Genomic DNA, 113394 nt, shown 5'->3' on the forward strand with positions numbered 1-113394 from the left:
CCCGCCGACTGACTGGCGCGAGTCTGAAACCTCGTACGTCGCGTAGACGGTCTTCGCCTCATCCCCTGCCTTGAAGCGCACCTCGTCCTGCGAGACGAAAATCTCACCGTCCGCCGGATCGACGAACGGTTTTGCCAGCTCCGGCTCGACGTGCAGTGCCTCACCATTCGGATGCGTGTCGTTGTCCAGCACCGGGATCGTCACGACGTCTCCCACACGCACCACGGCCGTGTCCGGGTTCGCGACCGGAGGCTGCAGGTCGTCGGGCGCCGGGATAGGGATGACGATAACCTCGCCTTCGGCGATCTTCGATCCGTTCGAGATCCGGTAGGTGATGCGCACCTGCTCATCGAGAGCGCCCTGATCGCCGATGCGCAGCGTCTCGTGGTTCAAGACCGACACGGAGATGCCGCTGCCCGGTTCTGCGTCCACCGACTGGACCACCAGGATGCCGCCCGAGGGATCGGTGTCATTGTTCAGCACGCCGAGCAGCACCTCACCGCCGGTCGGCAGCAATGCGACGTCGCGCACGGCGATCGGAGGCAGATCCTGCTCGGTGGCATCGGCGACGTCGATACGGACGAGGCCAGGGACACCGTTTGGTCCGGCAGCAACCTCGTACTGCACGTAGTAGACGCCGGCCGTCGGAGCGCTGAAGGTGAATGTCTTGTTCGGGTAGTCGGGAACGATCGTCGCCCCCGGCGTCTCGTCGCCGTTGACCCGGGTGAGGCGCAGCGGCTCACGCCCTGAGCTGGTGTCGTTGGTGAGCGGTGCGACGGTGACCTGCTCGCCCACGCGCGTCATGACGTGGTCGGCGTTGGTCTTGGGATCCGTAGAGCCAGAAGGGCGGACGTCGAGGATCATCATCGCTGTCGTGATCTCGCCCTGTGCATCCGCGACGGAAACCGCAACTTCCTTTTGACCCTCCCGGCTGGCCGTCGCCCGGTACGTGATCTGGCCATCGGTGGTGAAGTCGACTTCGTCGCCAGGAGCCGGAACGACATCCCTGAGGTAGATGTCATCACCCTCTGGATCGATCCAGTCCGGCAGTACGTTGTACGAGACGGTGCCACCGGTCTCGATGGCGAGCCTGGTCGTGCGCTTCGACTTTGGCGCGGTGTTGGTGTCCCAGTCCTTGACACGCAGCGTGACGGTGGCGGTGTCCGTTCCGTCCCGGCCGTCATCTGCCTCGTACTGGAACGTCGCCGAGCCTGAGGCATCCTCATCGACCGCGATCTGGAGGGAGCCGCCGTCATAGATCGGCTGTACCGTGCCTGCCGAAGGCCCGTCACCCTTGACTGTCGCGACCAGCACATCGCCGTCGGCATCGTTGTCGTTGTCGAGAACGGGGAGGTTGGTGGTCTGGCCCGGGCGCACACCGAACTCGTCATCCTCGGCGACCGGTGGAGTGTTGATCGCACCGCGCTCGGGGAGCGTGGTCTCCGGAGTCTCCTCCGTGGTCTCCTCCTCGTCTTCGGTCTCGCCATCCGGAGGAGTCAAATCGCTCCAGTTGTCGACCTGCTGCAGGCTCTCGTCCGCGAGCCAGGCCGCACCGCTCACCGTGTCGTTCAGGATGATGACGTTGCGGTTCACGCGGAACTGGAGCGCCGCCGAGGCCTCGACATCGGGGACCGCGGCCGCGACGTCGTTCGAATCTCCAGGGCATTCGCGCACGAAGGTGCCGGCGCCGGACCATGCGCCGTACGAGCAGCCGAGCAGCGACACCGGAACCGCCGGCTTCCCCTGTCCCATCGCACTGGTCTGTTGGATTTCGCTGCCGTCCAGCGGAATCTGGATGAGCTGTGAGGCTGTGGCGACCGTGACGGAGTCCGTCGCCGCGGAGGCATGCTGCAGCACCGCACTGTCCGCCTCCGAGATCTCCGTGCGGAGCCCGGTGGTCGTCACGACGGCACCTTCGGAGGGGAGGAGCACCACCGGGGTCTGCCCGACCGCCGCAATGGTCGGTGCAATCGTCGTGTCGATGTCGCCCAGCGGCGCTGTCGTCTCCTCGAGAGGGGCACCCTCGTTGTCGACCGGGATGGTAAGCACTTCTGCGTTCTCACCTGAGACCGCGTAGACCGTCCCGTCCTGGCCGACGGTGACGTCGGAGTTCTTGCCGAGTTCGGTCAGCGGCTCCGCACCCTGGAACTCGAAGCCCGCGATGCCCTGGACTGGGATCACCCATAACTTGCCCGTCGCGGAGTCGAGGATCGCGGCCGTCTGCGCGCCGAGCGCGACCTTCGCGGATCCGGGGATCGGTGCGGTGTCGGTCAACGACACGCGTGCCGGGTCGATCGCTGTCACGGATGACTCACCGGAATCGACGACCAGGATCGTGGAGGAGTCCTGCAGGATGTCGAAGGATTCACCAGTGGTGCGCAACCCGCCGTCGAGCAGCGTCGACTCATTATTGAAATGACCAACCATCATCCCTGAGGACTTGGTGATCCACACACCGCCGTCGTTCAGATCGACTTTGGTGGTCGGGTTTCCTTCGTAGGCGAAGGCGAACCCGGTGATGGCGATCGTGGCAGCGGTCAGCGCAGCGACGGATGCAATGGTCTTCGGCTTCGCACGCACCCACGACAGCGCCTTCATACCCTGCTCCCCCTGAACGGCCTCTCGGCGGCCGCTTCATCCTCCGATCCGCTTCGCACAGCGAAACGGCACATCGGACAATGGTAACCGCCACGATGCTGAGCATCTATGGGGAGAGATACCCATCATGGGCGGGGCCCACTGGAGAGATCACCCGACCCGCCAGCATCCTTCGACGTGATCGTCGACCATCCCAGAGGACTGCATGAGCGCATACATCGTGGTGGCACCGACGAATCGGAAGCCGCGCCCCCGCAGCGCCTTACTCATGGCCGTCGATTCGTCCGTCACCGCCGGCACGTCGTCGAACGAGCGTGGTCGGATGCCACCGACCGGCGCGAACGACCACATCAGCTCGTCCAACTCCCCCTCCGCCATGCCGAGGACCAGGCGCGCATTGCCGATCGTTGCGAGGATCTTCGCGCGGTTGCGGATGATTCCGCCGTCCTGCATCAGACGTTCGACATCGTCGTCGTCGAAAGCGGCAACGACCTCCGGCTCGAACCCTGCGAACACCTCGCGGAACCGTGGGCGCTTACGCAGGATAGTGATCCAGCTGAGCCCTGCCTGGAATCCCTCCAGCGCCATCTTCTCGAAGAGCGCGCGGTCACCGTGCAGCGGCACGCCCCACTCCTCGTCGTGGTAGCGCTGATATTCGGCATCCGCCCCGGTCCACGCGCAACGCACGACGCCGTCGGAACCGGCAATGAGAGAGGTCATAGGTTCAGCGTAGACAGGGGTGCCGACGCCACGGCCGCGGCTACTTCTTGGCGGCCTTCTTCATCGCCTTCTCCGACAGGGGCGCCTGGCCGGATGCCTCGAGGTCTGCGTAGTATGCGCGGGCCTCGTCCTGACGCTGCTGCTCGATGCCGCTCGCGATGGGCGCGCGCACGTGCTCCGGCTCGTAGCCGAAGGCACCGACCAGGTCGAGCGCATGGGGGCGCAGCCGCTGGCACAGCCGGTCGATGTAACTGGACACCGCCGCCGCGCGCTGCGTCGAGAGGCGACCGTTGATGATGTGCCATGCGAGGTGCTTCTCGATCAACTGCAAACCGAACAGGTCACGGAGCCACGTGAGCACCTGCTTTGTGTCCTCGTCCGGGATGCTGTTGACGGCATCTGTGAATGCCTCCCACTGCAGCAGCTCACCGTGAGCGCGGGCTGCCTCGATGAGGTCGGCTTGGTTCTCGTTGAAGAGCTTCTCGCCGAGCACCTTGTCCTTGCCCGCAGGGCGCAGGCGTCCGGCGATGTCGGCGACCATCTGCTGCACGCGATCGGCGAGCAACTCATGCTGTTGCTCGGCGCGCAGACCGTTCTCGACCGACCGGGCAGTCGAACCGAAGTCGGCCACATTCTGACCGAAGCGGCGCAGCCCCGCACCATGGAACACCTTGCCTGCGGTCTGGCCGACTGCGTACTTGGCGAGAGCCGCGGCATCCTTGTTCTTGAACTGGCCTGCGAAATCGGTGAGCAGACGCTTGCCGACGAGCTGGAGCAGGATGTTGTTGTCACCCTCGAAGGTGACGTAGATGTCGAGATCCTGACGGAGCCCGACCAGGCGGTTCTCGAACATGTACCCGGCGCCGCCGCACGCCTCGCGGGCCTCCTGCAGAGTGTCGAGGGCGTGCCATGTCGACAGCGGCTTGAGAGCCGCGGCAAGAGTCTCGAGATCTTCACGGTCGTCAGGGGTGTCGGTGCGACCCGAGAAGACACTGTCGAACTTCTGCAGGAACTCGTCGTGGGCGAAGATCTGCGCGTAAGTGGTTGCCAGGCGTGGCAGCAGCCGGCGCTGGTGCTTGCCGTAGTCGAGAAGCACGACCTCCTGCCCGTCTGCACCGTCGAACTGGCGGCGCTGTGTGGCATAGGTGATCGCGATGTGCAGCGCGAGAGCGGATGCCCATGATGCGGCCCCGTCGAGCGACACGCGACCCTGTACCAGGGTGCCAAGCATCGTGAAGAAGCGGCGCCCAGGGCTGTCGATCGAGCTCGTGTACGTACCGTCTGCGGCGACATCACCGTATTTGTTCAGCAGGTTCGTGCGCGGGATGCGCACGTGGTCGAACGAAAGACGGCCGTTGTCGATACCGTTCAGGCCGCCCTTCAGCCCGTCATCCTCGCGGTTGATACCGGGAAGATCCACGCCGTCTTCACCACGCAGCGGCACATAGAAGCAGTGCACGCCGTGGCTCACACCGTTGGTGATCAGCTGTGCGAACACGGTGGCTGCGATCCCGTGCAGGGCCGCGTTGCCAAGGTATTCCTTCGTCGCCGCACGGAACGGCGTGTGGATGACGAATTCTTCGGTCTCAGGGTCGAAGGTGGCAGTCGTGCCGGCCGCCGCGACATCCGAGCCGTGCCCGATCTCGGTCATCGCAAACGCGCCGGGGATAGAAAGATCCATGACTCCGGGGAGCCACTTCTTGTGGTGCTCAGCGGTGCCGAGCTGGTGGATGGCCGAGCCGAACAGCCCCCACTGCACACCCGCCTTGATCTGCAGGCTCGGGTCTGCGACGACGAGCTCCTCAAAGCCGGAGATGTTCGCGCCGTTGTTGTCCTCCCCGCCGAATTCCTTCGGGAACGCGCGGTGCACAGTCTTGTTCTCGACGAGAAGATGCAGCTGGCTGAGCACGCGCTCGCGGTGCTCGTCTTTGCCGAGCTCGTCTTTGCGCCAGAAGGCCGAGTCCTTGATCAGCTCGCGCGATGCGCGACGGGTGTCGGCCCAGGTGCCGAGGAGAAGATCATTGACGCGCTCGACATCGATGCGGGGAGCGTCGCTAGCGGCGGATGGCGTCGAGGTGTGGACTGCGGCGTCGACCATGGGTGTTCCTCTCGGAGAGAAGTAAGGATGCTTCAACCGTAGGACTCCTCCAATGCACTGCAAAGCGAGGTGTGCGGTTCCTCCAACCGCAAGGACGACCGTGGCCCCGTGCAGTTGTCACGAGGCCACAGTCGGCGCCCTTTCGGCCAGCGGTGTCTCTTAGAAAGCGACGCCGATTGTGCCGTTCGACTCGATAACCTCGCGCACCTCGTCGCTGGCGAAGGCCGCCTTGAGCGCCTCGGTTGCGGCGCTGTCGGCATCCTCTTCTCGAACGGCGACGTACAGCGCGAAGCGGTCGTCGAGTTCAACGATGAGCCCATCGTCGTCAGGGTTGAGGCCGATGGCCGCGATGTGCGAAGGCCACTGGAAGACGAGATCGGCCTCCTCATACGCGGCGTTCAGTGATGCGATCGGCACCTCGAGGAACTCGACGTTCTTCGGGTTCTCAATGATGTCGTCCACCGTCGAGGCATACGGATCGACCGAAGCGTCGAGCGTGATGACTCCCTCGGCGTCAAGCAGCTTGAGCGCACGACCGAGATTCGATGCGTCGTTCGGAACCGCGACCGTGGCTCCCTCAGGCAGATCGGCAATGTCGTCGAGCGTCTTCGAATAGAACGCGATGTCGAAGTTGTAGACCGGCTGCACGGCGACAAGGGTGCCATCATTTCCGGCATTGAACTCCTCCATATACGGCACGTGCTGGGAGAAGTTCGCGTAGACGTCGCCATCGTTCACGATCGTGTTGGCGGTGACGTAGTCGGAGACCTCGACGAGCTCGATCTCGTAGCCGTCTTCAATCGCGTCGGCAGCGGCTTCGACGACATCAGTCATCGGCGCCGTGACGGCGGCGACCTTGAGCACGACTGGCTCTGCGGATGCGGCAGCACTCGAGTCCGCGGCCGGTTCTGCGGATGACGCGCATCCGGCCAGCACGAGGGCTGCTCCGATCGTGGCGGCGAAGATGCCGATGCGAGGGGTTCTCATGGGGTCCTTCTTTCTTCGTACAGCTGTGGGCTTGAGTTCAGATGCGGTCTGGGGTTCAGCGGTGATCAAGGCGCTCGGAAGCGCGGTGTCCGACGGTCTGGATCAGGAGCACGCACACGACGATGATCGCGATCGTGATGTACATGAGCGCGTCGTTGTACTCCTGGTAGCCGTAGCGCATCGCAAAGTCACCGATGCCGCCGCCGCCCACGACGCCGAGGACGGTCGAGTACGACAGCAAACTGATCGCGGCCGACGTGAGCGCGTATACGAGTCCGGAGCGTGCTTCAGGAAGCAAGACCCGGAACACTGCCTGCGGCAACGTCGCGCCCATCGCGACGGCGACGCGGGAGATACCCGGCGGGATCTCCCGGAGGATCTGCTCAACCAGCCGGGCGTAGATGGCCACCGCGACGAAGCTCAACGGCAGGGTTGATGCCTGCGTGCCGAAGCTCGTGCCGACCACCGACCTGGTGAACGGGATGAGGAACACCACCAGCAGGAGGAACGGGAACGAGCGGACGATATTGATGTACAGGTTCGCAACTGACCAGATCGGTCGGTTCTCGGCGATGCCTCCGCGCTGCGTCAGGAACACGATCATGCCCAGTGGAAGACCGATCAACACGGCCGCCGCCAGCGACACGAGCATCATGTATCCGGTCTCAGCGAGAGCTTCGACGATGTCCTCGCCGTACTCGGCGAGAAGTTCGGTGAGCCAGGTCATCACATCAGCTCTCGCTTGACCTGTTCGTAGTAGCTGGGCATCGCATTCAGGTCGGCTTTCGCCACGTGGAACAGCTCACGCAGCCGCCCCTTCTCGAGCAACGCCGCGCGATCGCAAATCGCCTTGACGACATCGAGGTCATGCGAGATCACGACGATCGTCGTGCCGAATGCCTCACGAGCATCGAGCAGCACACGCAAGATCTCGGCAGTGGTGCTGGCGTCCAGTGACGAGGTCGGCTCATCGCACAGCAGCACAGGAGGACGCGTGATCAGCGCACGCGCAAGCCCCACCCGCTGCTGCTCTCCCCCGCTGAGCTCTGCAGGATGATGATCGGCACGATGAGTGAGGCCGACGAAGGCGAGCATCTCATCGACCGTCGCACGCTCTGCGGCGCGAGATCGTCCGGCAGCGCCGCGGCGAGCGATCTGCAACGGAAGCGCGACATTCTGACGCACGGTGCGGCTGCTGAGCAGGTGAGTCCCCTGGAACACGACCCCAATGTTTCGGCGCAGCATCCGCAGAGCACGCCTGCTGCGTCCGGCGACTGGCTCACCGTCGACGGTCACGACTCCGCGCTCGGGAAAAGCCAATCCGTTGATCAGCGCAAGCAGCGTGGATTTGCCCGCGCCGCTCTCACCGATGACGCCGAATATCTCGCCACGTTCGATGGTCAAGCTGATGGCGTCGAGCGCCGGCGGTTGACCAGGGCGGTCGTCATACCGCTTGGTGACGTCGTCGAACTCGACGATCGTCGTGCCAGTGGTATCCATTGATGTGTGCCGTTTCCCTCGTCAACGGCCGCCATCGCCCGGAGTTCATGTACTGCGTCCAACTATAGTTGAGGTATGAGCATGAGGTACCGGACTGAGGCAATCAACCGCGATGGTGGCGACGGGACGAGTGCGGTGACCGGCGGACTCACGGTCGCGGTGGCGTCACCGCTCAACCCCGACCGCGATCCTGCCGGTAGCAATCCGGAGCAGTTGCTGGCTCTCGCGTGGGTCACCTGTCTCAACGCGACCGCGCAGGTCATCGTCGGGGGCCGTGTGCGGACCGCCGTGCGCGTCGAGGTCGAGCTTCATGACGCCGACCCGGGGCCCGGCCTCGAGTTCCACCTTGACGCCTATCTATCAGTCGAGGGTGCGGATACCGCAGAGAGTGAGCGCGTGCTCGCCGCAGCGCACGCCCGCTGCCCGGTGTCGAAGTTGCTGAGTGGGGCGGCGGACGTGCGCGTTCATACCGAGGACTACGTCTCCGGCTGAGTCTCGTACCTTCGAGCTACGGGAAATCAGTTCGCAGCGACCACAGCAAGCACCGCGTCACCATAGGCTTCGCGCTTCTTTTCGCCGATTCCGGTGATTCCGTCGAGGTCGCTCACGGATGCCGGGCGTATTTCGGCGAGCGCGCGCAGCGTCGCATCACCGAAGACGATGTACGCCGGCTTGCCGATCTCTTTGGCGGTCTCGGCACGCCAGACGCGCAGCGCCTCGAAGAGCGAGCGATCACCCTCGACCACGGCATCCGAAGCCGCCGACGCCTTGCGCGTGCGGGTCGCGCTGACCCGCCCGATGGTGTCTTTGCGCAGCGGCACCGGGGTCTCCCCGCTCAACACTCCAATGGCAGCCTCACCCGGCGCAAGTGTTCCGTAATCGCCTTGAGCGACCAGGATGCCGCGGGCCAGCAACTGCCGCACGACACTGCGCCAGTCCTGATCTGACAGATCCGCACCGATGCCGTATGTCGCGAGCGCATCGTGCCCCTGCTGACGGATTCGGTCGTTCGAGGAGCCGCGGAGAATGTCGATGAGGTGACCAGCACCGAACGCCTGCCGCCGCTCACGCTTGAGTCGCACGATGGTCGACAGTAACTTCTGTGACGGGATCTGACCGTCGAAGGTCTCTGGCTTCTCGAGACAGGTGTCGCAGTTACCGCAGGGCCCTGAGTCCTGCCCGAAGTAGTTCAGCAGGTTCTGGCGGCGGCACTCGACGGTCTCACTCAGCGCAAGCATGGCGTCAAGGTGCTGGCCCATCCGCATCTTGAAAGTGCGGTCACCTGGGCTCTGATCGATCATCCGCCGCTGCTGCACGACGTCACCGAGTCCGTACGCCATCCATGCCACCGCTGGCTCGCCATCGCGGCCGGCGCGGCCAGTCTCCTGGTAGTAGCCCTCGACCGACTTCGGGAGGTCCACATGGGCGACGAAGCGCACATCGGGCTTGTCGATACCCATGCCGAACGCGATCGTCGCGACCATCACCACGCCGTCTTCGCGCAGGAACCGCGACTGGTTCGCCGCCCGCACATCGGCGTGAAGGCCCGCGTGGTACGGCAGCGCGTCGAAGCCCTGAGCGGCGAGATAGGTGGCAGTCTGCTCCACCGACTTTCGGCTCAGCGCGTAGACGATTCCGGCGGGCGCACCCGAGCCGCCGGTCGCCTGGTCTGCCGGCGCATCCGGAAGCGAACGGATGAACGACACCAGCTGTTTGCGCGGGTCGACCTTCGGCACGATCCGGTACTGGATGTTCGGGCGATCGAAGCTGGCCACGAAGTGCTTGGCGGTATCCAGCTGCAGGCGCTCGGTGAGCTCCTTGTGGGTGGCGCGGGTCGCCGTCGCGGTGAGTGCCATGCGCGGCACCCCGGGGAAGCGCTCCCCCAGATCGCCGAGTGCGAGATAGTCGGGGCGGAAGTCGTGACCCCACTGCGACACACAGTGCGCCTCGTCGATCGCGATCACACTGAGCGTGCCGCGCTGCAGCAGCGCAGTGGTCTGCCGGTTCGACAGCCGCTCGGGGGCGACGTAGATGAGATCGAGCTCGCCGGCGACATACGCCCGTTCGACGTCTGCGCGCTCCGACACCGACTGCGTGGAGTTCAGGTACGCGGCATTGACACCGTTGGCGCGCAGCGCGTCGACCTGGTCGTGCATCAGGGCGATGAGTGGGCTGATCACCAGCCCGGTTCCCTCTCGCACGAGGGCGGGGACCTGGTAGGTGATGCTCTTTCCGCCACCGGTCGGCATGAGTACGACGGCATCCCCACCGCCGATCACCTGCTCGACGACCGCCTCCTGATCGCCGCGGAACGCGTCATAGCCGAAAACCGTATGCAACGCCTCGCGCGCGGTCGCATAGCGAGATGGTGTCGCGGTGCGCGGAGCGGATGCCGCCGCTGCCGCGGGTGCAGGCGTCACAGTCGTGGCAGGACCAGGGCCCCAATCGAGCGGAGGTTCGTAGCCTGGCCCCTGCGGTTCCCAATCCATCTCTTCCGGCGGCGGGGCATCGTCCCACTGCTCGCCGAAGGAATCGGGTGGCGTTGGATCCCATGGCAGATCCTCGTACGGGTCACGGGATGTCTGCGGCATCCCTCAAGCGTATCGACCCCTGCCTGCGCTCGCCGCCCTAGGGTGGGGATAACTCGAAGGAGCATCCATGACAGACGACACCACAGTCACCCGCAACGACGAAGCGTCGCGTTACGAGATCCGCCTCGGCGAGACCCTCGCCGGCTTCGCGGAGTTCCGTCGACGGCCCGGCGAGATTCAGTTCATCCACACCGAGGTCGACCCCGCCTTCCAGGGCAAGGGGCTAGCCGGCACGCTCGCTTCGGAAGCATTGGCGGATGTGGCGGCATCAGGCGACACGATCGTGCCCTATTGCCCGTACATCGCCCGCTATCTGAAGAAGCACGACGTCGCGGGTGCGGAGATCCGCTGGCCTCAGCTTCCCACCGACCCCACTGACGCGGCGAGCGCGGAATGATCGGCCAGCGCAGCATCTCGCTCGAACCACGCGAGGTGCCCCTCGGTGGCCTGCGCGCGATGACGGTGCTGCGCACCTTGCCGCATCGCGACCTCCCGACGGTCGGTGCATGGTGCTTCCTCGATCGCTTCGGGCCAGAAGAGGTGCGCATGCGGGTCGAACCGCACCCGCACATCGGATTGCAGACCGTCACCTGGCCGCTGGTCGGCGAACAGCGTCACCGCGATTCGCTCGGCCGCGATGTAACGCTCACGCGCGGCCAGCTGAATCTCATGACGGCGGGGAACGGAATCTCGCACTCCGAATACTCGCTTGGCGAAGATGCCCGCCCGCTGGATGCTTTGCAGTTCTGGGTCGTGCTGCCGGAGTCTGCCCGGCATGGCGCGCCAGGGTTCGAACAGCACACGTCCTTGCCGTTCGTGACGCTGCCCTCCACGACAGGAGCGGATGCCACGGCCACGGTCGTGCTAGGCGAATTCGCCGGCATCCGCTCGCCTGCGACGGTGCACACGCCGATCGTCGGGGCCGAGATCGCCGTTCCCGCTGGCAGCCGCGTCACGCTGCCTCTCGACACCGCATGGGAGCATGCCGTCATCCTCGTCGAGGGTGACGTGCTGGTCGAATCTCACACGCTGGCTCGAAACGAGATGCTGTATCTGGGTGACTCCCGGTCGCAGGTTTCGGTATCAACGGCTGAGGGTGCGCTGATCTTCGTGCTCGGCGGGGAACCCTTCGAGGAAGACCTTGTGATGTGGTGGAACTTCGCCGCGCGAACCCACGACGAGATCGAGCAGGCGCGTGCCGACTGGGAGACGCCGGATGCGGCATCCGCTCGCTTCGGTCATGTCGTCACTCACGGTTCCGAGCGGATCCCCGCACCGGAGCTCCCGCATGTGACGTTGAAGCCACGCCGCCGCCGGATCTGACCGCCAGCCCGGCACAGATGCAGGGCGATCGAACGGATGCACGGTGACACGCCGGTGTTTCGCCCGACATCCGTGCCTTGGCCCGGCAAGTGTGCCGCACACAGAAGCGCCCCGCACTCCGAAGAGCTCGGGGCGCCTCAGACGCGTTACGGCGCTGTGTCCACCGAGACGATCGTGCGGACGTCGGAATCGGCGTACTGCACTGCCCCGAGGTAGCGTGTGCCGGCGGTGAGGCCGGTCCAACTGACCTCATAGCTCGTCGCCACACCCTGCGTCACAGCGATCGGGTTCGGCGTCGCCGTGAACGCGCCCTCTCCGCCCGGTGCCACGTTGGCGTAGGTCATGTCCCACGTCATCGGCCCGGTCGTCGAGTACACGTTCGCCACGATCATGTACGTGCCGGCTGTCGGCGTCGGCAGCGTCACCTGCTCGTCGGCCGAGGCCGTCGCTGACTGCCATACCTCGTAGTAGCGCAGATCGTCGGGTGCGACCACGCGGTACACCAGCAGATCGAGGTCGCTACCTTCGTCATCCGACGAATCGAGATCGAAGCGCGACAGCGTCGTGCCCTCCGGCACGTCGACGATCCACGCGACGTCCTTGTTGACATCGCCCGAGCTCTCGTCGCCTGAGTGCCCCTCGACCGGATGACTCGGGTCGGTGAGCAGCTGGAACGGGGTGAGTCCCGCGAGGTTCAGCGGCAGGTCGCCGTCGATGCCGGGCGTGATCTCCACGACCGTGCTGCCGTCGACACCTGTTCCAGTCACCTCAGCCGGTGCATCCGCCGTCACAGGGAACACCGCGATCGGTGTGCGCACCGTGTTCGCCTCGCTCGACCAGGTGAGTGATCCGGTCGCCCACTGCTCGACCGGAGCGCTCTCGTTGTCGAAGGTGACGGTGAACGTCGCCGTCTCACCAGCCGCACCGAAGTTGAGCGTGGCTGGTTCGACAGTCGCGTTCACGCCCGGCACATCGACGCTCGCGGTGAACGTCCCCGCCTCAGTCGACGTGACCGTGCGGGTGATCGTCTGCGCACTGGCGAGGGAGCCGATCGAGATCGAAGCGAGGTTGAGGTCGCTGCCGTCGATCGGCTCTACGCCGTCGAACTCCGCCAGCCCCTTGCCCTCCAGGAACGCCGCCCAGTCCGCGACGCCGTTCAGGTACAGCAGCCCAGGTGCGAAGAAACGAGTCGCATCGACCTGGCCCGCACCCTGCGCGAAGGGATCGGTGTTCGGCGACCCGTCGGCGTTCACCGTGTCGTAGGCGGTGGTCATCATCGCCGACTTCACCTCTGCGGGCGTCGCGTTCGGACGCTCACCGAGATACAGGGCGCCGAGACCGGCGATGTGCGGCGACGCCATCGACGTGCCGGACAGGATGCCGAAGGTCGCGGCGTCCTTGCTGCCGCTGTTCGTCGCGGCGAGGATCGCCACACCTGGGGCGGCGATGTCGGGCTTCATGACGTCACTGCCGTCGGCGTGCATCGGACCGCGGCTGGAGAAGCCCGCGATCTGCGGCACCGGAGTGACCTCGCCCGTCGTGTTCTCACCGATCAGTGAGATCGGCCGGTCGACACCACCCTGCACATACGCAAGGACCGCCGCGCGATGTGCCGCGGCGAGATGCACCGTGGGGATCACGTGGAAGTCGTTGTCGAGAGAATCGGAGCCACCTGGCACGTTGACCAGCACCATGGCAGTGCCGCCGGCATCCTTCACAACCTGCGACTTCTCCGCACGCGCATTGTTGCCGCGATCGCAGACGACGATGTGGCCGGCGACTCTTGCAGGGTCAAGCGTGCCTGGCAGGCAGAGCTGCGCATCTACCGCTCCTGCCGCAGCGGCATCGCCTGCGTAGATCGAGGGACCAGAGACGGTCTCACCGAACGGGACAGAGACGGATGCTCCGGCCTGGGCGAAGCCGGAGAACGCGACCGTGCCCTCCCAGGTCGGGATCGTGGATGCCGCGACCGTGGTGTACCAGGGCGACGCGTGGTCTGCGGTGACAGCATCCGGCCCGGCATTACCTGCGCTGACGGAGACGAACACTCCGGCGGCTGCGGCGTTTAGGAACGCGATGTCGTCGGGCTGAAGGACTGACGTGGCCGCACCCCCGCCGATCGAATAGTTGACCACGTCTACGCCGTCAGCGACTGCCTGATCGATCGCGGAGATGAGGTCACTGAGGGCGCAGATGTCGTCCTCAGTGATCAGCGGGTCCGGGCCGACGTAGCACGCCTTGTACGCGGCGACTTTGGCCGCCGGGGCGACACCGGAGATCGAACCGAGCCCAACGCCCTGCACGGTCGCGTCGACGCCGAAGTTGCCGGCCGCCGTGCTCGCGGTGTGCGAGCCGTGCCCGTCGCCGTCGCGCGGAGAGAGGTAGTCGTACTGGAAGTCGAATCCGGCCGCTGTCGCACCGGTCGCGAAGTACTGCCCGCCGATCAGCTTCGTCGAGTAGTCATGCTTGTTCCAGTCCTGGCCCTGCACGATCGCACCGCGGAACTGGGCGCCGTCTGACTTGTCGAAGTAGACGTACGAGCCGTCGCTGTATGGCGCGGTACCGCTTTGCTTCTGTTTCTTCAGCTTGTCGCCAGCGAACGACGGATGCTCCGGGGCGATGCCTGTGTCGATGACACCGACGACAACCCCTTCACCTGCGTGCTCGACACCGCCGGTGGACTCCCACACTCCGCTCGCACCGTTCGCGTCGTCGCCGAGTCCCAGGAACTCGGTGGACGACTGCGCATCCGGATGCCGGATCTCATCCGGGAACACCCCGACCACGTCCTTCGAGGCTCGCAGCGCATCGACCTGCTCGCCGGTGAGGTCGGCGCTGAAGCCGTTGACCGTCACCTGGTATGTCGCGTCTGTGGTGACGCCCTCGGCCTTCGCGAGCTTGCGCTGCTCGTTCGCGAGGTGCGCAATGTACTTCTGCGAGTCCGAGGAGTGGGCGTCGAGTTGCGTGCCGGGTTTCGGCATGGTTCGGCGCAGGCCGTTCGTGTCGCCTTCGTACGTGGCCAGAGGATCGGCTTTCATCACGACGATGTAGTGCCCCGGTGTGCCGTCCACCGGTGTGGGATGTGTCACCCCCTCGGCACTTGCGAAGCTGGCGGTTGCCGAGGATCCGATGACGACTGCGGCCAATGTAACGGCCATCGCCAACCGGAAGGGTGATCGACCCATGTGTCTCTCCGATGGTTGTGGTCTGCGGCTTCGTCGCCGCATCGTCGCTCAACATAGACCCGGCCGCCGCCGCGCACCAGAGGTAGATTCCGATCGCGCGACGCGGTATAACGTCAACCTCGGCATGGACCGACGTTGGCCACGGGCCCACCCGGCGAACCCAGCGATAGGCTGGAACAGTGCTGAAGAATCGCGTGCTGTCGACCCGCGTGCTAATGATCTGCGCTGCTGTCGGCGTCGCCACCGGGCTCGTCTCGGCGCTGTGGGCCGGCCTCCACGTGATCGTTGCCGTCAGCGCGGTTCCGCTGTACGGGCTCGTCCTGGGCTTCCACGTGCTTCCCGGCGTGATCGCACAGCAGGTGCTGCGGGCGCCGTGGGTTGCGTTGATCACCCATGCGATCGCGGCGCTCATCTCCACTGCGTTCGTCCCTGCCATGGCCGGCCGGTACCTGCTGGCCGCGATCGTGTTCGGAGGGGTGCAGGAAGGCGTGTCAGCACTGTTCCGGTATCGGCACTGGGAAGCGTGGCGCTTCTTGCTCTCCGCTGCGATCACGGGAATCGTGGTCGCGGTGCCGCTGTGGTTCGCCTTCGGCATCAGTGCGCTGCCATTCTGGGGTGGAGTCGGCTTCATTGTGTTGTTCGTGCTCGGCCCTGTGGCGTGGACGCTGATCGGGCTCGGCCTCGGATCTGCGTTGCGGCGTGCCGGGGTTATTCGCGGCTGAGCACGCCCCGGCGTGTGCGCATCAGGTAAGGCTCGGCTAACCTGGAGCCGTACCGTTTCACCGACCCGGGGAATCCGCCGTGCGCCCATCCGCGCCCCTGCTTCGCGTGCGTGATCTTTCCCTCACCCACGCTGGCGCTGCGCGCCCGTCACCTCAGGGCATCAGCTTCGACGTGCATCCTGGCGAAGTCGTCCTTGTGCTCGGGCCGAGCGGATCGGGCAAATCGACCCTGACCCTCGCCCTCAACGGCCTGCTCCCCCAATCGGTTCCCGCCGACATCGAGGGCAGCGTCGAGGTACGCGGACGCAGCACCATCACCACACCAGTCGCCGAGTTGAGTACCGATGTGGCGATGGTCTTCCAGGATCCAGACGCGCAGCTGGTCACCGGCACCGTGCTCGACGAGGTGGCCTTCGCTCTGGAGAACCTGCTGCTTCCGGTTGATCAAGTGCTGGCCCGCACCGAGCAGGCCCTCCGCCAGGTCGGGCTGTGGGATCGCCGCAGCTGGAACCCCGACCGGCTCTCCGGCGGCGGACGGCAACGGCTCGCGATCGCCTGTGCGCTCGCGATGGGATCGCCGCTGATCGTGCTCGACGAGCCCACCGCAAACCTCGATCCGCAGGGCATCGACGACGTGTACGAGGCGCTCAGCGACCTGGTCGCCGGCGGCGATCATGCCATCGTGCTGGTCGAGCACAACCTGGATGCCGCGATGCACTTCGCGACACGCGCCCTCGTACTCGATCAGCAGGGCCATCTCGCCTTCGACGGTCCGGTCGTAGAGGTGCTGCGTGGACACACCGAGGAGCTCGTGGAGATGGGCGTGTGGCTGCCGGCTGCGACATTGGCTGGACGGATGCTGCGCGAGCGAGGCATCCTGCCAAAGGATGTGCTGCTGCCGCTGACGCCGGAGGAGCTCGCCGAGGCGATGCGCGACGAGGAGTCGCGGCGCACCGCGGCACAGATGCAGGGCCGAAGCACACCTGCAGGGCGACACGCCGAGGAATCGCCCGACATCCGTGCATCGACCCTGCATCCGTACCAACCTTCGGGCCAGCCGTCGGGCCAGCCATCAGGCGAGGACCGCCCCCTCGTGCGGGCCCGCGGCCTCACCGTGAAGCGCGGGGGACAGGAGATTCTGCACGGCATCGACCTCGACATCGAGGCCGGCTCGTTCACCGCGGTCGTCGGCGCGAACGGTGCAGGAAAGACCACCCTCATCCAGTCCCTGGCCGGAGTCGTGCCGCCGCCGAAGCACCAGGTGATGATCGATGATCTCGACCCCGGCAAAGCCTCTCCACGCGACCTCGCCGCGCGCATCGGCTTCGTGTTTCAGAACCCGGAGCACCAGTTCGTCGCGCACACCGTGTTCGACGAACTGGCACACGGACTGAGGCTGAGACACACGCCTGAGCTCGAGATCCGCGAGCGCGTGGACGAGATGCTCACCCGGTTCGGTCTGCAGGAAAAGGCCGATGTGCATCCGTTCCTGCTCTCCGGTGGCGAGAAGCGCCGGCTCTCGGTCGGCACGGCGCTGATCACGCACCCACGTGTGCTCGCACTCGATGAACCGACGTTCGGACAAGACCGCGCCCGCGCCGGCGAACTACTGCACGTGCTGGGCGATCTGCAGAGCGAGGGCACGACAATCATCATCGTCACCCATGACCTGCAGCTGGTCGCCGATCACACGACGCACACCGTCATCCTCTCCGACGGGCGCGTGCACGCCGCAGGTCTCACGGCGGATCTTTTCGCCACCGAGGGACTGTTCGAGTCCGCCGGTCTTCGTCTGCCTGCGTTGCACCGCGCGCTCACCCCCGCACTCCGCGGCGTCCTCACCGAGGCGGCGCGATGACAGCCACGACGGCACCGACGACCACCATCGATCCATACGCAGTGGCGGTACCGACTCCCCCCTGGCGGTTCCTGCACCACCTCAACCCGCTATCGAAGGTCGCGGCGGTCGCGCCAGCGATGCTGATGCTGATCTTCGTGCGCGATCTCACCACCCCGGCCTACTTCATCGCGTTCGCGTACGTCATCATCCTGATCGGCGCACGCATCACGCCGCGCTCCGCCGCACTGCTGTTTCTCGCCGTGCCCATCGGCGTCGCCGCGATCGGGTTCGGCTTCTCGCTGTGGGTGGATGCCTCAGGCGTCGACGACACCGCCCCGTTCCTGCAGATCGGCGGGTGGACTCTCTTCACCGGTGCACTGCAGGTCGGCTTCGCGACGGCACTTCGCCTAGCCGCGATCCTCTCGCTTGCGCTGATCGGCGGTCTCACAACGACCGGGCCCGACCTCGTGCGCGCGAGCATCCAGCAACTACGCGTGCCGTACCGGATCGGATATACGGCCCTGGCTGCGTACCGCTTCGTGCCGCGCTTCGGCCATGAACTCGCGGTGATCCGCGCGGCGCATCGTGTGCGCGGACACCATGGCGGGCGCGGCCCGTTCTCACGAATCGCACGCGGCTGGGGCTACATCGTGCCGCTGCTCGCCGGTGCGATCCGGCATGCCGAGCGCGTCGCGCTGGCGATGGATGCCAGGGCCTTCGGCGCCTACGCCACTCGCACCGAGCGGTATCTGGTGCCCTTCCGCATCCGCGACGTGGTCTTCATCGCTCTTTTCATCGCAGCATCCGCCGCGATCGTCCTCCTCCCCTAACCACCCGCGAACAGACGGGGAGCGCCCAGTCATGCGCAACACCTGATCGAGCGTCCCCAGACATAGGCGGAAGAAAAACCCGCCTTCCCGGCGTTCGGGAGGCGGGTTTTCATTCTTTCAACGGCTGCTCGCACACGCACACGCGCGGTGCGAGAAACGTTAGCGCTTGCCGGCGATCTGGCGCGAGACGATGTCGCGCATGATCTCGTTCGTGCCGCCGTAGATACGGTGCACGCGGGCGTCGAGGAAGGCACGAGCGATGGGGTACTCGGTGATGTACCCGTAACCGCCGTGCAGCTGCACACACGTGTCGAGGATCTCCCACTCGCGCTCGGTGGTCCAGAACTTGATCTTCGCTGCTTCTTCGCCGGTGAGCTTCTTGTCCTTGTAGGCGAGCAGCGCCCGGTCGAGATATGCCCACATGACGTCGACAGTTGTCGCGACATCAGCCAGCTTGAAGCGGGTGTTCTGGAAGTCGATGATCCGCTCGCCGAAGGCTTCGCGGTCCTTCGTGTACGCGACGGTCCAGGCAAAGGCTGCCTGCGAGGCGGATGCCGCGGCGATGCCGATCGACAGCCGCTCAAGCGGAAGGTTCATCATCAACTGCAGGAAGCCCTGGCCCTCCTTGCCGCTGATGAGGTTCTCCTCCGGAACGAAGACGTCGCTGAACGACAGCTCGGCGGTGTCGTGGCCGTGCGAGCCCATCTTGTTGAGCTTCTTGCCGTGATCGAAGCCCTCCATGCCGTTCTCAAGGATGAGCAGGCTGAACGCGTCGGGGCGGTTGCCCTCACCGGTCTTCACGAATGTCACGACGATGTCGGCAGTCTTGCCCGAGGAGATGAAGGTCTTCGCACCGTTGACGATGTAGCCGCCGTCAGTCTTCTTCGCCGTGGTCTTGATGCCGCGCAGGTCACTGCCCGCACCGGGCTCGGACATCGCAAGAGCACCGAGGATCTCACCGGTTGCCATCCGCGGCAGCCACTTCTCCTTCTGCGCCTGCGTGCCCATGTGCACGAGGTAAGGAATGGCGAGGTCGTCCTGGATACCGAAGGCACCAGCGAGCGAGCCGGCCCCGGCGCCAATGACCTCTTCATTCACGATGGTGCGGAATCGGTAGTCCTGGAGCATGCCAGCGCCGCCGAACTCCTCAGGAACCGAGAGTCCGATGATTCCGGCCTCTCCTGCGGCGAGCATGGTCGCGCGGTCGATCTCGCCCGCGGCATCCCACTTCTCGATGCTCTCGTTACTGACGTGGCGCTTGACGAAGTCCTTCACCAGGTCTCGGAATGCCTCGTGGTCTTCTTCGTAGATATCGCGTTCCATGCCGTCCTCCCGAACGTGTGTGGCGTCATTGCTCCCGCGAGTCTATGCCGGAGAGCGGATGCCGAGGCAGTGCCTTGTGAGAATGCATCCCACCATACGTGAGACTGCGTGCCGCGTTTGTGGGATGCCACAGAAGAAGGGTCAGTGCCCGTAGTCGGGCGCTGCCGGGAGTCCGAAGAACTCTTCCAGCGAACGGCATCCGCTGTCGTGATAGGCCGACGCGAGCGCCGGACCGATGTAACGCAGGTGCCAGGGTTCCGGCACATACCCCGTGGTGCCTGTCACTCCAGCTTCGTAGCGGACGATGAAGCCGTACTCCCACGCATGCTCAGCAACCCATCCTGACTCGCTGGTACCGCCGAAGGCGCCAATCTCGCCACAGCCACTGCCACACGCGATGACATCCATCGAGAGCCCGGTCTGGTGTTCACTGAAGCCCGGACGTGCAGAGACCTGATCTGCACCCTCCTGCCCGCGGGAGCTCACATGTCCGGCATGCGTCGCGACCTGCAGGCGATAGGAGCGATAGCCGTTGTTCATACCCAGGACGCCTGCGCCAGACTCATTCAGCGCAGCAGCCATCTCGTTGAGCGCTGATGACGCGTCTTCGCGGAGCTGATTCGACCGCGTGGTCGTTTCAATTGCCGCACCTACGAGCGGAGTCGGCTCGTAGTCGATGGGGTTCAGCGAGAGCGTCTTGTTCACGATGACCCATCGGCGCACAGGATCCGTGAGCGAGATGCAGGGTGCGTTGCCGATGACCACAGCATCCCGGAAGGCTGCACCACCACCGAACCCAGCGATGGCCGCCTCATCGTCGCCTACGGCGAGAGCATCGATCACCACGGGGTCGGAGCAAGGATCTGCGGCTACGACGCCCGCGACATCAACCGCGGGGAGCTGCGCGGCCACGACAGGCATGGGAGGAAGCTCTGCGCCAACAAGCCCCGGCGCGTCCGCGATCGCCCACAGAGCACCGAGTGCGGTCACTGCCAGACCGATAGGTAGAGCAATTCTCAATGCTCGGGGGCGGCGCGACGCGTGCTGGGGTTGCAATGCGTCACTCATGGGTTCCATTGTCCCCCTAATCGCTGATCGAACATAACTCGCATCCCTCCTTGACTTAACATCGAGTATTTGTTCGAATGAGACTATGCGATGGCAGGGACAAACGATCGACGATGAGGATGCCGCGGCATTGCCCGGCATGGAGAATCGCACCGGCATCGTGCGATCGGTGACCACGCCGGAGTTCGCCGGCATGACTTTCCACGAGGTGCTGGCGCGCTCCGCCCTGAACAAGGTTCCGGCAGGTTCACGGATGCCGTTCAGCTGGACGATCAACCCCTACCGTGGATGCAGTCATGCGTGCGTATATTGCGTCTCCCCTGACACGCTGGTGCTGTGCGCCGACGGACGGCAGCGACCGATCGATGATCTCCAGATCGGTGACGAGATCATCGGCACAGAACGTCGAGGCGATTACCGCCGATACGTGCGCACCACGATCCTTGCAAAATGGGGCACGCAAAAGGCTGCCTATCGAGTGACACTCGCAGACGGGACGGAACTCGTCGCGAGCGGCGATCACCGGTTCCTCACCGATCGCGGATGGAAGCACGTTTCTGACGCTGAGCAAGGCCAGCGGCCGCACCTGACGACGAGTAACCGGCTCATGGGGTTCGGGATCGGTGCTGTAAACGAGATCCCCGTCGATCTGACCAACGCCTCCTACCGGCATGGTTATCTTGCTGGAATGATCCGCGGCGATGGAATGATCTTCCACGGTGTCTTCGACCTCACACAACCAGTCATTACGAGGAAACTCGGCATCGAAGGAAGCGCGGTCAAGACAGTCTCCGACCTTCGAGTCGTCGCAGTCGAGCCACTTGGCGAAGCGCGAGATCTTGTCGACATCACGACGGGAACCGGCGACTTCATCGCGAACGGCGTGATCAGTCACAACTGCTTCGCGCGCGGAACGCATGAGTATCTCGACCTCGACGGCGGTGGCGACTTCGATTCGCAGATCGTCGTGAAGACGAATGTGGCCGAAGTGCTGCAGAAAGAGCTGCGACGGGGCAGCTGGCAGCACGAGAGTGTGGCGCTCGGCACGAACACCGACCCCTATCAGCGCGCCGAGGGGCGTTACAAGCTCATGCCCGACATCATCCGCGCGCTCGCTGACTCGGGCACACCGATGTCGATCCTCACCAAGGGGACGCTGATTCGCCGCGACATTCCCCTGCTGGTGGATGCCGCGAAGTCCGTCCCCGTCGACATCTCGATGTCGATCGCGATGTACGACGATGAACTGCAGCATTCGATCGAACCTGGCACCCCATCGACGCAGGCCAGACTCGACACGGTGCGCGCGCTGACGGATGCCGGTCTCCGAGTCGGCGTCTTCCTCATGCCGATCCTGCCGCACTTGACTGACTCGGTTGAGGCCATCGATCATGCACTGCGACGCATCAAGGACACCGGAGCCGACCACGTCATCTATGGCGCTCTGCACCTTCGCGCAGGAGTCAAGCCCTGGTTCATGCAATGGCTGGAGCGCGAGCATCCGGAACTCATGTCTTCATACCGCGGCCTCTATCCTGGCGCCGCTTCCGAAGCGCCCAAGCCGTACCGGCAATGGCTGGCAAAACGCGCCCGGCCGCTTATCCGCATGCACGGACTCGAGGCGAGGCACTCCGATGACACCTATCCGGCACGACGGCTCACGCGGCCGGTATCTGCGCCGGAACCGGTTGCGACTCCCCCGGCATCGATGCTGTTCTGACAGCTCGGCCAAACCCCGCAGCTGCGACGCGTAGGCTCAACAGTTATGGCAATCGGCGCGATGATCCACACGTTCACAGTGCAGCTGGCAGACATGGATCGGGGCGCCTACGACGACTTCACGCTCCGCGTCGCACGGCATCCATCCGAGACGGATGCCTATATGGTCACCCGGCTGCTCGCATACTGCCTCGAGTACGGCGAGGGGATCGCGTTCAGCGAGGGCCTCTCCTCGACCGAAGAGCCAGCTGTGCTCGCCCGCGACCTCACCGGCAAGATCACTGCATGGATCGAAGTGGGTGCACCAGATGCCGAACGGATGCACTACGGCAGTCGGCTCGCCGAGCGCACCGTCGTCTACACCCACCGCGACCCGGCGAAGGTGATCGCTCCGTGGGCGGGCAAGCGCATCCACAACGTCGACGCTATCGAGGTGTTCAGCTTCGATGCCGGCTTCATCGACGACGCCGTCCGGGTGATCGAGCGCCGCAACACCGTGACTCTCACGGTCACCGAGCGACAGCTTTACCTCGACCTGAACGGGACGAACCTCAGTTCAGCCCTCCACGTCCGCGGGGCGACCGCGGAGGGCTGAGCCTCAGCGGGCGTTCAACAGGAACGTCGAGAACTCCACCGGGCGGATCCCCGCCGGCACGTTCAATTCCTCAGTTCCGAAAGACGCGCCGAGAAGGAACGTGCGGCGCTCGAGCTCCGAGTCGCCGCCGTGGCCGCCCGCATCGGTGTGTCCGTGGTCGGTGGTGACCGCGATCAGCCACTCCTCTGCATGTTCGGCGACGCGACGCTCCACGGCGTCAAGGATTTGGGCAACGCGCGCATCAGTCGTGCGCACAGCATCGTCGTACTCAGCGGAGAGCCCACCCGAGGCATGTCCGACGTGGTCGGGCAGCACGAAGTAGATGAATGCGACATCGGGCGTACGATCTTCCAACTCGATCAACGCCTGACGGCAGGCCTCAGCATCCGGGTCGTCGTCGTGATCTTCCCCATCGATCACGATGTTCTTGTGAAGGCCCGCGTCGATCTGCTCCGTGCGGGTCGCGATGATGGGGCCGGGACCATTCGGGTGGGCGATGCCCGGCCAGCTCGAGATGGCGATCGTGCGCGTTACGGGGTCCTCACGCCAGGCACGTGTGAGCATGTCACCGTCCACTCGCATGCGATTGTCCGTGAAGGAGTTGTCGAACACCCCGTGCTCCTCATGCGTCGCAGCCGTGAGGATGCTGGCCCAGCTCGGTCCCGAGATCGTCGGCCCTTCAACCGTCGCCGGTTGCATGATGCCGCGCGCCGCCAGCGCATCGAGAGTGGGAGCAAGGCCCGTTCCGAATGCGCGGTCCACGCGCAGTCCGTCGAGACCGATGAGGAGAAGGTGACGTTTCATGAGGGCCTTTCGATTTGGGAGAGTGATGTCCGGCAGCACGCGCTCACCGGATGCCTCTGGGGGCAGTAAGAGTCGTCACGACGGTCGGCCACTGCCCACGGTCATCGACGAGCACGAAGTCTGCCCGCGCACCCGCCGTGATGGCCCCACGGTCGGTGAGTCCGGCAGCCGTTGCCGCGCCGGAACTGACCAGAGCGACAGCCGCCGGCAGGTCGAGCACGCCGTCTCTGGCCAGCAGAATCGCGCTGGTGAGCAGGCTGCTGGGCAAATAGTCCGATGCCAACGCGTCTACCAGCCCTTCGGCGATGAGCTCGACCGCGCCGATGTTCCCCGAGTGCGAGCCGCGCCGCAGCACATTCGGAGCTCCGGCAACCGTCACCATTCCCCGCTCTCGCGCCCGCCGCGCGGCCTCCATGGTGGTCGGGAACTCCGCGACGACACCGCCTCGCTCCACGAGTGCGTCGATCGCCTCGGCGGTGTCAGGATCATGTCCGATGAGCCGAACCCCACCGAGCCTTGCCTGCTCCCCTGCCCACGCCAAGTTCTGATCCCGGATCGGAGCGGTGCGCTCACCCTCCGCGATGCGCGCCGTGACGTTGCGTTCCACTTCGTCGCGGTTCTCGCCGCCGGCGACCAGCATGTCGATGAAGTGCTCGATATCCGCATACTGACCCTGCCCCGGCGTGTGATCCTCGTGCGACAGGAGGATCGGCTCGGAATCAGCGGGAAGGCCATCCATCCGCCCGCGGATGAGCGCTGCTCCTTCTTCACCGCGCACATCGAAGCGGTGCAGAACGCGGTGATCGACACGGTCGCTGACAAAGGCATCGATCGCCTCACACACCTCGAGCGCTGCTGAAGGAACGCGACTCACCCCGTCAGAGATTTTCCGGTGAAAGCCCGCGCCGTGAAAGATCGTGGTGATGCCCGCCGCCGCCACCTTCGCGTCGAAGGATCGCATCGCGAAATCCAACGGCAACGGAGCCGCCGGCCTCGGCACACGCTCCTTCTCGAGGGCGTCGCTGTGCACATCGATCAGACCGGGCAGCAGAAGCATCCCTGCACCGGAGACGTCCGCACGCAGACCCGACCCCTCGATGACCTCGACGATCCTGCCATCCTCGACAACCACGCTCGCCGTGGCGGTGACGCTGTTCGGCAGCACGACTCGAACGTCGCCGAGCACGTAGCTCGCCGGATTCGCTCCGAGAACCCATCCTGTGCTCCGCGTCGCCGGCCGGTGCTCCGTCCGATCGGCGAGCTCCTCTGTGATGACACCACTCATGCGTAGACCTCCTCCAGTACACGATGTCCGGCGTTCAGAACCTCGTCGACACCACCGTCGGCCGTGATCGCACCGTTCTCCATGTAGAGCACACGGTTCGCGACCCGACGGATGATGTTCATATCGTGATAGACCGCCAGCACACTGACTTCGCGGTGTCGGAGTTCCTCGATCACCTCGAGCGCCAGCACGCGATTGGCCGGGTCCAGCGCAGATACCGGCTCATCGAGCAGCAGCAGCCGCGGCGGGCTCACAGTTCCCGCGGCGAGGTTCACGCGCTGACGCTCACCGCCGGAGAGCACACTGCAATCGACATCCCACAGGCGTTCTTCGATGCCGAGCTTGCGCAGAGAATCGGCCGCGGCGTCCCTGGCCTCTGACGCATCAAGACCCCGTCGCCGCGCTGCAGTGGACACCAGTCGCAGGGGGCCCTGCCTCGGCGGAGCGTTGAGGAACTGCGACACATAGCCGAAGTCCCGCCCGCGCAACCGGGCCATCTCCCGATCTCCGAGTGAGGTGAGCTCGATATCGCGCTCACCGTCGTGCAGCACGACCGTGCCGGAATCGGGGAGGTAGTTGCGGTAGATGCACCGCAGCAGGCTGGACTTTCCCGCACCGCTGGCACCGGCGAGGGCAAGGTGTTCCCCCGGCATCAGATCGAAGGTGACGGAGCGGAGCGAATCGACGGTGCGATCGATCGCGTGCAGGGTGAACGACTTGCTCAACTCCCGCACGGCGAGTATCGGCTTCTGGGCTGTCATGTTCATGATTCCTCTCAGCTGTGCGCGGCAGCGACGAGCTGCTGGGTGTAGGGGTGGTGCGGGTCGGCGAGGAGCTGATCGGTGAGCCCCTGCTCGATCACCCGGCCCTGACGCATCACCACGGCGCGGTCGGTGAGCGCGCGGATCACGGCGAAGTCGTGGCTGACGACCACCACCGCGAGCTCCCGCTCTGAGAGCAGTTCCCGCAGCAGATCCAGGACGCCGGCCGCCACCGAGGCATCCAGGCCTGTCGTCGGCTCGTCGAGCAGCAGCACCTGCGGATCGGTGGCAAGCGCCTTAGCGATCTGCACGCGCTGGCGCATGCCGCCGGAGAACTGTCCGACGACGTCATCCATGCGCTCGAGCGGAACGTCGACGCGGGTGAGCAGCTCAGCAGCCCTGTTGCGGATCGCGTGGTACGAACGCCATCCCGCTGCAATCAGCGCGTCGGCGATGTTGCCGCCGGCAGAAATGCCCAGGTCGAGGCCCATCGCCGGATCCTGATGCACCACGCCGAGGATGTTCGTGCGCAGGCGACGCCGCGCAGAGCTGTCGAGGCCGAGAAGGTTGACTGTGCCATCCCCCACCGCTCCGATGTACACGGAACCGGTGGCATCCGTCTCGTCCCCGATGATGCACTTCATCACCGTCGACTTGCCCGAACCCGACTCCCCGATCACGCCGAGCGCCTCACCTGGCGCGACGTCGAAGGAGACATCCTCGGCGGCGATGACCTCGCTGGAGCCGCGACTGCCGAAGAAGACCTTCCCTAGGCCATCGACCTTCAACGACCAGTCCTTGCCCGGCGCCGTCTCACCCTTCGCGGGTGCGATAGGAGTGCTGACTTCGACTCCGGCTCTGGCCCGAACGCGCTTCGCGGGGTCCGGGTAGTAGCGACGGGGGATGATCCGCTCATGTGCTTCGAGGTCGGCGACCCCGGCGCGCACCTTGAGGCAGAACTGTACGTCGGAGCAGATGAACTCGTTCGTCTTCGTCTCGACCATGAACGACTCTTCGGTTCCGCATTTCGCGCAGCGCACACCCTCGGTGTGCTCAACCTCGAAGGGGACGTCATCGAAGCTCAATGGTTCGACATCGGTGAATGGCGGTACCGCGTAGATCTTCTTGTCGCGGCCATGGCTGAGGAGCGTCAGGTGCTCGCTCTGGTGCAGTCGAGGCACATCCCAGCGCGGGATCGGGCTTGGCGACATCAGGTGGCGGTGATGCACGAGCACCGGGTGACCTGCCCCCGCACCCATCACGCCGGTCAGCGCGAGACGTTCATACAGCGCGACCCACATTTTGGCGTAGTCGGCTTCGGCATGACGTCGTTTGCACTCGAAGACAGACTTCTCCACCGCGCGCAGAGGCTCTGATTGCGGCACCTGCAGCACGAGCGTCTGATGGGTGCCCATGTGCTCCTCAGGCACGCGGTGCCGGGACTGCACGATGGTCGACTCGTCGGTGTCGACCGTCGATGCGCTGCCGAGCGTGCCGACGATCAGCCGGCGCAGGTTCACGGCGTTGACGCCTTCTTCATCACCCTGGTCGATGACCTTGACGTTGTCGTCACTGCCGCCGATCGCGAGTGTGACCTGTAGTCCGCCAGAGCCCCAGCCGCGTGCGACCGGCATCTCCCGCGAACCGAAGGGCACGATGTATCCCGGCACGCAGATGCCGGCGATGACGGCTCGGCGGGCTTCCCGCTTGGCTTGCTCGTCCATCACGATGGGTCGCCCCTCGTGGGGATCCCCAGGGAGCATCGCCGTCAGTAGGTCGGCGGATGCATCCTCACCGTGTTCGTGCTCTGTCTGAGTGTCGATCAGCATCGTCATCAGCTGTGTCCTTCCTGGTGGTGCTCGCAGTCGCAATCGGATGCATGGGCGCTGCGGCTGTCTTCGGTGAGGAGTCGATCGAGCTGACCGTCCTGCTCAGCGCGTGCCGCCAACGCGGCATCCAGACCCGACTGGAAGGTGACGTAGTGCGGCAGCTTCAGGTGCTCAAGGAACCCACTCGCGGCGAGCCCATCGGTGGTGAAGAGCATCACCTGCTCGAGTCGGCGGCCCGCTTCGAGACCGGCGTAGCGGACGATAGAGACGTCAAGGCTCGCGGCAGCGATCACCTTGCGCTCGTTGTGCCCGAAGGCCATCGCGTAGCCGACGTCGTATGTCGTGGGATCCTCACCGCGAATCCCGCCGAGGTGCGACACCGCCTCGCATTCGGAAGCGCGCAGCTCACCGACCTGCACGAGCTCGCCGGTGTGCGGATCGGCGACCCGCAGCGGCAGTCGACCGTGGCGCACTTCGCCGAGCGTGACCTGTTCGGCCGCGTAGTCGTCTGGTCCGAGCACCGACTGGTACCAGATGTTGATCAGTGCGCCGGTATCGGCCTGCGCGGAAGCAGACAGCACGGCAGAACGCTCCGCCGGGAGTTGAGCTGCGACCATCTGGATGTCGAACGGCTCCTCGTCGGATTCGAACGTGCGATCCACGAGGACGCCCTTGTCTGCGAGGTAGTCCCGGAAGCGCCGGAACGGTTCGTCGGCGGGATGCTGCAGCGGGGTGTCGTCGAGGGGCTCCACGATCGGCAGCGGCAGATCATGACCGTCGTGGAGGATACGAGCGGTGTAGTCGACGGTCTCACCAAGCAGGATCGGCCCGTCTGGTTGACGCTGCGTAGAGACCACCCGGCGGAGGAGCTTCATCTCACGCGGCTGCAGCGGGTCGCTGTGTGCGAGCCGAGGCAGCGTCGAGCGATGCGCGCGGATCAGGTGCACCGCCTCGGAGATGTCGCCACTGCCCTGCAGGAAGGCCGCGGCTGCTGTGGGCGGGTCCCAGAGTCCACCCTCACCCATGATGCGGTCGATCGCCATCGGAAAGCTCGCGATCACGGACTCTGCGGTCAGCCCGGAGTCGAGCTGCGCACGGCGTTCGAGCACAAGGCGCTCGGCCGCGATGATCGCCTCGGTGCCGCCCTTGTTCGTTCCTGCATACATCAGATCAGCTCGATTCGAGTCGTGCGCGACAGGGCGATGAGAGTCCCGTCATCGCAGATGAGGATGCTGTCGATGCCGGAGGGATAGTCGGAGACCAGCTCCGCGCGGGCAGCGACGAACTGCGCACTGAGCCCGTCGACCGCGATCACGACAGGGGCGTACGGCGGGATGCCTGGACCGGTGAGGCGCCAGCCGGAAGTGACGCCGGCGCGGATCGCGCCGACTCGCTGCACGAGTGTCGCCGCCGTCTCCGGCGACCAGTGCGTACCAGACGACAGCTCGCGCAGTTGCGCCGACTCGGCAAGCGCGAGAGCGTAGCGGGCGGCGGATGCCGGAACCACGCTGGCACCGACGACTCGAGCGATCGCGGCCACGGCATCCGCCGCCTCGTCGAGATCTGTCTCGGATGCGGCGCCCGAACCCGCCTCGATGGAGCGCAGTGCGCCCATCGGCGTCATCAAGTCGGCCAGTGCGAGCAGCGGAAGAACTGCGGCGGGCAGCCCGACCGGCAACTCATCGGTGGGAACATGGTGGACGGTGCCTGGACGCGCGAAGGCATCCATGAGCGCGCGGAACACCCGCTGCGAGGTCGTCGGGGTGAGTTCGCGCAGCAGCTGCCAGTTCGCCTCGGCGATGTTAATGGCGGAGGCGGAGGGTGCGGGGGTGTCGATGATGGTCACGGAATCTCCTCGAACTCGACGATGGACGGGGCCAGACGTTCCCATTCGGCGGCACGCTCGGCCACGCGGCGCGCCTTGGTGCGTTCGCAGAGCGCGACGACCTCTGCGCTGCGCGGGCCGTCAGCGTGGTATTCGGTCGCGCAGATGGCGGCGGCGAGCGCGGCGAGGCGATCAGAACCCATCCGCATCGTCCAGCCGTCGACGCCGCGACGCCGCACCTCGGCCTGTGTGACCATCACGTCGCCGAGGATGAAGCGCTGCTCGGCAACCGGCTCGCGCACCTGAGTGACGACGGTGCCAACGATCGGTGGCCGAGTGACCACGACCTCCGCGTCATCTTTGAGGCAGGCGTGCGAGAGGGCGATCACCTCGGCGGCATCCGCCATATTGAGCTCAGATGTGATCTGCGCCCTCGTGAGCGTGTCTGTCATGGTCGGCCTTTCTTCTGCGCGTACTGGACTGCTGCGCGCATTGTTCTTCTGCGTACGGGGCGGAACGGGGTCATTGGACTTCGCGTCGAGCCCACACCGCGAGTGCCTCGGAGAGCAGCACGGTGATCACGACGAGGATGAGACAGGTGGTGACGACTCCGTACTCGAGCACCCGGGAGGCATTCATCATGTAGAAGCCGATGCCGCCGGCACCGATCACACCGAGCCCTGTGGCGGCACGCAGGTTGCTGTCGAGTTGATGGAGGGTGTGCGCCGACAGTGCCGGGGCCACCTGGCGGAGCGTGGCCGCGAAGAACACCTGGGTGCCACCCGCACCAGAGGAGCGGATGGCGTGCTGTACTCGCACGTCGACCTCCTCCAGTGAGTCGGCGATCACCTTGCTGAAGAATCCGATCGCTCCCACCGCCAGCGCGAGGGCGCCTGCGGTCGGGCCCAGCCCCGTGATCACCACGAAGAAGATGCCGACGATGATTCCCGGGATAGCACGGATCGTGACGACAAGCGCACGGAACACCGCTGACACCGTCTGGTTCGGTGCGATCGTGCGCGCGGACAGGAGCCCGAACGGGATGGCGATGATGAGTCCGACGAGAGTGCCGGCCAGGCCCATCTGCACCGTCTCGACCATGGCATCCAGCAGCTTGAGCGGAATGCCGCCGTCGCTGGGCGGGAAATACAGAGCGAGCGTCTCGACCGCCTTGGTCATTCCTCCGGCGATCTGGCTCAGGGAGATTCCGGATGCCGCGGCAGAGGCGATCACGGCGGCGACAGCCACCGCAGTCCAGAGCGTGCGGCGGACCCGCTCGCCGTTCCACGGCGGTGAGATGCGCGCTTCAGCTGCGGGGCTGGCCGAGTCGCGAGCATCCGTTCGTCCGCGCAGCCAACCCTTCCCTGGGAGGTGTGGGAGGAATACCGCGAGCCACTTGTTTCCGGATGAGGTGGACTCGTGGCCCAGCTGAGTGCGTCGAATGGTGCCGGAGACGAGTTCGGCGAGAAGGCAGAGGATGAGCAGGATGACCGTCAACCCGAGTCCCAGTCGGTAGTTCATCGTCTCCAAGGCTGCGGAGATGTACATGCCGATGCCGGCGACACCGACAAACCCGAGGATCACCGACGAGCGCAGGTTGATGTCGAACGCGTGCAGTGTCGTGGCGACGAGCGTGGGGCGCAGGCCCGGCAGCACTCCGCCGACGATCTGCTGGAAGGTGCCGGCACCCGCAGCGCGAAGTGCTTCACGCGGTCCAGGATCAATCTCCTCGATGGCATCGGCGAACAGCTTGGCCATGAAGCCGACAGATCCGATACCCAGGGCGAGGATGCCTGGGAGCGCACCGAGCCCGAATACGCGCACGAAGAAGATCGCGATGATGAAGTCGGGCATCGCGCGATTCAGCACGATCAGGGTGCGCACAATCGCTCGCACGGCGGGGTTGACCGTGGTGTTCTTCGCCGCGAGCAGTGCCAACGGCAGACTCAGGATGAACCCGACGACGGTGGCCAGGACGACGATAGCGAGAGTCTGTCCGATCATCGTCACGATGACGAGCGGTTCGGGGAACTTCAACGGCACAGTGCGGCTGAGGAAGTCGACGGCGTTGCCCCAACCATCAACGAAAGTCGCAATGTTGATGCGCAGTTCGATCGTCGACCAGATCGCCAGGGCGAGGACGCCGAGCAGCACCGCAATGAGAGCGCGTCTGCTCCAGGACATCCGGGGCTGGACGGGCATCGGAACCGGTCGGTCGCGGTGAGCAGCGGAGCTGCGCTCGAGGATGACGCTCATGATCAGGCCGGAGCGATGGACGTCGCGGGAGCGCGGGTGGCCTGGGTGATCTCGGCGGTGGTCGGCAACCCTTCGGCGCTCATCGGCTCGCGGTAGATCGTCATGGCCTCTTCGCGACTGAGTCCGGCTGTCGTCTTGTCGAGCACGACCTTGCCCTCCTTCAGCCCGACGATGCGCTCGCCGAAACCGAGCGCGTACTCGACCTGGTGCAGGCTGCACACCACCGTGAGATGGTCTTCCTCGCTGATACGAGTGAGCAAGTCGAGCACGGCGGCGCTGGAGTCAGGGTCAAGCGATGCGACGGGCTCATCCGCGAGGAGGATCGAGGGGCTCTGCGCCAGTGCTCGGGCAATCGCGACCCGCTGCTGCTGACCGCCCGAGAGGGTGTCAGTGCGTTGGAACGCACGATCGGCGAGACCGACTCGGTCCAGAAGTTCCAGCGCGATTCGTCGCCGGGACTTCGGATACATCCACAGACCAGACCTCGGGCCGACAAGTCCGCCGAGGAACCCAGTGCAGACATTCTCCAGTGCGGAGATGCTGCCCACGAGGTGGAAGTTCTGGAAGATGAACCCGATCTCCCGACGCATCCTGCGCAGCTCGAACCTGCCCGCGGCGTTGATGTCCTGCCCGTGGATCTCGATGGTGCCCGAGGTGGGTTGCTGGAGGCGGTTCAGATGCCGCAGCATCGTGGACTTGCCAGACCCGGATTTTCCGAGCAGCACCACGCGTTGGCCTCTCGGGATGCTGAATGAGACGTTGTCGAGTCCGAGGACGGTTTCGTTGAACCGTTTGGTGACCTGGCTCAGCTGGATGGCTGGGCCCGTGTGCGTCGTCGTCATGTCTGCTCTCCGCTAAGTTCGTGCTGCTCGGAATCCGTTTGACTACTGGTTGGTGATCTCGCAGGCGTCGGACTTGGTGATCTCGCAGACCTTGCGCACACCGTCGTAGGAGGCGTCATCGATCGGGAGGTAGCCCCAGGTACCGAGGCCGCAGAAGCCGTCTTCTGCTGTCTCATCGCAGTCACCGCTGGCCTTGAGTGCGTCGACGTTGAGCTGCTCCAGGTAGATCGACTTGATCTGCTCGCGCATCTCGGCGGGCACGCTGGAGCTCACGGTGATCGGGCTCGGGGTAATCAGCTCGGACTCCCAGATCTGCGTGATCTGGCCCTTGGTAATCTGACCCGACTCGATCAGCTGCTCGGTAGCCATCCCCTCTGTGCTGAAGGCGATGTCGCACTGCCCGTCGATAAGAGCGAGCACCGAAGCGTCATGTCCGCCGGCGAAGATCGGGGTGATGTCGGTCTCGGGGTCGATGCCGACTTCGAGCAGTCCGGCCGACGGAAACAGGTAGCCAGAGGTGGATGCCGGATCCACGAAGCAGACCGGCTTTCCTGCAACATCCTCCAGGGACGTGATGTCGGAACCTGCGACGACGCTGGCGACCGAGTGGTAACCCGACTCAGCGTCCGGGTCGGCGGTCGGAGCCCCGATGAGCTCGACCTCAACGCCGCTGTCCGCAGCGAGGACGTACGAGAACGGTCCGTAGCCGGCGATCTGAACCTTGTCGGCACGCTGTGCCTCGATTGTCGCGGCGTAGCTGGTCGCGGCATGGAACTCGACAGGAATGCCCAGCTCCCGCTCGAGCACCGTGTAGGTCAACGAGCTCTCCACGTCGAGCGCGGTCTGGTCTTCGCTGGGGATCGACGAGATGACGATCTTGTCGGGCATCGCCCCCGCGGCGTCTCCCACGGTATCGTCTCCGGCTGCGCTGGCACCGCAACCTGTGAGAGCGATCGTGGCGAGCAGCAGCACGCTCGTGGCAGCGGTGGTGAGAATTCGCTTGGACATCAATTGCTCCTTGGGGAAAGTGGAACGAGGTGAGTGACGGAGGAAGATGAGAGGAGGGAGCGGATCACCTGCAGCGCGGCATGATGCACCATGCGGCTGGCCATGTCTTCGCTGCGGATGCCGTCACCGGCAGCTCCGGCGATGATGGCTGCGTCGACCAGACGCGCGAGCGGGGCACCCGTGTAGCTCGTGAGTGCTGCGGTCTTGGCACCGTGCTCGGCGGCGATCCGCACGGGGTGGATTGTCGCCGCGGTGGTGCCGGAGTGGCTGATGGCGAAGCAGACGTCGCCGTCGGTCAGCTGTTGGGCGACCGCCTCCTGCGTGCCGTTGTCGGTCGGATACGCGACGGATCGGCCGGCGGAGCTCAACCAGTTCCCGAACTCGATCGCCAGCGGCTGCGACGTGCCGCTGGCGATGATGAGCACCCGGCGAGCGTCGCGCAGTGCGCCGGTGACCCGTTCGATGGCTTCGTGGTCGAGCACGCTGGCCGTGCGGCGCAGATCATCGACGATCCGGGCGAATGTGGCTGCGCCAGCGGTGTCCATCGGCAGCGGAGAGGCGAGTCGCCCGACGCCGAGCTGCGCGGCGAGCCGCAGCTTGAGCGCGTGGATCCCTGGGAGCCCGATCAGGTGGCAGAGCCGCACCACGGTGCCCACTGAGGTCTCGGTTTCGGATGCCAACCGCGAGGCAGACATCTCAACGACGCGTTCGGGGTGCGCCAGGATAAAACCCGCAACGTGGTGGCTGCGCAGAGATAGCGACGGCAGCGCCGCGCGCAGGCTCTCGAGCACGTCACTCACTCCGTGAGCACCGTCGACGAATCCGGAGATCCTGCCCTGCTCGATCGCGCTCCGCATGATTACGAAGTTAAGAAGCGCGGGTTACCGGGGAGTGTCGCTCCGACAGATTGGAACGAACGTTCCGCTAGCCATTCAGATTTGGAAGATTCTTCCGTGCTGGCATGTTCTTCGGCGTCGCGCTGTTCGTAGCTCCTCAGAGCAGACGCGAAAGGGCCCCGGAGGTCACTTCCGGGGCCCTGTTCCTCAGGAATCTGAGGAGTTATGAACGCTGTTACGCGGTGATCTCCGCGTTGGTGGGCATGCGCCCGGTGATCTCCTCGATCACATCGTCACCGATGCGAGCAGACTCGAATGGCGCGTCGATCTCGGCACGAGCCAGCAGATCCGTCATACGACGCTCACGCTGTCGCGTGATGAGTGTGACGACCCGACCCGAGCGACCAGCACGCCCGGTGCGACCCGAGCGGTGCATGTAGGTCTTGTACTCGTCCGGCGCATCTGCCTGGATCACCAGGTCGATGTCATCGACGTGGATGCCGCGAGCGGCGACGTCGGTGGCGACGAGAACCTGCACGCGACCCGAGGTCATGCGCTCGAGGTTGCGGGTGCGCTTGGCCTGATTCAGGTCACCGTGCAACGCAGCCGCCGGGATACCGGCGTCGTCGAACTGCTCAGCCAGCGTCTCCGCGTATGCACGGGTGCGGGCGAAGACCAGGGTCTTGCCTGCACGGTCGACCATCGAAGTGAGGATCTCTGCCTTGTCGCGGTGCTCGATCACGAGCACGCGGTGATCGATCGTGCCGGAGTCCTGGTCTTCGCCAGAAACCTCGTAGACGGCGGGATCCACGAGGAACTCGTCAACGAGCGCAGCGACCTCACGGTCGAGCGTCGCCGAGAAGAGCAACTTCTGGCTGCCCTCTGCGGTGTGACGAAGAATGCGCTGCACCGGCTCGACGAAGCCGAGCTCGCACATGTGATCTGCCTCGTCGAGAACAGCGATCATGCACTCTGACAGGTCGAGCTTGCGCTGCTTGATCAGGTCCTCGATGCGACCTGGAGTGCCGATCACGATGTCGACACCCTTCATCAGCGCGCCGACCTGACGGCCCTGCGGGACACCGCCGTAGATCTGTGTGGTGAACAGACCGACACTGCGGGCGATTGGCTGAATGGTGCGGTCGATCTGCAGCGCGAGCTCACGCGTCGGCGCCAGGATGATCGCGCGCGGCTTGCGGCCGAACTCGCGACGCTTGCCGGCCTGCGACTTCAGTACTCGCTCGACGAGCGGTGCACCGAAGGCGATGGTCTTGCCGGATCCGGTGCGGCCACGGCCGAGCACATCGCGACCCTCGAGAATCGACGGGATCGTCGCCGCCTGGATGGCGAACGGCGAAGACGCACCGAGCTCCTTCAGCACCTCGACGATGTTCGAGCCGATGCCGAGGTCAGCGAACGTGACGCCTTCAACCTCTGGTGCGGCAACGGTCTTCGCCTCAAGGCGCTCGTGCACGACGTCGACGCCCGGAGCGAACTTCGCTGAGTTGGAGCCGGAGCTTGTCGACGCGTTCCAGTTGTCACGGCCGGGGCGCTGCTCGCTGCGGCGGTCACGATCGTTGTTACGCGGACGGTCGCTGGAGCGCTCACGGTCGTTCGTGCGCGGACGGTCGCTGGACCGCTCACGATCATTGGCGCGCGGACGGTCGCTCGGGCGCTCACGGTCATTGGTGCGCGGGCGATCGCTCGGGCGCTCACGATCGTTGGTGCGTGGACGGTCGCTGGGGCGCTCCGCGTTGACACGGGGGCGCTCGGTGCGACGGTCATCGCTGTTGCCGCGCGGGCGGTCGTTGTAGCTCGGACGCTCGGGCGCACGGTCGTTGTAACGAGGACGCTCGCCACCACGGTCATTGTTGAAACGAGGACGGTCATTGCCGCGATCGTTGTTGTACCGAGGACGCTCAGCGCCACGGTCAGCGTTGTAGCTCGGACGCTCGGCGCCACGGTCATTGTTGTACCGAGGACGCTCAGCGCCACGGTCAGCGTTGTAGCTCGGACGCTCGCCACCACGGTCATTGTTGTACCGAGGACGCTCGGCACCACGATCGTTGTTGTACCGAGGACGCTCAGCGCCACGGTCATTGTTGTAGCTCGGACGCTCGCCACCACGATCGTTGTTGTAGCGGGGACGATCGCCGCCACGGTCGTCGTTGAACCGAGGGCGATCATTGCCACGGTCGTTATTGAACCGGGGACGATCACCCTGGTAGCGCGAACCACTCGCTGCGCCAGCCGACGCGTCACGACGCGGGCGGTCATCGTTGTAGCGAGGACGCTCGCCACCACGGTCGTTGTTGAAACGAGGACGCTCGCCGCCACGGTCGCTGTTGAAACGAGGGCGGTCGCCGCCACGGTCGCTGTTGGTGCGCGGACGCTCGTCGCGGCGCTGCGGTGCCTCGCGGCGATCCGAATCGGTACGGCCGGAGAAGCCGCGTGAGTCATCGCGACCGGTACGCTCCTGGTCGGTCCAGCGGCGCTTGGGCGCACCAGACTCAGCCTCGGCCGGGCGGTAGCCGCGGTGGCTCGAGTTCTTGCTGCCGGCGGCGCTGCGGCCGAAGCTGCGGTCGGGGCCTGCTGCAGAACGCTGCGGACCAGCATCCGATCGTCCGCCTCGGCTGCCCTCGGGGCGTCCGGCATGGCGGTCGTGGAACGAGGTCTTCTTCTCGCCGTAGCGCGGCTCGAAGTTGCGGCCGGTTCGGCCGCCCTGGGGCTTCTTGTTGTTAGGCAAGGTGAATCCTTCTGGTTCTCTGCACGAGAACAGCACCTACGTACGCGCGCAGGGATAACCCGGACATCCGTCGGCCGGGGGCCATTCATGTGATGGTAATGTGCGTCGATCGACGCTCACCATCGGCCCCTGGACCACAAAAACGCTCGCGCCAACGCGCGGCTGTCCGAAGCCGACTTCATGAGTCTAGTCAACGCACCTGAGAAAGACCCCCGTACGATTGCGAGGTGACATCTCTCTCCCCCACCGGTATCCAGATCCATCTCCAGCTTGGCAGCGTCACGGCGCAGATCGCCCAGGTCGGAGCATCGCTTCGTGGTCTCGCCGTCGGCGGGGTCGATCTCGTCGCTCGCTACCCCGAGAACGTTCCGACCCCGTCCTGCTCGGGCGTCGTGCTCGCGCCGTGGCCAAACCGCGTGCGTGATGGTATCTGGGATGACGAAGGCACGTCCCGCCAGTTGGCGATCACCGAGCCGAAGCTCAACAACGCAAGTCACGGACTGCTGCGTTTCACCTCTTACGACATCGAGCAGTCGGACGCCACCGCCACCCTCCGTGCGACGATCCACCCCCAGACCGGGTATCCCTACGAGATCGCGACGACGGTCACTTACGCGTTGACGGATGCCGGCATCCAGGTCACGCACACGCTGACGAACCGGTCGGATGCTGCGGCCCCCGTCGCCATCGGCACGCACCCGTTCGTCACGATCGGCGACGTCGATGCTCATGATCTGACGCTCACGATTCCTGCCGAGACGCAGTTCGACACCGACGAGCGAATGCTGCCGACCGGAACCTCGCCTGCACCCGAGGTGCTGCGCGCTGGCGTTCGCCTCGGTGACATCACTCTCGACACCGGGTTCACTGACCTCGCCCGCGATGAAGACGGCAAGGTACGCCACTCGCTCACCGCGCAGGACGGGCGCCGCGTGACACTGTGGCAGGGCGAGGGCCTCGACTTCGTGCAGGTGTACACCACGACGAGCTACCCGGGTCAGGCTCTCGCCGTCGCCATCGAACCGATGTCAGCACCGGCCGACGCATTCAACAGCGGCCTAGGCATCCGTCGCCTCGCCCCCGGTGAGACGTGGACGCTGAGCTGGGGCGTCCAACTCGACGCCGTGTAGCGGTCAGACAACATTTTCGTCGTGAGACACCAACGCTTACGTGGTGTCTCACGACGAAGATGTCCGCCTACGCGTGGCGTGGTGTCTCTACGCGGAAACACCGTGCTGCCCGCGCAGCTCGCGACGCGTCAGCGCGGGCCCAGAGTCGTCCGGCTCGTCGGAACCAGGATCCGCAGCCGAAGCATCCGGCCCGGCCTTGCGCGCCCTGCGGCGCTCGCGCGCACCCTCGACGAGGTTGTACAGCGTCGGGAGCACGATCAGCGTCATCACGGTCGACGAGACCAAACCGCCGATCACGACGATCGCCAGCGGCTGCGAGATGAACCCACCGTGCCCGGTGATCCCCAGCGCCATCGGAGTGAGGGCGAAGATCGTCGCGAGCGCCGTCATCAGGATCGGGCGCAGACGCTTCTCGCCACCGGCCATGACCGCGTCATGCGCGGGCAGCCCCTTCTCCCGATACTGGTTCACCAGGTCGACGAGCACGATGGCGTTCGTCACCACGATGCCGATCAGCATCAGCACACCGATGAGGGATGCAACGCCCAACGGCACGCCCGTCACGATCTGCAGCAGGATCGCACCAGTGGCCGCGAACGGCACCGAGATCAGCAGCAGTAGCGGCTGGCGCAGCGACTTGAATGTCGCCACCATCACGACATAAACGATCAGGATCGCCGCGAGCATCGCGAGTCCGAGCTGCGAGAACGAGTCGGCCTGCTGGGATGCGACACCGCCGACCTCGGCGCTGGCGCCATCAGGCAGGTCAACAGCCTCAAGAGCCGCGGTGACCGAGGCGGTCGCCACCGCAAGATTGTCGGATGCCGGGGGCACCGTCACCGTCGCCGTGCGACGCCCCTGCTCGGTGGTGATCGAGGTCGGCCCCTCGCGCTCTTCCACGACGGCGATGTCCTGCAGCTCGACGACGCCGAGCGCACTCGGAATCGTCAGCGTGCGCAGGGCCTCGGCCGTGGTCGGCGGCTCGGTCGCTGCGAGGTACACCGTCAGTGCAGTGTCGTTCAGCTCGACAGAGCCGATCTGCTGCGGACGCATGGTGCTCGACACCATCTGCCCGACGGCGACCTCGGACAGTCCGACGTCTGCCGCAGCCTGACGGTCGACGACGACGGCGATGTATGGCAGCGAAGCGGCGAGGTTGTCGGTCACCTGACCGATGCCCTCACGTCCTTCGAGCTCAGCGGTCACCGCCGTGGTGGCCTTGGCCAGTGCATCACTGCTCGGAGCCGTGATGTTCACCGCGATGTCGCTGGAACCGAAGCCCGCGGCAGCGTTGACGCTGATTTCGCCGACATCTTCGAGTCCGTCAACAGCGTCCAGCACGTCGGCCCTGAGCTGTTCTTGATCGACATCCGCTGACGTCATGATCGAGTAGGTCACACCCGCTCCGCCCGAGAACGCATCCATGAGCGATGATCCGCTCGAGCCGATCGACACCTGCACGTTCTCGATCCCGTCGAGACCAGACAAGGCGTCTTCGACGACTGCCGCCGCGGCATCCTTCGTCTCGAGGCTCGCAGTCGGACCAAGGTCCTGCGTGACCGTCATCGTGTTCTGACCGGTGTCGCTGAGGAAGTTGATCTTCATCAGCGGCGCCGCGGCGATGGTGCCGCCCAAGACAACGACGGCGATGAGCACGGTGAGGCCGGAGTGCTTGAGAGTCCAGCTCAGGATCGGCCGGTATGCCTTCTGCAGCTTGGTCGGCGGAGCATCCGGATGCTCCGGATCAATGACCTTGCCGTCAGCGTCGAGCAGCTCCTTACCGGGCCTGAGGAACCAGTACGCCAGTACCGGCACGATCGTCAGCGACACCAACAGGGACGCGACCATGGCAATCGTCACAGTCATCGCGAACGGCCGGAACAGCTCACCGACCATGTCGCCGACGAACACGATGGGCAGGAACACCGCAACCGTCGTGATCGTGGATGCGGTGATGGCCGCCGCGACCTCGCGCACGCCGAGCCGGATCGCATCACCCTTGTTCGCGTCGCCGACATAATGTCGCTTGATGTTCTCGATGACGACAATGGAGTCATCGACCACACGACCGATCGCGATCGTGAGGGCGCCGAGGGTGAGGATGTTCAGCGAGTAGCCGAACGCCTGCAGCCCAACGAAGGTGATGAGCACGCTGGTCGGGATCGAGATCGCGGTGACGAGCGTCGAACGCACCGACATCAGGAACACCAGGATGACGAGCACAGCAAACATGAGCCCGAGCAGGCCTTCGGTGGCCAGCGTCTCGATGGACTGCACGATGAACGGTGCCTGATCGAAAACGACGGTGAATTCGGCATCCGGGAATGCCTCCTTCAGATCATCGATCGCAGCGATTACACCGTTTGACACCTCGACGGTGTTCGCCGCGGGCAGCTTGGTGATCGAGATCGACAGTGCATCCTCACCGTTCACGCGAGAGATCGACGAGGTCGGCTCTGATGCCAGCTCAACGGTCGCGACATCGGCGATCGTGGCCTGCGCCCCGATGAGCGGGAGTGCCGCGATCTCGTCGACCGAGGTGATCTTCGCGCCGGTCTGGACGGTCAGCGTCTGACCATCTTCGGTGATGTCGCCGCCGGGGAACAGCGTGCCGTTCTGCTGCAGCGCATCGCTGATCGCCTGAGCGCTGAGACCCGCTGCGGCAAGTTTCGCGTTGTCGGGTGTGATGGTGATCCGCTGCCCGATACCTCCGACGATCTGGGCGGCGTTGACGCCGTTGACGTCTTCGAGCGCGGGAATCGCAACGTTCTCGAGGTCTGATTGAGCCGTCTCGGCATCATCGAAACCCGTCACCGCGATCTGGATCACCGGGAAGTCATCGATCGACACCGACAGCACCTGCGGCTCGACATCATCGGGCAACTGCGAGGCGATGCGGTTGATCGCCTGCTGCATCTTCTGCTCGGCGGTCGCGAGGTTCTCCCCGTAGGTGAACGTCGCCTGGATGATCGAGGCATTCGTTGTGCTCGTCGCGCTGGTGCTCTCGAGGCCGGGGACCCCCTGAATTGCGGTCTCGATCGGCGTCGAGACGTCGTTCTCGACGACCTCGGGCGAGGCGCCGGGGTAGGTCGTCATGACGATGAGCGCAGGCAGCTCAAGAGAGGGGATGAGCTCCTGCTTGAGGTTCGTCAGCGCGAGTCCGCCGAACACGGCGGCGACGATCGTGATGAGGGCGATCAGTGCGCGGTTGCGCAGACTGAGAACGGCGAGTTTATACACGGGGTTTCTCTCGGTCAGTGCGGACGGATGCGTCGTGCGAGACGGATGCTTTGGAGGAGGCGGATGCGTCGGCTGTGTCACCGAGCAGACCCGCGAGGGCCGACTCGATGAGCTCCTGTGGGAGTGGGGCGTCGTTCTGCAGCGCGTGCCACATGATGCCGTCGACGAAGATGGCGACGGCGGTCGACCGCTCCTCACCATGGACGGGGGCGAGGAAGGAGACGAGCTGGGCGGACCAGTGTCGGGCGAGCCCGTGCAGCTGCGGATCGTGGATGGCCGCGGTCGCGACCGCGCGATCGAGGCGCACGGTATGCGCATCGATGAGTCCGCGGTGCAGGATTTCAGCGAGGACCCGCGCCGAAGCGCCATTGCGCTCCACCGTGCGCCGAATCATTTCAATGCGGGCATCTACCTCGACAGACAGGTGCCGCACCGCTGCATCCCGCAGATCATCGAGAGTGTCGAAATACTGCGTCGTGGCTCCGAGCGGCACGCCAGCTCTTGCCGCCACCTTACGGTGTGTGATGGCCTCACCGCCGATTTCGACGATGAGTTCGGCTGCGGCCTCGACAATCGCTAGGCGCCTGCCCTCGGGGTCGCGCTTGCGGCGCAGCGTCGCCGTCATCACTCTCCCCCGAACGCGGACATCAGTACATGTACTTATGTACATCTTCAATATCCAGGCTACCTGTGAGACAACCACTCGCACGCAGTCACATCAGCGCACCAAGGGCGAGACCTGCGAGCGCCGCGAGCACGGATGCTGCAAACGTGCCTGCCAAGTGAAGGACGGATGCCGGCCGCTCGCCGTCCTTCCACAGCGCGAGAGTGTCGAGCATGGCCGTACTGAGGGTGGTGTAACCACCGAGGAGTCCTGCGCCGATAACGAAGGCTGCGTCAGGGATGGACGCCGTGACCATTCCGAGCGCGAACGACCCGGTGATGTTCACGATGACGATCCCCCACGGGAATCGCCCCTTGGTGAGGCGCATCACGGCGATGTCTACGAGATAGCGCATGCCCGCGCCGATGCCGCCCGCGACGGATGCCAGCACGAAGAGGAGCGGAGTCACTGCGTGCGCCTCCTGCCCAGCCGCATCCCCAGCGCGGCCGCCGCAATGCCGAGGACCAGCGTGAGGAGTGCATACAGCACTGCGAGCAGCGGTGCGCCCGTCCACAGTTCGATAGAGCCAACCGCGAAGGCGCTGTATGTAGTGAACCCGCCGAGGATGCCAGTGCCGAGGAACACCCGCAGCTCTGACGATCGGGGTAGGCGCGTGGCGAGCACCCCGATAAGCAAGGCACCGAGCACGTTCGCCGTGAGAGTCGCGAGGGGCAGGCCAGCGGCATCCGGAATCATGAGCCCGAGCGCAAGACGCGCAGCGGTGCCGAGCATCCCACCGAGCACAACGAGGAGCAGTCGGCGGAGGGTCACGAGGTCACTCTATTCCTCGCGGCCCTCCGCCCTCTGCTACAGATTTGCCTCCGCGTAGACGCGCAGTGCGTCGCGCACGAACTCGGCGCCCTGCGAGCCACCCGCGCTCGTGGCGTAGTTCGCCCCGAACCGCGGATCAGCGACGTACATCTCACCGAGGCCGATGATGTACTCCTTGGAGGCTCCCGGGGTGCCAGGCGCACTCACGAGCCATTCCACGTGGCGCTTCGCGAGGGCCTGGGCCTGATCGGATGCCGCGTCCACGCCGCTCTCTGCGGCCGCGATCCAGTCGCGACCCAGGTCGGAGACGAGCTGTCGCCACTCGGCACGCTCGGCATCCGTCATCCCCCGCCACCAGCGGTCGCTGTCGGCATAGGCCTTCTTGCCCCATCTCTGCTCAACCTCATCCTTGTACTGGGTGTGGTCGAAGCCGTCGAACATGTTCTCTGCCATGAGAGATTCACCTGCTTTCAATGCGTTCACGGTCGATTCGACCGACGCGATCTGTCGCGTCAGCCGGTCTTGCTCCTCGCGCAAGTACGCGAGGTGGGTACGGAGGGCGGATGCCTCGGTAGTGTCGTCCGCACCGTTCGAAGGGGCGAGCACCTCCGCGATCTGCGGCAGACCGAGTCCGAGCTCGCGCAGCAGCAGTATTCGCTGCAGTCGCACGAGCGCCGCCTGGTCATAGTGCCGATAGCCGTTGTACGCGATGCGCGAGGGCTTCAGTAGCTCGATGTCGTCGTAATGACGCAGCGTCCTGCTGGTCGTGCCCGCCAGCCGTGAGATCTCCTGGATTGACCAGTCATTACTGTCCAATGCATCCTCCTTCCGTGTTGTTATCTCCCACGATAAAAGTTGACGCCACGTCAATGTCAACCTCCTCGCCCACGAACTCTTGACAAACTCGAGATATATCGTGTTACTCTCTCTACACGCGATATATCTCGATATCGCCACAATCCAGGAGAGAACCCATGACCGAGAAGTGGCTTATCGCCCCCGGCGAGGAACGCGTCATCGACATCGCGCAGGCAACCCGACTCAAGGTCGGCTTGGTCGGCGGGCAGATCGACGTCATCGCGCATGACGAACCAGGCATCCGCATCGAGGTGCACGGCGTCACCATCAAAGACCTCCGCATCGAATCCGACGGCACTCAGATCGAGATCGACCACCCGCAACTGGGCTGGGACAACTTCCTCGACGTGTTCCGCAACTTCGGCGCGGGCGGCCCGCGCGCGGAGATCAGCGTCGCCGTTCCCCGCAGCATCGCGCTGAACCTCGGCGTGGTCAGCGCTGGCGCCCTGATCTCGGGCCTCACCAACGACGCCCGCCTGAACACCGTCTCCGGTGACCTCATCGTCGACACCCACACGGGCGATCTGACACTGAACTCGGTCTCGGGCGACGTGCAGGTGCACGGACTCACCGGCTCAGTGAACGCAAACAGCGTCTCGGGTGACGTCGCCATCACCGGCTCGGTGCGCAAGGCGACGATCGACACCGTCTCGGGTGCCATCTGGGTGGATGCCACGGGCGCCGTCAACACCATCAGCTTGAACACAGTCGCCGGCAACAGCACTATCCGCCTCGAAGAGACACTCCCCGCCAACTACGTAGTGCGCTCGATGAGCGGCGGCGTAATGATCGACGGCATCAACCGCGGAAACTCCGGTCCGACCAACTACACCGGATCGACCGGTGAGCTCGCAGGCACATTCGTCGACATCCGCACGAACTCGGTCTCCGGCGATACGACCGTGCTGCGCCAGCCCATGATCACGGTGGCCGACGACGAGGAGTGGGACTCATGACCCCCGCCGTCTTCTCTCACGGCGACCTGCGTCTGTACCTGCTGTCGCTGCTCGCGGAGTCGCCACAGCACGGCTACGGCATCATCCAGGCTCTCACCGACCGCACCGGCGGCACATACACACCCAGTGCCGGCACCATCTACCCTCGGCTCGCAAAACTCGAGGAAGAGGGCCTGGTCACCAAGACCGTCGATGGTCGCACCACGATCTACGCGATCACGGATGCCGGACGGGCCGAGGTCGCCGGGCGCGAAGGAGATCTCGCCGGCATCGAATCTGGCCTCACCGACTCGGTGCGCCTGATCGCCAACGAGGTGCGGCAGAGCGTTCAGGATGCCATGAAGAGCCTCCGCGCCGACCTCGCCTCTGCGGCGCATGATGAGCGGACTGCCTCGAAGAGCCGGCCGTCGACATCCTCACCGATGGCCGACGAGCGGGTCACCAGCCGAGAGGAACTGCATCGCGCTGACGCGGCGATCAACGCCTTCCGTGCGAGAACTCGCACCGACTTGCGCACGCACGTCGCCCGTGGAGGAAGCCTGGCATCGACAGTCGTCACCGATCTGGAGAATGCATTGGATGCGGCGGCCCGCGCCGTCACCCAGGCACTCGGTACACCAGGCCGCTGACCGCTAGTCGGTCCAGATCTCGGCCTGGTCGTCTGGCACAGACTCCTCCAACGGCACGACCAGCACCGAGCGGTGCTGGCGATGAGCAAGACGTGCGGCAACTGATCCAGTGAAGAACTCACGGATCGATTCACCAAGGCCGCGCTTGCGCGTGCCGACGACGATGAGCTGTGCGTCGAGCTTGTTGGCGAGTTGCTTGATCGCCAAGGCCGGGTCACCGACGAGCTGGCGTGCAGTCCAGGTGAGCCCGGTGTTGTCGAGGACAGCGCCTGCTTCAGCCTGGACCTCTTCGAACTCGGCGGCGCCTGCTTCGAGATTGAGATCGATCGGCGCAGAGTGCACGTAGCCGTCCGGATCTTCATAGGTGACGAAACGTGTGACATCCACATGCGCAACCACGAGTGGGACATTCAGCAGCTTCGCGTAGCGCGCTGCTTCTTTCAGGACGTGCGCCGCTTGACCGGGCTGCATGCCGACGATCACTGCTTTTTGCAGTGCGGCATTCTGGGCCACTTCGTCGGACGTGGAGGACGTTGCATCTGCCATGAGAATCGTTCCCTTCACCTACCGGCGAAGGCCAGAGAACCTGGCCCTCGTGCTATTCTGAATGTTACTCTTACCGGCCGCACGCCGGTGTCGTGAAATGCATCGGGCCTCTAAATGCCCGCATCCTAACTCGTAAGGGGGTCTCGCGCATGGGCCGTGGCCGTCAAAAGGCGAAACACACTAAAATCGCTCGAGAACTCAAGGCGTATAGTCCGTCCTTGAACACCTCTGCGCTGGAGCGTGAGCTCGCTCACCCCTCCGACGACGAGAACGCCTACGTCGATAAGTGGGCCGACGAGTATGCGGACGAAGACGAAGACGAACTCGAAAAGGCCTGAAGCCCGAGTTCATTCTTCGACGATCCGCACTCGTTGTTGTCCCCGTATTCTTCGATGACCCCGTAGCCGTGCGCGACGGGGTCATCGACGTACCCGCGCACCAATCGATGTACCTGCGAGAATGACGTTCATGCCTCGCGTCGTCGCCCTCTTCCGCCACCCCGTTAAAGGTTTCACTCCGCAGCGACTTGACGAGCTGGTTGTACAGCCGGACGGTCGAGTCGCTGGCGACCGCGTGCTCGCCTTCCGATTCGCGGATGCCGCGACACCGGAGGATCACGACGGTCTCGACCACTGGCCGAAGTCCAATGGCCTGGCATTGCAGGACTTCCCCGCCCTTGCAGCGCTCCACCTGTCGTACGACGACGAGATGCACCGGGTCACGATCTCGCACGGCGATCGAATCCTGGTGGATGCGGGGCTCGACCCAGACGGGCGCGCAGAGCTGGAGACCGTGATGACGCGGTATGTACTCGATTCCCCCGACGCTCGCCGACTGCGCCGACCGGGCCGGCTGCCCCTGATCCTCGTCGGAGACGGAGATCGCTCTCGGTTCCAGGATCGTGCGCGCGGCTACGTCTCAGTGCACAGCACGGCCAGCGTCGCCGCGCTCGGCGAGGCGCTGGAACAACCGATCGACGACCGCCGGTTCCGTTCCAACGTGGTGATCGATGGCGTCGACGCCTGGGAAGAACTCGAATGGGCCGGCGAGGTGCGCATCGGCGACGTGGTCTTCGCCACCGCTGCGCCGATCGGCCGATGCCTTGCGACCCACGTGAACCCGGACAGCGGCGTACGAGATGCAAAGGTGCTGACGACGCTCACCGACCGCCTGGGGCAGCACAAACCGACCCTCGGCCGGCTCCTGTTGCTACCCGGCGTGAGCGGCGACGTTGACGACCGCTCCGGCCGGGGCGGCGTCATCCGCGTCGGTGACGAGGTCACGGCCGCCTGAGCACGTCGAAGCGGGTCACCAGGTGCCGTGGCGCAGTTCCCACTCTTCCTCGACCGTGCGGCGTCTCCCAGCGATGACCCCGAACGGGATCGAGACGATGAGCACGCCGCCGATGACGAGTAGCGGAATTGTCCAGCTCTGGCTGGCCTCGTGCAGCACACCGATCAACAGGGGGAAACCGGCCGCGATCAAGTAGCCGACGCTCTGCACGAAACTGCTGAGTGCCACAGCGCTCTCTGGCGTGCGTGAGCGGATGCTGATGAGTACGAGCGCCAGCGGAAACATGACGCCGACGATGCCGAAGAGCGCGACCCACAGCCATACCGTGATCGGGTTCGACCAGAACAGGAGTCCGGCAACGCCCAGTAGCCCACACACCGAAGCAACCGCGTACACCTGGCGAGTGGCTTGAAACCGCACCACCAGCACGGGCACGAGCAGCGATGCGGGAAGCCCCATGAGAGCGAACACCGACAGCAGCAGACCCGCGGTACTTGCCGAGACACCCGCGACGTCGGAGAGAATCGTGGGCAACCACGCGAACGATACATAGGCGATGATCGACGAGGTGCTGAAGACCACGGCGATCGCCCAGGCAAGAGGCAGCCGGACCAGGCGGGAGAATGCCTGCGAATTCGCGGGCACCACAGCGATAGGCCCCGTCGACAGTTCTGCCGGATCGGATGCTGCGACCGAGGCAGTCTTTCGTGCGCGCAGCGGAGCATCCACTGACGGCTGCGCCGCCGCGCGCCCGGTCACGAGCATGGCGATCCACGGCACGACACCGGCGATCGCGAACACGCCCCACAGCCCCAACGACATGCGCCAGCCCGCAGCATCCGCCACAGGAACCGCGACAAGCGGCGGCAAGAACGTCGAGAACGCCATCGCCGTCGTGTACAGCGTCAGCATCGTGCCGATGCGATCAGGGAAGTACTTCTTCACCAGTGGTGGCACAAGGATGTTGCCCATACCGACGCCTGCGAAAATCAGTGCGGTGGTGAGCAAGAGCGACACCGACCCGATCGAGAACCCGCGCAGCACGAGACCTGCAGCGATCGCAGAGAGCGCGATGATCGTGACCCGCTCGAGGCCCAGCCGACGCACAAACATTGGGGCGCAGAGCCCGAAGATGGCAAAACACACCGGTGGGGCAGTGCCGATCAGACCGACAACCGCAGCAGGCAGTGGGAAGTCGGCTGCGACGTAGTCGATCACCGGCGATAGCGAAGCTACCGCTGACCGCAGCGAGAACGCGCACAGCACGATGCCGAGAAGAGCGAGAACACGCCCTCGCCACAGCGGACGCGCATTCGTCACGAAGTCTGGGAGCTCTCCACCCAGCCGAGGTATTCCTCAGTGACGGTTCCCGTAACATACCGGCCGTCGAAGCAGCTCATGTCGAGATCGGTGACGTCAGAGCCCTCGATGATCGCGGCCTTCAGATCTTCGACCTCTTGGTAGACGAGGTGATCGGCGCCGAGCACTTCCGCGATCTCCGGGATCGTACGGCCGTAGGCGATCAGCTCGTGTTTGGACGGCATGTTGATGCCATACACATGCGGGTGCCTCACCGGTGGGGCGGCTGAGGCGAACGTGACGGAGAGGGCGCCGGCATCCCGAGCCATCTGGATGATCTCTTTGCTCGTCGTTCCGCGCACGATCGAGTCGTCGATCAGCAGCACGTTCTTGCCACGGAACTCGGTCGACATCGCGTTGAGCTTCTGTCGCACGCTCTTCTTGCGCACCGCCTGGCCGGGCATGATGAATGTGCGGCCGACGTAGCGGTTCTTGTAGAAACCTTCGCGGTACTCGATGCCGAGTTTGCGGGCGACTTCCATCGCAGAGGGGCGTGCGGAGTCCGGGATCGGCATGACGACATCGATCTTGTCCATCGGCACGTGCTTGGCGATCGTGTCGGCGAGACGATCGCCCATCCGCAGACGCGACTCGTACACGGCGATGCCATTCATCGTCGAGTCCGGACGAGCGAGGTACACGTACTCGAAGGCGCAGGGGGTGAGCGTGGGGTTCTCAGCGCACTGCCTGCTGAACAGCTCACCCTGATCGTTGATGAAGACAGCCTCACCCGGTGCGACCTCGCGGACAACCTCGTAGTCACCGTTTTCCAGCACCAGCGATTCGCTGGTGACGACCCACTCGTCGTGCTCTGCCCCGTCGCGGCGACCCAGGATCAGCGGACGGATGCCGAAGGGATCGCGGAATGCGAGCAGACCGTATCCGGCGAGTACTGCGATCACTGCGTAAGCGCCCTCGATGCGCTGGTGCGTGCGAGTGACTGCCTCGAAGATGCGCTCAGGGTCGAGGTCGACATCCGAAGTCGTGGCTTGCAGCTCACCGGCGAGCACGTTCAGCAGCAGTTCGGTGTCGCTGGACGAGTTCAGGTGGCGACGATCACGCTTGGCCATGTCGGCGGTGAGCTCACGCGTGTTGGTGAGGTTGCCATTGTGAATGAGGATGATGCCGTACGGCGAGTTCACGTAGAACGGCTGAGCTTCCTCTTCGCTCGACGCGGTGCCCTTGGTGGCGTAACGGACGTGGCCGAGGCCGACGTTGCCGAGAAGGGTGCGCATGTCGCGCGTGCGGAAGGCCTCGCGCACCATGCCTTCGGCCTTCGTGATGTGCATGACACCATTGGGCTCTGCCGTGGCGATGCCAGTGGCATCCTGCCCGCGGTGCTGCAGAAGCAGGAGCGCGTCGTAGATGTCCTGGTTGACCGGGCCGCCTGCGACCACTCCGACGATTCCGCACATTGGGTGTTACTTCGCTCCATTCGCGTATGCGCCAACCAGACGCACCGCACCGCCGTCGACGCCCTTGGCGCCCTCTTCGAATTCTCCGGCCGGGCGTGCGCCGGTTCCAACTGTGGCGACCTGCCAGGCGTCGATGCCCTCTACGGCGAGCGCAGCGATGGCAGCATCCTTCTGACTCGCGTCGATCACGGCGAGGAAGCCGATGCCGAGGTTCCACGTGCCTTCGGCAGATTCCAGTGTGGATCCGGCGATGTCGCTGAGCACACGGAAGATCGGGCTCGGCGACCAGGTGGAACGGTCGACCTCTGCCCAGCTGCCCTGCGGCAGCACGCGTGCCAGGTTCGCGGCGATGCCGCCGCCGGTGACATGGCTGAGGGAGTGCACGCTGCCGTCTGCAAGTGTGTCGAGTAGGCGCAGCAGCGGGAGCGTGTAGAGGCGCGTCGGCTCGAGGAGAGTCTCGCCCCAGGTGGTGGCGAAGTCTGCGGCAGTGTCGCTGTAGCCGATGCCAGCACCGGTGATGATGTGACGCACAAGCGAATAGCCGTTGGAGTGCAGTCCGCTGGATGCTAGCGCCAGCACGACGTCGCCGTCGCGGACGTTTTCAGCTCCGAGAACGGCATCCGCCTCGACGATGCCGGTGGCAGCGCCTGCGACGTCGTAGTCGTTCACGCCGAGCAAGCCGGGGTGCTCGGCAGTCTCGCCGCCGACGAGTGCTGTGCCGGTCGCTGTGCAGGCATCCGCGATTCCGCGCACGATGTCGGCGATGCGCTCGGGCACGACCTTTCCGCAGGCGATGTAGTCGGTCATGAACAGTGGCTTGGCGCCCACGACGACGATGTCATCGACGACCATGCCGACCAGGTCTTGTCCGATCGTGTCGTGCTTGTCGATCGCCTGCGCGATCGCGACCTTCGTGCCGACGCCATCGGTGCTGGTCGCCAGCAGCGGCTTGGTGTAACCAAGCAGCGCGCTGGCGTCGAAGAGACCGGCGAAGCCGCCGAAACCTCCGAGCACTTCAGGGCCGTGCGTTGCGCGCACAGAAGACTTCATCAGCGCGACCGCACGATCACCTGCTGCGGTGTCGACGCCGGCTTCGGAATAGGGGTTAGTGGGGGAGGCAGCCACACGACAAGACTACCGCCGCTGGAGACGACGAACTTCCGCATCTGTCTCACCCGATGGGCCGATGGTTGGCTGGGCTCCGCAAGGTCGATAGCTTCCAAAGAGTTCTGGGGACCGATAACGATCAAGGAGCTAACGATGTCCACCCATCTCGCGACACGATTGGGGGTGGCGGGGATCGCAGCGGCAGTGACGCTCTCACTCGCCGTCAGCCCCGTATTCGCAGCCGATGATCCCGTCGGTGACGGTCTGACCGCCACCGCGCCAACCCAGGAAGACATGCCCACCGTCGGGGGAAACCTCGGCAACCAGCATTACTCCGCTCTCACTCAGATCACGAAGAAGAACCTCGACCAGCTGGCTCCCACGTGGCAGACGCATCTATCGGCGGCAGCGCCAGCCTCTGACGATGTGGGCCAGCAGACGACGCCGATCGTCGTCGACGGCATGATCTATCTCGACACTCCCAGCGGCGGTGTCGCCGCGGTCGATGGCGCCACTGGCGAGACCGCGTGGAAGTGGGAGAACCATGACTACGGAATGTCGAGCACACGCCGTGGGGTGTCTGCCGGTGAAGGACGCATCTACACGCTTGCAGGCGACAACCGCGTCGTTGCCCTCGATCAGGCGACCGGCGAAGAGATCTGGGCAGTTCAGCCAACAGGCCCGAATGGCGAGGACCTCGGACGCGTCGCAAAGGTCGCGACCGTGTACTCGGAGGGCCTCGTGTATGCGCACGCAGCCGACGGCGACCGGGGTGCGGTCGTCGCTCTTGATGCCAGTGACGGCAGCTACGTCTGGCACTTCTTCGGCGGTCCCACTCGCGGTGAAGAGTTCACCGATGTGAACGGCAACACGTTCGACGCCTCTGAGACATGGGGCCCGGTGCACGAAGACGGCACCGACTGCGCGGCCGAGGGCGGCGCGACCTCCTGGGTGCACGGCGCCGTCGACCCAGAACTCGACATGTATTACATGACCTTCGGCAACCCGCGTAGCTGCAACACCTCACAGGATGGTTCCGGTCGCCCCGGCGACAACGTCTTCTCCGACACTCTCGTCGCTGTCGACGCCGCAACCGGCGAGTACAAGTGGCACTACCAGTCGATCCACCACGACATCTGGGACATGGACAACGTGCACGCCCCGAACCTCGCCGACATCGAGATCGACGGCAAAGAGCGCCAGGTGATCTTCTACGGCAGCAAGTCCGGCCACCAGTTCGTGCTGGACCGTACGAACGGCAAACCTGTGCTGCCGTTGACCGAGACTCCCGTGATCACGGACGATCGACAGGCAAACTCTGACACCCAGCCGTTCCCCACTGAGCGTCTGCTGCCTGAATGCGTGGCCTGGGAGAAGCTCGGTGCTGACAACATTCCTGGAGACCCCTGGCGAGGTGTTCCCAACTACAACGGGTACCAGCCGGACGAAGACGGGAATCTCGTATTCAACCCGGACAGCTACGTCGCCGCAGACCAGGAGCACCTGACGTACCCCGAAGGTCACGTCGGCAACCGCGAAGGCTGCATGTATGACCCGCAGTGGGATCTCCCGATCCTGTCCACCACCAGCCAGAACGGCGGCGGTGACTGGTCGAACAACGCATACAGCCACAACACGAACCTCGTGTACTTCCCGTATGGCACGAACAACGTGGCGCACTGGAATGGCGCATCCGCCAACGGTCAGCGCGCGATCGGTCAGTACCAGACCGGCGGCATCGTCGCGTATGACGCCTCCACCGGTGCGGTGGAGTGGACCCAGCACCTCGGCACGGACATGTCACACGGTCAAGGTCCGCTCGCGACAGCATCCGATCTGGTCTTCGTCGGCCAGATCGACGGGCGTCTGCTCGCGATGGATGCCAAGAAGGGCGATGTGCTTTGGGAGTTCCAGACCGGCAACGGCATCGGCTCCGCACCCGTCACCTACGAGATCGACGGCGAGCAGTACGTCGCCGTCCTCGCCGCAGGCACCACGAACCCGTATGGCGGATCGGTGACGCAGGGCGACTCGTTGTGGGCGTTCAAGCTCGACGGCGACTACGTCACCGCGTCCGGCAGCCAGGAAGGTCCGTCGACAGCGCCGCTGTCGATCCGCCGACCCGTCAGCGGGAACGCCGTCGAAGGCAGCACTGTCGACAACACTGTGCTGCTGGCTCGCGCAGATCGCACGTCCGACACGGTCGCGGCTGCAGACAGCACCAATCAGGCGGCCATGCAGCCCACGCACCTGCGCGTACCGGTTGGCACGGCGGTGACGTTCCTCAACCCTGGAGCGGATACCTTCGCGCAGCATCCGAACCTGCTCGAGCACTGCGCCACGCAGTTCTTTGAGGGCGAGTTCAATGCACGTCTGCAGCCTGGGGAGAGTTATCAGCACACCTTCGACAAGGCGGGCGATTACTTCTTCAACGACTGCACCGACCCGCGTCCCACCGGCAAGATCGAGGTGTATGCCGCATCCGAGGAGATTCCTGGCGCCTTGACGATCCGTCCAGGAAAGATCGACCTGAAGGCGAAGAAGGGTCTCTTCACAAATGTGAAGGGCACCATCAACGCGCATCTCGATCTCCCGAAGGGATACACGCAGGAAGGCGAGGTGTTCCTGGAGACCGAGCTGGGTCTGCAGCCCATCACGGCATCGAAGGTGACCGGCAGCAGGAACCACGTGGTCCTCAAGTTCGACAAAGCCGATCTCGACAACAACGTGCCGAGCGGGGTGACTGAGCTGACTGTCGTCACGAATGCTGTGCATGACGGCGTGCAGAAAGAGGTCAGATCGACGGTGAGCGTTACCGTGACCAAGTAGAGCCCAACGCACGATCCGGTGCCGCGTCGCCTCCCATGGCGGCGCGGCACCCGTGTGCTCTGGGCCCGTCCCATTCGCTGGGACTGGCTTTGGCGGGTGCAACCACCACAGACAGAGTTACCACAGCGGTCAGCGAACCGCCACGACAGAGAGGTCAATCATGCGAGGACGCAAGGAACGTGATGAGTCGATCTTCGGGCACACCGAAACCGTCTTCACTGCTCCCGACCTGAACGCGGACGTACCGAGGGAGTCGCGGTTCATCCGCGTGCTCTCCAGCGCCGAGATGATCATTTCCGTCGCGCTCTTCGCAGGAATCTTCCTCGGCGTCATGCACCAGGTGGTAGGTCGCTACTTTCCCGCCCTGGGCTGGGTCGGTTCCGGTGAGCTCGCGCTGCTGTCGATGATCGCGATGACGTTCATGATGATGGGCTACCTGACCGGACGCAATGGTCACATCGTCATCGAGGTGTTCGACGGCGTGCTGCGCGGGAAGAAGCTCTTCGTGGTGCTGCGTGTGACCGCCGCGGCGATCATGGTGCTTACCAGCATCGGGCTCGTCTACGACGCCTACGTCAAGATCGGGCTCGAATGGATGCGCGTGAGCGCGGCGATGGGGATACCACTGGGGATCCTCTACATCTTCGCCTTCATCGGTGGCCTCTCCACCGGCATCCACTCGATTTGGAAGATTCCCCACGCAAACCGACCAGAGCGTCAGCTCGAGATCTCCGAAATGGAGGGCTGATCCATGGATCTCTGGCTCTACGCCCTGCTCATCGTCGTCCTGCTACTGCTGCGAGTACCCGTCGCCTTCGCGATGATCGCTCCGAGCATGCTGTACTTCTACAGTCACAACCTCTCCGCGGGGTACGCGACAACCGCCATGGTCAACGGGATCAACAGCTTCCCACTGCTCGCGGTGCCGCTGTTCATCTTCGTCGGCACGATCGCGAACCACCTCGGCATCGCCACGCGACTCTACGACTTCGCGAAGGCGCTGCTGCCGAGGCTGCCCGGCAACCTCGCCTACGTCAACCTCACCACTGCGGTCGGGTTCTCATGGATCAGTGGGTCGGCATTGGCCGACGCCGCCTCCACGAGCAAGGTGCAGGTTCCGCAGATGCTTAAGGCGAACTACCCCTACGGGTTCTCCGCCGGCCTCACCTCAGCCGGCTCGCTGCTCAGCACCGTGATGCCCCCGAGCATCCCGGCCGTTCTGTTCGCGGCGACGGCGTCCATCTCGACGGGCGCACTGTTTGCGGGGTCAGTTCTTCCGGCAGCGCTCATGGCGCTCGGCTTGGCCGTCTATATTTTCATCTGGGTGCGCATGCATCCGGAGATCGCAGGAAGCCGCTCCTTCAGCGGGGCGATGCTGCGTCGCGCGACGGTCCGTGTGATCGGCCCGATGACGATTCCGGTGATCATCCTCGGCGGCATCTTCAGCGGATGGTTCACCCCCACCGAAAGCGCCGGGATCGCGGCAGCCGTCATGCTCGCCCTCGGTGCGATGTATCGAACGCTCACGTGGCGCAGGCTCTGGAGGGCCACGAAGGAGACCGTCTTAATATCCAGCGGCATCCTGCTCATCCTGGGCGCATCGAACCTGCTGGGCCAGGTTCTTACCCGCGAGCAGGTCTCCCGAAATCTCGGCGAAGCTCTCACCACCCTGACGGACAACCCCGTTATTTTCCTGCTGTTGCTCAACGTGCTGTTGATCTTGCTGGGCATCTTCCTGGAGGCGACGCCGGTGATCCTCGTACTCGTGCCGATCCTGATGCCGATCAGCGCGACCTACGGAATCGATCCGGTGCACCTCGGCGTGATCATGATCATCAACCTGATGATCGGCTCTCTTACGCCGCCGGTCGGCGCGGTGCTGTTCGTGGTCGGATCTGTCACCCGAAGGCCCATGGGCGAGCTGTTCCGCGGCGTCCTTCCCTTCCTGATTCCCCTTGGGCTGGTACTTCTCCTGCTGACACTCTTCCCTGCGATCGTCACGATCGTTCCCACTTTGCTCAACCTCTGACGCGAGTCATCGAAAGGACTAGACCGTGACCAGGAAGCTCTACGTGCTCAACGGCCCCAATCTCGACATGCTGGGCCATCGCGAGCCCGAGATCTATGGGACGACAACTCTCAAAGGCATCGAGTCCGAATGCACTCGTGTCGCCGACGAGGTCGGCTTCGAGCTGATGTTTGCCCAATCCAACGCCGAGCACGAAATCATCGATTGGCTGCACGACGCGTACCGTGACGGCGCTGCCGTCGTGATCAATCCGGCGGGTTTGAGTTTCCAATCGGTACCCGTGCTCGATGCGCTGCGCATCCTCAACATCCCCATCGTCGAGATTCACATCTCGAACATCCACGCCCGAGATGAGGCGCATCGGCATTCTCTGATGTCAGCGGTCGCGACCACGGTCATTGCCGGCGCGGGGCCATTCGGTTACGAGCTCGCCGTCCGCGCTGCGGACGCGCTCACCACCTAGGCGTTCCATTCGGCGAGAGCACAGTTGGCAAAAAGTCACCCGCGAGTGAGAGTCACTCATACACAGCAGACCAGCGCAATGAAGCGCAAGAACAGAGGAGAATCACATGGTCAGCAAGATCACGATGCGTCGAAGCATCGTCACCACATCGGCGTTCGCTGCAACCGCACTCATGGTGGTTGGATGCAGCGGCGGTACCTCGCCGGAGCCAGCCGGCGGATCGGGCGCAGACGAGGTCACGCTCACCGTCTCGCTCACCCAGAACGAGCAGACTCCCAACTACTACTGCGGTGTCGAACTGCTCAAGGAGCGCTTGGAGTCTTCCGACCTCGGCTTCACCGTCGACCTCTATCCATCGAGCCAGCTCGGCCCGCACGCCGACCGGTTCCCCCTGGTGCAGGCGGGTGACATCGACATCGACCTGCTTGGCGGGTCAGAACTCGCCGCCACCTTCGCACCGATCGAGGCGGTCGACGCCGCATACGCATTCGATGACGTCGACCACGCGTTCTCATGGATCGATGACGGGTCCGCCGACCTGTTCAGCTCGTTCCACGACACGACCGGCGTGACGATCGTGGATGGCTGGTTGTTCGGCAACCGCACGTTCACGACCAAAGACGTCGAAGTCCGAAGTCCGGAAGACCTCGCCGGCGTCCCGATCCGCTTCCCGAACTCGCCTGGCTTCCTTGCGAACGCCGAAGCACTCGGTGTCGACAGTCCGGTTTCGGTCGCAGTCGAAGAGCTCTACACGGCGTTGCAGCAGGGCATCGCCGTCGGGCAGGAGAACCCGATCGTCGCCACCCACTCGTCAAGCTACGACGAGGTGCTCAACGTCGCGATGCTGAACGACCACAATGTCGGCATCCAGTTCGTCGTTGTCGGAGACAAGACGTACGAAAAGCTGAACGAAGAGCAGACCGAACTGCTGAACGAGACGATTCACGAGATCCGCGGCGAGAACCGCACCTGCGTCGAGGAAGAGACCGAAGAGATCGTCCAGGGCTACCGCGACAACCCCGACTTCACCGTCATCGAGAAGGACGAGATCGACATCGATGCGTTCATCGAGAAAGCCGAAGCGTACTTCACAGACCACTACTCCGGTGAGACGCTCGAGGCATACGAGAGCATCCGCGAATCCGCGAAATGATCTGATCGACTGAAGGCGGGGCGGGCGCGAAAGCGCTCGCCCCGCCTCTGTGTCTGGCGGGTGCATTTGTGTCTGGCAGCTGTCTCAGACGAGCTCTATGAGGCGGCGATGAGGCGGCTGATCGTCGCGGCCGCGCGCCGTACGATTGGTGCGGCATCCACAGGATCGAGCACACCGACAGCACCACTCAACGCGAGAGCCGCGACCGCGTGCCCACGCTCTTGCACAGGACTCGCCACGCATAGGTGTCCGCCGTGGAAGGCCTCATAAGTCGCCACTGCCTCGTGGGCGCCGCCTGCCGGCTCGAAGGCAGCGAAGACGGCGCCGAGTGCTGTCGCCGCACGGGGCAGCCGCTCACCGATGCGTGCAGCGGGGAAACCGGCATCTCGTCCTCGCGCATTGGCGATCACGACGACGTCTTCACCATCGGCGATCGCCAGCTGCACATTGTGCCCGGTGGTATCGCGCAGGCCGGTCATAGCGCTGATGGCGAGCCGACGAAGCCGACGGGGCCGCTCCACGCTCTGGCCGAGCTCGAACAGGCGCAGGCCCAAATATAGGTGGATGCCGACGCGGTCGAGATAGCCCTCCTCGACGAGGTCAGCAGCGATTCTAGAGACGGTCGATTTCGGAAGGTTCGCGCGCCGAGCGAGCTCGGTCACGCCTAGTCCTTCTCCGCCTTCACCGACCTCGCTGAAGGCGTCGAGGATTGCGGTCATTCGATCGAGAACGCTGACGGTTTCCGTCCAAGAAGCGGTCCGCATGATGCTCAGGCCGCAGCGAGGCGTCTGGTCAGCGAGACGCCAGCTGCACGAACCAGCGGAGCGATATTGTCTGGCCGCATTCCGCCTGCAGGACCCGCCACAGAGATCGCGCCGATGACGCTGCTGTCTGAACTGATGATCGGGCTCGCGACGGCCAGCACGCCCTGATAGGACGCACCGGCATCTGTGGCGAGCATCGACGTCCGCACGGCAAGGAGCTCCTCATGGAAGTGCTCGGCCTCTTCCGCAAACAGCGGCGCGCTGACGCGATCAATGACGTGCTGGTCTTCACAGAATGCGAGGAAGGCCTTGCCGCTCGCGGTCGTCAACGCCGGTGAGCGCATCCCCGCCCAGGTGGGCAGCATCGGCAGCCGTCCAGGAGCGGCCGCGAGAGAGACCATGTCGACCCCCTGCTGCACCCACAGTCCGACGCGTTCGCCAGTGTGCTGGGCCAGCTGGCTCATGATCGGTGCGGCAGCTGCGACCAGTCGGCGCGGCATGGTGGCCAGCGCACCCAACTCGAACAGCCGCAGGCCCAGCGTGACTCCCTCACTGTCGCGCATCAGGTAGCGTTGCGCGACCAGTTCGCTCACCAGACGAGCGGCGGTCGATTTCGGGATGCCGGTCGCCGTGGCGATGACGGTCACGGAAACCGTGCCGTTTGCCCGCTTGACCGCATCGAGTATCGAAAGAATTCGTGTGAGTACAGACGCGGGACCGCTGGAACCTGGAGAGCTGGAGAGACGCGACATCGGGATCCTTCGTAGGGCAGCTTCTTCGACCTGCCCGAGACTGAAGCTAGTGCGTGGTGTGAGGGAACGCAATGGGCCCGAACGCGTGTCGCGCATTCGGGCCCATCTGGCGGATCAGGACTTGCAGAAGGGCTTGATGCCCATCACGCTCTCGAGACCTTCCATGACGTGACTCTTGAAGAGCTCGTCGTTCTCGCCTTCAGCATCCGTCCAGTTCTCGACCGCGTGGCCGAGGCTGGAGACGAATGACCGACCGCCGTCGTAGTACTGGCACCAGCTGACCGGGTGATTCTCGCCGTGCCCTGGGTGGCCGGTTGCGCGGCCGTTGAGGCTGGTCGCCTCGTCAACCTCAAGCAGCACGTTGACGTGGCTGGGGTACGGGTAGAGGTTGTACCACTCGTCTGTGAACGCCCACGTCTTGGGCATGAAGCTCGTCGTCACGTCCTTCTTGTTCATGACTTCCACAGTCCCCGCGCGGTTGGGTGCGTGGTCAAAGAAGTTCGTGCCGCCGAGGAGGCCCTCGTACCACGGCCAGTTGTACTCGGTACCGAGCGCGTTGTGGATGCCAACGAACCCACCACCACCGCGGACATATTTCATGAGCGAGGTCTGGGCTGCGTCGTCCAGGCTGTCACGGGTCGGGCTGAGGAACACGATCGCCTGATACTTGTCGAGCCTTGAGAATGCTGCGAGATCTTCGGTGTAGTCCACCGCGATTCCGCGCTCTTCTGCCCAGCTCTTCAGACCGGCCTGTGCGACATTGTCGGCATTCAGAGCCGGGTTCAGTCCCGGCGCGAGCGGCGTGCCGAGGTGCGCATGGCGCGGACCACCGGTGCGGCTCCAGATGAGGATGCGCTTCTCTTCGCCCTCCGTCCAGCCGTTGCCCCAGTCGTGGTAGCAGTCAGCATCAGTGCCGCGGCACGCGCCGTAGTCCGCCACGCCGTCGAGATAGATGTCCGAAGCGGTGACCGGCTTGTTGCCGTTGCCGTTTCCATTGCCGTGTCCGTTGCCGTTTCCGTTTCCGGCGGCGACTGTTGCTGAACTCGCAGCAAACAGCCCGGCGCCGAGCACCGCGGCCGCCACCAGCGCGATCCCTGAACGCAAAAAGGATTTCACGTGATCTCCCTTGATCTTTCGTTTCGGATGCCAGCGACGTAGAAGATGCCAGCTGAATCCTGAACCTAGGGTTCGGGCGCACTACCGGCAACTGGTGTCCCATCCAGTAAGCCACCCCGACCTCCGCAGGCACCGCGAGATCTCCCTAGGATGGTGCCATGGCAGACAAGCCGCAGTGGTTGATCCGCGAAGACGCCGGGGTTCCGGTGCTCGTCGCACTCGCGCTGCGCCAGATGCTCGGCATCCGTGAACCAGAAGATCTGCCGAGTCTGCGTGATCTTCAGGTGCGCGCCCCGGACGCGACGGACGCCACGGCAGAGCTGGAAGCGCAGTGGCGCGAGTACTGGAACATGACTGTCGAGCCGCGCGCACATCACTCTGATGTGCCGCTGGAGCTCGTCGACGGATTCGACACGATCGTCGCGCTGCCTGCCAGCGGCGCCGAGCACCTTCGTGAGGCAATCGCTCCGCTCGCGACGTCTGTTCAGAAGTATGCGCAGACTGCACACAACCGTTACGTCGACTCGATGGACACTGCCACCGGTGGCAGCTCGTATCGTGCTTATGCGAGCGCGATCGCAGAGTTCGAGCGGGAGATCGGCAGGCGTGCGCATTCCTTCGAGCTGAACGTGCAGGTGTTGCCGTTCTCGCAGCGTGGAATCTGGTGGATCGGCGCGCTCTCAGTCGCAGTAACGGACGGGCTGCGGCGAGACGTGGTGGCGTTCGACGCCGCCATCCGACCGGTCATCGCCGAACTGGCCTGATCGGCCTAGACCAGTTTCCGATCAGTCCGCTTCGATGATCGTTTCGTGGTCGACGCGCACAACGCGGTCATGGCGGCGAGCAATGCGCTCAAGCAACATGGCGACGAGTGCGCCGAGCGCGAGGCCGATCGGTGCCGTCCATAGCAGGGCGAATCCGAACACCTGGCTCGGCGGGTAAACCACATTGTTCACCGTCGAAGGCTCATAGTTGCCCACCATCGTCAAGACGCCGGCGGCGATGATTCCGAGCACGACGCCAATGGCCATGAACACGCCGTAGCGCGGCACACGGCGAACGGTGGCTTCGACGATCTCGTGGGACTCGGGCGCAGACATACTCCTATTGTCCCACTGTTCACCTATGGGCTGAGGATGCGTTCCTGATCCAGGTTCTACGGGCGAAGCGGCAGCAGGTCTGAGAGGTCTGCGCGCGTACCGGAAGCCTGCACCCGCCCTGCGGCGACGGCGTCGGCCCACGTCTCGGCGCCGGTCGCGAGGGCAATCCAGGTCTGCGCGTCCATCTCGGTGATGTTCGGCGGGGTGCCGCGGGTGTGCCGCGGCCCTTGAACGACCTGCACTGCGCCGAACGGCGGCACCCGCACCTCGACGCTGTTACCTGGGGCCTTCTCATCTAGCAGTTGCAGCAGATAGCGCACTGCCGTCGCCGAGGCAGTGCGCGCGGGCTTCTCCCCTGCCGCGGTCGCAGTGCGCACGGCATCCAGAGCCGCCCGTCCGTCAGCGATATCGATCTTCTTGGCCATGGGTCCATCTTCCCGGATCCTCCCTGTCGCGCAGCGCGTAGGGTCAAGGTGTGAGTGTCGATCAGCATCCGGGGGGCGCCCGCGCCCAGCTGCTGAATGCGGTGCAGACGGGCGATTGGGCGACGCGAGTGCTCCCCCAGTTGGCCGACCGCACGGCTGCCCGCGAATCAGCCGTGTTGATTCTGTTCGGGGTGCTTGACCACATCCCTGCCCGCACGGTCGGCACCGCGGTCGCGAAGGATCTCGACGTGCTGCTGCAACGGCGCGCGTCTACACTCTCATCTCACCCGGGGCAGGTGTCGTTCCCCGGTGGCGGACGCGATGCGAGCGACCGAGATGTCATCGACACGGCACTACGCGAAGCCGAAGAGGAAACCGGTCTCGATCCGACCGGCGTCGAAGTGCTCGGCGTGCTGCCGGAGCTTCCGCTCGCGTCCAGCAACCACCGAGTCACCCCCGTGCTTGGCTGGTGGACGAAGCCGTCCAAGGTGGCGGCGGTCGATCATGCCGAGACCGTCGAGGTGTTCCGAGTGCCGGTCGCGCAGCTGCTTGACCCGGCGTCGCGCTTCCGCTCGGTCACCCGAAGCGGTCCGATCGTCTTCAAAGGACCAGCGTTCGACGTCGACGGCACCATCGTGTGGGGATTCACCGCGATGGTGCTCGATCGCGTATTCGACGCGTGCGGCTGGAACGTGCCGTGGGACGAGACAGACGAACGACCCGTGGAGAACTGACGGTCACCGCCTGGCTCGGTAGTCTGGAACCGTGAAGATTCTGGTCCTCGGTTCCGGTGCCCGTGAGCACGCGATCATCCTCGCCCTTCGAGCAGAAGCGGCCGAGCATGAGATTCTCTGCTCGCCCGGCAACGCCGGCATCGCTCAGGACGCGACGCTCGTCGTCGTTGACCAGCTCAACGGTGGTGCCGTCACCACGTTCGCGAACGAGAACGCGGTCGACCTCGTCGTCATTGGTCCCGAAGCTCCGCTCGTCGCCGGTGTCGCTGATGCGCTGCGCGAGCGCGGCATCCCGGTGTTCGGCCCCGGCAAGGCCGCGGCCCAGCTGGAAGGATCGAAGGCCTTCGCCAAGCGAGTGATGGATGCCGCCGGTGTCCCGACCGGACGCGCTGTGCGCGCAGCATCCATCGCCGATGTCGACACCGCATTCGACGATCTCGGTGCCCCCTATGTGGTGAAGGCCGATGGCCTGGCTGCGGGCAAGGGCGTCATCGTCACCTCCGACCGCGATGAGGCGCGCGCACACGCGGCTCATTACCTACCCGCAGGCCCCGTGCTCGTTGAGGAGTTCCTCGCGGGCCCAGAGGTGTCACTCTTCTTCCTCAGCGACGGCGACACGGTGCGCGCACTCAGCCCCGCCCAAGACTTCAAGCGTGCCTTCGACGGCGACGAGGGCCCTAACACTGGCGGCATGGGCGCGTACTCGCCTCTGCCGTGGCTGAACGAGCAATTCGGAAGCGAGCAAGAGTTCGTCGAGCTGGTCACCGAGCAGGTCGCAATGCCGGTCATCCGCCAACTGGATGCCGACGGCGCCCCGTTCATCGGACTCCTCTATGCCGGACTCATCCTCACCACCTCTGGGGTAAAGGTCATCGAGTTCAACGCGCGCTTCGGCGACCCAGAGACCCAGGTCGTGCTGCCGCGCCTGGTCACTCCCCTGTCAGAGCTGCTGTTGGCCGCAGCATCCGGAAATCTTGAGGATCAGCCGCAACCGCAGTTCTCCGACGACGTTGCGATCACCGTCGTACTTGCCAGCGAGGGCTACCCGGAGGCACCGCAGACCGGTCGCCAGATCTCCGGACTTGCGGATGCCGCAGGCGTAGCGGGCGTGCGAATCATCCATGCAGCAACGGCCGCCCCTGACGCTCCGGGCGGAGACCTCGTCGCCACCGGCGGCCGCGTACTCAACGTCGTCGCGGTTGGCTCGGACTTCGCCGCAGCGCGTGCACACGCATACGACGCCATGGGCCGCATCAGTCTGGATGGCGCCCACTTCCGCAGCGACATCGCGGCCCGCGTCGCGGAGTAGGCGACAGCGGCGTCAGCCGTCGAGCGCGAAGCTACGGGGGAGGATCTCCGGGCTCAGCACGTGCTCCACCGCGAGCAGGCTGGCTCCGCGCACCGCGGCTTCTCCTGCTGTGAAGGACTGCACGATCGCGAGGTGTTCGGTCGCCAGCGGCATGGAATGCGTGTAGACGACCTCGCGAACGCCGGCGATCAGGTGCTCGCCCACGCGTGCCATCGCACCGCCGATGACGATGACAGACGGGTTGAGCAGGCTCACGGACGCCGTGAGCACCTCGCCGAGGTCACGGCCGGCCTGTCGCACGGCCTGAATCGCTTCGAGGCTGCCCGATTTGACCAGTTCGACGACATCGTTGCCGTCGGTGGCCGGAATTCCGCGCTGGCTGAGCGAGCGCGCGATCGCTGGTCCCGAGGCGAGCGCCTCAAGGCATCCGGTATTTCCGCAGTGGCAGGGAACGTCCGCTCCCCTCGCGACGCGCACATGTCCGAAGTCGCCGGCGATGCCCTGCGCTCCGCGAAGAAGCCGTCCGTCGGAGATGATTCCGGCGCCGATGCCGGTTGCGACCTTGACGAAGATCATGTGATCGGTCGACGGAAATGCGAAAGCGCGCTCGCCGAGTGCCGAGATGTTGACGTCGTTGTCGACGAGCACGGGAACCTGCAGGTGTTGCTGCACCCAACCGGGCACGTCGAAACCGTCCCAGCCGGGCATGATCGGCGGCTTCGCCGGGCGACCAGTGGCGTGCTCGACGGGTCCCGGCACACCGACGCCGACCGCCGCGACGCGATCATGACTGAGCCCGGTCTCAGTGATCAACGCGTTCGCGGCCTCAACGAGCCATGAAAGCACGGCCTCCGGCCCGAGTGATACGGCGAGCTTGCCGGTGCGTTCGGCGAGGATGGTGCCGGCGAGATCCGTCACCGCGACAGTCGTGTGCGAGGCGCCGATGTCGGCCGCGATGACGACCTTCGCCGTGGGATTCAGCGCGAACTGCGAGGGCGGCCGCCCGCCGGTCGAGGCAGCATCAGCGACGGGGGCGATCAACCCCTTCCGCATGAGCTCGTCCACGCGCGCAGCCACCGTCGATCGGGCAAGGCCCGATGTCTTTGCCAGTTCCGCTCGGGTACGAGGTTCACCGTCGCGCAGCAGCTGAAAGAGCTGGCCGACACCGCCGGCGTTGAGATTGCTTGCCATTCTTCCCTGCACTTCTTGTGAACGGCCACGCGCATCATGCATGCGGCACGGCATCCGGGCCCCGGCGACGGCTCTGCGTCTGTTGATTCTATGCGGACGGTACCGCCTTGATCGCCGCCAGTCTGCTCTTCGGGACACGTCCGACGGCGAAACGCTGCTGCAGCAGAACGGCGACGACAATGATCACGCCCTTGGCCACGGCCTGCGCCGAGGAGGTGAGGTTGTTCTGAACGAACACGTTCGACAGCGTCGCGAAGATCAGCACACCGAACACCGTGCCGGTGATCGTGCCGCGTCCGCCGACGAGCAACGTGCCGCCGACGACGACAGCGGCGATGGCATCCAGTTCGTACAAGTTGCCGTGGGTCGAGGTTCCGGCCGTGGTGCGGCCGAGGAGCATGACGGCCGCGATGCCAGCCGTCAGACCCACGAGCGCGTACAGCCACATCGTGTGGCGCTTCACCTTGATGCCGGCGAGGCGCGCAGCCTCGGGGTTGCCGCCGATCGCGACCGTGCGGCGTCCGAACGTCGTGCGATTGAGCAAGAACCAGCCGGCGGCGGCGACCACGGCGAAGATCCAGATGAGGACATCGACGCCGAGCAGGTCGACGTTCATAGCGCGCACGAAGTCGCGGTCGTTCAGCACCAGGGTGCGATTGTTCGCCAGGATCTCTGCCAGGCCTCGCGCACCGACCATCATCGCGAGCGTCGCCATGAAGGCTGCGACCTTGCCATAGGCGATCACGACTCCGTTGATGAGCCCGGCGCCGACACCGACGAGCAGCGCGACGATGACCGTCACGATCCAGTGGCTGGAGCTCGCGATGTCCTGGACCGCGGCCAGTGAGGCGACGACGGACGCCAGTGCCAGAACCGCCCCGACGGAGAGGTCGATGCCACCGGCGATGATGACGAAGGTCATGCCAATGCTGATCACGCCGATGATCGACGCCTGACGCAGGATCACGAGCGCGTTGTCGAAGTTCAGGAAGTTCGAGGAGGTCACTGCCCCCACGACGATGATCACCAGAAGCGCCAGGACCAGACCGAGATTGCGACCGACGGATCCGGAGAGCAGCCGGCGTAGCACTGAGGTGGTTTCGGCCGGGGTCTGGCCCGGCGAAGTGGTGGGTGTGGTCTGCACGCTCACGCGGCGACTCCTTTCATGACGAGGTCGAGCACGCCGGACTCGTCGAGCTCAGATGCGGGAAGTGTGGTGAGGACGCGTCCGTCGCCGATGACGAGGACCGAGTCTGCGAGTCCGAGGACTTCCTCGATCTCGCTCGAGATGACGACGATGGCGTGGCCGGATGCCGCGAGCCGACGGATCAGCGCGTAGATCTCTGATCGCGCTCCAATGTCGACGCCTCGGGTGGGCTCGTCCAACAGCAGTACTGAGCTGCCGTGCACGAGCCAACGCGCGAGCAGGATCTTCTGCTGATTTCCGCCGGACAGTGTCGCCGCCGGACGGTCAGGATCCGCCGGCCTGAGCTCAAGGGCTGCGATCTGGTCCTTTGCGGTGCGGCGCTCGCTGCGCTCATCCAGCAGCGGGCCTTTGGCGAACCGTGTAAATGACGAAAGGGTGACGTTCTTGAAGATCGGCTCTCCGAGCACCAGGCCCTGCGACTTGCGCTCTTCGGGACTCAGCCCGACGCCAGCGGCGACTGCAGCGGAGACGGATCCGCGCGGAAGCACCTTCCCGCCGACCCGGACAGTTCCGGTCGATGCGCGCCTCGCACCGTAGATCGTCTCGATGATCTCGCTGCGTCCTGAGCCGACAAGGCCGGCGAGGCCAATGATCTCGCCCGCACGCACAGAGAACGACACGTCCTCGAACACGCCATCAAGTCCCAGATCCTCAACTTCGAGCAGCACAGGTGCGTCAGCAACGATGGGATCCGCCGGAGGAAAGACGTTTTGCACGGTGCGACCCGTCATGTGCTTGATCAGTTCGGCGGTGGTCGTATCGGCCACGGACAGGTTGCTCGCCACAGTCGCGCCATCCTTGAGGACTGTGATGCGATCCCCGATCTGGCGGATTTCCTCGAGGCGGTGGGTGATGTACACCACCGCGATGCCCTGCGATGTGAGCTCCCGTACCACCGCGAACAGATTGCGTACCTCTTCGGAATCGAGAACTGCTGACGGCTCGTCCATGATGATGAGCTTCGTGTCGTGCGACAGGGCACGGGTCATACTGACGATCTGCTTCTCGGCGGCGCTGAGCGAACCGACTTCTGCATGCGGCGACATCGAACCATGGCCGAGCCGCTCGAGGAGCCTGCGCGTCTGCTGGATGAGCTGACCGCGGCGTGTGAATCCGAACCTGTCGAACTCGTGTCCGAGGAAGACGTTCTCTGCCACGGTGAGGCCGTCGACGACGTCGAGCTCCTGATACATCGTCGAGATGCCGAGCGATATGGCCGTCTGCGGGTTCGCGATCTCGATCGGCTCGCCCAACCAGCGAATCTCCCCGGCATCCGGCGTGTGCACACCGGCAAGTGTCTTGATCAGCGTCGATTTGCCCGCGCCATTCTGGCCGAGCAGGCAGTGCACCTCGCCCGGTCGCACCTCGAGGTTGACTCCGCGCAACGCGCGCACACCGACGAAGCTCTTCTCGACACCGCGCATCTCGAGTAATGCCGAGGTCTGGTCATCTTTGATCACGCAATGAACATAACATGCTGGAATCGTGAACGCGAGCGGCGATCTTTCGATATGACCGATCCGTAGCGGACCCCTGAGATCGCAGTAGGCGCCCACAATCACGGGGCCTATTGGGTGCTCATCGACTTTTGATCTTGTCGCGGCAAAAGCTGGCCAGATGATGACATCTTCTGCTAGCTTGACCTTGTCAGTGCCCGGTGCGCACCAAATCGGTCCCGATCGTCATGCACGCACCGCACGCATCTGCATCACATTTCAAGGAGGAAAGACATGCACGGCATGCGCACACGCGGGCTTCGCCCGCTGATGGCAGGAGCGGCAGCACTGTTCGCCGTCACCCTGCTGGCCGGTTGCACCAGCGATGGTGCCGAGGGCGAAGGAGAAGCCGGAAACCAGGGCACCACGAGCGAGGAGAACACGGCATCAGGCGACACGGTCACCATCGGCTGGTCCGGTCCGGATAACGACCACGGCTGGCTCGGCGCCATCAGCTCGGGTGCCATCAGTGCGGCAGAGGGGTTTGACGATGTCGAACTGCTCCAGGCTGAGGGAACGAACGACGCGAACCAGCAGATCGCCGCTATTGAGAAGTTCATCAACGACGATGTGGATGCGATCGTGCTTCTCCCCACGGACGGCGCCGCACTGACCCAGGTCGCCCAGAAGGCGATGGATGCTGGCATCCCCGTCATCAACGTCGACCGTGAGTTCTCGAGCACATTCGCATCCCGCGTCACGATCCTCGGCGACAACTACGGCATGGGCGTCAGTGCCGGCACATACATCTGCGAGCAGCTTGATGGTCAGAGTGATGCCGTCGTGGCAGAGATCGCCGGCATTGACTCACTGCCACTCACGCAGGACCGCTCGCAGGGCTTCGCGGACGCTCTCGAAGTATGCGGCCTCGAGGTCGGCCCGCGTGTCGCCGCGGACTTCACCGTGGCCGGCGGCGAGAGCGCAACATCGCAGCTGCTCTCGGCGAACCCGAAGATCGATGCGATCTGGAACCATGACGATGACCAGGGCGTCGGCGTCATGGCCGCCATCGAATCGGCCGGTCGCGACGAGTTCTTCATGGTGGGCGGTGCTGGCAGCGTCAACATGATGGACCGTATCAAGGCGGATGACAGCGTCATCAAGGCGACGGTCATCTACCCGTCGACGCAGGCCGCCGACGGCATCGCCATGGCACGCCTGATCGCGCAGGGCAAGACAATGAGCGATCTGATCACGCCGAGCGTTCCGTTCCGCATCGTGCTCGATGCCCCTGTGGTCACAAAGGACAACGTCGACGAGTTCATCGACCTCGCCTTCGAGTCCTGATCACCATCTGCGGGGCGAGCGCCACCGCGCTCGCCCCGCACCGTTCCCAGGAGTAAAGATGACAACTGAGCTGCGAGTGGCCATGATCGGCCACGGATTCATGGGAGCGGCGCACTCCGTCGGCTGGCGGCAGGCGCCGGCAGCGTTCGGTCTCCCCCTCTCCCCCCGAATGGCCGTGCTCGTCGGGCGTGACGCCGAGAAGACGACTGCCGCCGCCCGCCAGTGGGGCTGGGACGAAACATCCACCGATTGGCGAGCTGTCATTGCACGCGATGACATCGACGTGGTCGACATCGTCACACCTGGCGATTCGCATGCCGAGATCGCCATCGCGGCGCTGGCTGCCGGCAAGCACGTGCTGTGCGAGAAGCCGTTGGCGAACTCGGTCGCAGAGGCCGAAGCAATGGAGCAGGCGGCACGGGATGCCGCGGCGCACGGCATCCGCGCCATGGTGGGCTTCACCTACCGGCGTGTACCAGCCGTCACCCTCATGCGCGACATGATCACGGCCGGCCAGATCGGCACAATCCGGCAGGTACGCGCGAGCTACCGGCAGGATTGGCTCGCCGATCCTGAGTCGCCGATGACCTGGCGGCTCGACAAGGACCGCGCCGGCTCCGGCGCGCTCGGTGACATCGGCGCACATATCGTCGACATGACGCAGTTCGTGACCGGACAGGCACTGACGCAAGTGTCAGGCGTGATGGAGACGCTCGTCGACGAGCGCCCGGTGCTGGGTGAGGCGGTCGGCCTCGGAGGCACCGCCGGCACCGAGCGCGGAAAGGTCACTGTCGACGACGTCGCCCTGTTCACCGGGCGATTCGAGTCGGGGACTCTGGCGACCTTCGAGGCAACCCGATTCGCGACCGGCCGTAAGAACGCCCTCGACATCGAGATCTCAGGCGACGCCGGAGCGCTGCACTGGAACCTTGAGGACATGAATGTTCTCGACTTCTACGACGCCACACTGCCCTCAGCAAGGCAGGGCTTCAGTCGCATCCTCGTCACCGAACCCGAGCATCCATACCTTTCCGGATGGTGGCCCACCGGACATATGCTCGGGTACGAACACGGATTCTCCCACCAGGTGAAAGATTTCACCGAGGCGATTGCGGGGGGTTTCGACCCGCATCCGACCTTCACAGACGGGCTGCTCGTGCAGCGGGTGCTCGACGCGGTCGAGCGCAGCGCGCGGAACGGCTCCGCCTGGACCGGCGTCTGAATACAACCACCATACGAATCTCACAAGAAGAGGACGATGATGTCACGACCGATCACTTTGTTCACCGGCCAGTGGGCCGACCTACCGTTCGAAGAAGTCTGTCGACTCGCGGGCGAGTGGGGCTATGACGGCCTGGAGATCGCCTGCTGGGGCGACCATCTCGACCCGTGGCGCTGGGATGACGACGAATACGTACAGGACCGTCTCGCCATCCTGGAGCGTAACGGGCTGAAGGTCTGGACGATTTCCAATCACCTCAAAGGGCAGGCGGTGTGCGACGACCCGATCGATCAGCGTCATCGCAACATGCTCTCCGACCACGTCTGGGGAGACGGCGACCCGGAGGGCGTGCGCCAGCGCGCCGCTGAGGAACTCAAGAACACAGCACGAATCGCAGCCAAGCTGGGAGTGAAGACGGTCACCGGATTCACCGGATCATCGATCTGGAAGTACGTTGCGATGTTCCCGCCGGCCACCGACGAGATGGTGGAGGCCGGCTACCAGGACTTCGCAGACCGCTGGAACCCCATCCTCGATGTGTTCGACGAGGTCGGCGTGCGCTTCGCGCACGAGGTGCATCCTTCGGAGATCGCTTACGACTATTGGACGACCAAGCGGGCACTCGAGGCGATCGGACACCGCGAAGCGTTCGGGCTCAACTGGGACCCCTCGCACATGGTCTGGCAGGACATCGACCCCGTCGCGTTCCTGTGGGACTTCCAAGACCGGATTTACCACGTGCACTGCAAGGACACTAAGAAGCGTCTCGGCAATGGACGCAACGGGCGCCTCTCGTCACACCTGCCATGGGCTGACCCTCGGCGCGGCTGGGACTTCATCTCCACAGGGCACGGCGACGTGCCGTGGGAGGACGCGTTCCGGATGCTCAATGCGATCGATTACGCCGGCCCGCTTTCGGTCGAGTGGGAGGACGCCGGGATGGATCGCCTCGTCGGCGCACCCGAGGCGCTGGAGTTCGTGCGGAAACTGTCGACGTACAAGCCGGCGGATGCCGCGTTCGACAGTGCTTTCTCCACGAGGTGAGGGCTTTCTCGACGCGCTGACGTGTGCTGCGCCGCTACAGCGTGATCCAGTAGCGGCGCAGCTGCGCGCCCCGCTCACACGGTGACGAGTTCGCCTCGATCTAGGTCCCGCATCCGCCCAGGGATCGCCCCGATCAGTCGCACTGTGTACTCAGCCTGCGGATTTTCAAAGACGTGATCGGCGATCCCACTTTCGACCACCCTGCCTTTTTCCAGCACGGTCACATCATCGGCGATCTGTTTCACGAGGCTGAGATCGTGCGAGATGAACAGGTACGTCAGGCCGTGCTGCTCCTTGAGGTCGAAGAGCAGGTCGACGATCTGCGACTGCACGGTCACGTCGAGAGCTGACGTCGGCTCGTCAAGGATCAGCACGCGCGGATGAAGGATCAGCGCCCTGGCGATTGCCGCTCGCTGTCGCTGACCGCCGGAAAGCTCTGCGGGGCGGCGGCGACCGACCTCATTAGGCAGACCCACCGAGGCGAGGATGTCGCGCACGCGGGCTTGCCGTGCTCGGCGGCCCGATTCGATCCCGTTGATACGCAGTGGCTCCTCGAGGGCCGTCTCGATGCTCCATCTGGGATCCAGCGCCGCAAGCGGGTTCTGGTAGACGAGCTGCAGCCCTCGAGGGTCGACGTTGGCGACGGTCGGGTGCAGCGGCAGATCGCGCCCCGACACTTGCACCGCGCCATCATCGAAGTCGGTCAGCCCCACGATGACACGGGCCGCCGTGGTTTTCCCCGAGCCCGATTCACCGACGAGAGCATGGACCGTCCCCGGCCTGACGCGCAGGGACACCTCGTCCAGTGCACGCACGTGTGATCCGCCAACCAGCGATGGGAAAGTTTTGGTGAGACCGCCCACTTCGATGATCGGCTCCTCCGCCGACGCGGCGGCGGACTTTCGGTGTGCGTACTTGTCCGGGCTGAGAGCGGGAGCATCCGCGAACAGCTGAGATGTATACGGATCCTGCGGGCGGGCGATCACGTGCTCGGTCGCACCGGCTTCGCGGATCTGTCCGTCGCGCAACACAATCAGTGAGTCGCTGCGCTCCTCCGCCACCGAGAGATCGTGGGTAATGAAGACCACAGACAACGCGAGTTCGCGCTTGAGATCGTCGATGAGGTCAAGGATCGTGCGCTGCACCGTCACATCGAGCGCCGAGGTCGGCTCGTCCGCAATGAGGATGCGGGGCTCTCCGGCGATCGCGATCGCGATCAGGATGCGCTGAAGCTGCCCTCCGGAGAGTTGATGGGGATATGCCCTTGCCCGCTCTGCGGCATCGTGGATGCCGACACGGGCGAGCAGGTCGACGGCTCCCTGAAGCGCCTGTGTCCTGGACACCTGCCGGTGCTGACGGACGGCATCCGCTACCTGATCACCGACCCGCTGCAACGGGTCGAGGGAACTCAGCGGATCCTGCGGCACGTAGCCGATCGTGCTGCCGCGCAGTCGACGCCAACGTCGGGCGTCGAAGCGAGAGACGTCCTCGCCGAATATCTCGATGCTGCCCTCGTCGATGACACCATTCTGCGGGAGCAGCCCGCCGATCGCCGCGGCGACCGTGCTCTTACCAGAGCCTGATTCGCCGACGATCGCGACGGTCTCACCCGCCTCGAGAGTCAACTCGAATCCTGTCACCACACGGGTGGCCCACCGTCCGCGGATGTACGACACGTTAAGTCCGCTGACTTTGAGAGGAGGCGCGGAGCTGATCGTGGATGTGTGGATGCTCATGATTTACCTTCCCTGGCCCGCTGAGCCAGTGTGCTCAAACGTGCGACGCTCAACACGGTCGCCGCGATCACCACTCCGGGGATGAGAGACATCCACGGCGATGACGTGATGTACTGGCGTCCCTCAGACACCAGCAGACCCCACTCGGGGTCCGGCGGCACGGCCCCGAACCCGAGGAAGCTCAGCGCCGAGATCGCGAGGATCGCACCCCCAAACTCCAGCGGCACCAGAGCAATCACCGAACCATACGAGTTGGGCAGGATGTGGCGAATGAGGGTGTATCGCCGTGCGCCTCCGAGATGCGAACTCGCCTCCACGAAGGTCAACTCCTTCACTGTGAGCACCTCAGATCGCACTAGTCGAGTGAATCCGGCCACTGATGAAAGGCCGACCGCGACGGCAGCGTTCACTGCTCCGAATCCCAGCGACACGACGATGACCATCGCCAACAGCAGCCCGGGGATAGCCAGGAGGACGTCAACGATTCGGCTGAGGAAGCTGTCGACCCAGCCGCCGAGGTATCCGGCCAGTGAGCCCAGCGCGATACCGATCCCCAGTCCGATTGCTACGGCCACCGCAGAGGTCGACAGCGTCAGTGACGTGCCGTAGACGATTCGCGTGTAGAGGTCTCGGCCCAGGTAATCCGTGCCGAAGATGTGCTCAAAATTGGGAGCGAGCAAGGTGTTCCCCGGGCTCGCCTCCAGGGGGTCATACGGGGTGAGGACGAATGGGAAGAACACCGCGACGAGAAGGAACACCGCGAATCCGATTGCGGCCAGGTCGGCAGTGTTCAACCAGATCGGGCGGCCGGGCCGACGCCCAGCCCTGTGTCCGGGAGCGACCGGCTCGAGGTCGACCTCGAGCTGTGGAGCGATGGTCATGCGTGAACCCCTCTCGCACGCGCACCGCGAGCGGGCGCCCGACGCGTGGCGTGGATATTGATGCGCGGGTCGATGAGCGGATATACGAGATCCGTCACCAGGTTGAACAGCGTGACGACGACCGCGACGACCAGGACGACGCCAAGTACGACTGGGCCGTCCTGCGCGCGCACTGCCTGCTCGGTGACGAACCCAAGCCCGGCGCGAGCGAAGATCGTCTCAGTGATCACGGAACCGGCAAGCAACGATCCGGCGGTAAGCCCGAACAACGTCACAGCGGGGATCGATCCGTTCTTGAGGATGTGCCCGAAGATGATCACACGCTCCGGCATCCCCTTCGCACGGAGGACGTTGACGAATGGCAGCTGCCTGGCTGTCGTCAGCCCCTGGATCAGCACGCGCGTGATGGGAGGGCTCGCTCCGATCCCGAGAGTGAGCGCCGGAAGCACGAGCGATTTGAACCCTTCGTCTCTGATCGAGGAGAACCACCCCAGCTGGTAGGCGAAGATCTGGAGAAGAAGAAGCCCGACCAGGAAGGTCGGTGCCGACAGCGACAGCAGCGGAAGCGCCTGCGCGAAGCGACGAATCCCCTCTGCCTTCGGGAAGACGGCGAGAAACGCGACGACGACGGAGATGACGAGCGCGAATATTAGGCCGAGGAGCGCCAGCAGAGCGGTGGATGAAAGCCCCTGGGCGATGAGCTCGGTGACCGGTCGCCCGGTGGCGAGCGAGTAGCCGAGATCACCGCGCGCGAGCCGCGTGACAGCGAGCCAGAACTGTTCGATCGGCGTGCTGTTGAGTTCGTAATAGGCGGTGATCCGCTCTGCGACGTCCTCAGGTACCGGATTCTGCGGATTGTCCAACCTGTTCTGCACGGGGTCACCGGGGAGCGCGAACAGGATGATCCACACGAACACGTACGCGAGGATGACGACCAGTGCGGCATGCAGCACCCGCCGGAGGATGTACTGCGATCTCGACATCTCGTTTCCTTTCCAGCCCGCTCGCTCGTTAGCTCCCCTCGACCCAGGTGTTGTAGAAGAGCGGGCGAGCCTCGGGCGTCCATCCAAAACCGTGTACGTCGGGCTGCAGCGCGTAGATCTGCGTGTCTGTCAGCACAGGAAAGGCGAGGGCATTGTCGATGAGATAGTCCTGCAGTTCACCAAGGATTTCGGCGCGCTCGTCCCCGTCAACCGTCGCCTGACGGTTGAGCAGATCACCCAGCACTTCGTCAGTCTCCGGAAGCGTCAGAGAGTTCAGACGCCCGGTGTCGAACGCGTTGCGGATGGTGATCCACGGGTCGGCCTGCGGCCAGCCGGTGCGGAGGATGCCGACTTCAGGGTCGGCGTACGCAGTGGAGACGTTCGCGTAGTCCACCTCGGTCAGCTCGAGCTCGATGCCGACCTGCTTGAGTTGCCAGGCGATCAGCTGGAACAACGGTGGCGCGGTCGCGTCGAAGACGTCGATCACCGTCTTGATGTGCAGGCGTTCACCGTCTTTGATGCGATAGCCATCTGCGTCGCGTTCGGTCCACCCCGCCTCGTCGAGCAGTTCATTCGCGCGATCCGGGTCGTATGAGAGTTTGGCCGACTCGTCCTTGAACCCGAAGGCGTCCTCGGTGACGAGGCTGGATGCGGTCGTCCAGTTGTCCGTGTAGAGGTCGTCGATGATCTGATCTCGATCGATGGCTGAAAGGATCGCCTGGCGCACCCGCACATCTTGAAGCACGGGGACTTGCTGCTTCAGAATCCACGTGTTGGTCTGGCCGACGCCTTGCAGGCCGAGCACCTGGAAACCCTCGTCGGCGAGCGCTGCCTCCTCACTGGGCTGCACGTAGCGGATCAGGTCGCCTTCACCCGCGCGAAGGCTGCCGAGCCGAGTGCTGTCCTCGAGCACCGGGATCCAGACGATCTTCTCGAGGTATGCCTTGCCCTGATTCGGAGAACTCGCCGGCGCCCAGGCATAATCTTCGCGGCGTGCGAGCACTATCTCCTCGCCGTAGACCTCAGACTCGACGACGAACGGCCCGCTACCGATGATGTTCACGGCCTGCTGCTGTTCCTCCGCGCTCAGTTCCAGTGACTCGTCCGCGATGAGAGAGCTCGCCCAGTTCGAGAGGATCTTGATGTAAGGGCTGAAGGGCTCAGAGAGTCGCACGGTGACCGTCTGGTCTGCATCGTTACTCTCCACCGAGTCGACCAGTGGGTAGGTCGAGTTCGGAACGATCCCCTGGGCGGGGTTGCCGTATGCCTGCCACTCGATGTTCCGCTGCACGGCGCCTGCATCGAGGTCCTGTCCGTTGCTGAAGGTGACACCGTCCCGGATGTGGAACACGTACTCGAGTCCGTCGTCACTGATGTCCCAGCTTTCGGCGATCCATGGTTCGAGCTCGTTGGTGTCCGAGTTTGAATAGACCAGGCGATCGGTGATGTTGTGCGTAAGCGCAGTGGTCTGCCAGGTGCCGTTCTGTACCGTCGCGGATGCGATCACCTCAGCATCCAGATATGTCAGCGTTCCGCCGTACTCCGCTTCCTCCGGCACGTCTGCGGCCACCGCGGCGATGGCATCCGGCTGACCCCCGAGAGCGCGTGGAATGAAGATGATGGCGAGGACGACCGCGATGACGGCAGCGATGGCGATCACTATCCAGAGTGGCGTCCGACTCTTCTTAACGATGCGGATCTGTGGTTGGGACATTCTCGCTCCTGGGCAGGGTGGGGATAGTGCAGGGGGACAGTGAGGCAACGTTGGTCCCTGAACCGGCATCCGCGCAATCAAGCGCCTCGGGTATGTCACAGAGTTCCCGAAGATGAACGCATGTTTCATCGATCAGTTGCGAAGCGGCGTGGAGGGGCGATGGTGTCGAGACTGGTCGTGTATCTCTGGCGATCAGCCACCGCCGTCATCCTGGAAGAGGAGCGCCATGCCCCGCGCCACCGTCACCGAACCTGCACCGCCACGCTTTGAAGACCTACGCGCACGCTTCACGCCGATCTTCGCCGAGATCGGCAATGGTGTGCTCGAGCGGGAAGCCGACCGCCGGCTGCCGTACGAGGCGATCACCCGCCTACGCGAAGAGGGATTCGGTGCACTGCGGGTGCCGCGGGAGTTCGGCGGATTCGGGTTGACGCTCACCGAGCTGTTCCGGCTGCTCACCGAGCTCGCCGTCCACGATTCGAACACCGCGCACATCTGGCGAGGGCATTTCGCGTTCGTCGAGGAGACGCTCCTAGACTCCGATGCCGTCCGCCGGGAGCGGTGGCTGACGCGCATCGGCCAGGACCGAGACATCATCGGCAACGCATGGAGCGAAGTCGGCAACCGCTCGTGGGAGGACAGCTCGACGGTTCTCACGGCCGATGGTGACGGCGGATATCTGCTCAACGGTGAGAAGTATTACACCACCGGCACAATCTTCTCGCAGTGGACCAGCGTCGCAGCCCAGCTCGACGGCGAGCGCGTGTACATAGCCGTGCGCCTGGACGACCCGGGCATCACGATCGTCGATGACTGGAACGGCTTCGGCCAGCGTCTCACCGGCACTGGAACGACGCGATTCGTGAAAGCTAGAGTGTCCGCCGACGAGATCCGTCATCGAGACGAAGAGAACGCCTGGCGGTCGTATCTCGCCCCGTTGTTCCAACTCGTACTCTTGGCGACTCTCGCCGGGATCGCGCGTAACGCCGTCGATGACATCGTGAGGTACGTCCTCGGCCGCAACAGGCGCGCACTCGGCGGTGACGAGAACTCGACGCCGAAGGACGACATCCTCGTACAGCGCACGGTCGGCGAGGCCAGTGCCGCCGCCGAAGCGGCAGAGGCGATCGTGCTGCATGGTGCAGGCGCGCTGGATGCCGCGTACCTGGCGTACGACGATGAAGAAGAGGCCGCCAAACCGGTGTTCGAGCGTGCCAAACTCGCCGTGTTCCGCGGACAGACCGCCCTGATTCCCCTGGTGCTCTCAGCAACCGAACGCATCTTCGAGGTCGGCGGGTCCTCCGCCACCTTCTCTACCCGTGCCCTCGATCGTCACTGGCGCAACGCGAGAACCGTGGCATCCCACAACCCTGCCGACCACCGCGCCCGCACCGTCGGATACTTCGAGCTGTTCGGCGAGTTCCCCGAGTTCCCCACTGTCGAAAAGAAGGAGAGCTGATCATGCCCGAACGCAAACAGCTGATTCTCAACCTGTTCGAAATGAACTGCGTCAGCCACATCACCCACGGGCTCTGGCGGATTCCGGGGAACAACAGGACGCGTTTCAACGAACTCGGCTACTGGCAGGAACTCGCCGAACGCGCAGAGGATGGCGGGTTCGACGCGATCTTTCTCGCCGACGTCATCGGAGCGTACGACACGTTCCGGGGAGGGCTGGACCCCGCGCTCGCTGAGGGTGTTCAGATCCCAAGTAACGACCCGCTCCTGGTCATCCCGGTGATGGCCGCCTCGAGTAAGCGTCTCGGGTTCGGTGTGACGTTCTCGACGACGTATGAGCCACCGTTCTCCTTCGCCCGACGCGTCAGCACGCTCGACCATCTCACCTCCGGCCGCATCGGCTGGAACATCGTGACGTCGTATCTCAGCAACGCGGCGCGCAACTTCGGCCTGCCCGACCAGATTGAGCACGACGAGCGCTATCGCATCGCCGACGAGTACCTCGACGTGCTCTACAAACTGTGGGAGGGCTCGTGGGACGATGACGCTGTTATCGCCGACCAGGAGCGTGGCGTCTACACGAGACCCGGAACGGTGCGCTACATCAACCATGTCGGCGAGAACTTCCAGGTGGCTGGTCCCCACCTGGTGCAACCTTCCCCGCAGCGGACACCTGTTCTGTTCCAGGCCACCGGTTCTCCGGCTGGCATCGAGTTCGCCGGTCGTCATGCCGAGGTCGTCTTCACTGGCGGCCGCAACGTGGAAGAGTTCCGGCGGAACAAGCAGAACATCCAGGACGCGCTCGTCCGCAACGAACGGCGCCCGGGAGATGCGAAATTCATCATTCAGGCCGGAGTCGTCGTCGGCCGCACCGACGAGGAGGCCGCGAAGAAGCTCGACCTCTACCGTCAATACAGCAGCGTCGAGGGCGTGCTCGTGCATTCCTCGCTTCCGTTCGATCCTCTGGCATTCCCGCCGGAAACCACGCTCGTCGAGGCACTTCGCCGTTCCGGGCTCGATCCGCAGGAGTCCCCCTGGGCCGCGGGACCGGACAGCACCGTCGGAGAATTCCTGAATCGTCTGACGTCCGGCCGCGAAGGTCGGTTCTTCGTCGCAGGGTCCCCCACGACTGTCGCCGACGAGATCGAACGTTGGTTGGATGAGGACGGTATCGACGGCATCAACCTCCGCCAGTACCACAGCTTCGACACTCTCACCGATTTCGCAGAGCTCGTGGTGCCGGAACTTCGTCGCCGGGGCAGATTGCCTTCAGCGGACGAGCTACGAGATGATCAGCGCACGCTGCGGGAGCGGCTCACCGGCGAGGGACCCCGGCTGCCAGAGCGGCACTTCGCGGCTCGATATCGCGGTGGTCGGAACCTTGAGGCGGCGGGGGAGGTCGCCTTCGCCTGAGGCTTGTTCGCCCAGGTGACGGTTCCCCGGAGGATGGGCGGCGAGCTACGCGCCGGCCACCGGAGCCTTCGGCGCCTTGCGCAGGAACAGCACGGCGACTACGCCCAGCAGCATAAACGCCGCAGGAAGCAGCATCGTCTGCGCCATAGCATCCGAGAAGGGACCCGCGACAGCATCCGGCAGCGAACCTTCACCGAACCCGCCCGTGGCGTCGCCCGCACCGGGCAGGTTCGCTTCGAGGCGGCTCTGCATGAACACGGCGACAGCGGCGGAGCCGAGCACCGAGCCGATCGTGCGCGTCGTGTTGTAGATGCCAGCGCCCGCGCCCGCCTGCCGCGGCGGCAGATTGCGGGTCGCCGTCGTCGCGAGCGGACCCCACATGCCGGCGTTGCCGATACCGAGGATCGCCGACGGGATCAGCAGCATCCCGATCGGCACATCCGTGTTCATCATTATCGAGAACAGGAACAGCGACAGCGACACGAGCAGCAGGCCAGGCACGAGCAGCAGTCGAGGGTCAACGCGGTCGAGCAGCTTGCCGGCGAAGGGTGAGAGCACACCGGCGCCGATCGCCATCGGGATGAGGATCAGGGCGGACTCGGTCGGCGTCAGTCCGCGACCCAGCTGGAGGAAGAACATCAGCGGCAGCCCTTGGGCAGTCACGGTGAAACCGACGATGGCGATCCCCACATTCGCCCAGGAGAAGTTGCGGTCGCGGAACAGTGCCATCGGCACGAGAGGTTCGTTCTTCGTCCTGGCCTGGTACCAGATGAACAGCGCCAGCACGATGACGCCCGCAATGATGAGGCCCCAGACCGAAATGGGGCCCCAGATCACGCCCCAGTCGTACGTCTCACCCTCCTGCAAGCCGAAAACGATGAGGAACATTGCGATCGCGCTGAGGAAGACTCCCGGGATGTCGAAGCGATGCGAGTGCGTAGCGAGCTTGGGAACCAGGATCCAGGCGAGCACGAACCCGATGATGCCGACCGGGATGTTCACGAAGAAGATCCACTCCCAGCCGAGGCCGTCGACGAGAAAGCCGCCCGCGAGCGGGCCGACGAGCATGGCCACACCGGACGTCGCACCCCACAGGCCCATCGCCGCGCCGCGGCGTTCCGGCGGAAAGGTGCGCGTGATGATGGCCATCGTCTGCGGTGTCATCAGCGCGGCGCCGAGTCCCTGCACAGCGCGTGCAGCGATGAGCATCTCGAGCGTGCCGGAGAGTCCGCACCACAGCGACGACAGGGTGAAGATCGTCAACCCGATTAGGTACATGTTCTTCGGGCCGAAGCGGTCGCCGAGGCGTCCGGTGATCAGCAGCGGGACAGCGTACGCCAAGAGGTAGGCCGAGGTGACCCACACGATGTTGTCCAAGTTGCTGGTGTTCGGGTCGAGCGCAGCTTTGATTGCCGGGTTGGCCACCGACACGATCGTGGTGTCGACGAGGATCATGAAGAACCCGATGACCAGCGCCCAGAGAGCTGGCCACGGGCTGCGCGGGCGCTGCCCGGTGGCGTACGTCCCGGTGGAGGGACCAGACGGTGCCGACGCCCGACGCCCGACGGGGGTGGAATCTGTCATTTTCGTGCGGCCTTTCGCTGAGCTGCATAGCGGTCTGAGTCATGGAAGCCTTCCGGCCCCCAGGGGATTGCATTGTCTTCGAGTCGAGTGAGGAGCGAGTTCATCCAGCGCAGCTCAGCTTCGAGGAGCACCTGATATCGGTCGACTTCGAGCAGGAACTGCTCCGGCACCTGCTTCACACGGGCGTCCTGCAGCCCCGAGCGGTGCAGGAGATTCTCCGCATCGAGCGCGACGCGACGGAGGCGGAGAAGGTCGATGACCTCGTCGTGGTCGAGATTGTGCGCCTCAGCGAGCGCGACGCGAAACTGTGCGGGCCGGTCGATACGTGGCAGCTCACGGCGCACCCACGCGTGCACAGTCTCGGCGCCGGCGGGAGTGAGCGTGTATGTCGTCCGCTCTGGACGGTTCCCTTCTCGGCCGGTGCCAACTTCTGCGACGAGGCCCTGGTCGAGCAGCCTCGCGACAGAGTGATACAGCGTGCCGTTGGTCACTTTTACCAGACGCTCATCGCGGCGCAGCCGCAGCAGACGCGCCATCTCGTAGGGGTGCATGTCGCCCTCGCTCAGGAGTGCGAGCACCATCACCGCGGTGGGTGTGATCTTTGCCAGTGCGTCCGTCATGAATGATCCATTTCAAATAGTCCACGTGGACTATATCATTTTCTCAGAACAGCGTCGAGCGACCCATCTGCGAGGATGTTCTGGTGAGCACTTCCATGAGCATCCCCGGCTGGCGGCACCTGTACTCCGGCAAGGTCCGCGACCTCTATGCCTCTGAGGATCCCGCGGACACCCGCATCCTCGTCGTCGCGAGCGACCGCGTCAGCGCCTTCGACTTCGTGCTCTCCCCCGGCATCCCTGAGAAGGGAGCGCTGCTGACGCAGCTCAGCCGCTGGTGGTTCGCGAAGCTTGACTTCCCAAATCACCTCGCCGAAGGCCCGATTCCGGATGCTGTCGCCGATCGTGCGATGCTCGCGCAGTCGCTGGAGATGCTGCCGATCGAGTGCGTGGTTCGCGGGTACATCACCGGTTCCGGCTGGGCCGAGTACGTCGAGAGCGGAACGGTCTGCGGCATCTCGCTGCCGTCTGGCCTCGAAAACGGCGACCGCCTACCAGAGCCGCTGTTCACTCCGGCATACAAGGCACCGATGGGCGAGCACGACGAGAACATCACGTTCGAGAAGACGGTGGAACTCGTCGGTGCGGAGCGCGCTGCCGAGCTGCGCGATGCCTCGCTTGCGATCTACGCGCGGGCTGCGGCGATCGCCGAAGAGCGCGGTCTGATCCTCGCCGACACGAAATTCGAGTTCGGCACGGATGCTACCGGCACCCTGCGCCTGGCCGACGAAGTGCTCACAAGCGATTCTTCCCGCTACTGGGATGCCGCGGCGTGGGAGTCCGGCACGACACCTGCCGAGCGGATGGCGAGCTTCGACAAGCAGATCGTCCGCGACTGGCTGGCGTCGAACTGGGACAAGCAGGGTGAGCCGCCCGTGCTGCCCGAAGAGATCGTCGAGCGCACCGCAGACCGCTACCGCGAGCTCATCACGCGGTTGACCGCGTAGCGCGCTGCGGGGCCCGCAACCCTCAGATCACGCGGCGCACGTCGGTGTGCGTGAAATCGTCGCCCTTGAACAGGAGCGGCTCATCCCGTGCAATCGCGAGGGCGTAGCTGAGGCAGTCGCCGTAGTTCAGCTTGGCGGGGCTTCCGGAGCCGCGCCCGTATCGACGGTAGGCATCCGATCCGATTCGCGCCTGCTCCTCATCCGCTGCGACCACACGTGTGTTGCTTCCTCGAATTGCGGTATCCAGCGCCGCGATCTTGTCAGCACCCCTGGCCTGCGCAACAATACGTGCTTCCAACAGCGTTCCAGCGGAGATGACGCTGTCCTCTCGCGCGAGCAGTTGACTGTATCGTTCGCCCTCAGGCTCCTCCTGCAGGATTGCCATCAACGCGGACGTATCGACGATCATCGAGGAAGGCCCATGTCGTCATACATATCTTCGATGATCTCCTCATACGTGGGCCTGGGCGGCAGATCCTTATTGAACTCCGCAACGGCCTCGCGAATCGCGGCTAACCGTCGCGCGACTTCCGCCTCTTTCGCTCCGTCCATCTCGTCGAGCCTTCGACGCACAGCGTCCTCGACGGCACTCGTCTGGCTCTGGCCGGTGAGCTCGGCAAGCCTGCGCACCATCTCGTGCACCCGCTCGTTCTTGATGTTGAGGCTCATGCGTCCCATTTTTGCACCTTTCTACCACCTCCACCACAGTTCTACCCTCGACTTGGGACATCACTCTTCGATGGGCTCAGGAATCGATGCGCCCCGGAATCGATAGTGTTGCTCCAGCACTCCCACCACCCCGAAATTTGAGGAGCACCCGCATGCCCGTGTGGAAGATTCATGGCGACGGCCACACCGTCGCCCCTGGCGCAGTCGTCAAGCCCGAAGAGCGCCTGAACTGGCCCGCCACTTTCGCGATCGGCGCGCAGCACATCGTCGCCATGTTCGGCGCCACGTTCCTGGTGCCGATCATCACCGGTTTCCCGGTGTCGACGACGCTGCTCTTCTCCGGTATCGGAACCCTGCTGTTCCTGGTCATCACGCGCAACCGCCTCCCCAGCTATCTGGGCTCGTCGTTCGCCTTCCTCGCACCGATCACCGCAATCAACGCCGGCCAGTCGCTCGAGACCGCGCAGCAGATCACCCAGGCGCTCGTCGGCGTGCTCGTCGTCGGCCTGTTGCTCGCCGGTATTGGCTTCCTGGTGCAGGCGGTCGGCAGCGGCTGGATCGACAAGCTCATGCCGCCGGTGGTCGCCGGATCCATCGTCGCGCTCATCGGGTTCAACCTGGCCCCGGCCGCGTGGAACAACTTCAACCTTGACCCGGTGCTCGCGACCATCACGCTGTCAGCGACGATCTTGTTCAGCGTGCTGTTTCGCGGCTTCCTCGGACGCATCTCGATCTTCCTTGGCGTGATCGTCGGTTACGTGGTCGCGATCTTCATGGGCAAGATCGACTTCCAGCCGATCGCGGATGCCGCATGGGTGGGCCTGCCCGAATTCCACCTCGCTGCGGTCACCGACCCGGATGCGTGGAAGTTCGTCCCCATGTTCCTGCCGATCGTGCTCGTGCTGCTCGCCGAGAACATCGGCCACGTGCGCGGCGTTGCCACCATGACGAACGACCCGTCGATCAACAAGCACACCGGCCGCGCACTCATCGCGGATGGCGTCGCCACGACGCTCGCCGGTGGCTTCGGTGGTTCTGCGACCACCACGTACGGCGAGAACATCGGCGTGATGGCAGCAACTCGCGTGTACTCGACGGCCGCATACTGGGTCGCCGGCTTCGCCGCGATCCTGTTGGCTTTCTCGCCCAAGATCGGCATGATCTTCAACACTGTTCCCGCTGGCGTGCTCGGCGGCGTGACCACCGCACTGTACGGCTTAATCGGCGTCATCGGCATCAAGATCTGGGTCGACAACCGCGTGGACTTCTCACGTCCGGTGAACCAGTACACCGTTGCTGTGTCGTTCGTGATCGCCGTCGGCGGCTTCGCGATGAAGTGGGACGGCTTCGAGCTCGGCGCCATCGTCCTCGGCACCGTCGCAGCCCTCCTGATCTATCACGTCGGAAACGCGATCGCCCGTGCGCGCAAGACCGGCGCGGACGACGGCGGCCCGATCCCCGCGGTCGGCCCGCTCGGCGGCGACCCGGAGTGACGACTGCGAAGGCCGGGCATCCTTTCGAGGGGCCCGGCCTTTGCCGTATCCGGACGTCTCGTCCGTTGCGCCTGTCGGAGGATGTTGCAAATGACGGGGGAATTCGGCAAGAGCCTCCGTCGGATGTAACAACCTCCGACAAGTGAAACATGAGTGGTGCGCAGATCCGGATGCCTCGGTACCGGGCCGAGCATCCGGGTCAGCCGATGCGGCCGATCTCCGCGTCGGCGGCGACCATCGCGCCGACCGCTGCACCGTGCGCAAGCACCCCGGCCCGATGCGCGCTGACCTGAGTCTCCATCTTCATCGCGTCGAGCACTGCCACGGCCTCCCCTTCGGCCACGGCCTCACCGTCAGCGACGAGCCAACGCACGAGGCTGCCCGGAACGGATGCCCGTAGCGCGGCAGGATCGACCGTATCGACGGCATCCACCGCGACCGACCCGGCAGCGAATCCGCGCAGCAGTGCTGAGGGCACACCCAGCATCACGCGTCGGCCATCGATCTCGACCGGGAAGCGCTGCAGCGCTGCATCCTCGATCGGGGCCGGGCGCAACTGCGGCTCGAGTCGCGGCAACAGCGTGCGCTCGATCCACTGCGTGTGCACGGCGAAGGTCGCAGTCTGGAAAGCCTCTTCCTCGACCGCCAGCCGATCGAACCCGATCACCGTCGCCGGACCTTCGACCGACAGTTCGCGCAGCGCCCGACGTGCGCGCACGAGCGCCGCATCCCGGTCATCGGCATGCACGATCAGCTTCGCAATCATCGAGTCGAACGCGGGCTGCACGGTGTCACCCGCCTCGATTCCACTGTCCCAGCGGACGCCTGGGCCACCGGGGATCCGTAGCGACTCGACAAGTCCAGGACTCGGCAAGAAGCCGCGACCAGGGTCCTCTGCGTTGATGCGGAACTCGAACGCATGCCCCACGGGTGTCGGGGTCTCGGTAAACGACGGGCCGTGACCCTCAGCAATCCGGAACTGCTCGGCGACCAGGTCAACCCCAGTGACCTCCTCGGTCACCGGGTGCTCGACCTGCAGACGCGTGTTCACCTCGAGGAAGGAGATCGTCCCATCAGCGGCGAGCAGGAACTCGACCGTTCCCGCGCTGCGGTACGACACCTCGGCACAGATTCGGCGGGCCGCGTCGTGAATCTGCGTGCGCTGCTCGACGGTCAGCCCAAGCGCCGGCGCTTCTTCGATCAGCTTCTGGTTGCGCCGCTGCATCGAGCAGTCGCGGTCGCCGACGACCGTGATCGCGCCGCGTCCGTCACCGAGAACCTGCACCTCGATGTGGCGAGGGCTCTCCAAGAAGCGCTCAACGAAGCACTCGCCACGACCGAAGGCCACGACGGCCTCGCGCGTGGCGGCGTCGAACGCCTCGGCAACATCGGCGAGGTCGCGCACAACCTTCAACCCTCGTCCTCCACCACCGAATGCTGCCTTGATCGCGATCGGCAGCCCGTGCTGCTCGGCAAAGGCGACGGCTTCGGCTGGCCCTGCCAGCGGTTCATCGGTGCCTGCGGCGAGCGGCGCGCCCACCTTCTGAGCAATCCTTCGCGCGGTCATCTTGTCACCGAGTGCGTCAATGCTGTCCGGCGCCGGACCGATCCAGGTGAGGCCGGCACCTTCGACTGCACGTGCGAACTCGGCACTCTCGGAGAGGAACCCATACCCGGGATGCACGGCATCCGCACCGGAGGTCACGGCGGCATGCAGCACGGCTTCGATCGACAGATAGGTTTCCGCAGCGGTCGCGCCACCGAGGCCTACGGCCTCGTCAGCCAAGCGCACATGCAGCGCATCGGCATCTTGATCGGCGTATACGGCGACCGAGGCGTATCCGGCTTCGGCGCACGCGCGGATCACGCGCACCGCGATTTCGCCACGGTTGGCGATCAGTACCTTCTTCATGACAGACCTTCTTCAATGCGAAAACGGATGCGCGCGCCTGGCGGCAGTTGAGCTGCGAGATCCAGGCAGCGGTCAGTGAGCGCGCCGATGATCGGATACCCGCCGGTAAGTGGATGATCCGGCAGGAACAGCACCGGCTGACCATCCGGCGGCACCTGAATGGCTCCGGTCACCGCCCCCTCGCTGGGCAGTTCGCCCTGCACGGCGCGCTCGAGCGGCACCTCACCCTGCAGACGGATACCGACCCGGTCGGACCGCGGCGTGACGAGCCAGTCCTGGCCGGTGAGCTTCTCAAGTGCGGATGCCGTGAACCAGTCATCGCGCGGGCCGAGAGTGATCGCCAGTTCAACGAGGTCACCGGAAGCAGGCAGCTCTCGCGCCACGACTTCGAGTTCGACCGAATGCGGTGCGTCAATGCCAACCGCAATGAAGTCGCCCGCGGTGAGAGCGTCGGGGCCGAGACCCGCGAGGGTGTCGGAGGCGCTACTGCCCAGAGCGGATGCCGCAGCGATTCCGCCCCGGACGGCGATGACGTAGCGGAGGCCACGGCTCGGGTGTCCGAGTGCGAGCTCATCTCCGTCGACCGTCGCGAAGGGTGCTCCATGGGCGACCGAGCGAGCGATGCCCTGCGCGTCCGTCAACGTGAGTGTGCCGATGGCGCCAGCGACAGCGGCGACACCGTCACCGCGGAATCGCAGCACCGCACCTCCGACGCTTTCGAGCACTGCGACTGTGGGGACATTCCCGACGGCGCGATTGGCGTCGCGCATCGCCCTACGGTCTGCAGCACCGGATGCGGATACGCCAAGCGCCGCGTGCCCTGGGCGTCCGGCATCCTGCACCAGCAATTGCAGGGACGAGCGGATGACCTCGACGGCGGTGGCCGGAACACCGGAATCGTCCGGCCGTGTTGCGGCGTTTCGCGTGGTGGCGGGCCGAGTCTGACTGGAATCATCTCCGTGTTCCCGCCGCCCTTCGACGGCGTCCCGCTCAGCCCGTTCGAACCGCACAGACACACCAGGTGACAACAACGCTGGCGGCTCACGGTCGATGGCCCACATCACGGCATCCGTGCGTCCGATCAGTTGCCAGCCGCCGGGGCTCTCGCGCGGGTACACCCCGGTGAACTGCCCGGCCAACGCCACCGAACCTGCCGGCACGCGCGTACGCGGCGACGACCTCCGCGGCACATCGAACAGCGGATCGCTGCTCACGACATAGCCGAACCCCGGCGCGAACCCCGAGAACGCGACCTGCCAATCGGCGGCCAGATGCCGGTTCACCAGCTCCTCGGTCGAGACGCCCAGCAGTCCTGCGACCTCGGCGAGATCCTCGCCGTCGTAGTGCACCGGAACCGTGACCTCGCGCGCATGCGTGATGTGCTCGGCATCCACCTCTGTTGCTTCCAGCACTGCGGCCAGCGCAGCGGCAGAGGTCTGCACCGGATCAAATCGCACGAGCACCGTTCGCGCGCCCGGAATACGCTCGACGATGCCCGGCACGCCATCCCAGGCGAGGTTCAGGCGCATCGCCTCGTCGAGGTCAGCAGCCTCGACGAGAAGCGTGCGATCGGATGCCGTGAGAATGCGCATCAGACTCCAGCGAATGGGGCGATCGTGATGCCGGCATCCTGCAGAAGGCGCTTCGTCTCCGCCGCCATCTCTATCGACCCAGGGCTGTCGCCGTGAACGCAGATCGACTGCGCGTCGACGCGCACATCGGTGCCGTCAATCGCACGGATCACTCCTTCGGATGCGAGGCGCACCATGCGTTCGGCAACCGCAGTGGCCTCGTGCAGCACGGCCCCCTCCTGAGTGCGCGAGACGAGCTGACCGTCGGGCAGGTACGCGCGGTCGGCGAATGCCTCTGCCGCAACGGAGAGGCCTGCCTTTGAGGCGACATCCAGTACGACTCCGCCAGCGAGGCCGAGCAGCACGAGGCTCGGATCGATCGCACGGATGGCCGCGACCACATCGGCAGACTGCCGCTCGTCGCGGGCGATGGTGTTGTACAGCGCGCCGTGTGGTTTGACGTACGAGACCTTTCCGCCGACCGACGAGGCGAGCCCCATCAGCGCGCCGAGCTGATATTCGACGTGCGCCTGCAGCGTTGCCGAGTCAATCTCGACGTTTGTGCGACCGAAGTTCTCATAGTCGCGGTATCCGGGGTGAGCACCGATCACGACGCCCCCCTCCACGGCCGCCGCGAGGGTCTCGCGGATGCCTTCGGGGCTTCCCGCATGAAACCCGCACGACACGTTCGCGCTCGTGACGATGCGCAGCATGCTCGCATCGTCACTGACGATGCGGTCTGGGACATTTTCGCCGAGGTCAGAGTTCAGGTCGATGCTCACCACGAGGTCACGCTCCGATTCCGAGGAAGGCGAAGATTGGGCCGACCGAGACGATACCCATGTACCAGGTCAGCAGAGTGACCACCGTACCTGCGATCAGCAGCCACAGCGGGTACTTCTTCGTGCCGAGCAGGTCACGCCGGAACCAGCCGATGTACATGAACACCGTGAGACCGATCGGGAGGATGAGCCCGTTGAAGCCACCGACGAACACCAGGATCGCGGCGGGGGCAGTGCCGATCGACAGGTAGACGATCAGCGACACGACGATGAATGCGACGGTCGCCAGTTGCAGCGGCCAGCCACCGAGCAACTTCTTGTTGAATGCCGACAGGAATGTCGCAGAAGTGTATGCCGCACCGATGACCGAGCTGAGAGCAGCCGCCCAGAAGATCGCACCGAAGATGCGGAGCCCCGCATCTCCGAGCACTGCGCCGAAGGCCTGACCGGCAGGGTTTGCCGCCTGGCTGGAGAGATCGAGAGCGACACCCGAGGCGACGACACCGAGGATCGCCAGGAACAGCACGTAACGCATGATGCCGGTGATGATGATGCCGTTAGCGGCAGCCCGCATGACCCGGCTGGCGTGCTGGGGCCCGGTTTGGCCGGAATCCAGGTACCTGTGTGCGCCCGAGTACGTGATGTAACCGCCGACGGTTCCACCGACGATGGTGGTGATGGTGGCGAAGTTCAGCTCGTCCGGGATGATCGTCTGTCGCAGCGCATCGCCGATCGGCGGCTGCGCGAGGATCGCAACGATGACGGTCATCACGATCATGCCGATACCCAGGACGATCAGCACGATGTCCATGACCTTGCCGGCCTTCTTGACCAGGAAGATGATGATTGCCAGCGCGGCGGTCAGCATCCCGCCAATCTTGGGATCGATGCCCAGCAGCGCATTCAGACCCAGGCCGCCACCGGCGATGTTTCCGATGTTGAACGCGAGACCGCCGATCACGACGAGGATCGCGATCACGTGTCCAGAGAACGGGATCGCCGCATTCGCGAGCTCACCGGCGCGTTTGCCGGATGACGTGATCATCCGCCAGACGTTTAGCTGCACGGCAATGTCGATCAGCACCGAGACGAGGATGGCGAACGCGAACGCCGACCCCATCGTGGCAGTGAAGGTCGCGGTCTGCGTGATGAAGCCGGGCCCGATGGCGGAGGTCGCCATCAAGAAGATCGCGCCGATGACGGCGCTACGACCGGCGCGCTTCTTTACGGCGGCCAGCTGAGATTCAGTCTGAGATTGCTCGGACATGGAGGGGGTTCCCATCGTCTTTGTTGGGTGTCGGGTGACACCGAGTGTAGAACAAGATCGAGCTGATTGTTCTACAACTTTGTTTCCGGCATGCTACGAGTGTCGAACCAGACGCATAACATGAAGGCGTGATCCAACAGGGAGTACTGGCCGATGTGCTGCGACAGAGCATCATCGATGGTGATTTCGCGCCAGGGTCCCGCCTGTCCGAATCCGCACTGGCTGAGCGATTCGAGGTGTCACGCAACACACTGCGCGAGGCGTTCCGAGTGCTGGCCGAGCAAGGGCTCATCGAACACATCCCGAATCGCGGCGTCTCGGTTGCGGCCCCCACGATCGCTGATGTCATCGATATCTATCGCGCGCGCCGCATCATCGAGTGCACTGCGCTTCGCCAGTCAGAACCAGAGCACCCGGCGGTGCAACTGATGAAGGATGCCCTGGCTGAAGCCGAACTCCACCTCCCCCGTGAGCAATGGCGTCGAGTGGGCAGCGCGAACATGGCCTTCCACGATGCGATCGTGGCCTTGGCGGACAGCCCGAGGCTTGCCCGCACCTATCGAAATCTCGCTGCCGAGTTGCGGCTGGTGTTCCTTGAGATCGACGATCCCCGCGCGCTCCATGAGCCGTTCGTGCGCAAGAACCGTGTCGTTCTCAAGACCTTCCTTGAGGAAGGCCCCCACGCCGCAGCCGACGCGCTAGAGGGCTATCTCATCCAATCCGAACGACTCGTGCTGGGCGCGTTCGCCCGAATGGGCCGCGAGTAGCCAGGAATAGATTCCGGGTCGGGGCCGTTCCAACTGACATGAACGAAAAACTTGCCGCGGCAACCACCATGGGAGCCGTCACCCTGCTCGTCGGTGACCTCGATGCGATGACGGCGTTCTACCGCGACGTCATCACGCTTCAGGTGCAGAGCGCCGAGCGCGATTCCGTGGTGCTCGGTCGCGCGGGGACGCCGATCGTGATCCTCCAGCATGAGCCGACGCTCGCGCACGCGGCGACCGGCTCCGCAGGGCTGTACCACACAGCGATCGTGTTCGAATCGCAGGCAGCTCTCGCATCCGCTCTCCTCTCGGTCGCTCAGCGCGCGCCACAGACCTTCACCGGAAGCGCCGACCACCTGGTCAGCCAGGCCTTCTACCTCACCGACCCTGAGGGCAACGGCATCGAGCTGTACTGGGACCGCGACCGCTCGGAGTGGTCGTGGACGCACGGCGAAATCGAGATGGCCACCCTCTACCTCGACCCGAACACGTTCCTGAAGGAGCATTTCACCGAGGAGACGGCGACCGTGACCGCGCCCGCACAGATCGGTCACGTGCACCTCTCCGTCGGAGACATCGCCACCGCCCGCGAGTTCTACGTGGGTCGCCTGGGATTCGACGCCACGGCATCCCTAGGTAACCAAGCACTGTTCGTCAGCGCCGGCGGCTACCACCACCACATGGCCATGAACGTCTGGAACTCGCGTGGCGCAGGCCCGCGGATGCCAGCACTCGGCCTCGGTCAGATGGATCTTGCCTTGCCGAATGCGGATGCTCTTGGCGAGTTGAACGAGCGGTTGACGCACTTCGGCACCCAGGTGCAGGATGACGGTCGCACCCTGACCTTCACCGACCCGTGGCGCAACACACTGAAGGCGCAGTTGGCCTGATCTGGGACGAGCGACAGACCCTACGTCGAAGCCCGCACCACCAGCTCAGTCGGCAGGATCGTGGTCTGCGGCGGCTCTCCACCGTTCAGGCGCGACATCAGCACCGCTGCCATCGTCTCCCCCATCGCATACATGGGCTGACGCACGGTGGTCAACTGCGGAACGGAACTGAGCGCCACCGCTGAGTCATCGAAACCTACGATGGCGACATCCTCCGGCACGCGGATTCCTTCGGCGCGCAGCACGGTCAGCGCACCGCGCGCCATGAGGTCGCTGGCGATGAAGATCGCATCAGGCACCCCGACTTCGAGGATGCGCCTGGCGGCCTCGCCGCCGCTCTCCTCACTGAAGTCGCCCTCGGCTTCGGCGAACGGGGTGAGACCCGCCTCCGCGAGCACATCGCGAAAACCCTGCACGCGATCGAGCGACGCGATCATCGTCAATGAACCGGAGATCGTCGCGATGCGCTTTCGCCCGATGTCGATGAGGTGCTGGGTGGCACCGCGCGCCGCCGAGACGTTGTCGACATCGACAACGTAATCACTAGGACGCGGATGCGCCGAGCGCCCTCCGAACACCACCGGCACAGCATCCGTGATCTGGTCGATGAATGCGTCGCTGGTGTGATGCGAGACGATCAGCGCACCGTCGACGCCCCCATTGCGCACGAAACTGGCCATCTTCGCGCCGGGGTCGTCGCTGGCGATGAGCAGATTCAATAGATAGTCGGATCCGCCGAGAGCACTGGTGATGCCTGCAACGATCGATGCGAAGAAGGGCTCACCGAAGAAGCGTGTGGTGTCTTCTGGAACAATCAGCGCGATCGCGTGCGTCTGCCTGGATGCGAGCGAACGGGCCGCACGATTGGGCACATAGTTGAGCGTCGAAATCGCGACCTGCACGGCTTCGAGTGCCTCGGGGCTGACGGCGGTCGATCCGTTGACCACACGCGACACTGTCGACCGTGACACTCCGGCGGCAGCCGCCACCTCTTCGATGGTCGCGCGTGACGGCACAGCTCTCCCCTCCTTCGCGCGCTCAGAGAGAACGAGCGGCGATGATGCGAGCGTACTCCCGACCGCTGTCTTTGATGCTGCGCTCTTGGGTGTCGTAGTCGACTCGAACGATGCCGAAACGCTTGTCATAGCCCCAGGCCCACTCGAAGTTGTCGAACATCGACCAGTAGAAGTAGCCACGCACGTCGACTCCGGAGTCCGCAGCATCCAGCACTGCACCGAGGTGCAGACGCAGGAACTCGGCGCGATCCGTGTCGTGGACGCGTGTCTCGCCGTCCTCGACCACCGCGACGTCATCGTAGGCCGCGCCGTTCTCGGTCATGTAAAGCACGGTGCCTGCGGGCTGGGCGTACTCGGTCCAGACGCGCTGAAGCAATCGAGTGAGCCCCTCCGGCTGCACCTCCCAGTTCTGGGCGGTGCGCGGCAGGCCCCGCTCGACAGAGTGGATGCCATCGCTCGACGGATACGGGCTTCGGGTCTTGCGCTCGGTGCTCGGACCACCGGAAACGGTAGACGTGGCGGGCGCCGTGCCCGAGACAAAATCGCCGTGGTAATAGTTCACTCCCTGGGTGTCGATCTTTTGTGAGATCGTCTCCAGGTCACCGTCATGGATTGCGGCTTCGAATTGCGCCACGGCATCGGCATCTACCGCACGGATGTCATCGACGATGTCGGCCGGGTAGACGCCGACGTAGAGCGGGTCGAGGAACCAGCGATTGAACTGCCCATCGATACGGCGCGCCGCATCGACGTCTTCAAGGTTCTGCGGGTCGGCGGGGTCGGCAACCGTGTGGTTGAGCGTGATGCCCAGGTCCAGCGATGCGTCGCGGCCACGCAACTCGCGAACGGTCTCGCCGTGGGCGAGCAGCAGGTGATGCGAGGCGAGCAGGCCTTCGGCAATGCTCGTGTGACCCGGCGCGTGCTCGCCCCCGGTGTAGGAGAGGAAGGACGAGCACCACGGCTCGTTCAGCGTCGTCCACACGTTCACCCTGTCACCGAGCGCGTCATGCATAGTGCTGGCGTACTCAACGAAGCGCTCCACGCTGTCGCGATTCGTCCAGCCGCCGTTCTCCTGCAGCGCCTGCGGCATATCCCAGTGGTAAAGCGTCAGCCAGGGCAGGATGTCGGCAGCCAGCAGTTCGTCGACCAGCCGTTTGTAGAAGTCGACGCCCTTTTCGTTGACCGCTCCGCCATCCGGACGCACCCGCGACCAGGAGGTCGAGAAGCGGTACGTTTGCAATCCGAGCTCGGTCATGAGCGCGACATCCTCGGGATAGCGGTGGTAGTGATCGCACGCCACATCGCCGTTTTCGCCACCGATGACCGCACCGGGAACCCGTGCGAACTTGTCCCAGATCGACGCCGTACGCCCATCTTCGAAGGCCGCACCTTCGATCTGATAGGCCGCTGTTGCCGCGCCGAAGAGGAAGTTTGTCGGGAACGTCCTGGAAGTCATAGAGGTCATCCTTTCACCGCGCCAGCCATGATGCCGCTGACGAGCTGCTTGCCTGCGACCACGAAGAGCACAAGGAGAGGGAGCGTCGCGAGCACAGCACCGGCGAGCACGATGGAGTAGTCGATGTAATAGCCGGACTGCAGCTGGCTGAGCGCCGTCTGCAGCGTCGGATTCTGCGGAGAAAGGACGATCAGGGGCCAGAGGTAGTCCGTCCACGCCGTCATGAATGTGAACAGTCCGAGGATCGCCATGGCCGGGCGAGCAGCGGGAATACCCACGGTGAGGAACGTTCGGAACTGGTTCGCGCCGTCCATCCGTGCGGCTTCGATGAGCTCATCCGGGATGACGTCGACGAGGTACTGGCGCATGAAGAACACACCGAACGCCGTCACCAGCATCGGGATGATCACCGCACCGATCGATCCGGTCCAGCCGAGCTGTCTCATCAACATGAACAGGGGGATGATGCCGAGCTGCGTAGGGATCGCCATCGTGGCGATAACGAACACCATGAGTCCCTCTCGCCCACGGAAACGCAGCTTCGCGAAGGCATACCCGGCGAGAGTGGAGAATGTCACGACGGAGACGGTGATGATCGTCGAGATCAGTAGAGAGTTGCCCAGCGCCAGCCAGAACGGGATGGCGTCGAGCACCTTCGCAGCGTTGGTGAAGAAGTTGCCACCGGGGATGAGCGGGAGCGTTTCACCGCGGGTGGAGTTGGTGCCGCTGGCGACGACGACAGACCACCACAGCGGATAGACGCTGCCGATGATGAAGGCGGCGAGAAGCCCGTAGGTGAGGAAGCCGGGCCGGCTGCCGATGCCCGCGGATCCAGAGCTGACTCCGCGGCGCTTGCGGAGCTTCTCCGGCACACTCATGGCCTGGGTGGCGGTCATCGCTGGGCTCCTGTCGTGTTTTTGCGCGCTCGGCGACGCTTCGCTCTCGGGGCATCCCCGGTGGATATTCCTCGGGTGATCAGGAAGTTGATCACACCGATCCCCACGATGAGAACGAACAGCAAGATGGCAACGGCGGATGCCTCACCGAAGTCACGCCGGAAGAAAGCGAGCTCCCACATGAACAGCACTGTTGTCTGGAATTGCCGGTCACTGCCGCCGATACCGCCCGCCGTGGAAACGTCAAACAGGCGGGGTTCGGCGAAGATCTGCAGGCCACCGATCGTGGCCGTGATGATCACGAAGATCAGTGTCGGGCGGATTGTCGGGATCGTGATCGAGAAGAAGCGCCGGATCGGGCCTGCGCCGTCGATGGCAGCGGACTCGTAGAGATCACGCGGCACCGCCTGCATCGCGGCGAGCAGGATGAGGGCGTTGTAACCGGTCCAGCGGAAGTTCACCATGACCGCGATCGCGATATGCGAGAGGAACGTGTCGTGCTTCCACTCCTGGTCGGCAATGCCGATCAGGTTAAGGAGGTTGTTGGCGAGGCCGTCTGCTTCGTTGAAGATACTGGAGAAGATGATCGCGACAGCGACAGGGGTGACCACGAACGGGATGAGCACGCTCATCCGCCAGAAGGTCGGTGCCCGCAGCCCGCGGTCAAGAAGATAAGCGACCACAAGCGCTACGGCCAGCTGCGGAATCGCGGAGAGCAGGAAGATGCTCAGAGTGTTGAAGATCGAGTTCCAGAACATCGAGTCGCCGAGAATCTCGATGAAGTTGCCGAGGCCAACGAACTCGCCCTGCCCCTTGAGCAGGTCCCACTCGAAGACCGCCACGTAGACGGTGTAGAGCAGCGGGAAGAGCCCGACCAGGCCGAAAAGGAGAAAGAACGGTGAGATATAGAAGTACGGTGACGCCTTCATATCGAATCGTGAGCGACGGTGACGCCAGGAAGGTTTCCCCGCGGAATGGGGCACCCGAGCGGATGCCGTGTCCGTGCGCTGCACGGGAGGGACAGTGAGTGTCATTGCTTCGTTCCTTCTTTATCCACCGGACCAGCAGCGACAGGCTCGGGAACCGAAAGGTTCCCGAGCCTGTCGAAGGATCAGCCGACGAGTTCGTCCAGAAGCGCCAGAGCCTTGTCCCACGCCTGCTGCGTGTTCACCTCTCCGCGGTCGAGACTGGTCAGCGCGGGGCCGAACACGTTCTCCTGGATGATGGAGTCGTCCGGGCCCTTGAACTGCGCTTCGACGCCCTCTGCGCGTGCCGCGAGGATCGCACCGGTCGGCGCGTCGTTGAAGATCTCGTTCGGTGTCGCCTCAGCCGCGAGCGTCTCCTGAGCCTTGATCGTCGACGGGAAGTTGCCCGCGGCTGCGGACTGCTTCACCTGCTGCTCAGGGAGCGTCAACCAGCTGGCGAGTTCCGCAGCTGCTTCCTGGTGCTCCGAGGCCTCCGGAACCGTGAGGAACGCGCCACCCCAGTTGGTCGGTCCTCCGGGGAACACGTCGGCGAAGTCCCAGCCTGTCGACGCGTCACCGCCACCTGACTCGAGCTTGCCGGTGATGTTTCCCAGCATCCATCCGGGGCAGACGAAGGTCGCGAAGGAGCTGTCGACAAACGACTTGCCACCGTTCCAGTCCCACGCGGCTTCTGCAGCCGACTGGCCACCTTCGACTGCAGTCCCCAGCAGTTCGAAGCGCTCCTGCATCTCAGTGTTGCCTTCGACGTTCAGCTCACCGTCGGCCGTGTAATAGCCCTCGTCGAGCTGGTTGATCATGGAGTTCCAGACGAAGCCGGAGTGATCAAACCACGCCTTGCCCGTCTTCTCTGTGTAGTCGGCGCCGACGGCGAAGTAGTTCTCCCAGTCGCCGTTGAGCAGCTCGGCGACGGACTCGCGGTCGCTAGGGAGCCCTGCGGCCTCGAACGCGGGGCCGTTGTAGCAGATGCCGCTTGGGCCGATGTCGGTGCCGTAGCCGATCACGCGGCCTTCAGGGTCCGTGCCCTGATCGTACTTCCACTCGACCCAGTCGTCCTTGCGGTCTTCGATGCCGAAGTCACGCTGGTCGACGAACAAGTCGGAGACCTCCATGATCGCGCCGAGCCAGCCCTCTTCGATCGCGACGACGTCGCTGAGGCCACTGCCTGCCGCGATCTTGGTGAATGTATCGGTGCGGGCGTTGCCACCGGTGTCGATGTTGTTCGCCTCGATGGTGATGTTCGGGTTGGCGTCTTCGTATTCCTTGTAGAGGTCGTCATAGCCGAAGACGCCGAACGTGGTGACGGTCAGAGTGATCTGCTCGTCAGCGTCGGCACCGGCGTCGGCGCCTGCGTCTGTGTTGCCGGCGCCAGCAGAACAGCCTGCGAGGGCGAGGGCAGAGATGGATGCGACGGCAGCTGTAGTCAGAATCCGTCGGCGGGCACGTGTATTCACGGTCACTCCTTTGTGCGAGATGGTGCGGTGATAGTGCGGTAATAGGACATTCATGGAAACGTGGGAGCGCTCCCACGAACTGATGTGAAACTCTATGGGAGCGCTCCCACGAATGTCAAGCCCTCGAAACACTCACAGGGCGCTGGAGTACGATCTCTCAGTGCCCTCTGCCGAACTCACCCCTGCTCTGACCCGCGCCGAATCGCTCATCCGCAGCATCCCGGACTATCCAGAACCCGGCATCCTCTTCCGCGACATCACTCCGCTGCTGGCGGATGCTGACGCGCTGCGCGCAACGACCGAGGCGATCATCGAACCCTTCATGGGACAGTTCGACGTCATCGCCGGCATCGAGGCGCGGGGTTTCTTGATCGCAAGCGCCGCTGCCATCGTCGCCGGAGTCGGGCTGGTGCCGATCCGCAAAGCGGGCAAGCTCCCCAGGCCCGCAGCATCCATCGACTATGCCCTCGAATACGGCACCGCGACGATCGAGATGCACGACGACATTCCGGCCGGCTCGCGCGTGCTGCTCATCGATGACGTGCTCGCCACCGGAGGCACGCTCGCCGCCGGACGGCAGCTGATCGAGCGCCTCGGCTCACACGTCGCAGGCATTTCGGTACTGTTCGAGATCGACGGCCTCGGCGGACGCGAACTTATCGGCGACCTGCACACCGTCTTTCACTCCTGACAGCGCCTCGCGCATCTCGAACCCTCAGCTGATTTGGCGGGGGTCCTGCAGGGCAGACATCGCCTCGACAAGGCTTCCGTGGATGTACTCGAGCTCGGGCGAGGTGAAGTTCGACCAGTCCTCGGCCTCCGCGCCATCGCCATCGGTCGCCCAGTCCGCGCCGTCAGCGGCATCCGGTTCCGCTGACCATTCGCCGGACGCTTCCTGCGGGGCGTGCCGGTAGACCCACCATAGGTTGCCGGACGGGTCCGAGAAACGGGAGAAGGTGTCACCGAAGAAGTCGGTGGGACGTGTCACGATACGCCCACCCAGCCGCACCGCGCGCTCGAGCGTCGCGTCGACATCGTCGACGTAGACCTGGATGAACCCCGGAGTGAAAGGCCAGTCGGCCTTGCGATCTGCGACCGTGATGAGCGAGTCGCCGATGAGTAGTTCGGAGTGCAGGATGAGTCCGTCGGTATCGAGAGTGCGTGCCTCCGGCACATCGACAGCACCGAAGACCTCAGCAAGGAATGCGATGATCCCGGCCGCGTCATCGGTCATGAGGAACGGGTTGATGGTGTTGGAACCAGTGGGTCGAGCGGGCAGAGAGGTCATGATCGTCCTTTCGTTGATGCCAGCTTGTCACTCAACCGGGACATCTGGTGTCCTTAATTGATTCCGAATCGGGGCACGAAATCGGCCCCTCACCCGAAGGCGAGGGGCCGAGCCGAGACGTCAGATCACTCGTAGAGAACCGCGGCGATCTTCGGGTCTTCGAGCTTCGTGGCGTCGTACCAGTACGAACCGGTGTCATAGAACTCATCAACGGCCTCGCCGTTGGCCGCGTCATACGCTGCCTGAACGACCTGAGCGCCGATACCGATCGGGTCCTGCGTGATAGCGCCGGCCATCGTGCCGTCCTTGATGGCGTTGATCTGCGCGGCACCGGAGTCGAAGCCGATGATCGTCAGCTTGCCCTTCTCGAGGCCGAGCTCGCCGACAGCGTTCACGACGCCGATGGCGGAGCCCTCGTTGGTGCCGTAGATGCCCTTGAGGTCGGGGTGCGCCGCGATCATGGCCTTGGCGATGTCAGCCGACTTCAGGTGATCGCCGTCGCCGTACTGGATGTCGACGATCTCGATGTCCGGGTACTCAGACTCCATCTGGTTGACGAAGCCATCACGGCGCTCGACACCGGTCGAGTTGATCTGCGAGTGTCCAACAATGGCGACTTCGCCCTCGCCGCCGATGAGCTCGGCCATGTGATCTGCAGCCAGTGCACCGGCGACCTCGCTGTCGGTTGCGGCCAGGCTCAGGCCGACATCACCGTTGCAGGGAGCGTCGAAGTAGACGACGGGGATGTCCTTGGACTTCGCCTGCTCGAGCGGTGCAACGCACGCCTCGGGGTCGAGCGCCGCGTAGGCGATAGCATCCGGGTTCTTGTCGATCGCCGTGGTGAGCATCTCGAGCTGCTGCGCGATCTCGGTCTCGGCGGCGGGGCCGTCGAAAGTGATCTTGACGCCGAGCTCTTCCGCCCGCTCCTCAGCACCCGTCTTCACGGCCTGCCAGAACTGGTGCTGGAAGCCCTTTGAGACGAGGGCGATGTACATTTCGTCGCTGCTGCTGCCGCCGTCAGCGCCTGCGCCCTCGTCGATGACGTCGCCGCTGCCTGCGCAGCCCGCCATCACAAGCGCAGATGCGGCCACGAGTGCCGCGAATGCGGTCTTCTTGCCAAATCGCATGGGAAACTCCATTGTTCTGTGGGTGCCGATCTCGCGACCGACGATGTGGACATTCCGGTGGTGTGTGCCGGTGCGGATCACTCCGCGATTTTCGGCCGAAGCCGATCGTGGTGGTGGCGGGCACAGGTATCGCCACCACCCGAGGATCAGGTTCGCTGGCGGTTGCGCAGCGAATCGAGGAAGACGGCCAGCAGCACCACGACACCGACAACGATGTTGCGCCACTCGGTCTGGATCGAGAGGATGCTGAGACCGTTGACGAGCACGCTCATGATCAGCGCGCCGATTACGGTACCGATGATCGAGCCACGGCCACCCAGAAGCGACGTCCCGCCGATGATAACGGCCGCGATCGCCTGCAGCTCGTAGCCAGTGCCGATCTGCGGCTGAGCCGAGTCGAGGCGTGAGGCAATGACGACGCCGGCGATGCCGGTGAAGGCCCCAGCGAACATGTAAATGAGGATCGTCCAACGGCGGGTATTTACGCCAGACAGGCGAGTGGCCTCTTCATTGGAACCGATCGCGAAGGTGTAGCGACCCAGCAGCGTCTTGGAAAGCACGAGGAATGCCACGATCGCCAGCAGTGCGGTGATGAGGACGGCGTTCGGGATGCCGGGGATGATCGTGCCGAGAGCGATCCTCTTAAAGTCAGGCGCAGACGTCGAGAAATAGATCGGTGCGACACCGGAGATGACCAGGGCGAGACCGCCGGCGATCATCATCATCGCCAGAGTGGCGATGAATGGTGGAAGGCGCAGATACGCCACATTCACGCCGTTGACCAGCCCCATCAGCACACCCGTGGCGATACCGCCGATCACCCCAAGCCAGACCGGAAGACCCATGTTCGTGATGAACACACCCGTCATCACCGAACACAGTGCCATACCTGTACCCAAGGACAGGTCAATGCCACCGGTGATGATGACGAACGTGGTGCCAAGCGCCAGGATGCCGATGACTGCTGTCGATAGGAGCACCGAGGCGATGTTGCTGAACGTGAAGAAGTTCGGGCTCGCGAGCGAGAAGAAGATCAGCAGCACAACGAGCGTGCCGAACGCGAGCGATTGCTGTGCCTGACGCTTCAAGAAGCCGCTGACATCACGCTTGTCGGTGTTCTCGTTGACTGCCTGCTGGATGACGGTCGTCGTCGATCCGGGCTGTTGCGGCGTGCTCATCAGTCTTCCTCCCCATGGGCTGCGAGTTGCATGATCTTCTCCTGGCTGGCTTCTTCGTTGCGGAGTGTTCCGGTGATCCGACCGTTCGCGAACACCGCGATGCGGTTGGCGACGCGGAGGATCTCTGGTAGCTCGGACGAGATGACAATGATGGACTTACCGGTGTCAGCGAGCTGCTGCATGAGCCGGTAGATCTCTTCCTTTGCGCCCACATCGATCCCTCGAGTCGGCTCGTCGAAGATGAGGATGTCGCAGTCGCGCATCAGCCAACGGGCGATGACGACCTTCTGCTGGTTTCCGCCCGACAGCAGCTTGACCATCTGGTTGACCGATGGCGTCTTCACACGCAGCTGCCGCACGTAGTCCTTGGTCTGATTCTTGGCCTTGCTGTCGCCCATCCAGCCGATCGCGTTGGTGTATCGGCCGAGGGATGCCAGGACGGTGTTGAATGTGACGTCCTGCTCGAGCATGAGACCGAGCTGCTTGCGGTCCTCGGAGAGGTATCCGACACCCCGCTTGACGGCATCCTCAGGCTGACGGATCTTGGCGACTCGACCGTTGATGGAGATGGTCCCTGCGCTGCGCGGATCGGCGCCGATCACGGCGCGAGCGGTCTCGGTTCGGCCTGCTCCCATGAGTCCGGCGAACCCGAGGATCTCGCCCCGTCGAAGCTGGAAGCTGACGTCCTTCAAGAGCGCCTTGGTCGACAGGTTCGCCACGTCGAGAACGATCGGATCGTTGTCGTGATCGCGGGCCGTCGGACGGGTTCCCTCGTCGATGACACGACCGACCATCATCTCGATGATCTTGGGGATGCTGATCTCACTCTTCTCAAGTGATCCGATGTATTGACCATCGCGGAGCACCGAGACACGATCCGCGAGACGGCGAAGCTCGTCCATACGATGTGAGATGTAAACAATGCCGGTGCCGTTCGCCTTGAGCTGTTCGATCAGAAGGAAGAGCGTCTCCACCTCGCTGTCGGTGAGCGCTGACGTCGGCTCATCCATGATGAGAACCTTGGCGTCGAACGACAGCGCCTTGGCAATTTCGACCATCTGCTGCTCGGCGACCGTCAGCTCTCCGACGCTCTGCTTTGGGTTGAGCGCGATACCCAGACCCTTCAGCAGTTCGGAGGTCTGCCGGTTGAGCTTGCGCTCAGAGAGCAGAGGCCCTGACGTGGGCTCCCTGCCGATGAAGATGTTCTGCGCGACTGTGAGGTCAGGCATCATGTTCAATTCCTGATGGATGATCGTGATGCCGAGCTGCTGCGCCTGAAGCGGGCTGGTCAGTTCGACTTCGCGACCCTCGAAGGTGATCGTGCCCTCATCACGCATGTAGATCCCAGAGAGGATTTTCATCAGCGTCGACTTACCGGCACCGTTCTCGCCCACGAGCACGAGTACCTCGCCGGCGCGCACTTCGAGGTGCACATCCTGGAGTGCCTGCACGCCGGGGAAACCCTTGCTAATGCCTTCCACCCGAAGAATGGGATCGCTCATATGCTCGCCTGCTCCCTTGGAGGTCCTGTTGTCTGTCATGATGCGTGGACGCTGACGCGCCGGATCAAACATCGGGTCAATTCTCTACCAGCATCCACTTCGATGCAAGTTGTACCTAAATGTACCTAACCCCGCCTTGCCATGCTAGACCTGTAATAACAAGTTTGTCACGACTACGCGCGAACGCGCAGAGACAGGATTGAAAATGCTCATTGGTGCGCACGGACTGGTCTTCAGCGGAACCTTCGAGGAGGCGGGCCTGCGGCGCGCGATCGAGGGAACCAAGAACGCGGGCTTCGACCTCATCGAGATACCTCTGATGGATGCCGCTGCCTTTGACTCGGAACTCGCCGGGCGGATGCTGCGCGACAACGACCTCGCGGTGACGGCATCACTCGGTCTAACGTCAGCGACCGACCTCACCAGCGAAGACCCCGCCGTCGTAACCGCTGGTGCGTCGATGCTGGAGCGCTGCCTCGACCACGTCGCCACGATGGGCGGCGAGGTGCTGTGCGGCGTCATCTACTCGGCGATGGGCAAGTACATGACGCCGGCGACGCCGAACGGCGTCGCGAACAGCCAGGCCGCGATCTCCTCGCTGGCGGCGATCGCAGCCGAGCGTGGCATCCGCCTGTCTCTCGAGGTTGTGAACCGCTACGAGTCGAACGTCTTCAACACCGGCCGTGGTGCGCTGGGCTTCGTCGAAGGCATCTCGGGCGATGTGAGCGTGCATCTGGATACGTACCACATGAACATCGAAGAGTCCGACTTCTTCCAACCAGTGCATGACGTCGCCGCGGCAGGAAAGCTCGGCTACGTGCACATCGGTGACAGCCACCGCGGATACCTCGGCACCGGCACCGTCGACTTCGCGACGTTCTTCCGTGCACTGCACGACGTCGCCTACGACGGACCAGTCGTGTTCGAGTCGTTCTCGTCGGCCGTGGTCAGTGCTGAGCTCAGCAACACTCTCGGCATCTGGCGCAACCTCTGGCAGGACTCTGACGATCTCGCCGCACACGCGAACCGCTACATCCGCGATGCAGTGCACGCCGTGAGCTCGATCGACCGGCACTAATCCCCACGCCCCACTGGGAGCCAGGCCGACCGTTCGGCTACAACAACCCTCACGCAGAGGCGTGTCCGACGACCCCCTTGCGCAGCAGTGCATTGCCGTACTTGCGCGTCTCGCCGGTGCGGACGATGAGGTACGCGGCCTCGGCGATGTCGTAGTAGGCGAAGCGCTCGACGAACTTGGTCGTCTCGACCGTTGTTCCGGCGGCGGCCATCAACTCGCGCTGAACGTCGAGAACTTCGCCGTCGGCGGAGGCCATCAGGTCGAGACCTGGCGCATCATCCAGCGGGATCACCGTGCGGATAGCTGCCAGGACCTCAGGTGTCGTCGTCCCCGGCAGATCGATGGCGCGTTCCCCCAGCGCCCAGGCGGGGAAGTGCGCGTCCGCGATCACGACGGAATCGGAATGCCCCATCCGGTCGAGGTGCAGCAGCAGTTCACCTGTGAGCAGCGGATCAATTCCTTCAAGCATTTTTCTCCTTGCTGTTCCCGTCGCGATTTCTGTCGCCTGGCGCGCGGTCAGCCGACAGAAATCGCGACGGGAACGGTCGATTCATCCGGGGATTAGTGCTTCGGCGATGAGCTCGAGCCAGAACGCGGCGGGAATACGCGCAGCGGCGAGGGCCGCGTTCTGACGCACCTGTTCCGGTCGGGAGCTGCCGACCACGACCGAGCGAGTTACTGCATCCCGCAGCGGAAACTGAATCGCCGCCGCCGGAAGCAACACATCGTGCGCGCGGCAGACGGCAACGATGCGCTGCAGACGGTCCCAGATCTCGTCAGGCATCCCGCCGTATTCGTATCGGCTGTCGCGAGTCGGTTCTGCCTTCGCGAGCAGGCCGGAATTGAACACGGATGCCGCGACCACACCGGTGCCGCGCTCGCGACAGGCCGGCAGCACGTCGGCAGCCGCCGGCTGCTCCAGCAGCGTGTATCGGCCGGCGATCATGACGACGTCCAGGTCGGCTTCGCGCACTGAGCGGGCGAGCGCATCACTGGCCATTGCCCCCACACCGATCGCGCCGATCGTCCCCCCAGCGCGCAGCTGTTCGAGGGCGGGGAATGCTTCGGCGAGCGCCAGATCGAGGTCATGCCGCTCTGGATCATGCAGGTACGCGATGTCGATTCGGTCGAGCCCCAGGCGCTCCCGGGATTCATCGAGTGATGCGCGGATGCCGGCATCCGAGAAGTCCCACACTCGCTGCAGGTCGTTCGGCACGAAGAAGTCGTTGTCGGTGTCGAGCCCGCCATCGAAATCGGGGTTCGGCCGCAGCAGGCGACCGACCTTGGTCGAGACGACGAATTCGTCACGCGGCTTGGTCTGCAAGAACGCCCCAAGGCGACGCTCGGAAAGGCCGAGCCCATAGTGCGGTGCGGTGTCGTAGTAGCGGATGCCGCTGTCCCACGCCGCGTCGAGCACGGCCCATGCTTCGGCATCCGTCAGCGCGCGAAAAAGGTTGCCGACATTCGCTGCGCCGTACCCGAGCGCCGGGATGTTCAGGTCAGTCCGTGACATGCGCACCCGTCCAGGTGTACTTCGCGATGCTTTCCGCCTTCATCTCCATGCTGGCACCTGCAGCGGTGGGCGGCATGTAGGAACCGCCCTGAATGTCGGTCGGTGTGACGAAGTGCTCGTGCAGGTGATCGACGAACTCGATCAAGCGTCCCTCTCGGGTGCCGGTGATGGCGACGAAGTCGAACATCGACAGGTGCTGCACCGCTTCGCAGAGGCCCACGCCGCCCGCATGCGGGCAGACCGGCACACCAAACTTCGCTGCCAGCAGCAGGTTGGCGATGTTCTCGTTGACACCGGCCACGCGCACGGCGTCAATCTGCATGACCTCGATGGCGTTCGCCTGCAGCAGTTGCTTGAAGATCATCCGGTTCTGAGCGTGCTCGCCGGTTGCAACGCGAATCGGAGCGATGCCGCGGGCAATCTCGGCGTGGCCGAGGATGTCGTCGGGGCTGGTGGGCTCTTCGACCCAGGCCGGGTTGAACTCGGCGAGCGCGTTCACCCACTCGATCGCCTCGGAGACCTCCCAGCGCTGGTTCGCGTCGATCGCGATTGGGAAGTCAGGGCCGCACACTTCGCGCGCCTTGCGGAAGCGGCGGATGTCGTCGTCGAGGTCGGCGCCGACCTTGAGCTTGATCTGCGTGAAGCCGTCAGCAAGGGCCTCCCGGGCGAGGCGCTCAAGTTTCTCGTCGGAGTAGCCGAGCCAGCCGGGACTCGTGGTGTATCCGGGGTATCCGGTGGCGAGGAGTTCTGCCTCGCGTTCGGCGCGGCCGGGGACCGCCGCCTGGAGAATCTCGAGCGCCTGCTCGGGTGTGAGCACGTTAGTGAGATAGCGGAAGTCGACGAGCGAGACGATCTCTGCGGGCGTCATCCTCGACAGCAGCTGCCAAAGCGGAAGGCCTGCACGCTTGGCCTTGATGTCCCACAGCGCATTGATCACGGCGCCGATAGCCATGTGCATGACGCCCTTTTCTGGACCCAACCAGCGCAGCTGCGAGTCGCCGATGATGTCACGGAACGTCGTTCCCATGTCGTCGAGCAGCGGCTCGAGCTCCCGCCCAACGAGATGACCGGCGAGCGCGTTGATACCGGCGACCTGCACGTCATTGCCCCGGCCGATCGTGAACACGAAGGAGTGTCCGGCGATGTCGTCCGCAGCGTCGGTGCGGATGATCACGTATGCCGCGGAGTAGTCGGGGTCGGTGTTCATGGCGTCCGAGCCGTCAAGGCTCAATGACGTAGGGAAACGGATATCTGTGGTCTCGAGTGCAACGATGCGGCTCACGGGGTTCCTCTCCTGGTGCAGCACGAAATTTCTGCACGGATCTCTTGGAGTGTAAACATCCGATGTCTATACTGTCAATCAGACGTGCCGCCCGATGGCGGCCCCCTAACGAGGTAGGAGAACTATGAAGTTCGCGCGGCTTGGCGCCCCTGGATCCGAAATTCCCGTCCTGGTTGACGGCGATCGTCACCTCGACCTGCGAACCGTGACATCCGACGTCAACGGGGATTTCCTCTCCGGCGATTTCCGTTCGCGAGTGGCGGCCGCCCTCGCCGCTGGCGAGCTCGAGGAGCTTGAGGGGGCAGCAGATCTGCGCATCGGCGCTCCCATCGCACGACCCAGCGCCGTCATCTGCATCGGCATGAACTACGCCGCGCACGCGGCCGAGTCAGGTTCCGAGCCACCGAAGATTCCGATTCTTTTCTTGAAGACCCCGAACACGGTCGTCGGTCCGAATGATGACGTGACCATCCCCCGCGGCAGTGAGAAGACCGACTGGGAGGTGGAGCTCGGCGTCGTGATCGGCAAGCGTGCCGCCTATCTCGACAGCGTCTCGGAGTCACTCGACCACATCGCCGGCTTCGTCACCGCCAACGACGTCTCTGAGCGTACGTTCCAGATCGAGGTCTCGGGCGGACAGTGGTCGAAGGGCAAGATCGCCGCCGGCTTCAACCCCACCGGCCCCTGGCTGGTCACCCCTGACGAGGTCGATCATCAGAACCTGGACCTGCGCAGCTTCGTAGGCGGTGAGCCCCGTCAGGATTCGAACACCCGTGACATGATCTTCTCGGTCGAGCACATCGTGCACCACCTCTCGCAGTACGTGACGCTCGAGCCCGGCGACCTCATCCTCACCGGCACACCGCAGGGCGTGGCCCTTTCGGGCAAGTTCCCCTACCTGAAGGCCGGCGATGTCGTCGACATCGAAATCGATGGCCTCGGCCACCAGCGGCAGAACTTCGTGGCATGGGAGCCGTCCCGATGAGCGCCACGCTTGAGGGTCTCGTTGCAATCGTCACCGGCGGCGCATCCGGCATCGGCGCGGCGATCGCATCCCGGCTGCACGCTGACGGAGCGCAGATCGCCGTACTCGATCGCGACCCTTCCGGCGCCGACGAGCGCTTCGCCGCGTTCACCGCTGATGTGTCGGATCGCGCCAGCGTGGATGCCGCGGTCGCGGCCGTCGCCGAGAAGTTCGGCCGCATCGACATCGTCGTGAACAACGCCGGTATCGGTGCGGTCGGCGACATCAGCGCGAACGACGACGAAGAGTGGGCACGGGTGCTCTCGGTGAACGTCACCGGCATCGCCCGCGTGACCTCGGCGGCGCTTCCGTGGCTGCGCCAGTCGCCAGCCGCTGCCGTGTGCAACACGGCATCCATCGCTTCGTCGACCGGCCTGCCGCAGCGTGCGCTGTACACCGCGTCCAAGGGTGCGGTCTCCGCTCTCACACGCGCGATGGCCGCGGATCATCTGCGCGAAGGCATCCGCGTCAACGCCGTGAATCCTGGCACCGCAGACACTCCGTGGGTCGGACGCCTGCTCGGCCAAGCCGATGACCCCATGGCTGAGCGCGCGGCGCTCGAGGCCCGTCAGCCGCACGGCCGCCTGGTCAGCCCGGAGGAGGTCGCCGCCGCTGTGGCGTATCTGGTCTCTCCTGGCGCCGGCTCAACGACCGGCACGTTCATCGAGGTCGACGGCGGTATGGCGCAGCTGCGCCTGCGCGCCGAGTAGGCCTGGCCCACGCGGCCTGCGCGAGGGGTCGCAGATCGTCGCATCCACCCACAGATAGCGACCACCAGTGACACCTGCCCCGCCGCAGGTCCGTCCGCGCGGAGCGAGGGGTCGCAGATCGTCGCATCCACCCGCGAGTAGCGGCCATGTGCGACACCTGCCGCGGCCCGCGCTCCGGCCGCGCCCAGCGAGGTGCCACACATCGCCGCATCCACCCGCGAGTAGCGGCCATGTACGACACCCGCCGCGGCCCGCACCGCGCAGGCACACCCGCTGGCTACCCGATCCCGTAGAAGCGCTCCGCGTTGCGGTACAGGATCGCGTCGGTGTCTAGATCGTGAGACGCGGCCCAGGATGCCACGGCACCCGTCCACGCTGCGATGGCAACAGGATCAACGGTCGCGACAGTTCCGGATGCGCGCACCGCGGACACCGGCCAATCGCTGCCGAACATCAGCCGGTCGGGTCCGAATGCGGCGAGCGCGACGTCGAGGAAGGCCACCATCTGTGCTGCATCCCATGCACCGTCGGCCTCGGCGGGCAGCCCGGAAAGTTTGCAGAACACCCGGGAGTGCGCGGCGAGCGCATGCATCCCGTCTGACCATTGCGTCGACGGCGCAGCCGGCGCCTCAGCCGTGCCGACCGAGGGCTTACCGAGGTGATCGAGGACAATCCGCAGCTCAGGCAACTCCTCCGCGAGGGCGACCACGTCTTGTAGCTGCGCCGGCCCCCGCACGCACGCGTCGAACGTCAGATCTCGTTCCGCGAGCGCCAGCACTCCGGCTCGGAACGTGGCCGTACCCGCGAAGCCCACACGTTCGCCCTGCAGCAGGTGGCGCACGCCGACGACGAGCGGCTTCTCAGCCACGGTATCCAAATACTCGATCGTGGCCGCACCGCGATCGAGTCGCGCACCGGCGACGATCCCCCGTACCCCGACGCGCGCAGCCAGCGACGACACCCACTCGACCTCGTCGAGGTATTGTTCCTCAGCGCTGCCAGCCTGAACGAAGATGAAGTCGCGCGTGCCGTCGAGACCGCCAACGGCGACAGCAAGCTCGTCCACAGCAAACCGCGCCCGCAATGGACCCTCGAGCCACGAATACTCGAGACGCTCCGGATCCCACAGGTGCAGATGTGAATCGAGAATGCGCATGCACCCATCCTGCCGGAAACATCGGATCACTGGCTAGGATTGTGGCTATGGCAGTCACTGACGAGGCGATTGAGAAGATCAAGGCGATGATCATGTCCGGGGAGCTCTCCCCCGGAGACCGCCTTCCGCCCGAGAAGGAACTCGCCGAGCGGCTCGGTCTGTCCCGCAATTCCATGCGCGAAGCGGTCAAGGCGCTCGAGGTCATCCGCGTACTCGATGTGCGTCGTGGCGACGGCACCTACGTCACGAGCCTAGAGCCGCATCTGCTGCTGGAGGCCATCTCGTTCGTCGTCGACATGCATGACGACGACTCGATGCTCGAGATCTTCGCTGTGAGGCGGATGCTGGAGTCCCAGGCGACGGGCCTTGCCGCCACGCTCGGCACCCCCGAGGCGCTCGACGCGATGCACCGCGAACTCGAAACTGTCGACGCCGAGGTCACGATCGATGAACTGGTCGAGCACGACATCCGCTTCCACCGCGACATCGTCCGTATGGCCGGTAACTCCTATCTCGCCAGTCTCATCGAAAACCTCAGCAGTCAGACGGTACGCGCACGAGTGTGGCGAGGCCTCACCGAGCAGGGTGCCGTCGAGCGCACGTTGTCGGAGCACCGCGCCATCGCCGAAGCGATCGCCCAGCGCGACCCGAACCTTGCGACTTCCCTCGCCACGGCGCACATCGCCGGCGTTGAGCGTTGGCTTCGTCAGGCCGCGGCCGCGACCGACGCCTGACGCCTGACGCCTGACGCCTGACGACTGACGCCTGACGACTACCGAGGCGGCTCAGGCCCCGATCCGGCCCATGGCGGCGTCGAATTCGACGGCCGAACTGTCGCTGACCTCGTGGAACAGCACCTGGTCAAGCACGTCGGGTGCGGCGGTGAAGTACGGCACGCCGGCCAGCCGCAGCCTGGTGATGTCATCTGCCGAACGCAGACTCGCGGCAAGCACGTTCGTCGCGCTACCTGCACACACCTCCTGCATCTCGGCAATCAGCGCATCACCATCGACACCGGCATCCCTCAGCCGACCGAGATAGGGCGCGATGTACGTCGTCCCGATACTCGCCGCGGCGAGCGCCTGCGCCACCGAGTACACGGCTGTGATGAGAACCGTCGCGCCGTCGGCGACAAGAGCGGATGCCACGGCGAAGCCATCGGTGGTCGCCGGGACCTTCACCGCCACCCGCTCGCCGAACGCGCGGATCATCGCAGCATTGCGTAGAAGCTCAGCGCGGTCAGCACCCCACGTCTGGAAGAAGATCTCCTTCGCGCCCTCAGACTCCCACCGCTCGTATAGATCGGGAATCTCGGCGGCTTTGCGTCCACCACGCTCGAGGATCGTCGGATTGGTGGTCACGCCGTGTACGACTCCGGCATCCAGAAGCCGTGAGACTCGCTCGAGATCGGCACTGTCGACGTACAAGCGCGGGGCAACGGCTGCGACTGCAGACATGTCTTCGACTCCTTAGATGCAACCTGTCGTTACAAGTACAGACTCGGCTAATGTAATGACAGGACTCGGCGAAGTCAAAGAAGACCTCCGCCAAAGAAGACGATGAAGACGACGAAGACGATGAAGCCGAAGAAGAAGATCAGGAGCCCCATGACCGCCTCCCCCACCGACGCGCCCGCTACACCACGCACCGGCGTCGTCATCGTCGGCAGCGTCACCGCAGATGTGACCACCTTCTCCCAACGTCTCCCTGCACGCGGAGAAACCATTCTCGGCGATCAGTTCACAATGATGCTCGGAGGCAAAGGTGCCAACCAGGCAGTCGCCGCAGGACGCGCCGGCGCACACACATCGTTCGTCGGGTGCGTCGGTGACGACCTCTTCCACGACCTGGTCATCGACGGTCTCAGCGAGGCCGGAGTCGACCTCACCCACCTGCGCACGGTCCCTGGCCCCACCGGCATCGCCCACATCCGTGTCGATGCCTCCGCGCAGAACGACATCGTGATGGTGCCGCTCGCCAACGCCGAGTTGAACACCACGCAGATCGACGCAGCACTCGACGCGCTCGCCGCGACGACCTCGGTGCTGCTCACTCAGCTCGAGACGCCATCCGCCCTCACCGCGCACATCACCGCACGCGGACGTGAGCATGGCATGACCGTGATTCTCGACCCGGCCCCTGCCGCCGCGCTGCCCGCAGAAGTGTGGGGCAACATCGACATCGTCACGCCGAACGAGACCGAAGCATCCGTACTCAGCGGCATTGAGGTGAAGGATGCCGCCACCGCCGAGCAGGCCGGGCGCTGGTTCCTCGCCCAGGGCGTCGGTGCAGCGGTCATCACGCTCGCCGAACAAGGGTCATGCGTCGTGACCGCAGACGGCGCCGAGTTCGTTCCGCCGCTGCCAGTCGAGGCCGTCGACACCACCGCCGCTGGCGATGCATACGCTGGCTACCTCGGCGCCGCCCTCGCAAACGGCGCCACACTGCCCGACGCCGTGCGCCTCGCCACTGCCGCCGGCGCGTTGGCCGTCACCAAGCAGGGCGCATCCCCCAGCCTTCCCCTCCGCCGCGACGTCGATGCCTTTCTGGCATCCCGCGCTTCCGTCTGATCAGGAGTTCGCATGCGTAAGACCTCGACCACGATCAACCCGGCCCTCTCGCGCGTCATCAGCGAGACCGGGCACACTGACCTCATCGTCGTGACGGATGCCGGGCTCCCGATTCCTCCCGGCTCCGAGCGGATCGACCTTGCCTATCGTCCCGGCGCACCCGCGTTCTTCGACGTGCTCGACACAGTGCTTGCCGAGATGGTCGTCGAAGGCGCGACGGTATCCGCCGAGATCGCTGAGAAGAGCCCCGAGGTACTCACGGCCCTCCGCGAACGGCTGCCAGAAATCGAGATCGAGCTCGTACCGCACGTGGAGTTCAAGAAGCGCACCCACGAGGCTCGCGCCTTCGTGCGCTCCGGTGAGTTCACCCCCTATGCCAACGTCATCCTGCACGCGGGGGTGGCGTTCTAGATGGCCACAAACCAGACTGCGGACGACACGATCGATCGACACTCTGCCGCTCCGATGTACGACCAACTGCGTCAGCTGATCATCGAGGGCATCGCCCGCGACGGACTGATGCCCGGCGACCCGCTTCCCGGCGAGCACCGGCTCTGTGAGCGGTACGGCATCTCGCGCACGGTCGTTCGTCAGGCACTCGCGCAACTGGAGCATGAAGGGCTGGTCGAGCGAGTCAAGGGAAAGGGTACTTTCGTCTCACGTCCGCGCACGGCCGAGTCGCTGGTGCACACGCTGATCGGACTCTACGACGACGTCGAACGACGTGGTGGTCACGTACACAGCGACATCCTGCGCCATGAACACGAAGATGCCGATGCCGACGTCGCCGAGGCCCTCGAAATTCCGGTGGGCTCCCCCGTCATCGCGCTCGAGCGTCTCCGTCACGTGGACGGCCAACCGTGGTCATATTCAACGACGTGGATGCCGGATGCCATCGGCACTGTCACGCTCGGCGTCGATCTGTCCGAAGCATCCCTCTACCGCGTACTCGCCGAGCACGGGATACAGGCGACTGACGGCGTGCGCTCGGCCGAGGCTACGGTCGCGACACATGACCAGGCGCAGCATTTGGACGTCAGCGCGGGGTCGGCCCTCCTGCGACTGCGCAGCATCAGCCGGGATGCCACCGGCACTCC

The 113394-nt window shown here is 64.6% G+C and carries 103 protein-coding genes (2 of these 103 running past the window's edge); 38 read left to right on the top strand and 65 right to left on the bottom strand.

What is annotated here, in order from left to right:
* From AC1C2Q_RS06870 to AC1C2Q_RS06895, 6 genes are all read right to left on the bottom strand, one after another.
* Window positions 1-2598 carry the beginning of an Ig-like domain-containing protein gene (locus tag AC1C2Q_RS06870; protein ID WP_495449497.1) on the bottom strand. It extends 3480 nt beyond the left edge of the window, so only the first 2598 of its 6078 coding nucleotides appear in the window; the start codon lies at window positions 2596-2598; its stop codon lies off the left edge, out of view.
* A 150-nt stretch (window positions 2599-2748) separates the two neighbouring features.
* Window positions 2749-3318 (bottom strand): DNA-3-methyladenine glycosylase I, encoded by a 570-nt coding sequence (locus AC1C2Q_RS06875; protein WP_495449498.1) that lies wholly within the window; start codon window positions 3316-3318, stop codon window positions 2749-2751.
* 40 nt (window positions 3319-3358) lie between these two features.
* A complete protein-coding gene (locus tag AC1C2Q_RS06880; RefSeq protein ID WP_495449499.1) occupies window positions 3359-5416 on the bottom strand; it encodes an acyl-CoA dehydrogenase family protein in 2058 nt (685 codons plus the stop codon).
* A 159-nt stretch (window positions 5417-5575) separates the two neighbouring features.
* The gene (locus AC1C2Q_RS06885; protein WP_495449500.1) at window positions 5576-6403 is read right to left on the bottom strand and encodes a MetQ/NlpA family ABC transporter substrate-binding protein; all 828 of its coding nucleotides are present in this window, start codon (window positions 6401-6403) and stop codon (window positions 5576-5578) included.
* A gap of 55 nt (window positions 6404-6458) precedes the next feature.
* Complete coding sequence (locus AC1C2Q_RS06890) at window positions 6459-7130, bottom strand: methionine ABC transporter permease (protein WP_495430333.1); 672 nt, start codon at window positions 7128-7130, stop codon at window positions 6459-6461.
* Window positions 7130-7903, bottom strand: a complete 774-nt coding sequence (locus AC1C2Q_RS06895; RefSeq protein WP_495449501.1) for a methionine ABC transporter ATP-binding protein — start codon at window positions 7901-7903, stop codon at window positions 7130-7132. Before AC1C2Q_RS06895 ends, AC1C2Q_RS06890 begins: the two co-directional genes overlap by 1 nt.
* Window positions 7904-7978: 75 nt before the next feature.
* On the opposite strand from AC1C2Q_RS06895, the gene AC1C2Q_RS06900 reads away from it, so the two are divergent.
* Window positions 7979-8395, top strand: coding sequence for an OsmC family protein (locus AC1C2Q_RS06900; protein ID WP_495449502.1), 417 nt, complete (start codon window positions 7979-7981; stop codon window positions 8393-8395).
* Window positions 8396-8421: 26 nt separating this feature from the next.
* On the opposite strand, the gene recQ is transcribed toward AC1C2Q_RS06900, so the two are convergent.
* The gene (recQ, locus tag AC1C2Q_RS06905; RefSeq protein WP_495449503.1) at window positions 8422-10494 is read right to left on the bottom strand and encodes a DNA helicase RecQ; all 2073 of its coding nucleotides are present in this window, start codon (window positions 10492-10494) and stop codon (window positions 8422-8424) included.
* Window positions 10495-10561: 67 nt separating this feature from the next.
* Between recQ and AC1C2Q_RS06910 the strand changes: the two genes are divergently transcribed.
* The gene (locus tag AC1C2Q_RS06910; RefSeq protein ID WP_495449504.1) at window positions 10562-10891 is read left to right on the top strand and encodes a GNAT family N-acetyltransferase; all 330 of its coding nucleotides are present in this window, start codon (window positions 10562-10564) and stop codon (window positions 10889-10891) included.
* Window positions 10888-11817, top strand: coding sequence for a pirin family protein (locus AC1C2Q_RS06915; protein WP_495449505.1), 930 nt, complete (start codon window positions 10888-10890; stop codon window positions 11815-11817). Before AC1C2Q_RS06910 ends, AC1C2Q_RS06915 begins: the two co-directional genes overlap by 4 nt.
* A 146-nt stretch (window positions 11818-11963) precedes the next feature.
* Here AC1C2Q_RS06915 and AC1C2Q_RS06920 read toward each other — a convergent pair whose 3' ends face one another.
* Window positions 11964-15002 (bottom strand): S8 family peptidase, encoded by a 3039-nt coding sequence (locus AC1C2Q_RS06920; RefSeq protein WP_495449506.1) that lies wholly within the window; start codon window positions 15000-15002, stop codon window positions 11964-11966.
* A gap of 179 nt (window positions 15003-15181) precedes the next feature.
* Here AC1C2Q_RS06920 and AC1C2Q_RS06925 point away from each other — a divergent pair, with 179 nt between their 5' ends.
* The 3 genes from AC1C2Q_RS06925 to AC1C2Q_RS06935 all read left to right on the top strand — a co-directional run bounded on the left by AC1C2Q_RS06925 (window position 15182) and on the right by AC1C2Q_RS06935 (window position 18394).
* Entirely contained in the window at window positions 15182-15724 is a 543-nt protein-coding gene (locus AC1C2Q_RS06925; RefSeq protein ID WP_495449507.1) for an ECF transporter S component, read from the top strand.
* Window positions 15725-15803: 79 nt separating this feature from the next.
* Entirely contained in the window at window positions 15804-17582 is a 1779-nt protein-coding gene (locus tag AC1C2Q_RS06930) for an ABC transporter ATP-binding protein (RefSeq protein WP_495449508.1), read from the top strand.
* A complete protein-coding gene (locus tag AC1C2Q_RS06935) occupies window positions 17579-18394 on the top strand; it encodes an energy-coupling factor transporter transmembrane component T family protein (protein WP_495449509.1) in 816 nt (271 codons plus the stop codon). Before AC1C2Q_RS06930 ends, AC1C2Q_RS06935 begins: the two co-directional genes overlap by 4 nt.
* A gap of 159 nt (window positions 18395-18553) precedes the next feature.
* Here AC1C2Q_RS06935 and AC1C2Q_RS06940 read toward each other — a convergent pair whose 3' ends face one another.
* The gene (locus AC1C2Q_RS06940; protein ID WP_495430343.1) at window positions 18554-19717 is read right to left on the bottom strand and encodes an acyl-CoA dehydrogenase family protein; all 1164 of its coding nucleotides are present in this window, start codon (window positions 19715-19717) and stop codon (window positions 18554-18556) included.
* Window positions 19718-19858: 141 nt separating this feature from the next.
* On the bottom strand, window positions 19859-20785 hold the full coding sequence (locus tag AC1C2Q_RS06945; RefSeq protein WP_495430344.1) for a M15 family metallopeptidase: 927 nt from the start codon (window positions 20783-20785) through the stop codon (window positions 19859-19861).
* Between the two features lie 85 nt (window positions 20786-20870).
* On the opposite strand from AC1C2Q_RS06945, the gene AC1C2Q_RS06950 reads away from it, so the two are divergent.
* Both AC1C2Q_RS06950 and AC1C2Q_RS06955 read left to right on the top strand, forming a co-directional pair.
* Entirely contained in the window at window positions 20871-22505 is a 1635-nt protein-coding gene (locus tag AC1C2Q_RS06950; RefSeq protein ID WP_495430345.1) for an Rv2578c family radical SAM protein, read from the top strand.
* Between the two features lie 45 nt (window positions 22506-22550).
* The gene (locus tag AC1C2Q_RS06955; protein ID WP_495449510.1) at window positions 22551-23099 is read left to right on the top strand and encodes a YaeQ family protein; all 549 of its coding nucleotides are present in this window, start codon (window positions 22551-22553) and stop codon (window positions 23097-23099) included.
* Window positions 23100-23102: 3 nt separating this feature from the next.
* On the opposite strand, the gene AC1C2Q_RS06960 is transcribed toward AC1C2Q_RS06955, so the two are convergent.
* From AC1C2Q_RS06960 to AC1C2Q_RS07015, 12 genes are all read right to left on the bottom strand, one after another.
* Entirely contained in the window at window positions 23103-23903 is an 801-nt protein-coding gene (locus tag AC1C2Q_RS06960) for an alkaline phosphatase family protein (protein WP_495449511.1), read from the bottom strand.
* Between the two features lie 43 nt (window positions 23904-23946).
* A complete protein-coding gene (locus AC1C2Q_RS06965) occupies window positions 23947-25188 on the bottom strand; it encodes an alpha-D-ribose 1-methylphosphonate 5-triphosphate diphosphatase (protein WP_495430348.1) in 1242 nt (413 codons plus the stop codon).
* Entirely contained in the window at window positions 25185-25955 is a 771-nt protein-coding gene (locus tag AC1C2Q_RS06970) for an ATP-binding cassette domain-containing protein (protein WP_495430349.1), read from the bottom strand. The genes AC1C2Q_RS06965 and AC1C2Q_RS06970 overlap by 4 nt, the downstream gene beginning before the upstream one ends.
* Before the next feature lie 8 nt (window positions 25956-25963).
* On the bottom strand, window positions 25964-27784 hold the full coding sequence (locus AC1C2Q_RS06975; RefSeq protein WP_495449512.1) for an alpha-D-ribose 1-methylphosphonate 5-phosphate C-P-lyase PhnJ: 1821 nt from the start codon (window positions 27782-27784) through the stop codon (window positions 25964-25966).
* Entirely contained in the window at window positions 27784-28944 is a 1161-nt protein-coding gene (locus AC1C2Q_RS06980) for a carbon-phosphorus lyase complex subunit PhnI (RefSeq protein WP_495449513.1), read from the bottom strand. Before AC1C2Q_RS06980 ends, AC1C2Q_RS06975 begins: the two co-directional genes overlap by 1 nt.
* Window positions 28944-29624, bottom strand: coding sequence for a phosphonate C-P lyase system protein PhnH (phnH, locus tag AC1C2Q_RS06985; protein ID WP_495449514.1), 681 nt, complete (start codon window positions 29622-29624; stop codon window positions 28944-28946). The genes AC1C2Q_RS06980 and phnH overlap by 1 nt, the downstream gene beginning before the upstream one ends.
* On the bottom strand, window positions 29621-30055 hold the full coding sequence (locus tag AC1C2Q_RS06990; RefSeq protein ID WP_495449515.1) for a phosphonate C-P lyase system protein PhnG: 435 nt from the start codon (window positions 30053-30055) through the stop codon (window positions 29621-29623). Before AC1C2Q_RS06990 ends, phnH begins: the two co-directional genes overlap by 4 nt.
* Before the next feature lie 70 nt (window positions 30056-30125).
* Window positions 30126-31859: a phosphonate ABC transporter, permease protein PhnE gene (gene phnE / locus AC1C2Q_RS06995; RefSeq protein WP_495449516.1), complete on the bottom strand. Its 1734-nt coding sequence runs from the start codon at window positions 31857-31859 to the stop codon at window positions 30126-30128.
* 2 nt (window positions 31860-31861) lie between these two features.
* The gene (gene phnC, locus AC1C2Q_RS07000; protein ID WP_495430355.1) at window positions 31862-32701 is read right to left on the bottom strand and encodes a phosphonate ABC transporter ATP-binding protein; all 840 of its coding nucleotides are present in this window, start codon (window positions 32699-32701) and stop codon (window positions 31862-31864) included.
* Between the two features lie 42 nt (window positions 32702-32743).
* The gene (locus tag AC1C2Q_RS07005; RefSeq protein ID WP_495449517.1) at window positions 32744-33709 is read right to left on the bottom strand and encodes a phosphate/phosphite/phosphonate ABC transporter substrate-binding protein; all 966 of its coding nucleotides are present in this window, start codon (window positions 33707-33709) and stop codon (window positions 32744-32746) included.
* Entirely contained in the window at window positions 33709-34566 is an 858-nt protein-coding gene (locus tag AC1C2Q_RS07010) for a MurR/RpiR family transcriptional regulator (protein WP_495449518.1), read from the bottom strand. Before AC1C2Q_RS07010 ends, AC1C2Q_RS07005 begins: the two co-directional genes overlap by 1 nt.
* Window positions 34567-34780: 214 nt before the next feature.
* Window positions 34781-37291, bottom strand: a complete 2511-nt coding sequence (locus tag AC1C2Q_RS07015) for a DEAD/DEAH box helicase (protein WP_495449519.1) — start codon at window positions 37289-37291, stop codon at window positions 34781-34783.
* 227 nt (window positions 37292-37518) lie between these two features.
* Here AC1C2Q_RS07015 and AC1C2Q_RS07020 point away from each other — a divergent pair, with 227 nt between their 5' ends.
* Entirely contained in the window at window positions 37519-38421 is a 903-nt protein-coding gene (locus AC1C2Q_RS07020) for an aldose 1-epimerase family protein (protein ID WP_495449520.1), read from the top strand.
* An 87-nt stretch (window positions 38422-38508) separates the two neighbouring features.
* Here the strand turns inward: AC1C2Q_RS07020 and AC1C2Q_RS07025 are convergent, their stop codons facing one another.
* The 5 genes from AC1C2Q_RS07025 to AC1C2Q_RS07045 all read right to left on the bottom strand — a co-directional run bounded on the left by AC1C2Q_RS07025 (window position 38509) and on the right by AC1C2Q_RS07045 (window position 43912).
* Window positions 38509-41661, bottom strand: a complete 3153-nt coding sequence (locus AC1C2Q_RS07025) for an efflux RND transporter permease subunit (RefSeq protein ID WP_495449521.1) — start codon at window positions 41659-41661, stop codon at window positions 38509-38511.
* Window positions 41654-42286, bottom strand: a complete 633-nt coding sequence (locus tag AC1C2Q_RS07030; protein WP_495449522.1) for a TetR/AcrR family transcriptional regulator — start codon at window positions 42284-42286, stop codon at window positions 41654-41656. Before AC1C2Q_RS07030 ends, AC1C2Q_RS07025 begins: the two co-directional genes overlap by 8 nt.
* 88 nt (window positions 42287-42374) lie before the next feature.
* Window positions 42375-42734 carry a fluoride efflux transporter FluC gene (locus tag AC1C2Q_RS07035; protein ID WP_495449523.1) on the bottom strand — a complete coding sequence of 120 codons (360 nt, stop codon included), beginning with the start codon at window positions 42732-42734 and terminating at the stop codon, window positions 42375-42377.
* Complete coding sequence (locus AC1C2Q_RS07040) at window positions 42731-43096, bottom strand: fluoride efflux transporter FluC (protein WP_495449524.1); 366 nt, start codon at window positions 43094-43096, stop codon at window positions 42731-42733. The genes AC1C2Q_RS07035 and AC1C2Q_RS07040 overlap by 4 nt, the downstream gene beginning before the upstream one ends.
* A 36-nt stretch (window positions 43097-43132) precedes the next feature.
* Entirely contained in the window at window positions 43133-43912 is a 780-nt protein-coding gene (locus AC1C2Q_RS07045; protein WP_495449525.1) for a MerR family transcriptional regulator, read from the bottom strand.
* Between the two features lie 158 nt (window positions 43913-44070).
* On the opposite strand from AC1C2Q_RS07045, the gene AC1C2Q_RS07050 reads away from it, so the two are divergent.
* Window positions 44071-44910: a DUF4097 family beta strand repeat-containing protein gene (locus AC1C2Q_RS07050; protein WP_495430369.1), complete on the top strand. Its 840-nt coding sequence runs from the start codon at window positions 44071-44073 to the stop codon at window positions 44908-44910.
* A complete protein-coding gene (locus AC1C2Q_RS07055; RefSeq protein ID WP_495430370.1) occupies window positions 44907-45539 on the top strand; it encodes a PadR family transcriptional regulator in 633 nt (210 codons plus the stop codon). Before AC1C2Q_RS07050 ends, AC1C2Q_RS07055 begins: the two co-directional genes overlap by 4 nt.
* A 3-nt stretch (window positions 45540-45542) precedes the next feature.
* Here AC1C2Q_RS07055 and AC1C2Q_RS07060 read toward each other — a convergent pair whose 3' ends face one another.
* Entirely contained in the window at window positions 45543-46085 is a 543-nt protein-coding gene (locus tag AC1C2Q_RS07060) for a universal stress protein (RefSeq protein WP_495430371.1), read from the bottom strand.
* Between the two features lie 149 nt (window positions 46086-46234).
* Here AC1C2Q_RS07060 and AC1C2Q_RS07065 point away from each other — a divergent pair, with 149 nt between their 5' ends.
* Together AC1C2Q_RS07065 and AC1C2Q_RS07070 are read left to right on the top strand one after the other, a co-directional pair.
* Window positions 46235-46423 carry a DUF3073 domain-containing protein gene (locus tag AC1C2Q_RS07065; protein ID WP_206494397.1) on the top strand — a complete coding sequence of 63 codons (189 nt, stop codon included), beginning with the start codon at window positions 46235-46237 and terminating at the stop codon, window positions 46421-46423.
* Window positions 46424-46553: 130 nt separating this feature from the next.
* Window positions 46554-47378, top strand: a complete 825-nt coding sequence (locus AC1C2Q_RS07070; protein WP_495449526.1) for an MOSC domain-containing protein — start codon at window positions 46554-46556, stop codon at window positions 47376-47378.
* A 15-nt stretch (window positions 47379-47393) separates the two neighbouring features.
* On the opposite strand, the gene AC1C2Q_RS07075 is transcribed toward AC1C2Q_RS07070, so the two are convergent.
* The 3 genes from AC1C2Q_RS07075 to purM are packed head-to-tail and all read right to left on the bottom strand — an operon-like array spanning window position 47394 to window position 51277.
* Window positions 47394-48698: an MFS transporter gene (locus AC1C2Q_RS07075; RefSeq protein ID WP_495449527.1), complete on the bottom strand. Its 1305-nt coding sequence runs from the start codon at window positions 48696-48698 to the stop codon at window positions 47394-47396.
* Window positions 48695-50152, bottom strand: coding sequence for an amidophosphoribosyltransferase (purF, locus tag AC1C2Q_RS07080; protein WP_495430374.1), 1458 nt, complete (start codon window positions 50150-50152; stop codon window positions 48695-48697). The genes AC1C2Q_RS07075 and purF overlap by 4 nt, the downstream gene beginning before the upstream one ends.
* Before the next feature lie 6 nt (window positions 50153-50158).
* Window positions 50159-51277 (bottom strand): phosphoribosylformylglycinamidine cyclo-ligase, encoded by a 1119-nt coding sequence (gene purM / locus AC1C2Q_RS07085; protein WP_495449528.1) that lies wholly within the window; start codon window positions 51275-51277, stop codon window positions 50159-50161.
* 135 nt (window positions 51278-51412) lie between these two features.
* Between purM and AC1C2Q_RS07090 the strand changes: the two genes are divergently transcribed.
* The 5 genes from AC1C2Q_RS07090 to dctP all read left to right on the top strand — a co-directional run bounded on the left by AC1C2Q_RS07090 (window position 51413) and on the right by dctP (window position 57733).
* Complete coding sequence (locus tag AC1C2Q_RS07090) at window positions 51413-54088, top strand: outer membrane protein assembly factor BamB family protein (protein ID WP_495449529.1); 2676 nt, start codon at window positions 51413-51415, stop codon at window positions 54086-54088.
* A 160-nt stretch (window positions 54089-54248) separates the two neighbouring features.
* Entirely contained in the window at window positions 54249-54836 is a 588-nt protein-coding gene (locus tag AC1C2Q_RS07095; RefSeq protein ID WP_495430377.1) for a TRAP transporter small permease, read from the top strand.
* A 3-nt stretch (window positions 54837-54839) separates the two neighbouring features.
* Window positions 54840-56117, top strand: coding sequence for a TRAP transporter large permease (locus AC1C2Q_RS07100; protein WP_495430378.1), 1278 nt, complete (start codon window positions 54840-54842; stop codon window positions 56115-56117).
* A 25-nt stretch (window positions 56118-56142) separates the two neighbouring features.
* Window positions 56143-56580, top strand: coding sequence for a type II 3-dehydroquinate dehydratase (locus AC1C2Q_RS07105; protein WP_495430379.1), 438 nt, complete (start codon window positions 56143-56145; stop codon window positions 56578-56580).
* A 106-nt stretch (window positions 56581-56686) separates the two neighbouring features.
* Complete coding sequence (dctP, locus tag AC1C2Q_RS07110) at window positions 56687-57733, top strand: TRAP transporter substrate-binding protein DctP (protein WP_495430380.1); 1047 nt, start codon at window positions 56687-56689, stop codon at window positions 57731-57733.
* Between the two features lie 95 nt (window positions 57734-57828).
* Here the strand turns inward: dctP and AC1C2Q_RS07115 are convergent, their stop codons facing one another.
* The 3 genes from AC1C2Q_RS07115 to AC1C2Q_RS07125 form a co-directional block, all read right to left on the bottom strand.
* Window positions 57829-58452, bottom strand: coding sequence for an IclR family transcriptional regulator (locus AC1C2Q_RS07115; protein WP_495449530.1), 624 nt, complete (start codon window positions 58450-58452; stop codon window positions 57829-57831).
* Between the two features lie 50 nt (window positions 58453-58502).
* On the bottom strand, window positions 58503-59249 hold the full coding sequence (locus AC1C2Q_RS07120) for an IclR family transcriptional regulator (RefSeq protein ID WP_495430382.1): 747 nt from the start codon (window positions 59247-59249) through the stop codon (window positions 58503-58505).
* Between the two features lie 114 nt (window positions 59250-59363).
* Window positions 59364-60365, bottom strand: coding sequence for a ThuA domain-containing protein (locus AC1C2Q_RS07125; RefSeq protein ID WP_495449531.1), 1002 nt, complete (start codon window positions 60363-60365; stop codon window positions 59364-59366).
* Between the two features lie 158 nt (window positions 60366-60523).
* Between AC1C2Q_RS07125 and AC1C2Q_RS07130 the strand changes: the two genes are divergently transcribed.
* Window positions 60524-61129 carry a zinc-binding alcohol dehydrogenase gene (locus AC1C2Q_RS07130; protein ID WP_495430384.1) on the top strand — a complete coding sequence of 202 codons (606 nt, stop codon included), beginning with the start codon at window positions 60524-60526 and terminating at the stop codon, window positions 61127-61129.
* Window positions 61130-61150: 21 nt separating this feature from the next.
* Here AC1C2Q_RS07130 and AC1C2Q_RS07135 read toward each other — a convergent pair whose 3' ends face one another.
* Window positions 61151-61465 (bottom strand): potassium transporter Trk, encoded by a 315-nt coding sequence (locus AC1C2Q_RS07135; RefSeq protein ID WP_495449532.1) that lies wholly within the window; start codon window positions 61463-61465, stop codon window positions 61151-61153.
* Between the two features lie 56 nt (window positions 61466-61521).
* Window positions 61522-61890, bottom strand: a complete 369-nt coding sequence (locus AC1C2Q_RS07140) for a sterol carrier family protein (RefSeq protein WP_495430386.1) — start codon at window positions 61888-61890, stop codon at window positions 61522-61524.
* Window positions 61891-61940: 50 nt separating this feature from the next.
* Between AC1C2Q_RS07140 and AC1C2Q_RS07145 the strand changes: the two genes are divergently transcribed.
* Both AC1C2Q_RS07145 and purD read left to right on the top strand, forming a co-directional pair.
* Complete coding sequence (locus AC1C2Q_RS07145; RefSeq protein WP_495449533.1) at window positions 61941-62624, top strand: NUDIX hydrolase; 684 nt, start codon at window positions 61941-61943, stop codon at window positions 62622-62624.
* 31 nt (window positions 62625-62655) lie between these two features.
* Window positions 62656-63933 carry a phosphoribosylamine--glycine ligase gene (gene purD / locus AC1C2Q_RS07150; protein WP_495449534.1) on the top strand — a complete coding sequence of 426 codons (1278 nt, stop codon included), beginning with the start codon at window positions 62656-62658 and terminating at the stop codon, window positions 63931-63933.
* 12 nt (window positions 63934-63945) lie between these two features.
* Here the strand turns inward: purD and AC1C2Q_RS07155 are convergent, their stop codons facing one another.
* The 3 genes from AC1C2Q_RS07155 to AC1C2Q_RS07165 all read right to left on the bottom strand — a co-directional run bounded on the left by AC1C2Q_RS07155 (window position 63946) and on the right by AC1C2Q_RS07165 (window position 67755).
* Complete coding sequence (locus AC1C2Q_RS07155) at window positions 63946-65124, bottom strand: ROK family transcriptional regulator (RefSeq protein WP_495449535.1); 1179 nt, start codon at window positions 65122-65124, stop codon at window positions 63946-63948.
* An 88-nt stretch (window positions 65125-65212) separates the two neighbouring features.
* Complete coding sequence (locus AC1C2Q_RS07160) at window positions 65213-66274, bottom strand: ABC transporter permease (protein ID WP_495449536.1); 1062 nt, start codon at window positions 66272-66274, stop codon at window positions 65213-65215.
* Window positions 66271-67755, bottom strand: a complete 1485-nt coding sequence (locus AC1C2Q_RS07165) for a sugar ABC transporter ATP-binding protein (RefSeq protein WP_495450556.1) — start codon at window positions 67753-67755, stop codon at window positions 66271-66273. The genes AC1C2Q_RS07160 and AC1C2Q_RS07165 overlap by 4 nt, the downstream gene beginning before the upstream one ends.
* A gap of 306 nt (window positions 67756-68061) precedes the next feature.
* Here AC1C2Q_RS07165 and AC1C2Q_RS07170 point away from each other — a divergent pair, with 306 nt between their 5' ends.
* Genes AC1C2Q_RS07170 through AC1C2Q_RS07180 form a run of 3 tightly spaced genes read left to right on the top strand, consistent with a single transcriptional unit; the run spans window position 68062 to window position 71380 of the window.
* Window positions 68062-69114: a substrate-binding domain-containing protein gene (locus AC1C2Q_RS07170; protein WP_495430390.1), complete on the top strand. Its 1053-nt coding sequence runs from the start codon at window positions 68062-68064 to the stop codon at window positions 69112-69114.
* 58 nt (window positions 69115-69172) lie between these two features.
* On the top strand, window positions 69173-70336 hold the full coding sequence (locus tag AC1C2Q_RS07175) for a Gfo/Idh/MocA family protein (protein WP_495449537.1): 1164 nt from the start codon (window positions 69173-69175) through the stop codon (window positions 70334-70336).
* A gap of 39 nt (window positions 70337-70375) precedes the next feature.
* On the top strand, window positions 70376-71380 hold the full coding sequence (locus tag AC1C2Q_RS07180) for a sugar phosphate isomerase/epimerase family protein (RefSeq protein WP_495431725.1): 1005 nt from the start codon (window positions 70376-70378) through the stop codon (window positions 71378-71380).
* Window positions 71381-71454: 74 nt separating this feature from the next.
* Here AC1C2Q_RS07180 and AC1C2Q_RS07185 read toward each other — a convergent pair whose 3' ends face one another.
* Genes AC1C2Q_RS07185 through AC1C2Q_RS07200 form a run of 4 tightly spaced genes read right to left on the bottom strand, consistent with a single transcriptional unit; the run spans window position 71455 to window position 76694 of the window.
* Window positions 71455-73116, bottom strand: a complete 1662-nt coding sequence (locus tag AC1C2Q_RS07185) for a dipeptide ABC transporter ATP-binding protein (protein WP_495449538.1) — start codon at window positions 73114-73116, stop codon at window positions 71455-71457.
* Window positions 73113-73997 (bottom strand): ABC transporter permease, encoded by an 885-nt coding sequence (locus AC1C2Q_RS07190; protein WP_495449539.1) that lies wholly within the window; start codon window positions 73995-73997, stop codon window positions 73113-73115. The genes AC1C2Q_RS07185 and AC1C2Q_RS07190 overlap by 4 nt, the downstream gene beginning before the upstream one ends.
* Complete coding sequence (locus AC1C2Q_RS07195) at window positions 73994-74980, bottom strand: ABC transporter permease (protein WP_495449540.1); 987 nt, start codon at window positions 74978-74980, stop codon at window positions 73994-73996. Before AC1C2Q_RS07195 ends, AC1C2Q_RS07190 begins: the two co-directional genes overlap by 4 nt.
* A 28-nt stretch (window positions 74981-75008) precedes the next feature.
* On the bottom strand, window positions 75009-76694 hold the full coding sequence (locus AC1C2Q_RS07200; RefSeq protein ID WP_495449541.1) for an ABC transporter substrate-binding protein: 1686 nt from the start codon (window positions 76692-76694) through the stop codon (window positions 75009-75011).
* Between the two features lie 226 nt (window positions 76695-76920).
* Here AC1C2Q_RS07200 and AC1C2Q_RS07205 point away from each other — a divergent pair, with 226 nt between their 5' ends.
* Window positions 76921-78153, top strand: coding sequence for an acyl-CoA dehydrogenase family protein (locus tag AC1C2Q_RS07205; RefSeq protein ID WP_495449542.1), 1233 nt, complete (start codon window positions 76921-76923; stop codon window positions 78151-78153).
* A 2-nt stretch (window positions 78154-78155) separates the two neighbouring features.
* A complete protein-coding gene (locus AC1C2Q_RS07210) occupies window positions 78156-79565 on the top strand; it encodes an NtaA/DmoA family FMN-dependent monooxygenase (RefSeq protein WP_495449543.1) in 1410 nt (469 codons plus the stop codon).
* 45 nt (window positions 79566-79610) lie between these two features.
* Here AC1C2Q_RS07210 and AC1C2Q_RS07215 read toward each other — a convergent pair whose 3' ends face one another.
* Both AC1C2Q_RS07215 and AC1C2Q_RS07220 read right to left on the bottom strand, forming a co-directional pair.
* Window positions 79611-81149, bottom strand: a complete 1539-nt coding sequence (locus tag AC1C2Q_RS07215; RefSeq protein ID WP_495449544.1) for a DHA2 family efflux MFS transporter permease subunit — start codon at window positions 81147-81149, stop codon at window positions 79611-79613.
* Complete coding sequence (locus AC1C2Q_RS07220) at window positions 81146-81769, bottom strand: PadR family transcriptional regulator (protein WP_495430399.1); 624 nt, start codon at window positions 81767-81769, stop codon at window positions 81146-81148. Before AC1C2Q_RS07220 ends, AC1C2Q_RS07215 begins: the two co-directional genes overlap by 4 nt.
* A gap of 95 nt (window positions 81770-81864) precedes the next feature.
* Here AC1C2Q_RS07220 and AC1C2Q_RS07225 point away from each other — a divergent pair, with 95 nt between their 5' ends.
* On the top strand, window positions 81865-82713 hold the full coding sequence (locus AC1C2Q_RS07225; protein ID WP_495450557.1) for a phosphoribosylaminoimidazolesuccinocarboxamide synthase: 849 nt from the start codon (window positions 81865-81867) through the stop codon (window positions 82711-82713).
* Window positions 82714-82735: 22 nt separating this feature from the next.
* Here the strand turns inward: AC1C2Q_RS07225 and AC1C2Q_RS07230 are convergent, their stop codons facing one another.
* Together AC1C2Q_RS07230 and AC1C2Q_RS07235 are read right to left on the bottom strand one after the other, a co-directional pair.
* Window positions 82736-83098: a type II toxin-antitoxin system VapC family toxin gene (locus AC1C2Q_RS07230; RefSeq protein ID WP_495449545.1), complete on the bottom strand. Its 363-nt coding sequence runs from the start codon at window positions 83096-83098 to the stop codon at window positions 82736-82738.
* A 20-nt stretch (window positions 83099-83118) separates the two neighbouring features.
* Entirely contained in the window at window positions 83119-83382 is a 264-nt protein-coding gene (locus tag AC1C2Q_RS07235; protein ID WP_495449546.1) for a type II toxin-antitoxin system VapB family antitoxin, read from the bottom strand.
* A 152-nt stretch (window positions 83383-83534) separates the two neighbouring features.
* Here AC1C2Q_RS07235 and AC1C2Q_RS07240 point away from each other — a divergent pair, with 152 nt between their 5' ends.
* Window positions 83535-84875 (top strand): uracil-xanthine permease family protein, encoded by a 1341-nt coding sequence (locus AC1C2Q_RS07240; protein WP_495430400.1) that lies wholly within the window; start codon window positions 83535-83537, stop codon window positions 84873-84875.
* A 199-nt stretch (window positions 84876-85074) separates the two neighbouring features.
* On the opposite strand, the gene AC1C2Q_RS07245 is transcribed toward AC1C2Q_RS07240, so the two are convergent.
* From AC1C2Q_RS07245 to AC1C2Q_RS07260, 4 genes are read right to left on the bottom strand one after another with little or no spacing between them, the layout of a single operon-like run.
* Entirely contained in the window at window positions 85075-86787 is a 1713-nt protein-coding gene (locus tag AC1C2Q_RS07245; protein WP_495449547.1) for an acetyl/propionyl/methylcrotonyl-CoA carboxylase subunit alpha, read from the bottom strand.
* Window positions 86784-88379, bottom strand: a complete 1596-nt coding sequence (locus AC1C2Q_RS07250; protein ID WP_495449548.1) for a 5-oxoprolinase subunit B/C family protein — start codon at window positions 88377-88379, stop codon at window positions 86784-86786. Before AC1C2Q_RS07250 ends, AC1C2Q_RS07245 begins: the two co-directional genes overlap by 4 nt.
* Window positions 88379-89143 carry a LamB/YcsF family protein gene (locus AC1C2Q_RS07255; protein WP_495449549.1) on the bottom strand — a complete coding sequence of 255 codons (765 nt, stop codon included), beginning with the start codon at window positions 89141-89143 and terminating at the stop codon, window positions 88379-88381. Before AC1C2Q_RS07255 ends, AC1C2Q_RS07250 begins: the two co-directional genes overlap by 1 nt.
* A gap of 4 nt (window positions 89144-89147) precedes the next feature.
* Window positions 89148-90407, bottom strand: a complete 1260-nt coding sequence (locus AC1C2Q_RS07260; protein WP_495449550.1) for an NRAMP family divalent metal transporter — start codon at window positions 90405-90407, stop codon at window positions 89148-89150.
* A gap of 128 nt (window positions 90408-90535) precedes the next feature.
* Here AC1C2Q_RS07260 and AC1C2Q_RS07265 point away from each other — a divergent pair, with 128 nt between their 5' ends.
* Window positions 90536-91174 (top strand): GntR family transcriptional regulator, encoded by a 639-nt coding sequence (locus AC1C2Q_RS07265; protein WP_495449551.1) that lies wholly within the window; start codon window positions 90536-90538, stop codon window positions 91172-91174.
* Window positions 91175-91212: 38 nt separating this feature from the next.
* On the top strand, window positions 91213-92064 hold the full coding sequence (locus AC1C2Q_RS07270) for a VOC family protein (RefSeq protein WP_495449552.1): 852 nt from the start codon (window positions 91213-91215) through the stop codon (window positions 92062-92064).
* A 20-nt stretch (window positions 92065-92084) separates the two neighbouring features.
* Here AC1C2Q_RS07270 and AC1C2Q_RS07275 read toward each other — a convergent pair whose 3' ends face one another.
* From AC1C2Q_RS07275 to AC1C2Q_RS07295, 5 genes are all read right to left on the bottom strand, one after another.
* Window positions 92085-93080: a LacI family DNA-binding transcriptional regulator gene (locus AC1C2Q_RS07275; protein ID WP_495430407.1), complete on the bottom strand. Its 996-nt coding sequence runs from the start codon at window positions 93078-93080 to the stop codon at window positions 92085-92087.
* A gap of 22 nt (window positions 93081-93102) precedes the next feature.
* Window positions 93103-94536, bottom strand: a complete 1434-nt coding sequence (locus AC1C2Q_RS07280; RefSeq protein WP_495449553.1) for a GH1 family beta-glucosidase — start codon at window positions 94534-94536, stop codon at window positions 93103-93105.
* Between the two features lie 5 nt (window positions 94537-94541).
* Window positions 94542-95432 (bottom strand): carbohydrate ABC transporter permease, encoded by an 891-nt coding sequence (locus AC1C2Q_RS07285; protein WP_495430409.1) that lies wholly within the window; start codon window positions 95430-95432, stop codon window positions 94542-94544.
* Entirely contained in the window at window positions 95429-96466 is a 1038-nt protein-coding gene (locus tag AC1C2Q_RS07290; RefSeq protein WP_495430410.1) for a carbohydrate ABC transporter permease, read from the bottom strand. Before AC1C2Q_RS07290 ends, AC1C2Q_RS07285 begins: the two co-directional genes overlap by 4 nt.
* A gap of 77 nt (window positions 96467-96543) precedes the next feature.
* Window positions 96544-97869 (bottom strand): ABC transporter substrate-binding protein, encoded by a 1326-nt coding sequence (locus AC1C2Q_RS07295; protein WP_495449554.1) that lies wholly within the window; start codon window positions 97867-97869, stop codon window positions 96544-96546.
* 160 nt (window positions 97870-98029) lie between these two features.
* On the opposite strand from AC1C2Q_RS07295, the gene AC1C2Q_RS07300 reads away from it, so the two are divergent.
* Window positions 98030-98560, top strand: a complete 531-nt coding sequence (locus AC1C2Q_RS07300) for an adenine phosphoribosyltransferase (RefSeq protein WP_495430412.1) — start codon at window positions 98030-98032, stop codon at window positions 98558-98560.
* 24 nt (window positions 98561-98584) lie between these two features.
* Here the strand turns inward: AC1C2Q_RS07300 and AC1C2Q_RS07305 are convergent, their stop codons facing one another.
* The 4 genes from AC1C2Q_RS07305 to AC1C2Q_RS07320 form a co-directional block, all read right to left on the bottom strand.
* Window positions 98585-99157 (bottom strand): VOC family protein, encoded by a 573-nt coding sequence (locus tag AC1C2Q_RS07305; protein WP_495449555.1) that lies wholly within the window; start codon window positions 99155-99157, stop codon window positions 98585-98587.
* Window positions 99158-99282: 125 nt separating this feature from the next.
* Window positions 99283-100284, bottom strand: a complete 1002-nt coding sequence (locus AC1C2Q_RS07310; protein ID WP_495449556.1) for an ABC transporter substrate-binding protein — start codon at window positions 100282-100284, stop codon at window positions 99283-99285.
* A gap of 146 nt (window positions 100285-100430) precedes the next feature.
* Window positions 100431-101462: an ABC transporter permease gene (locus AC1C2Q_RS07315; protein WP_495430415.1), complete on the bottom strand. Its 1032-nt coding sequence runs from the start codon at window positions 101460-101462 to the stop codon at window positions 100431-100433.
* Entirely contained in the window at window positions 101462-102964 is a 1503-nt protein-coding gene (locus tag AC1C2Q_RS07320; protein ID WP_495449557.1) for a sugar ABC transporter ATP-binding protein, read from the bottom strand. The genes AC1C2Q_RS07315 and AC1C2Q_RS07320 overlap by 1 nt, the downstream gene beginning before the upstream one ends.
* 205 nt (window positions 102965-103169) lie before the next feature.
* On the opposite strand from AC1C2Q_RS07320, the gene AC1C2Q_RS07325 reads away from it, so the two are divergent.
* Entirely contained in the window at window positions 103170-104042 is an 873-nt protein-coding gene (locus AC1C2Q_RS07325; protein WP_495449558.1) for a sugar phosphate isomerase/epimerase family protein, read from the top strand.
* Window positions 104043-104091: 49 nt separating this feature from the next.
* On the opposite strand, the gene AC1C2Q_RS07330 is transcribed toward AC1C2Q_RS07325, so the two are convergent.
* The 3 genes from AC1C2Q_RS07330 to AC1C2Q_RS07340 form a co-directional block, all read right to left on the bottom strand.
* Entirely contained in the window at window positions 104092-104511 is a 420-nt protein-coding gene (locus AC1C2Q_RS07330; protein ID WP_495449559.1) for an RbsD/FucU family protein, read from the bottom strand.
* 81 nt (window positions 104512-104592) lie between these two features.
* On the bottom strand, window positions 104593-105555 hold the full coding sequence (locus AC1C2Q_RS07335; protein WP_495449560.1) for an aldo/keto reductase: 963 nt from the start codon (window positions 105553-105555) through the stop codon (window positions 104593-104595).
* On the bottom strand, window positions 105542-106837 hold the full coding sequence (locus AC1C2Q_RS07340) for an L-fuconate dehydratase (protein ID WP_495449561.1): 1296 nt from the start codon (window positions 106835-106837) through the stop codon (window positions 105542-105544). The genes AC1C2Q_RS07335 and AC1C2Q_RS07340 overlap by 14 nt, the downstream gene beginning before the upstream one ends.
* A gap of 124 nt (window positions 106838-106961) precedes the next feature.
* Between AC1C2Q_RS07340 and AC1C2Q_RS07345 the strand changes: the two genes are divergently transcribed.
* Entirely contained in the window at window positions 106962-107822 is an 861-nt protein-coding gene (locus AC1C2Q_RS07345) for a fumarylacetoacetate hydrolase family protein (RefSeq protein WP_495449562.1), read from the top strand.
* The gene (locus AC1C2Q_RS07350) at window positions 107819-108571 is read left to right on the top strand and encodes an SDR family NAD(P)-dependent oxidoreductase (protein WP_495430423.1); all 753 of its coding nucleotides are present in this window, start codon (window positions 107819-107821) and stop codon (window positions 108569-108571) included. The genes AC1C2Q_RS07345 and AC1C2Q_RS07350 overlap by 4 nt, the downstream gene beginning before the upstream one ends.
* A gap of 277 nt (window positions 108572-108848) precedes the next feature.
* Here the strand turns inward: AC1C2Q_RS07350 and AC1C2Q_RS07355 are convergent, their stop codons facing one another.
* On the bottom strand, window positions 108849-109727 hold the full coding sequence (locus AC1C2Q_RS07355) for an amidohydrolase family protein (protein ID WP_495449563.1): 879 nt from the start codon (window positions 109725-109727) through the stop codon (window positions 108849-108851).
* A gap of 47 nt (window positions 109728-109774) precedes the next feature.
* Between AC1C2Q_RS07355 and AC1C2Q_RS07360 the strand changes: the two genes are divergently transcribed.
* Complete coding sequence (locus AC1C2Q_RS07360; RefSeq protein WP_495449564.1) at window positions 109775-110461, top strand: FadR/GntR family transcriptional regulator; 687 nt, start codon at window positions 109775-109777, stop codon at window positions 110459-110461.
* A gap of 51 nt (window positions 110462-110512) precedes the next feature.
* Here the strand turns inward: AC1C2Q_RS07360 and AC1C2Q_RS07365 are convergent, their stop codons facing one another.
* Window positions 110513-111184, bottom strand: coding sequence for a transaldolase family protein (locus tag AC1C2Q_RS07365; protein ID WP_495449565.1), 672 nt, complete (start codon window positions 111182-111184; stop codon window positions 110513-110515).
* 150 nt (window positions 111185-111334) lie between these two features.
* Here AC1C2Q_RS07365 and AC1C2Q_RS07370 point away from each other — a divergent pair, with 150 nt between their 5' ends.
* The 3 genes in view from AC1C2Q_RS07370 to AC1C2Q_RS07380 are tightly spaced (at most 12 nt apart) and all read left to right on the top strand, a layout consistent with a single transcriptional unit that may run on beyond the window.
* A complete protein-coding gene (locus AC1C2Q_RS07370) occupies window positions 111335-112297 on the top strand; it encodes a ribokinase (protein WP_495449566.1) in 963 nt (320 codons plus the stop codon).
* Window positions 112298-112309: 12 nt separating this feature from the next.
* Window positions 112310-112708 carry a D-ribose pyranase gene (gene rbsD / locus AC1C2Q_RS07375; RefSeq protein ID WP_495430428.1) on the top strand — a complete coding sequence of 133 codons (399 nt, stop codon included), beginning with the start codon at window positions 112310-112312 and terminating at the stop codon, window positions 112706-112708.
* A protein-coding gene (locus AC1C2Q_RS07380; protein WP_495430429.1) for a GntR family transcriptional regulator crosses the window boundary here: on the top strand, window positions 112709-113394 show its 5' portion. Its footprint extends 139 nt past the window's final position; 686 of the gene's 825 nt are visible here — the first part of the coding sequence; it begins with the start codon at window positions 112709-112711; its stop codon lies beyond the right edge, outside the window.

This window comes from Microbacterium sp. Y356 (genome assembly GCF_059445355.1).

What these genes read in the sequence shown, in the direction of transcription:
- AC1C2Q_RS06875 (WP_495449498.1), bottom strand. Translation starts at nt 3,318, where the DNA reads ATGACCTCTCTCATTGCCGGTTCCGACGGCGTCGTGCGTTGCGCGTGG.
- AC1C2Q_RS06880 (WP_495449499.1), bottom strand. Translation starts at nt 5,416, where the DNA reads ATGGTCGACGCCGCAGTCCACACCTCGACGCCATCCGCCGCTAGCGAC.
- AC1C2Q_RS06885 (WP_495449500.1), bottom strand. Translation starts at nt 6,403, where the DNA reads ATGAGAACCCCTCGCATCGGCATCTTCGCCGCCACGATCGGAGCAGCC.
- AC1C2Q_RS06890 (WP_495430333.1), bottom strand. Translation starts at nt 7,130, where the DNA reads ATGACCTGGCTCACCGAACTTCTCGCCGAGTACGGCGAGGACATCGTC.
- AC1C2Q_RS06895 (WP_495449501.1), bottom strand. Translation starts at nt 7,903, where the DNA reads ATGGATACCACTGGCACGACGATCGTCGAGTTCGACGACGTCACCAAG.
- AC1C2Q_RS06900 (WP_495449502.1), top strand. Translation starts at nt 7,979, where the DNA reads ATGAGCATGAGGTACCGGACTGAGGCAATCAACCGCGATGGTGGCGAC.
- recQ (WP_495449503.1), bottom strand. Translation starts at nt 10,494, where the DNA reads ATGCCGCAGACATCCCGTGACCCGTACGAGGATCTGCCATGGGATCCA.
- AC1C2Q_RS06910 (WP_495449504.1), top strand. Translation starts at nt 10,562, where the DNA reads ATGACAGACGACACCACAGTCACCCGCAACGACGAAGCGTCGCGTTAC.
- AC1C2Q_RS06915 (WP_495449505.1), top strand. Translation starts at nt 10,888, where the DNA reads ATGATCGGCCAGCGCAGCATCTCGCTCGAACCACGCGAGGTGCCCCTC.
- AC1C2Q_RS06920 (WP_495449506.1), bottom strand. Translation starts at nt 15,002, where the DNA reads ATGGGTCGATCACCCTTCCGGTTGGCGATGGCCGTTACATTGGCCGCA.
- AC1C2Q_RS06935 (WP_495449509.1), top strand. Translation starts at nt 17,579, where the DNA reads ATGACAGCCACGACGGCACCGACGACCACCATCGATCCATACGCAGTG.
- AC1C2Q_RS06940 (WP_495430343.1), bottom strand. Translation starts at nt 19,717, where the DNA reads ATGGAACGCGATATCTACGAAGAAGACCACGAGGCATTCCGAGACCTG.
- AC1C2Q_RS06945 (WP_495430344.1), bottom strand. Translation starts at nt 20,785, where the DNA reads ATGAGTGACGCATTGCAACCCCAGCACGCGTCGCGCCGCCCCCGAGCA.
- AC1C2Q_RS06950 (WP_495430345.1), top strand. Translation starts at nt 20,871, where the DNA reads ATGCGATGGCAGGGACAAACGATCGACGATGAGGATGCCGCGGCATTG.
- AC1C2Q_RS06955 (WP_495449510.1), top strand. Translation starts at nt 22,551, where the DNA reads ATGGCAATCGGCGCGATGATCCACACGTTCACAGTGCAGCTGGCAGAC.
- AC1C2Q_RS06960 (WP_495449511.1), bottom strand. Translation starts at nt 23,903, where the DNA reads ATGAAACGTCACCTTCTCCTCATCGGTCTCGACGGACTGCGCGTGGAC.
- AC1C2Q_RS06965 (WP_495430348.1), bottom strand. Translation starts at nt 25,188, where the DNA reads ATGAGTGGTGTCATCACAGAGGAGCTCGCCGATCGGACGGAGCACCGG.
- AC1C2Q_RS06970 (WP_495430349.1), bottom strand. Translation starts at nt 25,955, where the DNA reads ATGAACATGACAGCCCAGAAGCCGATACTCGCCGTGCGGGAGTTGAGC.
- AC1C2Q_RS06975 (WP_495449512.1), bottom strand. Translation starts at nt 27,784, where the DNA reads ATGACGATGCTGATCGACACTCAGACAGAGCACGAACACGGTGAGGAT.
- AC1C2Q_RS06980 (WP_495449513.1), bottom strand. Translation starts at nt 28,944, where the DNA reads ATGTATGCAGGAACGAACAAGGGCGGCACCGAGGCGATCATCGCGGCC.
- AC1C2Q_RS06990 (WP_495449515.1), bottom strand. Translation starts at nt 30,055, where the DNA reads ATGACAGACACGCTCACGAGGGCGCAGATCACATCTGAGCTCAATATG.
- phnE (WP_495449516.1), bottom strand. Translation starts at nt 31,859, where the DNA reads ATGAGCGTCATCCTCGAGCGCAGCTCCGCTGCTCACCGCGACCGACCG.
- phnC (WP_495430355.1), bottom strand. Translation starts at nt 32,701, where the DNA reads ATGACGACGACGCACACGGGCCCAGCCATCCAGCTGAGCCAGGTCACC.
- AC1C2Q_RS07005 (WP_495449517.1), bottom strand. Translation starts at nt 33,709, where the DNA reads ATGTCCAAGCGAATTCTCACCACCGCTGCCACGAGCGTGCTGCTGCTC.
- AC1C2Q_RS07010 (WP_495449518.1), bottom strand. Translation starts at nt 34,566, where the DNA reads ATGCGGAGCGCGATCGAGCAGGGCAGGATCTCCGGATTCGTCGACGGT.
- AC1C2Q_RS07030 (WP_495449522.1), bottom strand. Translation starts at nt 42,286, where the DNA reads ATGACGGCGACGCTGCGCCGCAAGCGCGACCCCGAGGGCAGGCGCCTA.
- AC1C2Q_RS07050 (WP_495430369.1), top strand. Translation starts at nt 44,071, where the DNA reads ATGACCGAGAAGTGGCTTATCGCCCCCGGCGAGGAACGCGTCATCGAC.
- AC1C2Q_RS07055 (WP_495430370.1), top strand. Translation starts at nt 44,907, where the DNA reads ATGACCCCCGCCGTCTTCTCTCACGGCGACCTGCGTCTGTACCTGCTG.
- AC1C2Q_RS07060 (WP_495430371.1), bottom strand. Translation starts at nt 46,085, where the DNA reads ATGGCAGATGCAACGTCCTCCACGTCCGACGAAGTGGCCCAGAATGCC.
- AC1C2Q_RS07065 (WP_206494397.1), top strand. Translation starts at nt 46,235, where the DNA reads ATGGGCCGTGGCCGTCAAAAGGCGAAACACACTAAAATCGCTCGAGAA.
- AC1C2Q_RS07070 (WP_495449526.1), top strand. Translation starts at nt 46,554, where the DNA reads ATGCCTCGCGTCGTCGCCCTCTTCCGCCACCCCGTTAAAGGTTTCACT.
- purF (WP_495430374.1), bottom strand. Translation starts at nt 50,152, where the DNA reads ATGTGCGGAATCGTCGGAGTGGTCGCAGGCGGCCCGGTCAACCAGGAC.
- AC1C2Q_RS07090 (WP_495449529.1), top strand. Translation starts at nt 51,413, where the DNA reads ATGTCCACCCATCTCGCGACACGATTGGGGGTGGCGGGGATCGCAGCG.
- AC1C2Q_RS07095 (WP_495430377.1), top strand. Translation starts at nt 54,249, where the DNA reads ATGCGAGGACGCAAGGAACGTGATGAGTCGATCTTCGGGCACACCGAA.
- AC1C2Q_RS07100 (WP_495430378.1), top strand. Translation starts at nt 54,840, where the DNA reads ATGGATCTCTGGCTCTACGCCCTGCTCATCGTCGTCCTGCTACTGCTG.
- dctP (WP_495430380.1), top strand. Translation starts at nt 56,687, where the DNA reads ATGGTCAGCAAGATCACGATGCGTCGAAGCATCGTCACCACATCGGCG.
- AC1C2Q_RS07115 (WP_495449530.1), bottom strand. Translation starts at nt 58,452, where the DNA reads ATGACCGCAATCCTCGACGCCTTCAGCGAGGTCGGTGAAGGCGGAGAA.
- AC1C2Q_RS07120 (WP_495430382.1), bottom strand. Translation starts at nt 59,249, where the DNA reads ATGTCGCGTCTCTCCAGCTCTCCAGGTTCCAGCGGTCCCGCGTCTGTA.
- AC1C2Q_RS07130 (WP_495430384.1), top strand. Translation starts at nt 60,524, where the DNA reads ATGGCAGACAAGCCGCAGTGGTTGATCCGCGAAGACGCCGGGGTTCCG.
- AC1C2Q_RS07135 (WP_495449532.1), bottom strand. Translation starts at nt 61,465, where the DNA reads ATGTCTGCGCCCGAGTCCCACGAGATCGTCGAAGCCACCGTTCGCCGT.
- AC1C2Q_RS07140 (WP_495430386.1), bottom strand. Translation starts at nt 61,890, where the DNA reads ATGGCCAAGAAGATCGATATCGCTGACGGACGGGCGGCTCTGGATGCC.
- AC1C2Q_RS07155 (WP_495449535.1), bottom strand. Translation starts at nt 65,124, where the DNA reads ATGGCAAGCAATCTCAACGCCGGCGGTGTCGGCCAGCTCTTTCAGCTG.
- AC1C2Q_RS07165 (WP_495450556.1), bottom strand. Translation starts at nt 67,755, where the DNA reads ATGCGCGGTGTCGAGAAGAGCTTCGTCGGTGTGCGCGCGTTGCGCGGA.
- AC1C2Q_RS07170 (WP_495430390.1), top strand. Translation starts at nt 68,062, where the DNA reads ATGCACGGCATGCGCACACGCGGGCTTCGCCCGCTGATGGCAGGAGCG.
- AC1C2Q_RS07175 (WP_495449537.1), top strand. Translation starts at nt 69,173, where the DNA reads ATGACAACTGAGCTGCGAGTGGCCATGATCGGCCACGGATTCATGGGA.
- AC1C2Q_RS07180 (WP_495431725.1), top strand. Translation starts at nt 70,376, where the DNA reads ATGTCACGACCGATCACTTTGTTCACCGGCCAGTGGGCCGACCTACCG.
- AC1C2Q_RS07185 (WP_495449538.1), bottom strand. Translation starts at nt 73,116, where the DNA reads ATGAGCATCCACACATCCACGATCAGCTCCGCGCCTCCTCTCAAAGTC.
- AC1C2Q_RS07190 (WP_495449539.1), bottom strand. Translation starts at nt 73,997, where the DNA reads ATGACCATCGCTCCACAGCTCGAGGTCGACCTCGAGCCGGTCGCTCCC.
- AC1C2Q_RS07195 (WP_495449540.1), bottom strand. Translation starts at nt 74,980, where the DNA reads ATGTCGAGATCGCAGTACATCCTCCGGCGGGTGCTGCATGCCGCACTG.
- AC1C2Q_RS07200 (WP_495449541.1), bottom strand. Translation starts at nt 76,694, where the DNA reads ATGTCCCAACCACAGATCCGCATCGTTAAGAAGAGTCGGACGCCACTC.
- AC1C2Q_RS07205 (WP_495449542.1), top strand. Translation starts at nt 76,921, where the DNA reads ATGCCCCGCGCCACCGTCACCGAACCTGCACCGCCACGCTTTGAAGAC.
- AC1C2Q_RS07210 (WP_495449543.1), top strand. Translation starts at nt 78,156, where the DNA reads ATGCCCGAACGCAAACAGCTGATTCTCAACCTGTTCGAAATGAACTGC.
- AC1C2Q_RS07215 (WP_495449544.1), bottom strand. Translation starts at nt 81,149, where the DNA reads ATGACAGATTCCACCCCCGTCGGGCGTCGGGCGTCGGCACCGTCTGGT.
- AC1C2Q_RS07220 (WP_495430399.1), bottom strand. Translation starts at nt 81,769, where the DNA reads ATGACGGACGCACTGGCAAAGATCACACCCACCGCGGTGATGGTGCTC.
- AC1C2Q_RS07225 (WP_495450557.1), top strand. Translation starts at nt 81,865, where the DNA reads ATGAGCATCCCCGGCTGGCGGCACCTGTACTCCGGCAAGGTCCGCGAC.
- AC1C2Q_RS07230 (WP_495449545.1), bottom strand. Translation starts at nt 83,098, where the DNA reads ATGGCAATCCTGCAGGAGGAGCCTGAGGGCGAACGATACAGTCAACTG.
- AC1C2Q_RS07235 (WP_495449546.1), bottom strand. Translation starts at nt 83,382, where the DNA reads ATGAGCCTCAACATCAAGAACGAGCGGGTGCACGAGATGGTGCGCAGG.
- AC1C2Q_RS07240 (WP_495430400.1), top strand. Translation starts at nt 83,535, where the DNA reads ATGCCCGTGTGGAAGATTCATGGCGACGGCCACACCGTCGCCCCTGGC.
- AC1C2Q_RS07245 (WP_495449547.1), bottom strand. Translation starts at nt 86,787, where the DNA reads ATGAAGAAGGTACTGATCGCCAACCGTGGCGAAATCGCGGTGCGCGTG.
- AC1C2Q_RS07250 (WP_495449548.1), bottom strand. Translation starts at nt 88,379, where the DNA reads ATGCGCATTCTCACGGCATCCGATCGCACGCTTCTCGTCGAGGCTGCT.
- AC1C2Q_RS07260 (WP_495449550.1), bottom strand. Translation starts at nt 90,407, where the DNA reads ATGTCCGAGCAATCTCAGACTGAATCTCAGCTGGCCGCCGTAAAGAAG.
- AC1C2Q_RS07270 (WP_495449552.1), top strand. Translation starts at nt 91,213, where the DNA reads ATGAACGAAAAACTTGCCGCGGCAACCACCATGGGAGCCGTCACCCTG.
- AC1C2Q_RS07280 (WP_495449553.1), bottom strand. Translation starts at nt 94,536, where the DNA reads ATGACTTCCAGGACGTTCCCGACAAACTTCCTCTTCGGCGCGGCAACA.
- AC1C2Q_RS07285 (WP_495430409.1), bottom strand. Translation starts at nt 95,432, where the DNA reads ATGACCGCCACCCAGGCCATGAGTGTGCCGGAGAAGCTCCGCAAGCGC.
- AC1C2Q_RS07290 (WP_495430410.1), bottom strand. Translation starts at nt 96,466, where the DNA reads ATGACACTCACTGTCCCTCCCGTGCAGCGCACGGACACGGCATCCGCT.
- AC1C2Q_RS07305 (WP_495449555.1), bottom strand. Translation starts at nt 99,157, where the DNA reads ATGACCTCTCTGCCCGCTCGACCCACTGGTTCCAACACCATCAACCCG.
- AC1C2Q_RS07310 (WP_495449556.1), bottom strand. Translation starts at nt 100,284, where the DNA reads ATGCGATTTGGCAAGAAGACCGCATTCGCGGCACTCGTGGCCGCATCT.
- AC1C2Q_RS07315 (WP_495430415.1), bottom strand. Translation starts at nt 101,462, where the DNA reads ATGAGCACGCCGCAACAGCCCGGATCGACGACGACCGTCATCCAGCAG.
- AC1C2Q_RS07320 (WP_495449557.1), bottom strand. Translation starts at nt 102,964, where the DNA reads ATGAGCGATCCCATTCTTCGGGTGGAAGGCATTAGCAAGGGTTTCCCC.
- AC1C2Q_RS07325 (WP_495449558.1), top strand. Translation starts at nt 103,170, where the DNA reads ATGCTCATTGGTGCGCACGGACTGGTCTTCAGCGGAACCTTCGAGGAG.
- AC1C2Q_RS07330 (WP_495449559.1), bottom strand. Translation starts at nt 104,511, where the DNA reads ATGCTTGAAGGAATTGATCCGCTGCTCACAGGTGAACTGCTGCTGCAC.
- AC1C2Q_RS07335 (WP_495449560.1), bottom strand. Translation starts at nt 105,555, where the DNA reads ATGTCACGGACTGACCTGAACATCCCGGCGCTCGGGTACGGCGCAGCG.
- AC1C2Q_RS07345 (WP_495449562.1), top strand. Translation starts at nt 106,962, where the DNA reads ATGAAGTTCGCGCGGCTTGGCGCCCCTGGATCCGAAATTCCCGTCCTG.
- AC1C2Q_RS07350 (WP_495430423.1), top strand. Translation starts at nt 107,819, where the DNA reads ATGAGCGCCACGCTTGAGGGTCTCGTTGCAATCGTCACCGGCGGCGCA.
- AC1C2Q_RS07355 (WP_495449563.1), bottom strand. Translation starts at nt 109,727, where the DNA reads ATGCGCATTCTCGATTCACATCTGCACCTGTGGGATCCGGAGCGTCTC.
- AC1C2Q_RS07360 (WP_495449564.1), top strand. Translation starts at nt 109,775, where the DNA reads ATGGCAGTCACTGACGAGGCGATTGAGAAGATCAAGGCGATGATCATG.
- AC1C2Q_RS07365 (WP_495449565.1), bottom strand. Translation starts at nt 111,184, where the DNA reads ATGTCTGCAGTCGCAGCCGTTGCCCCGCGCTTGTACGTCGACAGTGCC.
- AC1C2Q_RS07370 (WP_495449566.1), top strand. Translation starts at nt 111,335, where the DNA reads ATGACCGCCTCCCCCACCGACGCGCCCGCTACACCACGCACCGGCGTC.
- rbsD (WP_495430428.1), top strand. Translation starts at nt 112,310, where the DNA reads ATGCGTAAGACCTCGACCACGATCAACCCGGCCCTCTCGCGCGTCATC.